The sequence below is a fragment of the Pseudomonas sp. Irchel s3b6 genome, assembly GCF_900187415.1.
Taxonomy (GTDB): domain Bacteria; phylum Pseudomonadota; class Gammaproteobacteria; order Pseudomonadales; family Pseudomonadaceae; genus Aquipseudomonas.
The window spans coordinates 1-102,135 of sequence record NZ_FYDM01000016.1 but is presented as its reverse complement, the minus strand read 5'-3'; the positions used below and the strand labels follow the sequence as shown (position 1 = coordinate 102,135).

At 60.7% G+C, this 102,135-nt stretch carries 100 protein-coding genes, 1 rRNA gene and 3 pseudogenes; 55 read left to right on the top strand and 49 right to left on the bottom strand.

Features of this window, described 5'->3' with window-relative positions; all coding sequences use genetic code 11:
* Positions 1-169: 169 nt before the first annotated feature.
* From CKW07_RS21340 to CKW07_RS21305, 8 genes are all read right to left on the bottom strand, one after another.
* Complete coding sequence (locus CKW07_RS21340; RefSeq protein ID WP_095146915.1) at positions 170-616, bottom strand: Hsp20 family protein; 447 nt, start codon at positions 614-616, stop codon at positions 170-172.
* 120 nt (positions 617-736) lie between these two features.
* On the bottom strand, positions 737-1,696 hold the full coding sequence (locus CKW07_RS21335) for a tRNA-dihydrouridine synthase (protein ID WP_095146914.1): 960 nt from the start codon (positions 1,694-1,696) through the stop codon (positions 737-739).
* Positions 1,697-1,837: 141 nt separating this feature from the next.
* Entirely contained in the window at positions 1,838-3,580 is a 1,743-nt protein-coding gene (locus CKW07_RS21330; RefSeq protein ID WP_095083202.1) for an ABC transporter substrate-binding protein, read from the bottom strand.
* Between the two features lie 45 nt (positions 3,581-3,625).
* Positions 3,626-3,898: a DUF2160 domain-containing protein gene (locus tag CKW07_RS21325; RefSeq protein ID WP_095083200.1), complete on the bottom strand. Its 273-nt coding sequence runs from the start codon at positions 3,896-3,898 to the stop codon at positions 3,626-3,628.
* A gap of 10 nt (positions 3,899-3,908) precedes the next feature.
* The gene (locus CKW07_RS21320) at positions 3,909-4,709 is read right to left on the bottom strand and encodes a carbohydrate ABC transporter permease (RefSeq protein WP_095146913.1); all 801 of its coding nucleotides are present in this window, start codon (positions 4,707-4,709) and stop codon (positions 3,909-3,911) included.
* A gap of 8 nt (positions 4,710-4,717) precedes the next feature.
* Positions 4,718-5,584: a carbohydrate ABC transporter permease gene (locus CKW07_RS21315; protein ID WP_095083197.1), complete on the bottom strand. Its 867-nt coding sequence runs from the start codon at positions 5,582-5,584 to the stop codon at positions 4,718-4,720.
* Entirely contained in the window at positions 5,581-6,678 is a 1,098-nt protein-coding gene (locus CKW07_RS21310) for an ABC transporter ATP-binding protein (protein WP_095146912.1), read from the bottom strand. Before CKW07_RS21310 ends, CKW07_RS21315 begins: the two co-directional genes overlap by 4 nt.
* Complete coding sequence (locus CKW07_RS21305) at positions 6,678-7,772, bottom strand: ABC transporter ATP-binding protein (protein ID WP_095146911.1); 1,095 nt, start codon at positions 7,770-7,772, stop codon at positions 6,678-6,680. Before CKW07_RS21305 ends, CKW07_RS21310 begins: the two co-directional genes overlap by 1 nt.
* A 304-nt stretch (positions 7,773-8,076) precedes the next feature.
* On the opposite strand from CKW07_RS21305, the gene CKW07_RS21300 reads away from it, so the two are divergent.
* From CKW07_RS21300 to CKW07_RS21290, 3 genes are all read left to right on the top strand, one after another.
* Entirely contained in the window at positions 8,077-9,912 is a 1,836-nt protein-coding gene (locus CKW07_RS21300; RefSeq protein WP_095146910.1) for a sigma-54-dependent Fis family transcriptional regulator, read from the top strand.
* Positions 9,913-9,991: 79 nt separating this feature from the next.
* Positions 9,992-10,231, top strand: coding sequence for a type II toxin-antitoxin system Phd/YefM family antitoxin (locus tag CKW07_RS21295; protein ID WP_095146909.1), 240 nt, complete (start codon positions 9,992-9,994; stop codon positions 10,229-10,231).
* A complete protein-coding gene (locus tag CKW07_RS21290) occupies positions 10,228-10,605 on the top strand; it encodes a type II toxin-antitoxin system VapC family toxin (protein WP_095146908.1) in 378 nt (125 codons plus the stop codon). Before CKW07_RS21295 ends, CKW07_RS21290 begins: the two co-directional genes overlap by 4 nt.
* A gap of 71 nt (positions 10,606-10,676) precedes the next feature.
* Here the strand turns inward: CKW07_RS21290 and cysS are convergent, their stop codons facing one another.
* On the bottom strand, positions 10,677-12,059 hold the full coding sequence (gene cysS / locus CKW07_RS21285; protein ID WP_007970481.1) for a cysteine--tRNA ligase: 1,383 nt from the start codon (positions 12,057-12,059) through the stop codon (positions 10,677-10,679).
* 20 nt (positions 12,060-12,079) lie between these two features.
* Positions 12,080-13,777: a glutamine--tRNA ligase/YqeY domain fusion protein gene (locus CKW07_RS21280; RefSeq protein WP_095146907.1), complete on the bottom strand. Its 1,698-nt coding sequence runs from the start codon at positions 13,775-13,777 to the stop codon at positions 12,080-12,082.
* Positions 13,778-14,037: 260 nt separating this feature from the next.
* Here CKW07_RS21280 and CKW07_RS21275 point away from each other — a divergent pair, with 260 nt between their 5' ends.
* Entirely contained in the window at positions 14,038-14,541 is a 504-nt protein-coding gene (locus CKW07_RS21275; RefSeq protein WP_095146906.1) for a peptidylprolyl isomerase, read from the top strand.
* Positions 14,538-15,290 (top strand): UDP-2,3-diacylglucosamine diphosphatase, encoded by a 753-nt coding sequence (locus tag CKW07_RS21270; RefSeq protein WP_095146905.1) that lies wholly within the window; start codon positions 14,538-14,540, stop codon positions 15,288-15,290. The genes CKW07_RS21275 and CKW07_RS21270 overlap by 4 nt, the downstream gene beginning before the upstream one ends.
* A 338-nt stretch (positions 15,291-15,628) precedes the next feature.
* Here the strand turns inward: CKW07_RS21270 and CKW07_RS21265 are convergent, their stop codons facing one another.
* The 3 genes from CKW07_RS21265 to CKW07_RS21255 form a co-directional block, all read right to left on the bottom strand.
* The gene (locus CKW07_RS21265) at positions 15,629-19,300 is read right to left on the bottom strand and encodes a translocation/assembly module TamB domain-containing protein (protein ID WP_095146904.1); all 3,672 of its coding nucleotides are present in this window, start codon (positions 19,298-19,300) and stop codon (positions 15,629-15,631) included.
* Positions 19,297-21,024, bottom strand: a complete 1,728-nt coding sequence (locus tag CKW07_RS21260) for an autotransporter assembly complex family protein (RefSeq protein ID WP_095146903.1) — start codon at positions 21,022-21,024, stop codon at positions 19,297-19,299. Before CKW07_RS21260 ends, CKW07_RS21265 begins: the two co-directional genes overlap by 4 nt.
* Before the next feature lie 65 nt (positions 21,025-21,089).
* Positions 21,090-21,740, bottom strand: coding sequence for an N-acetyltransferase (locus CKW07_RS21255; RefSeq protein WP_095146902.1), 651 nt, complete (start codon positions 21,738-21,740; stop codon positions 21,090-21,092).
* A 175-nt stretch (positions 21,741-21,915) separates the two neighbouring features.
* On the opposite strand from CKW07_RS21255, the gene xthA reads away from it, so the two are divergent.
* On the top strand, positions 21,916-22,728 hold the full coding sequence (xthA, locus tag CKW07_RS21250; RefSeq protein ID WP_095146901.1) for an exodeoxyribonuclease III: 813 nt from the start codon (positions 21,916-21,918) through the stop codon (positions 22,726-22,728).
* A 135-nt stretch (positions 22,729-22,863) separates the two neighbouring features.
* Positions 22,864-24,198: a substrate-binding domain-containing protein gene (locus tag CKW07_RS21245; RefSeq protein ID WP_095146900.1), complete on the top strand. Its 1,335-nt coding sequence runs from the start codon at positions 22,864-22,866 to the stop codon at positions 24,196-24,198.
* A gap of 7 nt (positions 24,199-24,205) precedes the next feature.
* On the opposite strand, the gene cobF is transcribed toward CKW07_RS21245, so the two are convergent.
* Both cobF and CKW07_RS21235 read right to left on the bottom strand, forming a co-directional pair.
* Positions 24,206-24,973 carry a precorrin-6A synthase (deacetylating) gene (gene cobF, locus CKW07_RS21240; protein WP_095146899.1) on the bottom strand — a complete coding sequence of 256 codons (768 nt, stop codon included), beginning with the start codon at positions 24,971-24,973 and terminating at the stop codon, positions 24,206-24,208.
* Positions 24,973-25,557 (bottom strand): histidine phosphatase family protein, encoded by a 585-nt coding sequence (locus tag CKW07_RS21235; RefSeq protein ID WP_095146921.1) that lies wholly within the window; start codon positions 25,555-25,557, stop codon positions 24,973-24,975. The genes cobF and CKW07_RS21235 overlap by 1 nt, the downstream gene beginning before the upstream one ends.
* A gap of 520 nt (positions 25,558-26,077) precedes the next feature.
* Between CKW07_RS21235 and CKW07_RS21230 the strand changes: the two genes are divergently transcribed.
* The 4 genes from CKW07_RS21230 to CKW07_RS21215 are packed head-to-tail and all read left to right on the top strand — an operon-like array spanning position 26,078 to position 28,721.
* Positions 26,078-27,094 (top strand): arginine N-succinyltransferase, encoded by a 1,017-nt coding sequence (locus tag CKW07_RS21230; protein WP_095146898.1) that lies wholly within the window; start codon positions 26,078-26,080, stop codon positions 27,092-27,094.
* A gap of 31 nt (positions 27,095-27,125) precedes the next feature.
* A complete protein-coding gene (astA, locus tag CKW07_RS21225) occupies positions 27,126-28,160 on the top strand; it encodes an arginine N-succinyltransferase (protein WP_095146897.1) in 1,035 nt (344 codons plus the stop codon).
* 34 nt (positions 28,161-28,194) lie between these two features.
* Positions 28,195-28,437, top strand: coding sequence for a DUF1329 domain-containing protein (locus tag CKW07_RS25775; protein WP_256577087.1), 243 nt, complete (start codon positions 28,195-28,197; stop codon positions 28,435-28,437).
* Positions 28,438-28,481: 44 nt separating this feature from the next.
* Positions 28,482-28,721, top strand: a complete 240-nt coding sequence (locus CKW07_RS21215) for a Pathogenicity locus (protein ID WP_095146896.1) — start codon at positions 28,482-28,484, stop codon at positions 28,719-28,721.
* A 176-nt stretch (positions 28,722-28,897) separates the two neighbouring features.
* Here the strand turns inward: CKW07_RS21215 and CKW07_RS21210 are convergent.
* Both CKW07_RS21210 and CKW07_RS21205 read right to left on the bottom strand, forming a co-directional pair.
* Positions 28,898-30,658, bottom strand: a pseudogene (locus CKW07_RS21210) (RHS repeat-associated core domain-containing protein); the annotation flags it as partial.
* A 195-nt stretch (positions 30,659-30,853) separates the two neighbouring features.
* Positions 30,854-31,189, bottom strand: a pseudogene (locus CKW07_RS21205) (bifunctional 3,4-dihydroxy-2-butanone-4-phosphate synthase/GTP cyclohydrolase II); the annotation flags it as partial.
* A gap of 108 nt (positions 31,190-31,297) precedes the next feature.
* Between CKW07_RS21205 and CKW07_RS25325 the strand changes: the two are divergent.
* The 5 genes and pseudogenes from CKW07_RS25325 to CKW07_RS25320 all read left to right on the top strand — a co-directional run bounded on the left by CKW07_RS25325 (position 31,298) and on the right by CKW07_RS25320 (position 34,626).
* Positions 31,298-31,834: a hypothetical protein gene (locus tag CKW07_RS25325; RefSeq protein ID WP_141234468.1), complete on the top strand. Its 537-nt coding sequence runs from the start codon at positions 31,298-31,300 to the stop codon at positions 31,832-31,834.
* Positions 31,835-31,841: 7 nt separating this feature from the next.
* Positions 31,842-32,711 (top strand): tetratricopeptide repeat protein, encoded by an 870-nt coding sequence (locus tag CKW07_RS21200; RefSeq protein ID WP_159950341.1) that lies wholly within the window; start codon positions 31,842-31,844, stop codon positions 32,709-32,711.
* A gap of 145 nt (positions 32,712-32,856) precedes the next feature.
* Positions 32,857-33,018: pseudogene (locus CKW07_RS21195) on the top strand (IS5/IS1182 family transposase); the annotation flags it as partial.
* Positions 33,019-33,081: 63 nt separating this feature from the next.
* The gene (locus CKW07_RS21190; protein WP_095146892.1) at positions 33,082-34,134 is read left to right on the top strand and encodes a hypothetical protein; all 1,053 of its coding nucleotides are present in this window, start codon (positions 33,082-33,084) and stop codon (positions 34,132-34,134) included.
* Between the two features lie 225 nt (positions 34,135-34,359).
* A complete protein-coding gene (locus CKW07_RS25320; RefSeq protein ID WP_141234467.1) occupies positions 34,360-34,626 on the top strand; it encodes a hypothetical protein in 267 nt (88 codons plus the stop codon).
* A 121-nt stretch (positions 34,627-34,747) separates the two neighbouring features.
* Here the strand turns inward: CKW07_RS25320 and CKW07_RS21185 are convergent, their stop codons facing one another.
* Positions 34,748-35,632, bottom strand: coding sequence for a LysR family transcriptional regulator (locus tag CKW07_RS21185; protein WP_095146891.1), 885 nt, complete (start codon positions 35,630-35,632; stop codon positions 34,748-34,750).
* A 168-nt stretch (positions 35,633-35,800) separates the two neighbouring features.
* Here CKW07_RS21185 and CKW07_RS21180 point away from each other — a divergent pair, with 168 nt between their 5' ends.
* From CKW07_RS21180 to CKW07_RS21170, 3 genes are read left to right on the top strand one after another with little or no spacing between them, the layout of a single operon-like run.
* Positions 35,801-36,499, top strand: a complete 699-nt coding sequence (locus tag CKW07_RS21180; RefSeq protein ID WP_095146890.1) for a CoA transferase subunit A — start codon at positions 35,801-35,803, stop codon at positions 36,497-36,499.
* Between the two features lie 38 nt (positions 36,500-36,537).
* Entirely contained in the window at positions 36,538-37,197 is a 660-nt protein-coding gene (locus tag CKW07_RS21175) for a CoA transferase subunit B (RefSeq protein ID WP_095146889.1), read from the top strand.
* 23 nt (positions 37,198-37,220) lie between these two features.
* Positions 37,221-38,402, top strand: coding sequence for an acetyl-CoA C-acetyltransferase (locus CKW07_RS21170; protein WP_095146888.1), 1,182 nt, complete (start codon positions 37,221-37,223; stop codon positions 38,400-38,402).
* A gap of 234 nt (positions 38,403-38,636) precedes the next feature.
* Here the strand turns inward: CKW07_RS21170 and CKW07_RS21165 are convergent, their stop codons facing one another.
* Complete coding sequence (locus tag CKW07_RS21165) at positions 38,637-39,173, bottom strand: DUF4174 domain-containing protein (protein WP_095146887.1); 537 nt, start codon at positions 39,171-39,173, stop codon at positions 38,637-38,639.
* Between the two features lie 187 nt (positions 39,174-39,360).
* On the opposite strand from CKW07_RS21165, the gene CKW07_RS21160 reads away from it, so the two are divergent.
* The 3 genes from CKW07_RS21160 (at position 39,361) to ampC (ending at position 42,556) form a co-directional block, all read left to right on the top strand.
* On the top strand, positions 39,361-39,726 hold the full coding sequence (locus CKW07_RS21160) for a VOC family protein (RefSeq protein ID WP_095146886.1): 366 nt from the start codon (positions 39,361-39,363) through the stop codon (positions 39,724-39,726).
* 395 nt (positions 39,727-40,121) lie between these two features.
* On the top strand, positions 40,122-41,168 hold the full coding sequence (locus CKW07_RS21155) for a class I SAM-dependent methyltransferase (RefSeq protein WP_095146885.1): 1,047 nt from the start codon (positions 40,122-40,124) through the stop codon (positions 41,166-41,168).
* Positions 41,169-41,383: 215 nt separating this feature from the next.
* Entirely contained in the window at positions 41,384-42,556 is a 1,173-nt protein-coding gene (ampC, locus tag CKW07_RS21150; protein WP_095146884.1) for a class C beta-lactamase, read from the top strand.
* Here ampC and CKW07_RS21145 read toward each other — a convergent pair.
* The gene (locus CKW07_RS21145; RefSeq protein WP_095146883.1) at positions 42,553-43,338 is read right to left on the bottom strand and encodes a sulfite exporter TauE/SafE family protein; all 786 of its coding nucleotides are present in this window, start codon (positions 43,336-43,338) and stop codon (positions 42,553-42,555) included. The genes ampC and CKW07_RS21145 overlap by 4 nt on opposite strands.
* Before the next feature lie 180 nt (positions 43,339-43,518).
* Positions 43,519-44,268 carry a tellurite resistance TerB family protein gene (locus CKW07_RS21140; protein WP_095146882.1) on the bottom strand — a complete coding sequence of 250 codons (750 nt, stop codon included), beginning with the start codon at positions 44,266-44,268 and terminating at the stop codon, positions 43,519-43,521.
* A 219-nt stretch (positions 44,269-44,487) separates the two neighbouring features.
* Here CKW07_RS21140 and CKW07_RS21135 point away from each other — a divergent pair, with 219 nt between their 5' ends.
* The 6 genes from CKW07_RS21135 to CKW07_RS21110 all read left to right on the top strand — a co-directional run bounded on the left by CKW07_RS21135 (position 44,488) and on the right by CKW07_RS21110 (position 49,694).
* Positions 44,488-45,264 (top strand): ABC transporter substrate-binding protein, encoded by a 777-nt coding sequence (locus CKW07_RS21135; protein WP_095146881.1) that lies wholly within the window; start codon positions 44,488-44,490, stop codon positions 45,262-45,264.
* A 93-nt stretch (positions 45,265-45,357) separates the two neighbouring features.
* Entirely contained in the window at positions 45,358-46,047 is a 690-nt protein-coding gene (locus CKW07_RS21130; RefSeq protein ID WP_095146880.1) for an ABC transporter permease, read from the top strand.
* 15 nt (positions 46,048-46,062) lie between these two features.
* Positions 46,063-46,758 carry an ABC transporter permease gene (locus CKW07_RS21125; RefSeq protein WP_371850665.1) on the top strand — a complete coding sequence of 232 codons (696 nt, stop codon included), beginning with the start codon at positions 46,063-46,065 and terminating at the stop codon, positions 46,756-46,758.
* Positions 46,759-46,767: 9 nt separating this feature from the next.
* Positions 46,768-47,880, top strand: a complete 1,113-nt coding sequence (locus CKW07_RS21120) for a succinylglutamate desuccinylase/aspartoacylase family protein (protein WP_095146879.1) — start codon at positions 46,768-46,770, stop codon at positions 47,878-47,880.
* Positions 47,881-47,898: 18 nt separating this feature from the next.
* On the top strand, positions 47,899-48,663 hold the full coding sequence (locus CKW07_RS21115) for an ABC transporter ATP-binding protein (protein ID WP_095146878.1): 765 nt from the start codon (positions 47,899-47,901) through the stop codon (positions 48,661-48,663).
* 122 nt (positions 48,664-48,785) lie between these two features.
* Positions 48,786-49,694: a MurR/RpiR family transcriptional regulator gene (locus CKW07_RS21110; RefSeq protein WP_095146877.1), complete on the top strand. Its 909-nt coding sequence runs from the start codon at positions 48,786-48,788 to the stop codon at positions 49,692-49,694.
* Between the two features lie 9 nt (positions 49,695-49,703).
* Here CKW07_RS21110 and CKW07_RS21105 read toward each other — a convergent pair whose 3' ends face one another.
* From CKW07_RS21105 to CKW07_RS21095, 3 genes are all read right to left on the bottom strand, one after another.
* Positions 49,704-50,015: an AzlD domain-containing protein gene (locus tag CKW07_RS21105; RefSeq protein WP_172736630.1), complete on the bottom strand. Its 312-nt coding sequence runs from the start codon at positions 50,013-50,015 to the stop codon at positions 49,704-49,706.
* Complete coding sequence (locus CKW07_RS21100; protein ID WP_095146876.1) at positions 50,015-50,713, bottom strand: AzlC family ABC transporter permease; 699 nt, start codon at positions 50,711-50,713, stop codon at positions 50,015-50,017. The genes CKW07_RS21105 and CKW07_RS21100 overlap by 1 nt, the downstream gene beginning before the upstream one ends.
* A gap of 84 nt (positions 50,714-50,797) precedes the next feature.
* Positions 50,798-52,369 (bottom strand): murein L,D-transpeptidase, encoded by a 1,572-nt coding sequence (locus tag CKW07_RS21095; RefSeq protein WP_095146875.1) that lies wholly within the window; start codon positions 52,367-52,369, stop codon positions 50,798-50,800.
* A 146-nt stretch (positions 52,370-52,515) separates the two neighbouring features.
* Here CKW07_RS21095 and CKW07_RS21090 point away from each other — a divergent pair, with 146 nt between their 5' ends.
* Positions 52,516-53,229 (top strand): murein L,D-transpeptidase catalytic domain family protein, encoded by a 714-nt coding sequence (locus tag CKW07_RS21090; protein WP_095146874.1) that lies wholly within the window; start codon positions 52,516-52,518, stop codon positions 53,227-53,229.
* A 47-nt stretch (positions 53,230-53,276) separates the two neighbouring features.
* Positions 53,277-53,678: a hypothetical protein gene (locus CKW07_RS21085; protein ID WP_095146873.1), complete on the top strand. Its 402-nt coding sequence runs from the start codon at positions 53,277-53,279 to the stop codon at positions 53,676-53,678.
* Between the two features lie 45 nt (positions 53,679-53,723).
* Here CKW07_RS21085 and CKW07_RS21080 read toward each other — a convergent pair whose 3' ends face one another.
* The 3 genes from CKW07_RS21080 to CKW07_RS21070 form a co-directional block, all read right to left on the bottom strand.
* Entirely contained in the window at positions 53,724-54,824 is a 1,101-nt protein-coding gene (locus tag CKW07_RS21080) for a polyamine ABC transporter substrate-binding protein (protein WP_095146872.1), read from the bottom strand.
* 105 nt (positions 54,825-54,929) lie between these two features.
* Positions 54,930-55,745, bottom strand: coding sequence for a carbon-nitrogen hydrolase family protein (locus CKW07_RS21075; protein WP_095146871.1), 816 nt, complete (start codon positions 55,743-55,745; stop codon positions 54,930-54,932).
* A gap of 128 nt (positions 55,746-55,873) precedes the next feature.
* The gene (locus CKW07_RS21070; protein ID WP_095146870.1) at positions 55,874-56,323 is read right to left on the bottom strand and encodes a thioesterase family protein; all 450 of its coding nucleotides are present in this window, start codon (positions 56,321-56,323) and stop codon (positions 55,874-55,876) included.
* Here CKW07_RS21070 and CKW07_RS25500 point away from each other — a divergent pair.
* Together CKW07_RS25500 and ppnN are read left to right on the top strand one after the other, a co-directional pair.
* Positions 56,322-56,468, top strand: a complete 147-nt coding sequence (locus CKW07_RS25500; RefSeq protein ID WP_159950338.1) for a hypothetical protein — start codon at positions 56,322-56,324, stop codon at positions 56,466-56,468. The genes CKW07_RS21070 and CKW07_RS25500 overlap by 2 nt on opposite strands.
* 102 nt (positions 56,469-56,570) lie before the next feature.
* A complete protein-coding gene (gene ppnN / locus CKW07_RS21065) occupies positions 56,571-57,944 on the top strand; it encodes a nucleotide 5'-monophosphate nucleosidase PpnN (protein WP_095146869.1) in 1,374 nt (457 codons plus the stop codon).
* 64 nt (positions 57,945-58,008) lie between these two features.
* Here ppnN and CKW07_RS21060 read toward each other — a convergent pair whose 3' ends face one another.
* Positions 58,009-58,920: a pyridoxal-phosphate dependent enzyme gene (locus CKW07_RS21060; protein WP_095146868.1), complete on the bottom strand. Its 912-nt coding sequence runs from the start codon at positions 58,918-58,920 to the stop codon at positions 58,009-58,011.
* 195 nt (positions 58,921-59,115) lie between these two features.
* Between CKW07_RS21060 and CKW07_RS21055 the strand changes: the two genes are divergently transcribed.
* Positions 59,116-59,562, top strand: a complete 447-nt coding sequence (locus CKW07_RS21055; protein WP_095146867.1) for a cupin domain-containing protein — start codon at positions 59,116-59,118, stop codon at positions 59,560-59,562.
* Between the two features lie 33 nt (positions 59,563-59,595).
* Here the strand turns inward: CKW07_RS21055 and CKW07_RS21050 are convergent, their stop codons facing one another.
* Both CKW07_RS21050 and CKW07_RS21045 read right to left on the bottom strand, forming a co-directional pair.
* A complete protein-coding gene (locus CKW07_RS21050) occupies positions 59,596-60,384 on the bottom strand; it encodes an ABC transporter substrate-binding protein (protein WP_095146866.1) in 789 nt (262 codons plus the stop codon).
* A 78-nt stretch (positions 60,385-60,462) separates the two neighbouring features.
* Positions 60,463-61,584 carry a M20 aminoacylase family protein gene (locus tag CKW07_RS21045; RefSeq protein ID WP_095146919.1) on the bottom strand — a complete coding sequence of 374 codons (1,122 nt, stop codon included), beginning with the start codon at positions 61,582-61,584 and terminating at the stop codon, positions 60,463-60,465.
* A 187-nt stretch (positions 61,585-61,771) separates the two neighbouring features.
* Between CKW07_RS21045 and CKW07_RS21040 the strand changes: the two genes are divergently transcribed.
* Complete coding sequence (locus CKW07_RS21040) at positions 61,772-62,725, top strand: LysR substrate-binding domain-containing protein (protein WP_095146918.1); 954 nt, start codon at positions 61,772-61,774, stop codon at positions 62,723-62,725.
* Between the two features lie 22 nt (positions 62,726-62,747).
* On the opposite strand, the gene thpR is transcribed toward CKW07_RS21040, so the two are convergent.
* From thpR to CKW07_RS21025, 3 genes are read right to left on the bottom strand one after another with little or no spacing between them, the layout of a single operon-like run.
* Complete coding sequence (gene thpR, locus CKW07_RS21035; RefSeq protein ID WP_095146865.1) at positions 62,748-63,293, bottom strand: RNA 2',3'-cyclic phosphodiesterase; 546 nt, start codon at positions 63,291-63,293, stop codon at positions 62,748-62,750.
* Positions 63,294-63,321: 28 nt separating this feature from the next.
* Positions 63,322-63,894, bottom strand: a complete 573-nt coding sequence (locus CKW07_RS21030; RefSeq protein ID WP_095083112.1) for a YceI family protein — start codon at positions 63,892-63,894, stop codon at positions 63,322-63,324.
* A 26-nt stretch (positions 63,895-63,920) separates the two neighbouring features.
* Positions 63,921-64,466, bottom strand: a complete 546-nt coding sequence (locus tag CKW07_RS21025; protein WP_095146864.1) for a cytochrome b — start codon at positions 64,464-64,466, stop codon at positions 63,921-63,923.
* Positions 64,467-64,806: 340 nt separating this feature from the next.
* On the opposite strand from CKW07_RS21025, the gene CKW07_RS21020 reads away from it, so the two are divergent.
* Together CKW07_RS21020 and CKW07_RS21015 are read left to right on the top strand one after the other, a co-directional pair.
* On the top strand, positions 64,807-65,748 hold the full coding sequence (locus CKW07_RS21020) for a class I SAM-dependent methyltransferase (protein WP_095146863.1): 942 nt from the start codon (positions 64,807-64,809) through the stop codon (positions 65,746-65,748).
* 262 nt (positions 65,749-66,010) lie between these two features.
* Positions 66,011-66,757 carry an SDR family oxidoreductase gene (locus CKW07_RS21015; RefSeq protein WP_095146862.1) on the top strand — a complete coding sequence of 249 codons (747 nt, stop codon included), beginning with the start codon at positions 66,011-66,013 and terminating at the stop codon, positions 66,755-66,757.
* A gap of 4 nt (positions 66,758-66,761) precedes the next feature.
* On the opposite strand, the gene CKW07_RS21010 is transcribed toward CKW07_RS21015, so the two are convergent.
* From CKW07_RS21010 to CKW07_RS21000, 3 genes are all read right to left on the bottom strand, one after another.
* Positions 66,762-69,386, bottom strand: coding sequence for an EAL domain-containing protein (locus CKW07_RS21010; protein WP_095146861.1), 2,625 nt, complete (start codon positions 69,384-69,386; stop codon positions 66,762-66,764).
* A gap of 589 nt (positions 69,387-69,975) precedes the next feature.
* Positions 69,976-70,674, bottom strand: coding sequence for a GNAT family N-acetyltransferase (locus CKW07_RS21005; protein ID WP_095146860.1), 699 nt, complete (start codon positions 70,672-70,674; stop codon positions 69,976-69,978).
* A gap of 72 nt (positions 70,675-70,746) precedes the next feature.
* Positions 70,747-71,271, bottom strand: coding sequence for a DUF3087 domain-containing protein (locus CKW07_RS21000; RefSeq protein ID WP_095146859.1), 525 nt, complete (start codon positions 71,269-71,271; stop codon positions 70,747-70,749).
* 355 nt (positions 71,272-71,626) lie between these two features.
* Here CKW07_RS21000 and CKW07_RS20995 point away from each other — a divergent pair, with 355 nt between their 5' ends.
* On the top strand, positions 71,627-71,875 hold the full coding sequence (locus tag CKW07_RS20995; RefSeq protein WP_095146858.1) for a hypothetical protein: 249 nt from the start codon (positions 71,627-71,629) through the stop codon (positions 71,873-71,875).
* A 143-nt stretch (positions 71,876-72,018) separates the two neighbouring features.
* Here the strand turns inward: CKW07_RS20995 and CKW07_RS20990 are convergent, their stop codons facing one another.
* A complete protein-coding gene (locus CKW07_RS20990) occupies positions 72,019-72,819 on the bottom strand; it encodes a hypothetical protein (protein WP_095146857.1) in 801 nt (266 codons plus the stop codon).
* Between the two features lie 609 nt (positions 72,820-73,428).
* Between CKW07_RS20990 and CKW07_RS20985 the strand changes: the two genes are divergently transcribed.
* A complete protein-coding gene (locus CKW07_RS20985; RefSeq protein WP_371850664.1) occupies positions 73,429-74,601 on the top strand; it encodes a DUF2252 domain-containing protein in 1,173 nt (390 codons plus the stop codon).
* A gap of 196 nt (positions 74,602-74,797) precedes the next feature.
* On the opposite strand, the gene CKW07_RS20980 is transcribed toward CKW07_RS20985, so the two are convergent.
* On the bottom strand, positions 74,798-75,064 hold the full coding sequence (locus CKW07_RS20980) for a hypothetical protein (protein WP_095146855.1): 267 nt from the start codon (positions 75,062-75,064) through the stop codon (positions 74,798-74,800).
* 346 nt (positions 75,065-75,410) lie between these two features.
* A complete protein-coding gene (locus CKW07_RS20975) occupies positions 75,411-75,863 on the bottom strand; it encodes an Lrp/AsnC family transcriptional regulator (protein WP_095146854.1) in 453 nt (150 codons plus the stop codon).
* A gap of 263 nt (positions 75,864-76,126) precedes the next feature.
* On the opposite strand from CKW07_RS20975, the gene CKW07_RS20970 reads away from it, so the two are divergent.
* From CKW07_RS20970 to CKW07_RS20960, 3 genes are all read left to right on the top strand, one after another.
* Complete coding sequence (locus tag CKW07_RS20970) at positions 76,127-76,744, top strand: LysE family translocator (protein ID WP_095146853.1); 618 nt, start codon at positions 76,127-76,129, stop codon at positions 76,742-76,744.
* A 143-nt stretch (positions 76,745-76,887) separates the two neighbouring features.
* Complete coding sequence (locus CKW07_RS20965) at positions 76,888-77,370, top strand: MaoC family dehydratase (RefSeq protein WP_095146852.1); 483 nt, start codon at positions 76,888-76,890, stop codon at positions 77,368-77,370.
* Positions 77,371-77,636: 266 nt separating this feature from the next.
* Positions 77,637-77,927, top strand: coding sequence for a hypothetical protein (locus CKW07_RS20960; RefSeq protein WP_095146851.1), 291 nt, complete (start codon positions 77,637-77,639; stop codon positions 77,925-77,927).
* Positions 77,928-78,119: 192 nt separating this feature from the next.
* On the opposite strand, the gene CKW07_RS20955 is transcribed toward CKW07_RS20960, so the two are convergent.
* The gene (locus tag CKW07_RS20955; RefSeq protein WP_095146850.1) at positions 78,120-78,314 is read right to left on the bottom strand and encodes a DUF1059 domain-containing protein; all 195 of its coding nucleotides are present in this window, start codon (positions 78,312-78,314) and stop codon (positions 78,120-78,122) included.
* A gap of 247 nt (positions 78,315-78,561) precedes the next feature.
* Between CKW07_RS20955 and CKW07_RS20950 the strand changes: the two genes are divergently transcribed.
* On the top strand, positions 78,562-79,332 hold the full coding sequence (locus tag CKW07_RS20950; protein WP_095146849.1) for a phytanoyl-CoA dioxygenase family protein: 771 nt from the start codon (positions 78,562-78,564) through the stop codon (positions 79,330-79,332).
* 128 nt (positions 79,333-79,460) lie between these two features.
* Here the strand turns inward: CKW07_RS20950 and CKW07_RS20945 are convergent, their stop codons facing one another.
* From CKW07_RS20945 to CKW07_RS20930, 4 genes are all read right to left on the bottom strand, one after another.
* On the bottom strand, positions 79,461-80,009 hold the full coding sequence (locus CKW07_RS20945) for a cupin domain-containing protein (protein ID WP_095146848.1): 549 nt from the start codon (positions 80,007-80,009) through the stop codon (positions 79,461-79,463).
* Between the two features lie 202 nt (positions 80,010-80,211).
* Entirely contained in the window at positions 80,212-81,495 is a 1,284-nt protein-coding gene (locus tag CKW07_RS20940) for an FAD-binding oxidoreductase (RefSeq protein ID WP_095146917.1), read from the bottom strand.
* 53 nt (positions 81,496-81,548) lie between these two features.
* Positions 81,549-83,039 (bottom strand): aldehyde dehydrogenase, encoded by a 1,491-nt coding sequence (locus tag CKW07_RS20935; protein WP_095146847.1) that lies wholly within the window; start codon positions 83,037-83,039, stop codon positions 81,549-81,551.
* Between the two features lie 112 nt (positions 83,040-83,151).
* Positions 83,152-84,528, bottom strand: a complete 1,377-nt coding sequence (locus tag CKW07_RS20930) for a glutamine synthetase family protein (RefSeq protein ID WP_095146846.1) — start codon at positions 84,526-84,528, stop codon at positions 83,152-83,154.
* 279 nt (positions 84,529-84,807) lie between these two features.
* Between CKW07_RS20930 and CKW07_RS20925 the strand changes: the two genes are divergently transcribed.
* From CKW07_RS20925 to CKW07_RS20905, 5 genes are all read left to right on the top strand, one after another.
* Positions 84,808-85,569 carry a gamma-glutamyl-gamma-aminobutyrate hydrolase family protein gene (locus CKW07_RS20925; RefSeq protein ID WP_095146845.1) on the top strand — a complete coding sequence of 254 codons (762 nt, stop codon included), beginning with the start codon at positions 84,808-84,810 and terminating at the stop codon, positions 85,567-85,569.
* 230 nt (positions 85,570-85,799) lie between these two features.
* Entirely contained in the window at positions 85,800-86,942 is a 1,143-nt protein-coding gene (gene potA, locus CKW07_RS20920; RefSeq protein WP_095146844.1) for a polyamine ABC transporter ATP-binding protein, read from the top strand.
* A gap of 29 nt (positions 86,943-86,971) precedes the next feature.
* A complete protein-coding gene (locus CKW07_RS20915) occupies positions 86,972-87,853 on the top strand; it encodes an ABC transporter permease subunit (protein ID WP_176465357.1) in 882 nt (293 codons plus the stop codon).
* Complete coding sequence (locus CKW07_RS20910) at positions 87,850-88,734, top strand: ABC transporter permease subunit (RefSeq protein WP_095146842.1); 885 nt, start codon at positions 87,850-87,852, stop codon at positions 88,732-88,734. Before CKW07_RS20915 ends, CKW07_RS20910 begins: the two co-directional genes overlap by 4 nt.
* 130 nt (positions 88,735-88,864) lie before the next feature.
* Entirely contained in the window at positions 88,865-89,962 is a 1,098-nt protein-coding gene (locus CKW07_RS20905; protein WP_095146841.1) for a polyamine ABC transporter substrate-binding protein, read from the top strand.
* A 166-nt stretch (positions 89,963-90,128) separates the two neighbouring features.
* Here CKW07_RS20905 and CKW07_RS25495 read toward each other — a convergent pair whose 3' ends face one another.
* Both CKW07_RS25495 and CKW07_RS20895 read right to left on the bottom strand, forming a co-directional pair.
* Positions 90,129-90,932 (bottom strand): hypothetical protein, encoded by an 804-nt coding sequence (locus tag CKW07_RS25495; protein ID WP_176465354.1) that lies wholly within the window; start codon positions 90,930-90,932, stop codon positions 90,129-90,131.
* 12 nt (positions 90,933-90,944) lie between these two features.
* Positions 90,945-91,703 (bottom strand): DUF2092 domain-containing protein, encoded by a 759-nt coding sequence (locus CKW07_RS20895; protein WP_095146840.1) that lies wholly within the window; start codon positions 91,701-91,703, stop codon positions 90,945-90,947.
* Positions 91,704-91,887: 184 nt separating this feature from the next.
* Here CKW07_RS20895 and CKW07_RS20890 point away from each other — a divergent pair, with 184 nt between their 5' ends.
* Complete coding sequence (locus CKW07_RS20890) at positions 91,888-92,709, top strand: aldo/keto reductase (RefSeq protein WP_095146839.1); 822 nt, start codon at positions 91,888-91,890, stop codon at positions 92,707-92,709.
* Between the two features lie 3 nt (positions 92,710-92,712).
* On the opposite strand, the gene CKW07_RS20885 is transcribed toward CKW07_RS20890, so the two are convergent.
* Positions 92,713-95,076, bottom strand: coding sequence for a DNA polymerase II (locus tag CKW07_RS20885; RefSeq protein ID WP_176465356.1), 2,364 nt, complete (start codon positions 95,074-95,076; stop codon positions 92,713-92,715).
* Between the two features lie 602 nt (positions 95,077-95,678).
* Between CKW07_RS20885 and CKW07_RS20880 the strand changes: the two genes are divergently transcribed.
* The 6 genes from CKW07_RS20880 (at position 95,679) to CKW07_RS20855 (ending at position 100,289) form a co-directional block, all read left to right on the top strand.
* Positions 95,679-96,008 (top strand): hypothetical protein, encoded by a 330-nt coding sequence (locus CKW07_RS20880; protein WP_095146838.1) that lies wholly within the window; start codon positions 95,679-95,681, stop codon positions 96,006-96,008.
* 200 nt (positions 96,009-96,208) lie between these two features.
* Positions 96,209-96,649: a CBS domain-containing protein gene (locus CKW07_RS20875; protein WP_095146837.1), complete on the top strand. Its 441-nt coding sequence runs from the start codon at positions 96,209-96,211 to the stop codon at positions 96,647-96,649.
* A gap of 195 nt (positions 96,650-96,844) precedes the next feature.
* Entirely contained in the window at positions 96,845-97,441 is a 597-nt protein-coding gene (locus CKW07_RS20870; RefSeq protein WP_095146836.1) for a paraquat-inducible protein A, read from the top strand.
* Positions 97,438-98,082: a paraquat-inducible protein A gene (locus CKW07_RS20865; protein ID WP_095146835.1), complete on the top strand. Its 645-nt coding sequence runs from the start codon at positions 97,438-97,440 to the stop codon at positions 98,080-98,082. Before CKW07_RS20870 ends, CKW07_RS20865 begins: the two co-directional genes overlap by 4 nt.
* The gene (locus CKW07_RS20860; RefSeq protein WP_095146834.1) at positions 98,063-99,718 is read left to right on the top strand and encodes an intermembrane transport protein PqiB; all 1,656 of its coding nucleotides are present in this window, start codon (positions 98,063-98,065) and stop codon (positions 99,716-99,718) included. The genes CKW07_RS20865 and CKW07_RS20860 overlap by 20 nt, the downstream gene beginning before the upstream one ends.
* Before the next feature lie 16 nt (positions 99,719-99,734).
* Positions 99,735-100,289, top strand: a complete 555-nt coding sequence (locus CKW07_RS20855; RefSeq protein ID WP_095146833.1) for a membrane integrity-associated transporter subunit PqiC — start codon at positions 99,735-99,737, stop codon at positions 100,287-100,289.
* A 9-nt stretch (positions 100,290-100,298) separates the two neighbouring features.
* Here the strand turns inward: CKW07_RS20855 and CKW07_RS20850 are convergent, their stop codons facing one another.
* The gene (locus tag CKW07_RS20850; RefSeq protein WP_176465353.1) at positions 100,299-101,420 is read right to left on the bottom strand and encodes a hypothetical protein; all 1,122 of its coding nucleotides are present in this window, start codon (positions 101,418-101,420) and stop codon (positions 100,299-100,301) included.
* A gap of 162 nt (positions 101,421-101,582) precedes the next feature.
* Between CKW07_RS20850 and CKW07_RS20845 the strand changes: the two genes are divergently transcribed.
* On the top strand, positions 101,583-101,948 hold the full coding sequence (locus tag CKW07_RS20845; RefSeq protein WP_095146832.1) for a DUF2784 domain-containing protein: 366 nt from the start codon (positions 101,583-101,585) through the stop codon (positions 101,946-101,948).
* Positions 101,949-102,032: 84 nt separating this feature from the next.
* On the opposite strand, the gene rrf is transcribed toward CKW07_RS20845, so the two are convergent.
* Positions 102,033-102,135 (bottom strand): 5S ribosomal RNA (rrf, locus tag CKW07_RS20840); the annotation flags it as partial.

The window sequence follows — 102,135 nt, the reverse complement described above, 5'->3', positions numbered from 1 at the left end:
CCCTTGCCTCTGGCTAACACTTCCCCTTGCCGGGTGTGTAGAGGACTTGCACCTCCAAGTCACCAGCGTGGCCACCATAGCCAAACTGGTTGCGCTTACGCGCAACGCGCCATGCCTGGCGCACGCACAAAAAAGGGCGCCGATGGCGCCCTTCTTCACTACGGTGACGTCAGTTCTGCAAAGCCGCGTGTTGCGTCCCGTTGATCGGGATGCGTTTGGCTTTCGCCTCTTCCGGCACCACGCGCAGTAGGTCGATGCTCAGCAGGCCGTTACGCAGGTCCGCGGTCTTGATCTCGATGTGATCGGCCAGCCGGAATGACAGCTTGAACGCACGCTGGGCGATGCCTTGATGCAGATAGGTCACGCCTTCGTTGGCGTCACGTTTGCCGCCACTGATGGTCAACACGCCTTTTTCGACTTGCAGGTCCAGGTCGTCTTCCTGGAAGCCCGCAGCCGCGATGACGATGCGGTATTGGTCGTCGCCGTGTTTTTCGACATTGTAAGGTGGGTAGCTGCTGCCGGGCTCATTGCGCAGCGCAGACTCGAACAGATCGTTGAAACGATCGAAACCAACCGAAGAACGGAACAGTGGAGCCAGGGAAAATGCGGTACTCATGATTAAAATCTCCTGAAAACAATCAGCAAGGTTTTTTGTCTCCGCGACCCGAATTCGGCATCGCGTAATCCTTAGATAGGGACCGCTGATTGCATTTCAAGAGACGAATTGCAGATTTTTTCAGGCCGCTTCAGAGACCTGCAAACCGAGCAAACACGAAACCTGGTCCAGCTCAGTCTCACGACGCATGAGCGTAAACAGCTCCACCGCCTCGGGATAATTGCGGGTCAGCATCGCCAGCCACTGCTTCAAGCGACCCGGCGACTGCCGTGGTGTCATCTGCGCCTTGGCCTGTAGCCAGAACGCCTGGATCAGCGGCAGCAACTCGGCCCACGTCATCTCCACCACCTCTTCACCGGCCCGCGCAGCCGCAATTTGCCGGGCCAGGTCGGGGCGCGACACCAGGCCGCGACCGAGCATGATGTCTTCCACTCCGCTGATTTCCCGGCAGCGACGCCAGTCGTCCACGCTCCAGATATCGCCGTTGGCGAACACCGGCACCTTGACCACGTCCTGCACCCGCGGGATCCACTCCCAGTGCGCCGGCGGCTTGTAGCCATCCGTCTTGGTCCGGGCATGCACCACGATGTGCTCGGCGCCGCCTTCGGCCAGGGCCGTGGCACACACCAGCGAACCGTCCGGACTGTCAAAGCCCAGGCGCATCTTGGCGGTCACCGGAATGTGCGCGGGGACCGCGCGGCGAACGTGCTCGACGATCCGATTGAGCAACTCCGGTTCCTTGAGCAACACCGCGCCGCCACGGGACTTGTTCACGGTCTTGGCCGGGCAACCGAAGTTCAGGTCGATCACCTCGGACCCCAGCTCACACGCCAGCGCCGCGTTTTCCGCCAGGCACATCGGGTCGGAACCCAGCAGCTGCACGCGCAACGGCACGCCGGCAGCGGTCTTGGCACCGTGCAACAGTTCAGGGCCGAACTTGTGGAAATAGGCTGGCGTCAGCAGCTGATCGTTGATCCGAATGAACTCGGTCACGCACCAATCGATACCGCCAACACGGGTCAGCACGTCCCGCAGGATGTTGTCGACCAACCCCTCCATGGGCGCCAAAGCAATTTGCATGGAAAACACTCAACGAAAAACGTGCGGCAGTTTACCGGGTTTCATCGCTCAGGGCATGTCGGACGGGTGGACGGTTGCTTTGCTGGCCCCTGGAAAAAACAACGGCACCCTGGGGTGCCGTCATTCATCGCACGGTAGCCCTTACTTGCGCGCCGCCTCCCACGACTTCAGCAACTCGTTGTAGCTCACGGTCTCGCCTTTGGGTTTCTCGTTGGCCAGTTTCGGTTTCGGTGCGCCCGGCTGGTCGAACCAGTATTGCGCGTCGCGCTCGGGGTTGAGCTTCGGCCCGCACACCGGTTGCACTTTGGAGCGTTCAAGGCGGGCCAGGATGGCGTCCTGGTCCTTGGCCAGGCCATCGAGGGCCTGTTGCGGGGTTTTCTCGCCGCTGGCGGCTTCGGCAATGTGACTCCACCACAGCTGCGCCAGGCGCGGATAGTCCGGCACGTTGGTCCCGGTCGGGGTCCATTGCACGCGGGCCGGGCTGCGGTAGAACTCCACCAGGCCACCGAGTTTCGGCGCCAGGTCGGTCATGGCCTGGGAATTGATGTCCGACTCGCGAATCGGCGTCAGGCCAACGATGGTTTTCTTCAGCGATACGGTTTTCGAGGTCACGAACTGTGCATAGAGCCACGCTGCGAGTTTCTGCTTCTCCGGCGTGGACTTGAGGAAGGTCCAGGAACCGGCGTCCTGATACCCCAGCTTCATGCCCTCCTCCCAATACGGGCCCTTGGGCGAGGGAGCCATGCGCCACTTCGGTGTGCCGTCGGCATTCATCACCGGCAGGCCCGGCTTGGTCATGTCGGCGGTAAACGCGGTGTACCAGAAGATCTGCTGGGCGATGTTGCCCTGGGACGGTACCGGGCCGGACTCGGAGAAGGTCATGCCGGCCGCCTCCGGTGGTGCGTAGGCCTTCATCCAGTCGACATATTTCTGCGTCGCATAGACCGCCGCCGGGCCGTTGGTGTCGCCACCACGGGTCACGCTGGATCCGACCGGATGGCAGTCCTCGACGCGAATCCCCCACTCGTCCACTGGCAAGCCATTGGGTATGCCCTTGTCGCCGGCACCGGCCATGGAGAACCAGGCATCGGTGAAACGCCAGCCCAGGGACGGGTCTTTCTTGCCGTAGTCCATGTGCCCGTAGACGCGCTTGCCGTCGATTTCCTTGACGTCTTCGGTAAAGAACCGGGCAATGTCCTCATAGGCCGACCAGTTCACCGGCACGCCCAGTTCATAGCCGTACTTCGCCTTGAATTTGGCCTTGAGGTCCGGACGCTCGAACCAGTCGGCGCGGAACCAGTAGAGGTTGGCGAACTGCTGGTCGGGCAACTGGTACAGCTTGCCGTCTGGCGCAGTGGTGAAGGAAATGCCGATGAAGTCCTGGATGTCCAGGGTTGGCAAGGTGTAGTCCTTGCCTTCGTTGGCCATCAGGTCGGTGATCGATTGGGTCTTGCCGTAGCGAAAGTGGGTGCCGATCAGGTCCGAGTCGTTGACCCAGCCGTCATAAATGTTCTTGTCCGACTGCATCTGGGTCTGCAGTTTTTCCACCACGTCGCCTTCCTGCAGCAGGTCGTGGGTCAGCTTGATCCCGGTGATTTCGCTGAAGGCCTTGGCCAGGACCTTGGACTCGTACTCGTGGGTGGCGATAGTTTCCGACACCACGTTGATCTTCATCCCGCGAAACGGCTCGGACGCCTTGATGAACCACTTCAGCTCTTCCAGCTGTTGCTCGGCCGTGAGGGTGGATGGCTTGAATTCGCTGCCAATCCATTTTTTCGCGGCGTCTTCATAGGCATCGGCCCAGGCCGCGGCACTCAACCCGCTGAGCGCCAGCATGGCTGCCAATGAAACGCTATGTCGCAACTTATTGTTTTTCTCGAACATAAGACCTCCTGTTTGGGTTTCGGAGCACGGTGCCGAGCGATTCGACTAGCCCCAGCGCATCACAGCCAACAGCCACACCAGGGACAGCGCAAAGGCCACCCAGATGCTCCAGCCGGTAGCGCCGATCACCAGCAAATGCAGGTAGGCGCTGCCGAGAAGACCGATAAACAGCCGATCACCACGGGTGGTGCTGATCGGTAAAAAGCCGCGCCGGGAAATGCTCGGCGAACGCAACTCCCAGGTGGTCATGCCCACCAGCAATACGGCGATGACGCCGAAAAAGGCTGCGGTCGGTGGGGTCCAGTTCATCCACTCCATCATCAGTTCCTCACACCCGACCCAGGGCAAAGCCCTTGGCCACATGGTTACGGACAAACCAGATCACCAGCATGCCCGGCAGGATCGTCAGCACGCCGGCCGCCGCGAGCACGCCCCAGTCGATGCCCGACGCGGACACGGTACGGGTCATCACCGCCGCAATGGGCTTGGCGTTCACCGAGGTCAGGGTGCGCGCCAGCAACAGCTCGACCCAGGAAAACATGAAGCAGAAGAACGCCGTCACACCGATTCCCGAGCCAATCAACGGGATGAAAATTTTCACGAAGAACTTGGGAAAACTGTAGCCGTCGATGTAGGCGGTTTCGTCGATTTCCTTGGGCACACCGGACATGAAGCCCTCGAGAATCCACACCGCCAGCGGCACGTTGAACAGGCAATGGGCCAGGGCCACGGCGATGTGGGTATCGAACAGGCCAATGGAGGAGTACAGCTGAAAAAACGGCAGCAAGAACACCGCCGGTGGCGCCATGCGGTTGGTCAGCAACCAGAAGAACAAGTGCTTGTCGCCGAGGAACCGGTAGCGCGAGAACGCATAGGCGGCCGGCAGCGCCACGCTCAGGGAGATCACCGTGTTCAGGCTCACGTAATACAGCGAGTTCAGGTAACCGGTGTACCAACTGGGGTCGGTGAAGATCACCCGGTAGTTGGCCAGGGTGAAGTCCTGGGGAAACAGGGTCAGGCCACCGAGGATTTCGGTGTTGCTCTTGAAAGACATGTTCAGCAGCCAGTAGATAGGTACCAGCAGAAACAGGATGTAGATCAACAGAGGCACCAGCTTTGTTTTGCTCATGTCAGGCCTCAGCGGTTGGCGTCGGAGTGGGTCATGGCGGTGTAGAACAGCCAGGACACCAACAGGATGATCAGGAAGTACACCAGCGAAAACGCGGCGGCCGGCCCCAGGTCAAATTGGCCGATGGCCATCTGGGTCAGGGTCTGGCTGAGAAAGGTGGTGGCGTTGCCCGGACCACCGCCCGTGAGCACGAACGGCTCGGTGTAGATCATGAAACTGTCCATGAACCGCAGCATCACCGCGATCAGCAGCACGCTCTTGAGCTTGGGCAACTGGATGTGGCGGAACACCGCCCAGCTCGACGCCCGGTCGATCCGTGCGGCCTGGTAGTACACATCCGGTATCGCCCGCAGGCCGGAGAAACACAGCAACGCTACCAGCGAGGTCCAGTGCCATACGTCCATCACCAGCACCGTGACCCAGGCGTCCATGGTGTTGGCCGCGTAGTTGTAGCTGATGCCCATGGCATTGAGGGTCGAGCCAAGCAGGCCGATGTCGGCGCGCCCGAAGATCTGCCAGATGGTGCCGACCACATTCCACGGGATCAACAACGGGATGGCCAGGATGATCAGCACCACCGAGGACCAGCGCCCCTTGGTCGGCATGGTCAGGGCGATGCCGATGCCCAGGGGAATCTCGATCAACAGCACGCAGGCCGAATAGATGAACTGGCGCAGCAACGAGTCATGCAGGCGCGGATCGAGCAGCACCTGCCTGTACCAGTCGGCACCGACGAAGTAGCGGCTCGACTGGTCGAAAATGTCCTGCACCGAGTAATTGACCACGGTCATCATCGGCACCACCGCACTGAACGCCACCAGCAGGAACACCGGTAGCACCAGCCACCAGGCCTTGTTGTTCTGCACCTTGTTCATGGCCGGACCTCCAGCAGGTAGTCATCGGCGTAGACCATCAGCCACTGCGCCGGAAAACTGATGGACGCCACGCCCTGGGGCACCGGCTTGTCTTCAGCCAGGCGCACCTTGAGCGGCACGCCGTCCAGGTTCAACGTCATGATCTTGTAGGTGCCCAGGTCCTCGACATGGACCACCGTCGCCCGCAGCGCCTCCTCATAGGGTTCGTCCCAAACGTGGATGAACTCCGGGCGAATCCCCACTTTCAGGGTTTTCCACTCGGTTTCACCGATACGCCGCTGCAGGTCTTCGGACAACGCCAGGTCAGTCCCGCCGAAACCAACGCCACCGGCCCGTGGCGTGACCTCGATGAGGTTCATCCCCGGGCTGCCGATGAAATAACCGACAAAGGTGTGGCTCGGGCGTTCGAACAGCTCTCGCGGGGTACCGAACTGGACGATTTGCCCGCCGTACATCACCGCGATCTTGTCGGCGAATGTGGAGGCTTCGAGCTGATCGTGGGTGACGTAGACCATGGTGATGTTGAACTGCTCATGAATCTGCTTGAGCTTGCGCCGCAGCTTCCACTTCAGGTGCGGGTCGATCACCGTCAGCGGCTCGTCGAACAGGATCGCCGACACGTCATCGCGCACCAGGCCACGGCCCATGGAGACTTTCTGCTTTTCGTCGGCGGTGAGGTTGCGGGCCTTTCTGCCCAACAAGGCCTGCAGGTCGAGGACCTCGGCGATTTCCTGGACCTTGCTGTGCACCTTGGCCTCGGCCATGCCCTGGTTGCGCAGCGGGAAGGCCAGGTTGTCGAACACCGTCATGGTGTCGTAGACCACCGGAAACTGAAAAACCTGGGCGATGTTGCGTTTCTCGGGGGTCAGCAGGTTGACCACCTTGTTGTCGAACAACACCTGGCCCTGGGAAGGGCTGAGCAGGCCGGAGATGATGTTGAGCAAGGTCGATTTGCCGCAACCGGACGGCCCGAGCAAGGCATAGGCGCCACCCTGCTCCCAGACATGGTTCATCTCGCGAATCGCATAATCCTCAGGTCCCACGGGCGTGCGGGTGTAGCTGTGGGCGAGGTTCTGCAAATGAATTTCGGCCATCAGGCAACCCTCGCAACGCGACGTCCGGGCGCCTGGAGCAGGCGTCCCTGTTCATCGAAGACAAACAGTTTGTGGGTCGGGATGTAGATACGAATCGGTGCGTCCACGTCGTACTCATGGACCCCGGGCAAATGCAGGACCAACAGGAAATACTCGTTGCGTACGTGCAGGAAGGTTTCCGAACCACTGATTTCCGCCACCTCGACGGTCACCGCCAACTCCAGATCGTCATCATTGCCGGGCACCAGCGAGATATGGCTGGGGCGCACGCCAAACCGGAACTCGCCCTCGCCCACCGGACGCAAATCGACGTTCAGCGGGAAGTGCACGAAATTGGCGAAGCTGACTTCATTGCCGGCAATGCGCCCGGGCATGAGGTTGATCGGCGGCTCGGAAAACAGCTCGGCCGCCAGCACGGTTTGCGGTTGGTGATAGACCTCGGCGGTCTTGCCGCTCTGAATCACCCGCCCCTCGTGAACAATAGTAGTGGTGCCGCCCAAGGCCAGGGCTTCGTTGGGTTCGGTGGTGGCGTAGACCGCGATGGTGTGACGGGCCTGAAACAGCTCGCGCATTTCCTGACGCAGTTCTTCGCGCAACTTGTAGTCGAGGTTGACCAATGGCTCGTCGAACAGGATCAATTCGGCGTCCTTGACCAGCGCCCGGGCCATGGCGGTGCGTTGCTGCTGCCCACCGGACAGTTCCAGCGGATAGCGTTGCAGGAACTTCTCGATGCGTAGCATCCGGGCCGTCTCGTACACCTTGCTCTGGATCTGTTCGGCCGATACACCCGCCTGACGCAATGGCGAGGCGATGTTCTCGAACACGGTCATGGTCGGGTAGTTGATGAACTGCTGATAGACCATCGACACGTTGCGCAAGCGCACCGGGCGCTGGGTGACGTCTACACCGTTCATCAGGATGCGCCCGTGATCGGGTTTGTCGAGCCCGGCCATCAGCCGCATCAGGCTGGTCTTGCCGGACAGTGTGCGCCCCAGCAAGACATTGAAGGATCCGGGCTCGAAACTGAGGTTGGCGTCATCGATCCAGACCTGACCCTCGACGGTACGGCTGACGTGCTCCAGCGTGAGTGACATGGCTCGGCCTTTTTATTATTGGAGTCCAGCGACCGCTGCACCAAAGCGACATCCGTGCCAGAAATTCCAAGCGATTGATCTGCCTTGAGAATCTGCCATTCAGGGAAAACAACGCATTCGTGACTGAACAGAAATGAACAACCGCGATTGAACAATTGAACAGTTCCACGATTGACAATGAACAATCGTGAACAACACTGTATGGACGCTTTCGACCACGCCTGACGCCCGCGGGCCGTTGGCGTAGCGGACGCGATGCACCCCCATAACAACAATAAAAGCGTGATTCAGAGGCTGACCGCCCATGGCCGCACCTGCCCCCGCGTTGTCCCATGACGCCATCATCCAGGACTCCTGGACCCGTTGCCGCGCGTTCGGCCTGCAGCATCAGAGCCTTCCCGCCTTCGACCAGTTACCCGCCGACGGCATCGCGCGCTTGCTCGAAAGCCAGCATTCACTGGTGCAGACCACCCACCAGGAAGTGCTGCCCTACTACGAGAACATCCTGAGCAACTCCAATTGCCTGATCATGCTCGCCGACCACCAGGGCCAGGTGCTGACCACCTGGGGCACTCGACGCTTTATCGATCCGCGCCTGAGTCGTGGCTTCAATGCCGGCGCCAGCTGGCAAGAGCAATGCAGCGGCACCAACGCCATCGGCACGGCGCTGGCGTGCGAACAGGCGGTGCATATTGCCCACGATGAGCACTTTCTGAAGGCCAACCGCTTCATGACCGGCTCTGCCGCGCCGATCTTCGATGCCCAGCGCCGGGTGATAGCCGTGCTCGATGTGTCCAGCGACAGCTACCTGCCGCCCGACCACACCCTGGGCATGGTCAGGATGATGAGCCAGACCGTGGAGAACCGGCTGATCCTCAACCTGTTCAAGGGCGAACATTTTCAACTGGTGTTCAACACCGGCCTGAACAACCTGGACAGCCAATGGGCCGGGCTGTTGATCTTCGATGAGAGCGGCCAGGTGCTGTCGGCCAACCGGCGTGCCGACAACCTGCTGGGCGTCAGCCTGTCGCGGGTCAGTATCGACAGCCTGTTCAAAGTGTCATTGCTGGAACTGCTCAATCAACCCGACGGCCTGCCCTTCGCCCTGCAAGCCTCGGGGCGCAATCGCTTTCATTGCCTGCTCAAGCGCCCGCAACAGCGGCCGACTCTAGCGCGGGTATTGGCCGTGCCCCCAGGCCCTGCCCCCGAGGCCATCAGCCTCGGCACCCTGCACTTTGGTGACAGCCGGGTGGAAAAAGCCGTGCGCCAGGCCGAGCGCTTGCTGGAAAAAGACATTCCGCTGTTGATCCACGGGGAAACCGGCGTCGGCAAGGAAGTCTTTGTCAAAGCCCTGCACCAGGCCAGCTCCCGCAGCAAACAGCCACTCATTGCCGTCAACTGTGCAGCGATCCCCGCCGAACTGGTGGAGTCCGAGCTGTTTGGCTACGAGAAAGGTGCCTTCACCGGCGCCAACCAGAAAGGCAGCATCGGGCTGATCCGCAAGGCAGACAAAGGCACGCTGTTCCTCGACGAGATCGGCGACATGCCACTGCCCACCCAGGCTCGCCTGCTAAGGGTGTTGCAGGAACGCTGCGTGCAACCGGTGGGCAGCAGCGAACTGTTCGCGGTGGACATCCGGATCATCTCGGCGACCAACCGCTCATTGCGCGAACAGGTTCAGCTAGGACGTTTTCGCGAGGACCTGTACTACCGCATCGGCGGCTTGACCCTCGAGTTGCCGCCGCTCAGGGAGCGCAGCGACAAAGCGGCACTGTTCAAGCGCCTGTGGGAACAGCACCGCGAGCCCACGCAATGGGCTGGGCTGAGCAGCGAAGTCATGGCCCTGTTCGCCCGCCATCCATGGCCGGGCAACCTGCGTCAGGTCAGCAGCGTGATGCAGGTGGCGCTGGTCATGGCCGAGGACCAACCGATAAGGCCGGAGCATTTGCCGGATGATTTTTTTGTGGATCTGGAGATGGAGCCGGTAGAAATACCAAAGCCGCTGGCGGTGGATTTGAATAATGCAGGAGAATTGCACCGTCAGTTGCAGGCCGCGGGAGGGAATATTTCACACTTGGCGCGGCGATTGGGGGTCAGCCGCAATACGTTGTACAAGCGGTTACGGCAGCTGGACACATGAAGACTCGACCTGCTGTCTGCTCGTCTTTACTGCCATGACATATTTTGGCTATATTTAGCCAAAATATTGGAGGCACATCATGATCACCGTTCCACTTGGGGAAGCCAAAAACAACTTGTCCAAACTGGTCGATGACGCGGCCTCCGGACAAGTCATCACCATCGCCAAACATGGGCGGGCCCTCGCCCGCCTGGTACCGGTCGTAAAACCCTCCGGGCGGCGGATCGGTGCGATGAAAGGCAAACTCGTTCTGCCTGACGACTTTGACGCACCATTGCCAAATGAAATGCTGGACGCCTTCGAGGGTACTCACGAATGAGGGTACTGCTCGACACCCATATTTTGCTGTGGACGTTAAGTGACGATCCCAAATTGTCAGCCAAGGCCAGAAAACTCATCGAGAGCGCTGCCGAGATCTACGTCAGCGCCGCAACTTTTTGGGAAATGGCAATCAAGGTCGGGCTGGGCAAGCTGAATGTCGATCTGGAAGAGATTCGCGAATACTGCACGCAAAGCGGTTTCATCGAATTGCCGATCACCTCGGAACACGCCATCGCGGTGAAGGATCTTGAGCATCACCATCGAGACCCGTTTGATCGGTTGATCGTCGCCACGGCAATTACCGAGCCCATGAGACTGCTGACTGCCGATCCTTTGGTTGCCAAGTACACGTCCCTGGCCATTCTGGTTTAATCGACATCCTCCGATCCGCAGACAAACAAAACCCGCACAAGGCGGGTTTTGTTTTGTAAGCACTACAGCACTCAGTCAGCCAGACGCCAGGTCGTGCCGCCCTTGCCGTCTTCCAGCACCACGCCCATGGCGGTGAGCTGGTCGCGGATGCGGTCGGATTCGGCCCAGTCCTTGCCGGCACGCGCCGCCAGGCGCGCAGCAATCAGCGCCTCGACTTCGGCTGCGTCGACCCGCCCTTCGGCACCGGCCTGCAGGAAGTCATCGGCTTCGAGCTGCAACACGCCCAGCACGCTAGCCAGCTCTTTCAAGCGCGCCGCCAGACCGGCCGCCGCGTTCAGATCGCTCTCACGCAGACGGTTGATCTCTCGCACCATCTCGAACAGCACTGCGCAGGCTTCCGGGGTACCGAAGTCGTCGTTCATCACCTGGGTGAAGCGCTCGACAAAGGCTTCGCCGCCAGCCGGTGCCACGTTCGGCAGGCCTTTCAACGCGTGGTAGAAACGCTCCAGGGCGCCCTTGGCGTCCTTGAGGTTGTCTTCCGAGTAGTTGATGGCGCTGCGGTAGTGGCTCGATACCAGCAGGTAACGCACGACTTCCGGGTGGTACTTGTCCAGCACGTCGCGAATGGTGAAGAAGTTGTTCAAGGACTTGGACATCTTCTCGCCATTGATGCGAATCATCCCGCAATGCATCCACGCGTTAGCGTAGGTCTTGCCGGTGGCCGCTTCGCTCTGGGCGATTTCGTTTTCGTGGTGCGGGAACTCCAGGTCGCTGCCGCCGCCATGAATGTCGAAGGTCTCGCCCAGGCAGCAGGTGGACATCACCGAGCACTCGATGTGCCAGCCCGGACGCCCGGCGCCCCACGGCGACTCCCAGCTCGGCTCGCCCGGCTTCGCGGCTTTCCACAGCACGAAGTCCAGAGGGTCCTGCTTGGACTCGTCGACTTCGATGCGGGCGCCAATGCGCAGGTCTTCGATCTTCTTGCGCGACAGCTTGCCGTAACCCATGAACTTGCCGACGCGGTAGTACACGTCGCCATTGCCCGGGGCGTACGCGTAGCCCTTGTCGATCAGGGTCTGGATCATCGCGTGCATGCCCGGGATATGGTCAGTGGCACGCGGCTCCATGTCCGGCTTCTTGATGTTCAGGCGCGCTTCATCTTCGTGCATCGCCGCGATCATGCGCTCAGTCAAGGCTTCGAACGACTCGCCGTTCTCATTGGCCCGGTTGATGATCTTGTCGTCGATGTCGGTGATGTTGCGCACGTAGGTCAGGTCGTAACCGCTGAACCGCAACCAGCGGGTCACCAGGTCGAACGCGACCATGCTGCGGCCGTGGCCCAGGTGGCAGTAGTCGTACACGGTCATCCCGCACACGTACATGCGCACCTTGTTGCCATCGAGCGGTTTGAAGACTTCTTTGCTCTTGGTGAGCGTGTTGTAGATCGTAAGCACGTTAATTCCTTGACGCTAAATCACTGGCCCCACGAATCACGCAGGGTCACGGTACGGTTGAATACCGGCTGACCTGGTTTCGAGTCCTTGATATCCGCGCAGAAGTAACCTTCGCGCTCGAACTGGAAACGATCCTCCGGCTGTGCATTGCCCAGCGAGGGTTCAGCACGACAACCGGTGAGTACCTGCAGCGAATCAGGGTTGATGTTGTCCAGGAAACTCGCGCTGTCTTCGGCCTTCTCCGGGTTTGGAGAGCGGAACAGACGATCGTACAGACGCACTTCGCACTCGACGCTGGCAGCGGCCGGTACCCAGTGCACCACGCCTTTGACCTTGCGGCCTTCAGGGTTCTTGCCCAGGGTGTCCGGATCGTACGAGCAACGCAGTTCGACGATGTTGCCATCGGCGTCCTTGATCGCTTCGTCGGCACGGATCACGTAGCTGCCGCGCAGGCGCACTTCACCAGCCGGCTCCAGGCGCTTGTAGCCCTTTGGCGGCTCTTCCATGAAGTCTTCACGGTCGATGTAGATCTCACGGGCGAACGGCAGGACGCGCACGCCCATGTCTTCTTTCGGGTGGCATGGCAGTTCGAGGTTCTCGACCTGGCCTTGCGGGTAGTTGGTGATCACGACTTTCAGCGGACGCAGCACGCACATGGCACGCGGGGCGCTGTGGTCGAGGTCGTCACGGATGCTGAATTCGAGCATGCCGAAGTCGACCACGCCGTCGGAACGGTTGGTGCCGATCATTTCGCAGAAGTTGCGGATCGATTTCGGCGTGTAGCCACGACGACGGAAGCCCGACAGCGTCGACATGCGCGGGTCGTCCCAGCCATTGACGTGCTTTTCATCAACCAGCTGCTTGAGCTTGCGCTTGCTGGTGATGGTGTAGTTCAGGTTCAGGCGGCTGAACTCGTACTGGCGCGGCTTGGCCGGCACGGGCAGGCTCTCGAGGAACCACTCGTACAACGGACGGTGGCTTTCGAACTCCAGGGTGCAGATCGAGTGGGTGATGCCTTCGATGGCGTCCGACTGACCATGGGTGAAGTCGTAGTTGGGGTAGATGCACCACTTGTCACCGGTCTGGTGGTGGTGAGCATGACGGATCCGATACATGATCGGGTCGCGCAGGTTCATGTTCGGCGAGGCCATGTCGATCTTGGCCCGCAGCACGCGTGCGCCGTCCTTGAACTCGCCGGCTTTCATGCGGGCGAACAGGTCCAGGTTCTCTTCCACGGAACGCTCGCGAAACGGGCTGTTCTTGCCCGGCTCGGTCAGGCTGCCACGGTATTCCCTGGCTTGCTCGGGTGTCAGGTCGCAAACGTACGCCTTGCCGGCCTTGATCAGCTCCACGGCCCAGTCGTGCAGTTGGTCGAAGTACTGCGAGGCATAGCGCACTTCACCTGACCACTGGAAACCCAGCCACTTGACGTCGCTTTCGATGGCGTCGATGTATTCCTGGTCTTCCTTGGCCGGGTTGGTGTCGTCGAAGCGCAGGTGAGTCACGCCACCGAATTCCTGGGCCAGACCGAAGTTCACACAGATCGACTTGGCGTGACCGATGTGCAGGTAGCCGTTGGGCTCAGGCGGGAAACGGGTGACGATCTGCGTGTGCTTACCCGAGTCCAGGTCCGCCTGGATGATCGGGCGCAGGAAATTGACCGGCACGGCAGGGCCGGTCTTGGCATTCGAAGTCGGGTCGACAGTGGGCTTGCTCATAGGATCCTTGGACGTACAAGTGCGTGGCCTACAGGCAGGCCGGACAAAACAAAGCCGCTATCATAGCCGATGCGGTCAAGTGCCTGACAGAGCAGGCCGGAAAACTGCTGCTTTTAATGCACGGCGAATGAAAAACAGCCTCGAAATTCGTCGCCATCACGCTAAACTGCGCACCTTGGCAATTTTTTGCCAGACCGCTGTGGGGTTGCCTGCGTCAGGCGGCGCCCCGAAAGCCACGAATTTCTTACAGAGTAACGATCATGACTCAAGTCAAACTGACCACCAACCATGGCGACATCGTCCTGGACCTGAACGCCGAGAAGGCCCCGATCACCGTGGCCAACTTCATCGAGTACGTCAAGGCCGGCCACTACACCAACACCGTGTTCCACCGCGTAATCGGCAACTTCATGATCCAGGGCGGCGGTTTCGAGCCAGGCATGAAGGAAAAGAAAGACAAGCGTCCAAGCATCCAGAACGAAGCGGACAACGGCCTGTCCAACGACAAGTACACCGTGGCCATGGCTCGCACCATGGAGCCGCATTCGGCTTCCGCGCAGTTCTTCATCAACGTGGCGGACAACAGCTTCCTCAACCACAGCGGCAAGAACGTTCAGGGTTGGGGCTACGCCGTGTTCGGTAAAGTGACTGCTGGCACCGACGTTGTCGACAAGATCAAGGGTGTTTCCACCACCATGAAGGCCGGCCACCAGGACGTGCCAGCAGACGACGTGATCATCGAGAAAGCCGAGATCATTGAGTGATACTGCTGATTTCAGACTTACATCTGGAAGAGGAGCGCCCGGACATTACCCGGGCGTTTCTGGATTTGCTCGCCGGACGCGCCCGCTCGGCGAGTGCGCTCTACATTCTGGGCGACTTTTTCGAGGCATGGATCGGCGACGACGCCATGACCCCCTTCCAACGCTCCATCTGCCAGGCCCTGCGCAACCTCAGCGACAGTGGCACGGCGATATTCCTGATGCACGGCAACCGGGACTTCCTGCTAGGCAAGGCCTTCTGCAAGGCTGCCGGCTGCACCCTGCTCAAGGATCCGAGTGTCGTACCGTTCAACGGCGAACCGGTGCTACTGATGCACGGCGACAGCCTGTGCACCCGCGACGTGGCCTACATGAAGCTGCGCCGTTACCTGCGCAACCCCATTACCCTGTTCATCCTGCGCCATCTGCCCCTGCGCACCCGGCATGCGCTGGCACGCAAGCTGCGTAGCGAAAGCCGGACGCAAGTCCGCATGAAAGCCAATGACATCGTTGACGTGACCCCCGAGGAAATCCCGCGGATCATGCAGCACTACGGGGTCAAAACCCTGGTCCACGGCCACACCCACCGCCCCGCCATCCACAAGCTGCAGATTGGCGACCTGGCCGCCAAGCGCATCGTGCTGGGGGATTGGGACAAGCAAGGCTGGGCACTGCAGGTGGACGAGCAAGGCTTTCAACTGGCGGCGTTCGATTTCGTGCCACCGCCACCCCTGGCGCTGCCCGGCAACTGACAGCCACACAAGCCCCCCTGGATCGCAATACTGGATAAGGTTGCTCAATACCCCACTTGTAGGAGCGAGCCCGCTCGCGATGGTCGTCAACGATAACGCGCGCACTCTGGATCTACTCGGTGCCCTTGAATGCTTCGCGAGCACGCACCCTCCTACAGAAAGCACGCCCTGGATTTAATCCACGAAGCTGAATCCGTACACAATTTTCATGAAGATCCAGAGCGTTTTTCCCGGTAATCCGTGAAGAACCAAAACTACTCACCGCGATCGCTTAGTTGGGGGCGCTTCGCCCCCCCCAGCGGGAGCAAGCGCCCTCGCCACAAGCACGTGCTGGTGCCTCAAAAATCCCGCTTGTAAAAGATATCCAGGGAACTGGCGATACCGCTGGCGGCTTCCAGAAAGACCTTTTTGCTCAGTTTGTAGCGCAAGGCGATGGTGCTGGCCGGTTCGAACACGCCAACGCCATAACGCAAGCTGAGCTTCTCGGAGATGTTGCCACTGGCCACCACGCTGGTGGTGGTGCCGCTGCCTTGGGTGTCGAGCTGGAAATCCTGAATACCCAGGTTCTTGGCCAGGCTGCCGGTCAGATCCGAGCTGCCCATCAGCCCCAGGCCCAAGGCGGCTTGCGCGAGCATGTTGTTGTCTTCGCCGTTGCTGCTCAGCGGACGTCCGAGCACCAGGTAGGACAATGCCTGCTCCTGGCTCATGGCCGGCTCCGAGAAGATTTGCGTCGTCGGCTGCTCGGCACTGCCGCTCAGGCGAATACCGGCAATCACGTCGTCGGTCTGACGCACCGCTTCGATATCCAGGTACGGCTGGTCGATGGGCCCGGTGAAGAATAGCCGCGCACGCCGTACCGTCAGGCGCTGGCCGTAGGCACGGTAACGGCCGTCGTTGAGCCAGAGCTCGCCGCGGGTATCCATGTTGTCGCCGATGTGCACGTGACCTTGCAGGTTGGCCGTCAGGCCGAAACCGGCAAAGCTCAGTTTGTCCTCGCCCACCACCACGTCGATGTCCATCGCCATGGCCATCGGTGTTTTGCCCTCCTCGGTCTGATGACCGACGATCACCGTGTCATCGGAGACCTTGACCGTCGAGGGCGGCAACTCGCGCACGGTGATCTCACCCTTGGGCACCCGCACCTTGCCGGTAATCGCCAGCTTGTCGTCCTTGATCGAGATAGTCAGGTCCGGCGCCACTTCCAGCGCCGCGTAGGGCTCGACCGTTACTGGCAGTTGCTGCCCCTTGAGGCTCAGGTCCACCACCAATGCCTGCCCCCAGGCGACGTGCCCGTTCAGGCTACCCTGCCCGTTCTTGCCACTTTTCCAGCCACCGTTGAGTTGCACGTTTTCACCGGCGATCTGCGCCTTGACCTGTAACGCCTCGAGACGCGTCGGCAGTTCCGGCCCGGAGATTTCACCGTCGCTCAAGGTCAGGTTGCCATTGACCTGCGGCGCCAATAGCCCGCCGGACAAACTGCCGCTGCCGTTCAGGCGCCCGGCCAGTTTCTCGACCATCGGCACGAAGGGGCGCGCCACCGACAGGTCCAACCCGCTCAGGCGGAAAGAACCGCTCAGGGGTTTGTTCCTGGGCAGTGGATTGATCTGCGCCTGTACCATCAGCTCGCCCAGCTTGCCGCCGACGAAGTCCAACTGCGTGTCGATGCGCTTGGGGTTGAGGGTGCTGGTCAGCTTCAGGGTCTGGTATGGGAAGTCCAGCCACTGCTCCTTTTCCTTGAGGCGCAGGGTGCCGCCGCTGGCATCGACCAGTATCTGGCCTTTCGGGCCGCTGGCCGGCAGGTCCAGTTGCACGTCGGCGTTGAGCTTGCCCTGCCAGGCAAAGTCCTTGGGCAGCCATTGCGCCAAGCTGTCGATAGGGAATTGCTTGAGGTGATAGCGCAGCTTGGGCTCGGGCATCAGGCGTTGGTCCTCGCCGCACAGACTGGCGGGGCCGGACATCCAGCAATGGGCGCCGAAGGTCAGTTTGCCATCAGCCATGCGTTCAATCCGCGCTGGCCCTTGCAGCTTCCAGTCCTGGCCGCCTGCCTGAATGTCACCGCTGGCCAGACGGCCGCGCCAGTTGCCCTTGTCGAGATTGCCGTCCAGGCCCAGCGCCAGCTTCAACAAGGGGCCTTGCAGGTCCAGTAGCAGCTTCTGCTGCTTGATGTCGCCCTGGCCGCTGGCGGTCAGCGTGCCGAGCTGGCTATCGCCCACCTCGATACCGCTGCCCTTGAGGTCGATCTTCGCGCACTGCGCCTTGTCCAGGGTGGCATCCAGGTTCAGGCTTTTCAGGCGATTGTCGTCGAACGCCAGCTGCACACCTTGCAGGCTGAGGGTGCCTTGGGGCGCCTGGAGACTGCCGGCGACATCGACCCGGCCATTGAGCTGGCCACGCAGCTGCGGCCAGAGCTGGCCGAGACGCGGCGCCTTGATGTCGAGCTGACCGGCGAGCGTCTGTTGCAAGCTGGCGCGGCCATCAATGCGGTTTTCGCCCAGGCGGATCTGCAGCGTGCTCAGGTTCCAGCGCTCGCCAGCCCCTTCAGCCTTGGCCTGCAAGAGCGCTGGCTGCCCGCGCAGCTTGCCCTTGAGGTCGAGGTCGGCCGTAAGATTCAGTTGTTCGTTCTTCATCTCACCCTTGCTGCGCAAGGGACCGGCCAGGGTACCCGGCAGCTCCGCGAGCCAGTACGCCGGGTTGATCGCCGACAAGTCCAGCGCGGTGTCCCAGGCAATGCCGTCGGCAAATTGCAGGTTCAGATACCCCTCGGCCTTGCCCTGTCCGGCCGCCAGCTGGAACTGCGGCAGGAAGATTTTCGTCAGGTCGCCGCTGAACGGGCTGCTCAGGCTGAACGCCCCCGCCGGGCCGTCGAGCGCCGCCTTGAAGTTGCCCAGGTAGTTGCCGTCGCGGTACGAGGCTTCTGCGTTGAAGCTACGCAGTGCCACTTGGGGTTCATCGATCACCGGGTACAACCGGTGCCACGGGAAGTCCAGCCAATCGATCTTCGCCTCGGCACTCAAGCCCTCGGACCAATCCAGTTGCCCGGTCAGTTTCAGGCTCTGCTTGTCACTGGCGTTCAATTCCAGCCCGGCGATCTGCGCGCCCCTGGCGTCGACCCGGCCCTGCAGGCGCAAGGCAACCGGCCCCTCTTCAGCGGGCAATGTGGCATTGCCTTGCAATTGATAGCCGTTTTTCAGGTCACCGTTGCCGGTCAGTTCCAACTGATTGAGCTGCAAGGTGTCGGGCAGGTCGGCACTGGCCTTGAAACCATCGGCAGTGATCCGCACCTTGGCGGGCAGGTTGTCCGCCAGCGGTTGCAACTCACCCGTCAACCGACCTTGCAGGTATCCGCTGCTGTCCGCCGTCAGGTTCAGGGTTTTCAACAGGTCGCCTTCAACCCTCAACGCCAGCGCCCATGGCGCGCTACCCGGTGCCGGCAACGTCAGCTTGCCGGTGGCCTGCAGCGGCCAGTTGCCGGTCGGTTGCAACAGGCCGGACAGGTCCAGGCTCAGGTCGTCACGCTGCAGATGCACGGAATCGAGCTGCAACCCCTCGGCCGTCCAGTGCGCGGCCAGTTGCAGGTCCTTGAGCTGTTCGCTGCCGTTGAGCAACAGGCTACCGACCTGCACCTCTCCCAACTGGATAGCCACCGGCAACTTCAGGTCAGGCAGGCTGATCGGTCCGCTGCTGGATTCGCTGCCCGGGGCAAATTGCAGAATCACTTGCTCGGCCTTCAGTTGCTCGATGCACAGGGTCATGCGGGTCAGGCACAAGGGCGACCAGGCAAACACCGGCTGTCTCAGCTCGACCCGGTCACCGGCCTGCTGCCACACCAGATGATCGGCACGCCATTGGCCACCCAGCCGGCCCTGGAAATTGTCCACGGTCAAACCCGGCACCTGGCCCAGGGCCCAGCGGCTACCTGCTTGCGTACCCAGCAACACGCCGATGCCCAGCAGGACCACAGCCACCAGCGACACCGTCGCCAGCAGCGTTATTTTCAAACCACGCTTCACAGCTCAGGCCCCATGGAAAAGTGCAAACGAATACCACCTGGATCATCCAGTGCATGGGCCAGATCCAGGCGGATCGGCCCGACCGGTGAAACCCAGCGCACGCCAAGGCCAACCCCGGTCTTGAGACTGGGCAGCTCGAGGGTATTGAACGAGTTACCCTGGTCGATGAAGGTCGCCACTCGCCATTTTTCGGCGATGGAGTACTGATACTCAAGACTGCCCGTGACCATGTAGCGCCCGCCAATGCGGTCGCCTTCATTGTTTTCCGGGGACAGGCTCTGGTAGTCGTAGCCACGCACGCTCTGATCGCCACCGGCGAAGAAGCGCAAGGACGGTGGAATGGATTTGTAGCCATTGGTGGCCGAACCGCCGACTTGCGCGCGGGCCAGGAACCGATGATTGTCGAACACCGTGGTCAAGCCTTTGACCAGCGCCGTGCCATACAGAAGATTGTTGTCCGAGCCCAGCCCTTCCTTGGCGACCTTGCTGTCGAACTGCAGGCGATAGCCTTTGTGCGGGTCGATCCGGTTGTCACTGCGCAGGTAGGAGTAGCTCACGCCGGGCATCAGCAGGTTGCTCAGGCCCGAGTCATCGCCAAGGCGGTATTCCTCGCGTTGCCATTTCAACGAGATCACCCGTTGCCAGCCACTGGGCAACTTGCTGTGCCATTCCGGGCCCAGGGTCAGCAGCTTGCTCAAGCTGTCGGTGTTGGCCAGCTCTTCATTTTGATAGCCCCCGGCAAACCGCAGTTTGTCGGTGAGGGGTGGGTCCAGCGGTACGTCGTACCAGAGGCCAACGTTCTGCCGGGGTGCCGAGAGTTCGGCTTCCCAGCCGTAGCTGTGGCCTTGGGGGTTGACCCAGTGACGCGTCCAGTTGGCCTTGGCCCGCGGACCGACGTCCGTGGAGTAGCCCAAACCCAGGCCCATGGTGCGTGGCTTGCGGGCGTCCAGATTGACCGCCACCGGAATCACCTCGTTGGCCGCCGAGGTGGGCGTGGCGTCGACCCGCACCGACTCGAAATAGCCGCTCGACTGCAAGGCCTGACTGAGCTCGGCGATCAGTTCGGAATCATAAGGAGCGCCGTTTTTGAACGGAACCATGCGCTGCAACAGGTCCTCGTCGAACGGTGTATCACCGGCAAAACTGACCTGGCCCAACGCATAACGCGGGCCGCTTTCATAGACCAGTTCGATGTCGGCGACCCCGGCTCGCGGGTCCACCAACAGTTTCTGGCGGGTAAAGCGACCACTGAAAAAGCCGAAACGCGAGGCCTGGTTCTGTATCAGGCGCTTGGCATCTTCGTAATGACCGTGGTTGAGCACGGCACCGGGCTTGAGCACATCACTCTTGGGCACACGAAAGGACTTGAGGGAGGCCGCGGGCCCTTCGACGCGGATGGTCACGTTGCGCAGGCGCACCGGTTCGCCGGGGTCGATGTTCAACACCAGTCGCGGCGACTTGCCGTTTTTGACTTCGCTTTCTATATGGGGCTGGTAGTAACCCAGGGCCTGGGCGGCCTTGCGCGCCTGCTCTTCGGCGCCGCGACTGAAGCGCAGCAAGGCGTCCTCGTCACGATCACCGAGCCCTCCGATATAGCCTTCGATATTGGCCTTCAGCTCATCGTTGGACGGTTTGATCCTGACGTCCAATTCACTTTGCGCCAGTGCGCCTGCGCTGCTGAACAGCACGAGCAAGCCACTGGTAAATCTTCCTGGAAACTTCATAGGCGCGGATGCTATCACGAGCGTGGGAGCGTGATAGAGCGAACAATCTGAACAAAAGTTCGGCGTTAACCCGTAGCGCTGTTTAGTACCTGGGGATTGGCGTGAAAAAACACGTGCTCGCGGATTGGCCCGACAGCCACTTCACCGATTTCCTCGTAACCCTGACGCTTGTAGAACTCCAGATAAAGCGGATTCCCCGTGTCGAGTACCACCCCCCGGGAATGCTCATCGACCGCACACCAGTTGTGCACCGCCTGGAGTAGCTGCTCGCCGAAGTGCTGGCCTTGAAACTGCGGGTGAATCCCCAGCAACGGCAACACATGCACCGAGTCCGAAGGGATGCAAGCCGTGACGGCCGCGTGATAGTCCAGGTAACGACGGGTGCAGCGAAAACCGGTACTCAGCACCATCCGCAGGCGCCAGGCCCAGCTTTCGGTAATGCCCAGCCGTCGTTGCGGCGGCGCGATCAGGGCAATGCCGATCAACCGGTCATTGACTACCAGTCCGATGGCCGGCAGTTCCTGGAGAAAATGCTGCTTGACCAGTTCCCGTACCGTGGCCCGCACACGCTGCTCATAGCCGGGACGCTCGGCCTCGAATAGGAACTTGAAGGTCGGCTCGTGCCGGTAAGCCTGGTACAGCAAGGAACGCGCTTCACGCGAATAGCCGCTGTCGAGCCGGTGAATGTCAGCGATGGCGGTCGAAGTTTCAGGCATGGCGGTCTATCTCCCCTGGGCGAGACTCAAAAGGCCCCGCTCTTTGTCGTACGATCCCGGCACAGTAGCGATCTTTCCTACGCTCAAAGACATTAGCAGCGCAGACAGACTACTGCCACGCTGGCCCCCATGCCGCAGGTCAGCTAGCATCGCAGTTTTGCTAGGGCTGTCGACCATGAAGATCGTCTCGTTCAATATCAATGGCCTGCGCGCCCGCCCCCATCAGTTGGCGGCACTGATCGATAAGCACCAGCCAGATGTCATCGGCCTGCAGGAAACCAAGGTCCACGACGACCAATTCCCGCTCGCCGAGGTCCAGGCGCTGGGTTACCACGTGCATTACCATGGGCAAAAAGGCCATTACGGCGTTGCCCTGCTCTCGCGCCAGGCGCCCCTGGAGATTCACAAAGGCTTTGACGGCGATGAAGAAGACGCCCAGCGGCGCTTCATCTGGGGCACCTTCGCCGATGCCCATGGCACGCCCGTGACCATCATGAATGGCTATTTCCCACAAGGCGAAAGCCGTGACCACCCCACCAAATTCCCGGCCAAGGCGCGTTTCTACAGCGACCTGCAAGCCCTGCTGGAAACCCGGTTCAGCAACGACCAGCCACTGGTGGTGATGGGTGACGTGAACATCTCCCCGCAAGACTGTGACATCGGCATCGGCCCGGACAACATGAAGCGCTGGCTGAAAACCGGTAAATGCAGCTTTCTGCCCGAAGAGCGCGAGTGGATGGCCCGCCTGAAAAACTGGGGCCTGGTGGACAGCTTCCGTCACCTGAACCCGGACGTGGCCGATCGCTTCAGCTGGTTCGACTACCGCAGCCGCGGCTTTGAAGACGAACCCAAGCGCGGCCTGCGGATCGACCTGATCCTGGCATCCCAGGCGTTGTTGCCAAGGATCAAGGACGCCGGTGTCGACTATGACCTGCGCGGCATGGAAAAACCTTCGGACCATGCGCCGATCTGGCTTGAGTTGAGCTGATCCCCCCGCCGATCGCCGGGATCGCTCCCTCAGCTTGCGCAGGGGGGACGGTCTGCGGCGTGCTACCGTCATATTTCAGACACTTTAATGACTTATTGTCGTCGCACTTCCCTTGGCCTTTAAGGTGTCGGCCCCATGCTGCGTGCTCTGTTATCGCTGCTGCTCTGCGGCTTGCAGCCACTCTCTGCCTACGCCAGCCAACTGCCGATACCCGAGCAAGGCACGGCCTTGCGTATCCAGGGCTCCAACACCATCGGCGCCGCCCTGGCCCCTGCACTGGTCAAAGGCTTGATGCACGAGCAAGGCCTGCTCAAGGTCCACAGTGAAGCCTCGGGTAACAACGAGCAACGGATTGTCGGCCAGACAACTGAAGGTCGCCAGGTGAGCGTGGACATCGCCGCCCACGGCTCCAGCACCGGCTTTGTTGCCCTGAACAACGCCCGCGCCGACCTGGCGGCTTCCTCGCGCCCAATCAAGGACAGCGAACGGGTGGACCTCCAGGCCCTTGGCAACCTGAAAGCCCCCAACGCCGAGCATGTGATCGCCATCGATGGCCTGGCCATTATCCTGCACCCGGACAATCCACTGACCCAATTGAACACCGACCAGTTGGCACAGGTCTTCAGCGGTGAAGCGACCACCTGGGAACAACTCGGTGGCATCGGTGGGCCAGTGCACCTGTATGCCCGGGATGACCGGTCGGGCACCTATGACACCTTCAAGGAGCTGGTACTGAGTGATCGCGGTAACACACTGGCGGGTTCGGCCAGGCGATTCGAGTCCAGCGAGCAACTGTCCGATGCGGTCAGCCAGGACCCACAGGGCATCGGCTTCATCGCGCTGCCCTATGTGCGCCAGGCCAAGGCGGTGGAGATTGTCGACGGAGCCTCGCAACCCATGCTGCCACTCAACAGCCTGATCGCCACCGAGGACTACCCCCTGTCCCGCCGGCTGTATTTCTACCTGCCGCCCAACGCCGACAATCCATGGGCCCGGGCGCTGGTGAGTTTTGCCCAGAGCCGCAAGGGCCAAGCGATTGTCGCCGCCAACGGGTTTATTGCGCAGACCGTGCAGGCCATGACCGTCCCCCCGGGCGGGCAACTGCCGGATGACTACCAGGCCCTTGCCCGGCAGGCACAGCGGCTGACGGTGAACTTCCGTTTCGAGGAAGGCAGCGCCAGCCTGGACAACAAGGCCCGAGAAGACCTGTCGCGGGTGTTCGACTATTTAAAGCAGCACGACAAACTCAACAGACAGGTGACACTGGTTGGCTTCGGCGATGCCAAGAGCGACCCGGATCGCGCCGCCCTGCTCTCGAAACTACGGGCCATGGCGGTGCGCCGTGAACTGGCGAAACGGGGTGTGGTGCTACGGGAGGTCCGTGGTTTTGGCGCACAGATGCCGGTGGCGGCCAACAGTGACGATGAAGGGCGCGTCAAGAATCGCCGGGTAGAGGTCTGGGTCTACTGACACCGCCTCACTGCGACGATTCAGGCTTGCGAATCAGGTAAGTGTCCATGATCCAGCCGTTGGCCAGCCGCGCGGCTTTCCTCACCCGCTCTACCTCGCCGGCCACCTCCTTGAGCTTGCCGGCGATCAGAATCTCATCCGGCGTGCCCAGGTAGGCCCCCCAGTAAATCTGTAGTTCCTGATCGGCAATCTGCTGATAGGCGTCTTGCGCATCCAGCATCACCACCAGGCTGTCGGCATCGCTGACCTGCCCCTGCGCCAAGCGCCGGCCGGTGGTGATTTCGATGGAGCGGCCAATGCCGTTCAACGGCACCTTGTGCTGCGCCGCCAGTGCCTGGACGCTGCTGATGCCAGGGATGACCTCGAACTCGAAGAAGCAGCGACCCGACTCGAGGATCGTCTGCAAGATCCGCACAGTGCTGTCGTACAAGGACGGATCGCCCCACACCAGAAACGCCGCACATTCGCCATCCGCCATGTGATCGTTGATCAGCCGTTCGAAGGTCCGTTGCTTGTCGCGATTAAGCGCCTCGACACTGGCGTTGTAGTCGGTATCGCCGCGAACGCGCTCAGGACTGTGGGCTTCGACGAAGCGGTAACCCGGATCAGTGATATAGCGCGCGCAGATGTCGCGACGCAGGTCGATCAAGGTGTCCTTGCTCTGGCCCTTGTCCATCAGGAAGAACACATCGACCCGGTTCAGCGCCTTGACCGCCTGCATGGTGATGTAGTCGGGATTGCCCGCGCCGATACCGATAACCAGCAACTGCTTCATCAATGCTCCTCCTCGGCGGGTGCGACCCTATCGGTCAAGCGCAATCGCCAGCGGCCATTGAAGTGCAGCTCGACGCTTGAGAGTGGCAGGACATCGATCTGGTGGAAGGCCCCCGGTGGGCACTGCAGGGCTTGCAACAGGGCAGCGCGAATCACGAACGGGTGGGTGATGGCCAGGAAATGCCCGGGCCTTGTGCTGAGCTCATCCAGCCAGAGCCCCACTCGCTGGCACAGTTGCGTCACCGACTCCCCGCCATGGGGGGCTGCGTGCGGATCGCCGAGCCAGACCTGCAACGCTTCAGGCTCGGCCTTGTGCAAGTCGTTGATGCGCAGCCCGTGCCAGCGTCCGAAATCGTAATCCCTCAGCGCCGGCACGCACTGCACGTCGCTACCAAATAACGCTGCGGTCTGCCGGGCACGGATTTCCGGCCCGGCGAGCAGCTGTGGCGGCTGCCGGAATCGACCGGCCCGGCTGCCCTTGACCGTCTGCCAATCCATTTCCAGTGGCTCATCCATCGGAAAGCGCGCCAGTTTTTGTGCGACGGTTCTGGCATGGCAGATCAAGGTCAAGCGGGTTACCGACACGTAGGAGCACTCTGAAATAGGGGTAAAAAAAGGGCAAGCAATCAGCATGCAAATACATTCGTGGCGGAACAACGGGCGCCGGCGAGCCTCTATACCCGTACAGGGTGAAACTTCTGCGCCGAAGCGGTCCTACAAGGAGCCGAGTTTTTACACACCAATATGTAATACCTTGCGCCTATCGCTTAACCCTTTTAATCCATTATCAGACAAGGACTTCGCGATTTTTCATCACTTTGTCAGCCACTGAAAAAAATTCACCGACCGGCCCGCATAATGCTGCAGCACCTACGGGGGATCAACTACTATGGAAAACTGCAGAGCCGCGATCCGGCAACCCTTTTAGCGGTTGCCAGCCGCACATTGGCGCCCCTCGCCATCAACCGACAGAGGCCGTTGAGCGATACACCCGACGGACGCTGACAGGGGTTGGCCAACCGCCATAGCAACGCGTGGAAACCGACAGTGATAGTCAAACCTGGCAACGGAAACCGCCAGGTCATTCAGATACAGGAGTACATCCATGCTGGCTTTACGCCCAGTTCAGTTATCCGACCTCCCCCAGTTGCAGCAGCTTGCACGTGAAAGCCTGGTGGGCGTCACGTCCCTGCCAGACGATACCGAGCGTCTACGCCAGAAAATCCTCGGTTCCTGCGCTTCGTTTTCCAGCGAGGTGCAGCGCAATGGCCCGGAAAACTACTTCTTCGTGCTTGAGGATCTGGCCAGCCAGCAGCTGTTGGGCTGTTCGGAGATCCTCGCCACCGCGGGTTTCAACGAAGCCTTCTACAGCCTGCGCAATCGCCCCTTTACCAGTGAGTCCCGTGAGCTGAACATCCATCACGGCGTGCCCGCGCTGTCGCTGTGCCAGGACCTGAACGCCCACACTCTGTTGCGCGGCTTTCATATCAACGCCGAGCTTGAACGTACGCCTCTCTCGGAACTGCTGTCGCGGGCACGACTGTTGTTCATCGCCGCCCACCCCCAACGCTTTTCCGACGCGGTGATCACGGAGATCGTCGGCTACAGTGACGATGCCGGCGAGTCACCCTTCTGGAACGCCTTGGGCAAGCACTTCTTCGACCTGCCCTACACCGAAGCCGAACGCCTGTGCGGCCTGCAAAACCGCTCCTTTCTTGCCGAGTTGATGCCGCACTACCCGATCTACGTGCCCATGCTGTCACCCGAGGCCCAGGCGTGCATTGGCAGGATTCATCCCGATGGCCAGGAAGCCTTCGATATCCTTGAGCGTGAAGGTTTCGAAACCAACAGCTACATCGACCTGTTCGACGGCGGCCCCACGCTGTTTGCGCGCCCCCCGAGCATTCGTTCGATCGCTGATTCGCGTCTGGCCGTTGCGCGGGCAGGTACACAGGCCCTTGGCAAGACACCGTACCTGGTCAGCAATGACGCCCTGCCACACTACCGGGCAATGGTCATCGAGCTGGACTGGAGCGCAGGTGAACCGGTCATGCTCGATACCGCCACGCTGGGTGCCCTGCAACTGGCCGACGGCAGTCCGGTCCGGCTGGTTGCCCTATGACCTGGGTCTTCGGCATTCAAGGAGCCCCATCATGATCGTGCGCCCGGCTCAACTGACTGACCTGCGTGCGCTGCTGGCACTGGCACAACGCGCCGGCCCCGGCTTCACCACCCTACCCGCCAACGAAGAGCGCTTGAGCCATCGCCTGCGCTGGGCCCAGCGCACCTTCGCCAACCAGGTTGAAAAGGCCGACGCCGACTATCTGTTCGTACTCGAGGATGACGACCAGCAAGTCATCGGTATCAGCGCCCTGAGCGGTGCCATTGGTCTGCGAGAGCCCTGGTACAACTACCGCCTGGGGATGACGGTCAATACCTCGACAGACCTGGGTATCCAGCGCCAGATCCCGACCTTGTTTCTGAGCAACGAAATGACCGGCCAATCGGAAGTCTGCTCGCTGTTCCTGCACCCGGATCAGCGCCGGGGCCATAACGGTCGCCTGTTGTCCGTGGCACGCTTGCTGTTTGTCGCCGAATACCCGCAGTTGTTCGGTGAAAAACTGATTGCCGAGCTCCGGGGCAGCGCGGATGAACAAGGCTGTTCGCCCTTCTGGGACAGCCTGGGCCGGCACTTTTTCAAGATGGATTTCAGCCACGCCGATCACCTGTCCGGGCTCGGCAACAAAGCCTTCATCGCCGAACTGATGCCGCGCCAGCCGCTGTACACCTGCCTACTCACCGAACAAGCCCAAGCGGTGATTGGCAAGGCCCACAGCAATTCGGAACCGGCCCGCAGAATCCTTTGCGCCGAAGGTTTTTCCCATCAGGGCTACATCGACATCTTCGACGCCGGCCCGGTGATAGAAGCCCGGATACCCGACATCCGCGCCGTGCGTGACAGCCAGACGCTGGCGCTGGCCATCGGCACACCCGACGACCACGCACCGACCTGGCTGATCCATAACCGGCGCCTGGAAAATTGCCGCATCACCACCGCGCGCGCCCAACTGCACGGCAACCACCTGCTGGTCGACCGCCTGATCGCCAAGCGTCTGCAGCTGCAGCCGGGCGACTCGGTGCGGGGCGTGCCGTTGTTCAAGCAACAGCAGCAGGCAGTGGCCGCGTAAAGGTTCAAACACACGCTCAAATCACCCGCGCCGGATGCTGCTGGCGCGGGTCGCCGAGCTGCGCGCGGGCGGCTTCCGGGCATATGACGAAGACCGCTTGTTCAGCGGAGCCCCGGATCGCCACAACTGGATCATCGTCGGCAAAAAAGAAATCTACATCCCGTACCACAACTACCGGATCGATGAACCCAGCGTGAGCGCTGACCAGATCCTGTGTTGCGTGGCGTCAAACCCTGACCGCAACCGTGAATCGCGCTTATTCCAGCTCCATTCATGACAGGCATGGGCTACAGTGTCGCGAATCTGGAAAAAGGAGTTGCCATGGGATTTTCAACGGAAGAAACGCAAACACTGTTAAGCGTCAAAGGAGTCGGCCCGACAGTCGTCCGTCGGTTGGAGCAATTGGGGTTCAGCTCACTGGCGCAACTGGGCCAGGCCAATGCGCTTGAGATCGTGACCCAGGCGTCGGCCATCGTCGGGTCCAGTTGCTGGAAGAACAGCCCCCAGGCACGAGCAGCGATTGAGGCGGCAATAACCCAGGCGAAAATGCTGGCAGATTGACAACAAAAAACCCGCGCATGGCGGGTTCTCTGTCTATGGGGTCAAGTCCTTTTGTCTGATCAATCTGCACCTGCGAATGTGAGAATTTCGTGAAAAGAGCCGCACCTCATTAAAAAACTGACAGACGGGAATGCGGCCATTTACTTGAGCTGGGAACCGGCCTGTATCCACGGCCCTGGCACCGTCGGCTCCCCCCCATCGACCCATGCCTTGCTCGTCGGATCCTCCACCTCCGGGACCGGTTCGCGTCGGGCGCCCGCCGGACAAGGGGTGAGCCCCAATGGGTTGACCCAGCCCGTCGGGTTCGGTGTGTAGAGATAAGCGTTGAGCCCACCTGCCAGCCTGTTCGCAGCCGGGGTCAGGTACCGGCCAAGGCCCGGGCTGTAGTAGCGATGCATGTTGTAGTGCAGGCCACTTTCAGCGTCGAAGTACTGCCCCTGAAACCGCAGTGGCTGCTCCAGCGGCTCCTCACCGAAGTGCCTGAGGCTGGCGAGTTGGCCATGGGCGCGGTAGGTGGCGACCCAGGCGATCTCGCCGCGGCTGTCCGTGAGCTCCTGCGGGGTGCCCAAGTGATCGAGCTGGTAGTAGAACGAGCGCGCTGGCCCCGAACCGTGACGGTCAAGCATCGCCAGCGGACGGAACGTGCCGGGCTCGAACACGTAGCTACGATCATGCTCGCCGGAGCATTCGGCGACCAGTTGCTCGCCTTGCCAGAAGAATTCGCAAGTGTTGCCATCGACTGTTTTGGCCGTGCGCCGACCAAAGGCATCATAACGGTAGGTCGCCAAGCGGCCACTGGGCAGGATCACGCCGACCAATCGGTGCTGACAGTCGTAGCGGTACTGGGTCACGAGCGAGGGATCGCTAGCCTGGCGCTCACAGACCAGGTTGCCAAAGGCGTCATATTCACAGAGACGGTCGCCTTGCCGGCCGTTGCCGAGCGGGTCGTAGGTGAACTGCTGCGTCGCTTCGCCACGCGCGTGACGCACACGGACCAGACGGTTACGTGCATCGTAATAGTAGCTGCGCTGGCCGTGGCGACTGTCGGCGATGGTCGCCAGGTTGCCGTTGACCCCATAGCTGTAGTGGCGCATGTACAGCGGACGGTCGGGTCGGCTGAGCGCATGAACCTGCAACCGACCCTGTTCGTCGTAGTGGTAGTCGCTGAGCAATGGGCCTTGCTGGCGCTCCTGCTCGCGACCGGATTCAAAGTGATGACGGGTCAGCCGCTCGCCATCGAAATCAATGGCAGACAACATACCGTCCTCGGCGTAGCGATAGTCGAGGACGCGGTTGTCCGGCAACTGCACCTGGTTGAGTCGGCCAGCTTCATCGTAGCGGTAACACAAGCGAGCCCAGCCCTGATGCTCGCTGATCAAGCGGGCCTGGAGGTCGTACGTGAAGTTGAGTGGCCAGTGATTGCCATCTTCGACCCTCAGCAGTCGGCCGAGGCTGTCGTAGCCATACTCGACCTGATTGCCATCTGGCAAGGTCTTGATCAGCAGGCGCCCTACCCCGTCACGCCGGTAACCGGTGATCAGTGTAGCGCCGTCATCGCCGAACTCGGTTTTCTCCAGCAGATGCCCCTTGGGGTCGTAGCGATAAGTCGTGCGCCGCCCGTCGAAACCGGTTTCCTGCTCGATCAGTCCGGTGCGGCCGTACACCAGCCGATACTGTTCGCCAATCTCGTTTTCGATCTCGCAGAGCAACCGCCGGGCATCGTCATAACCATAACGAAGCTGAGTGCCATCGGCATTGATCCGACGCCTGAGCAGGTGCAGTTTGTCGTCGTACTCGTAGCATATGACCTGCCCCAGCTCATCCTGCTCGGCCGTCACCTGGCCACGGTCGTTGTAGCTGAAGGTGCGGATTGCGCCGTCCGGCAAGGTCACGTGCAGCCGTCGGTCCTGGACGTCATAGCGGTACTGGGCAGGTGCGAGCATCCGATGTCTCTGGTGCAGAATGAAGGTGAGCGATTCTGCATGAGCGAAACGGGCTGTTGATCGGGCTGCCGAAAATTCAGACTCGGCCTGGTATTTTGCAGACTAATCCTTCAAACATCTGACAAAACGACTACAGACACGCCTGTGGAACGCCGCGGTGGCGCTCCATAGGCGTGGTGCTGTCGATCCCTACGACGGCACTTGGAACGGCACAAACTCCACCACTTCCAGAGCGAACCCCGACACGGCCTTGTAGGGAACTGGCGAACTAAGCAGGCGCATTTTGCGCACATTGAGATCGCGCAGGATCTGTGCACCAACCCCCAGGGTACGTTGCGCGAACTGAGGTGGCTGGATCTTGCCGCCGCTGCGTTGACACCGTTGCTCGATTAACGTTTGCGCGGACTCCTGCTGGGCCAGCACCACCACCCCACACTCGGCCTGGGCAATGTTCGCCAGGGAACACTCCAGATTCCATTGCCGGGGCCCACCTTCGGCTTCACAACCGAGGGCATCGCGCAGGGTCGAGCCAAAGCCCTGCATTTAGTACTGAAAGCGAATATCGATACTTTGGCCCCAAAGCTTGCCGATGCCATCGCCGACTGTATTGAGCTCAGGTCATGTACACCGCACATGTTGCCACGCACAAAGGGCTGGCTTTCTGTCGATACCCTGAGTGTTCCTTTGGGTGGAGGAAGGACCGCGCGCAAGCCATTTTGGATAGTCGTCGGTGCTCACGCGTTGGTGCTGAGCGTGGCCAGTCTTGTACCGTTGATTACAGAGTCTGCGGAGCCCGAGCTAACACTAAGTGCAGCAGAGATTTTGCTTCGTGACGTTCCACCAGAGCTTGCCTTCGAGGGCGCGCTGCTGGGGAAACCTGTTCACTTTGTCGTTCAAGACTGCAAGGTCTACAGAATAAATGGCGCGTTAAAAAATAGGGAGGCACTCCTGGTTGTCGAACCTGAATTTTATCCATTTTTCACCGTCTGTGATCGGCAATTTCTCAAAGCAGAAGGGGCCGCAGTAACCGTCTGGCTTGGACGGATGGCGTTCGGAGCGGGTGGATGTTGTGCGACAGGAGGCACCTTTCGAACGACCGATGGGCGTGTATGGAAAAAAATAAGCAATGACAGTTCTCCTTGGAGAGCGGCCGAACTTAATGGAAATTGAGAAAATCATGAGTGTCTATACCCTGCTACTACGCGTATTGCTTGCTGTAACGTCAGTCATAAGCCTGCAGGTCCACGCCGAGGATAAACAGTCTTATGAAGCTCAGGCGGCAGAGGGCGCCGAGCAAGAGATGACCTGGATTCAAAAAGCCCGAGAAGGCGATGTCCAGGCAGCGTTTAATCTAGGCTACACGTATTACACACAACAGAATTACTCCGGTGCGTTGCGCTGGTATGGTAAGGCTGCAGAATTAGGTAATGCACGCGCAGCGTTTGAAATAGCGATCCTTTATAGAGATGGCGATGTTGGAGAGCCTGACGAAAAAAGAATGATTTCGTATCTGCAGCAGGCAGCCAAACGAGGCTTGGATTTAGCGCAAATGGAGCTTGGATTTAGCTACTTGCGAGGAACCGGGGTCGAACAAGATGTAATGAAAGCCATGTATTGGTATGAGCAAGCTGCCAAACAGGGCAATGCCGAAGCTCAATATACCTTGAGTACATTGTACTGGACCGATACTCGCGGCATCGAACAGGCCGCCATGGAAGCAGACGCAAGCATGAACAAAATGGACGCCGCGTATTCTTCCAACGATCGCAAAGCCGCATACTGGCTCTGTCAGGCAGCCCTGCAGCATCACGGGCAAGCTCAATTTACCCTTAGTAAAATTTATGGATCAGGGGATCATCATGTCGCCGTGGATTCGAAACAGAGCAGGCTCTGGCTTCAAAATGCGGCGAACAGCGGGCTTGAAGAAGCCGAAGCAGAATTACTTGATGTCAATGACCCCTGGTACGCCTCTTTGGGAGTTTGGGCAAGCGAGTTCCTTGGGCGCTCACCTGAAAATGCAACCTGCCCGAATATTGCAATAATTTAGATAGACCGTTCATGGTTCGCGGGCAAAGATCAGGCATTCGTTAGCTGTTACGGCGCGCATTTGAAACCGGCCCGGCTCGCATTTATCCCGTTTTTCGGCTCAATTTACTTGCACATGACAGAGTGCGCTGGATTGCCGCGCTGCCCTCGATCAAGAGTCGCAAAGGGTACATGTCGGGACAGCGGCCGACCTGGCCGATGTGTTGTAGGGTGGAGGAACGTACGTCTCTGGCGATGCGAGCTACACTGGTGCTGCCACACAATCGAAGCATGCGGAACGGGACATCATCTGGTCGATAGCTGCGCGGCTGAGAAGTTAGCAGCATTATGGCATAAGCAACGAGCCTCCTTGACGGATCAAAATCGTATATATGAACCTAATCATCTCATTTCTTACCATTTCCGCACTCAGCGTATTGGCGGGTTGCGGTTACCAGGACTCTCCCCCGCTTTTTTCTAGCGAGAAAATAGAAAAGCTACCCACTGAATTCGCAGATTATAAATACATCGACGAAATCACAGAGTTCGAGAATCACACCATTGAAAAGTTTAAAACTCCACCGCGAGCCACAGTCGAACACAACATTAATAAAGTCACAAACAACGTTATCATTAAAGTCGCAACAGACGTTGACGACAGTACCCGCCTGTACGAATTCTACAAACTGGACACCTCTGGAAATATTATTGACAGACGTCAATTTACAAGAAGCTTCCTGATAAAGGAGAACACCGGCGATGAAGAAATGGTTGATGGTGTTTTTCTGGTAAACAAAGAGAAGGCTTACTACTCCACCTGGCCATTCAACGGTGACAATACAAAGAAACCGTTTACTCCCATCAACCAAGAGTTAACCTGGAGTACCGAACAGGTCGACGCTTACTACAAAGAAGTCGTAAGAAAAAGCGCGCGACTGGATGACGTTGCAGCTTGGGAAAAAATCAGCCCGCAAGAAAACAAGCGACGAATTCGAAAAATATACTATCTTAACTCAACGAGCGAGTGGTACATCCTGTACGGGAATTCATTAAAATCTGATTATTCTGGCAAAAGAATATCAGGCTTCAACACCTTATTCACAGACTTCACTGACACTGAACGTAGTTTTGGACGATATGTACCGCCAAACAACATAACAATCCCATATTTCGAAAGACAAACATACAGTAAATTCTGCGCCTCAGATCAGGTGGGTTGCCACATGTCTTACAGTTGGGATGGCGTGGGTTATTATCAAGTGACGGTGGGTGAAAGCAGCTTGAAGTTCAAAAACAAAGGCAGCTTGTCCCGCACTGACTTCAAGGGTGAAACTTTTCCACCCAAAGAGAGCTTACTCGTAGATTTTGCTTACTACACAAATCCAAATTTAAAATACTCTCTATTTTCAGCGAATGAGCACCTTTATATAATTAAGCGAAAATAACCATTTCAAACGCATCAATTGACCATGAAAATGATAGCAAGGCCACTCTTGAAAGACGACTCAGCGCCCATTGACATTAAGCATGCCGCCCTGTGAAAACCATACAGCGAGCAAATAATGAGATTTACATCGTTAGTAGTAATTTACGCGCTTAGCCTCCTAACGACGGCTTGCAGCAATGTGGTTTACCCCATCCCGACCGGAACGATAGAGAGCACAGGAAGTGTGACCACTCCATTACACGACGACGGTAAAGAAATCATATCGGCAACATGGATGGCAAGTGACTTTTCTATCGAACTTGAAAGTGCATCTTCTGGAGACACTGTGGGACTCCTCATTAAAACAAGTGGCTATACACCAGGAGAAAAGATTACGGTCTTGCTTGATGACAAAAAAACCAATGACGATGGGGGTAGCTATAATATCGTGAGAAAAATAATAGGCACCGTAGATAAGCACGGCGAAGTCAGAACATCCATTAAACCCTAGGATTTGTACGAAATCAGTCGAACCTCATTTGAACCCTGCAAGCGTCGCGATTCAGTAGAGTCCGCGCCCATCAAAGGCAAGAGCCCACGATGGCCAAACATCATAGGTTCGCTTTGCGGGCCTACAGCCGGACCTCACCTTTGAGGATGTCGAACAACGCCTGGGCCGCCGTCGACAGTTCGGCACCGGGGCGGGTCAGCACGCCGATGGCGCGTTCGATGGTCGGTTCACTCAGGGGGATACAACGGGCGCCGAGCTCGCGCATCTGTTCGGCGCACAGGGCAGGTACGGCGCTGACACCCAGCCCGCTGGCGACCATGCGCCCGACCGTGGCCAACTGATGACTTTCGAACGCCACCGGCAACCGGGTCTGGCTCGCCTGCAGGTGTTCTTCCAGCATCACCCGCACCGTGGACGGTCGTTGCAGGGTAATGAAGGGTTGTTCCAGCAGGGTGTTCCAGTCGATTTCAGTCAACTCGGCCAACGGCGAATCACTGGGCACCACCGCGATAAACCGGTCGAGGTACAGCGGGGTGAATTCCAGCGAAGAACTCTGCATCGGCTCGAAGGCCACGCCCAGCTCCACCTGGCGGTCGCGGACCATTTCCAGCACCTGTTCGTTGATCACATCGTTGACCGTGACGTTGACCTTGGGGTAGCGGGCACGGAAAGTCTTGAGGATCGGTGGCAGCAGGTTGCCGGCAAACGAAGGCATGGCCGCCAGGGTCACCCGGCCGCGCTGGAGGGTGAAGCGCTGGCGCATTTCGTCCTCGGTGTTGTCCCAGTCGGCAATCAGCCGTCGGGCCAGCGGCAACAGCGACTCACCTTCCGGGGTCAGCGCCACGTTGCGCGTGGTCCGGCTGAACAACCGTCCGCCCAGGCTTTCTTCCAGCGCCTTGATGGTCAGGCTCAACGCCGACTGCGACAGGTGCAGGCGCTCACAGGCCACGGCGAAGCTCAGGCTCTGGGCCACTGCCAGAAATGCCCGGATCTGCTTGACGGTCATCGGTCGTTCCACTCCCGCTATCAGTTGCAGGCTGCACGCTGTTCGCAGCCAATTAATGAGACTTATCAATCAATCTAACCTAAAAATCAATTTAACAAATATATCCATCGGCGCAACACTGCTCCCCTACGGCTAGCCAGCCGCCCACAAAGAACAAAAGAGGTGCATATGGCAGGTTTCGACAAGCGCGTGAGTTCCTATGAAGAGGCCATGGCCGGCCTTGAAGACGGCATGACCGTGATTGCGGGTGGCTTCGGCCTGTGTGGCATTCCGGAGAACCTGATCGCCGAAATCAAACACAAAGGCACCCGCGACCTGACCGTGGTTTCCAATAACTGCGGCGTCGACGGCTTTGGCCTGGGCGTACTGCTCGAAGACCGCCAGATCAGCAAGGTGGTGGCCTCCTACGTGGGCGAAAACGCCCTGTTCGAGAAGCAGTTGCTCAGCGGCGAAATCGAAGTGGTGCTGACCCCGCAGGGTACCCTGGCGGAAAAAATGCGCGCAGGCGGCGCTGGCATCCCGGCCTTCTTCACCGCGACCGGTGTCGGCACCCCGGTGGCCGAAGGCAAGGAAATCCGTGAGTTCAATGGCCGTCCGTACCTGATGGAAGAATCCATCACCGGCGACTTCGCCATCGTCAAAGGCTGGAAAGCCGACCACTTCGGCAACGTGGTCTACCGCCACACCGCACAGAACTTCAACCCGTTGGCGGCCACCGCCGGCAAGATCACCGTGGTCGAAGTCGAAGAGATCGTCGAGCCTGGCGAACTGGACCCTACCCAGATCCACACCCCCGGTATCTACGTTGACCGGGTCATCTGCGGCACGTTCGAAAAACGCATCGAACAGCGCACCGTGCGCAAGTGATCCTCGCCCCCAGCCCGACGAACAACGGAGAATAAAAAATGGCTCTTACCCGCGAACAAATGGCTCAGCGCGTCGCCCGCGAAATGCAGGACGGCTACTACGTGAACCTGGGCATCGGCATTCCGACCCTGGTCGCCAACTACATTCCCGAAGGCATGGAAGTCATGCTGCAGTCGGAAAACGGCCTGCTCGGCATGGGCGCCTTCCCGACTGACGACGCGGTCGACGCCGACATGATCAACGCCGGCAAGCAAACCGTTACCGCCCGCACTGGCGCGTCGATTTTCTCCTCTGCCGAATCCTTCGCGATGATCCGTGGCGGCCATATCGACCTCACCGTGCTCGGTGCCTTTGAAGTCGACGTACACGGCAACATCGCCTCCTGGATGATCCCTGGCAAACTGGTCAAGGGCATGGGCGGTGCGATGGACCTGGTGGCCGGTGCCGACAACATCATCGTCACCATGACCCACGCCTCCAAGGACGGTGAGTCCAAACTGCTGTCCTACTGCAGCCTGCCGCTGACCGGTGCCAACTGCATCAAGCGCGTGCTGACGGACCTGGCTTACCTGGAAATCCACAACGGTGCATTCATCCTCAAGGAACGTGCGCCAGGTGTGAGCGTCGAGGAAATCGTCAGCAAGACCGCCGGCAAACTAATCGTCCCTGACCATGTTCCGGAAATGCAGTTCGCCTGATTCGCGTACTGAGGAGATATCTGATGCAAGAAGTCGTGATTGTCGCCGCCACCCGTACGGCCATCGGCAGTTTCCAAGGCGCACTGGCCAGCATTCCGGCACCGGAACTCGGCGCGGCGGTGATTCGCCAGTTGTTGGCGCAAACCGGCCTGGCGGCCGATCAGGTCGATGAAGTGATCCTGGGCCATGTGCTGACCGCCGGCTCGGGGCAGAACCCTGCCCGTCAGGCCGCGATCCTCGCCGGCCTGCCCCACGCGGTACCGGCGATGACCCTGAACAAGGTCTGCGGTTCGGGCCTCAAGGCCCTGCACCTGGGCGCCCAGGCAATTCGCTGCGGCGACGCCGAAGTGATCATCGCCGGCGGCATGGAGAACATGAGCCTGGCCCCCTATGTGTTGCCGGCCGCTCGCACCGGCCTGCGCATGGGCCACGCGAAGATGGTCGACAGCATGATCAGCGATGGCCTGTGGGACGCGTTCAACGATTACCATATGGGCATCACCGCCGAGAACCTGGTGGACAAGTACCAACTGACCCGCGAGGAACAGGACGCCTTCGCCGCGGCCTCGCAGCAAAAAGCCACGGCCGCCATTGAAGGCGGACGTTTTGCCGACGAGATCACGCCGATCCTGATCCCCCAGCGCAAAGGCGATCCGTTGTCCTTCGCCGTGGATGAACAACCCCGCGCCGATACCAGCGCTGCGTCACTGGCCAAGCTCAAGCCGGCCTTCAAGAAAGACGGCAGCGTCACCGCCGGCAACGCCTCGTCGCTCAATGACGGTGCCGCTGCAGTGCTGCTGATGAGTGCCGACATGGCCCGCCAACTGGGCCTGCCGGTCATGGCGAAGATCGCCGCTTATGCCAACGCCGGCGTCGACCCGGCCATCATGGGCATTGCCCCGGTGTCCGCCACCCGCCGCTGCCTCGACAAGGCCGGCTGGAGCCTGGAACAACTGGACCTGATCGAAGCCAACGAAGCCTTCGCCGCTCAGGCACTGGCGGTTGGCAAAGAGCTGCAATGGGATGCGGGCAAGGTCAACGTCAACGGTGGCGCCATTGCCCTGGGCCACCCGATTGGTGCCTCGGGTTGCCGCGTGCTGGTGTCGCTGGTGCACGAGATGATCAAGCGCGACGCCAAGAAAGGCCTCGCCACCCTGTGCATCGGTGGTGGTCAGGGCGTGGCACTGGCCCTCGAACGGGCCTGAGTCTTCAAGCGTTCAACAGTCAGCGGACGGACCCACGATATCCGCGCGCTGGCTGGCAACACACCCGGCGTGACTTCGGTTGCGCCGGGTTTTTTATGCCTGACACCAACAGGGTTATCGCAGTAACGCGGACCTTTGCAGGAGCGAGCAAGTGCGACATCACCAAGGTGAAACCCTGGACGAATTGATCTTCCGATCGCGCGCTTCAGCCTGATCGCCATCACCTGGCGCAGTTCAATCATCCAGCGGCTGAGGAGGTTTGGCGGGTTTGGCGGGTTTGGTCCCTTTGCCGCCCTTGGCAGGTGGAGTTTCCACCACCGGAGGGGGTGGCGGCATCGCTTCTTTCTCGGCGGCAGGCAGTTGGTCAACGGTATCGAACACCACCTTGGTCTCGATCGGCCCCAGGTGGTCGAGCTTTTTCTCGCCGTCCTTGCCCACCAGGATGACCTTGGTCTCGCCGCTGACACCCAGTTTCAGTTCGCGGATCAACGCCATGGTGGTTTGCGCGTCAAGGTCCTTGCCGTCGCGTTGGCCCATGAGGTTGACCACGGTGTAGAGCACCATGTTGCGTTCTTGAAAGGCTTTCTTGTTGGCCGGCTCATCCAGTGATTTTTTAAGATTGACCAGCGTCGGGTCGATGCTGCTGGGGGCGATGACAATCAGTGGGCGGGTCTTACCGCGTTCCTGGGCCAGGGGTGCGTCGCTATCGGCAGCGAACAAAGGCCCGGAAACAGCGAGCAGCGTAGCGAGGGTCAGTGACCGAATGAGCATGCGCATCTCCTTTTGACATCCACGCTATATGATTGCGCATCAAGGCGAAAGATCCAGATCAGCTGCCTGAAATTTCTGTCGCCATGTTGCCAAGCTTAGGTCAGCGGGCTTAATCCGCAACTTGATCCCGGGCCGCGAACTAGCCTGAAGAGACAAGCCACAATGCAGGATCACGGAGGTTTCAGCCATGAGCGTGCAACTCAATCACACCATCGTCTGGTGCCGCGACAAGCAGCGTTCGGCACCTTTCCTGGCCAACCTGCTCGGGCTGCCCGCCCCGACACCCTTCGGCCCGATGCTGATCGTGAAGTTCGATAACGGAGTGTCGCTGGACTACTACGACAATGACACGATCAGCCTGCAGCACTATGCCTTTCTGCTCGACGACCCGACCTTCGACCAGGTGTTCGCGCGCCTGACGGCGCAAGGGCTGCCGTACTGGGCGGAGCCCGGCAAACAACGCCCCGATCAGATCAATGAAGTGGGTGGCGGGCGCAGGGTGTACTTCGATGACCCGGACGGCCATCTGCTGGAAATCATGACCCGCCCCTAGCGTCCGTTTGTCCAGATGCCCGCGGCAAACATCCCGCGATCAACGCAGGGTGTGTTGACGCGGACTACACTCAAATTGTCTCCAGTAGGGGGACATAGCCAAATTCGCGTCCATCAGCAGCGTGCCTGCCCATTACCACGCTCATGACGCTGGAACCAATGGCCATTCATAATCGTCCTGTGGGGCCCTGCCCCACAGTGACACCCAGCAGGACGACGGCATCGCGTCCAAACTGCCCGGACATACCCTGTGTCCGGGCATTCGCGTGGCAGACGGCATGGCCTCGCATCACGTCTGCGCGGTTGCCCTGATCATCCATCCGACCACCGCCTGAAAGGTCGCTGTCATTGCACGCCTCCTCGTTCGCCGGTGGCCTTTTTTTGGGAGAGCCGGCGATGGACGAAGGCAAACTGAATGACTTCATGGGCAAGTTGGTGACCGACATGGGCGGCGCGGCGATGCTTGCCAACGTGATTCTGGGAGAAGAACTGGGCTTGTATCGGGCGATGGCCGACAGTCAACCCGTCACCCCCGAGGCACTGGCCGGCAAGACCGGTTGCAATGCCCGGCTGCTGCGTGAATGGCTTAGCGCCCATGCGGCTTCAGGCTACATGGAGCACAGCGACGGCACGTTCCGCCTGCCGGAAGAACAGGCCCTGGCGCTGGCCGTCGAAGACTCACCGGTGTACGTCGCCGGCGGTGCCGTGGTGATTGCGTCACTGTTCCATGACAAGGACAAACTGGTCACGGCCATGCGCGGCGATGGCGCACTTGCCTGGGGTGATCACCACACCTGCATGTTCAGCGGCACCGAGCGTTTCTTCCGGCCCGGCTACCGTGCGCACCTGGTCGGCGAGTGGTTGCCGGCACTTGAAGGCGTGGTCGATAAACTGCAAGCCGGGGCCAAGGTGGCGGATGTCGGCTGCGGTCACGGCGCTTCAACCGTGGTCATGGCCAAAGCCTTCCCGGCCTCGACCTTCGTCGGCTTCGACTACCATGCCCCCTCCATCACCACGGCGACCCAGCGCGCCGAGGAAGGCGGCGTGGCGGACCGTGCACGCTTCGTCCAGGGCACGGCCAAGAATTACCCTGGCAATGATTACGACCTGGTCTGCTACTTCGACTGCCTGCACGACATGGGCGACCCGGTAGGCGCCGCCAAACATGCCTATCAATCGCTCAAGCCCGACGGCACGGTACTGTTGGTCGAGCCTTATGCCACGGACCAGCTCGACCAGAACGCGACCCCGGTCGGACGGTTGTTCTACGCGGCATCGACGTTCATCTGCACGCCCAACTCGCTGTCGCAGGAAGTCGGCCTGGGGCTCGGTGCACAAGCGGGTGAAGCACGGCTGCGAGATGTCTTCATCGAGGCCGGCTTCAAGCAGTTCCGCCGGGCAGCCGAGACACCGTTCAACCTGATCCTGGAGGCGCGCAAGTAACGTCCTACACTCAAAAGCCACTACTCCCTGAGACATATAAGTAACCTCCTACTGGCGTGTCGGGTCCTGGGGCACCCTACACGCCATACATAAACGCTTACATCCATCGATTGGCGACCCGCCATAAACCACCTACAGTTGGCCACCTCTCGACGTCACTGCTTGCTCTGCGGGAGCGGCGCAATTCTTCAACCTTCAGGGATACAGGTTCAATCATGCACAACGCCTCTCCAACCCGGCTGGGCCTGCTCAGCGCTTGCCTGCTGATGTTCGGTACCATCCACTCTGTCAGCGCCAACGAGCAAGACCTGCGGATCAAAGCCGTGGTGGACGCCAACCTCAAGCCAGTGATGCAGGAGCAGGACATTCCCGGCATGGCCGTCGCGGTCACGGTGGAGGGCAAGGTGCATTATTTCAATTACGGAGTGGCGTCCCGAGAAAGCGGCCAAGCCGTCGACAATGACACCCTGTTCGAACTCGGGTCCGTCAGCAAAACCTTCACCGCAACCCTGGGCGCCTACGCCCTGGCCACCGGCCGAATGACCCTGAGTGATCCGGCGAGCAAGTACTGGCCAGCGTTGCGCGGCAGCATTTTCGACAACGTCAGCCTGCTCCAGCTCGGCACCTACAGCGCGGGCGGCCTGCCCTTGCAGTTTCCGGCCGACGCCGACGACGCGCAGCGCATGCTCGGGTATTTCAAACAGTGGACGCCACGCTACCCCGTCGGCAGCCACCGGCAGTATTCGAATCCAAGTATCGGGCTGTTCGGCTATCTCGCGGCCCGTAGCCTGGGCAAACCCTTCGATGACGTGATGGAGCAAGACCTGCTGCCAAGACTTGGCCTCAAGCACAGCTACCTCAAGGTCCCGCAAGACCAACTGAGCCATTACGCACAGGGCTATGACAAGTCCAACGCACCGGTCCGGGTTGGCCCCGGAGCCCTGGATTCCGAAGCCTATGGCATGAAGTCCAGCACCGCGGACCTGATTCGCTACGTCGAAGCCAACATCACCCCGGTACGGCTGGAGCCTGCGCTGCAAGCGGCAATCGCCACCACCCACACCGGCTTCTACAGCGCCGGCGAAATGACCCAGGGCCTGGGATGGGAGCTCTACCCCTACCCGGTCACGCTGGATCGACTGCAAGCGGGCAACTCGTCGGACATGGCCCTGCAAGCGCAAGCAATCACCTGGCTCACGCCAGCGCAATCGCCGCAAACCGATGTGCTGATCAACAAGACCGGATCAACCAGTGGTTTCGGCGCCTATATCGCCTTCGTGCCCAGCCGGAAAATCGGCATCGTGATTCTGGCGAACAGGAACTACCCCAATGCACTCAGGGTAAAAGCCGCCCACAGTATCCTCAGTGCACTGGAGTCGCGCGATTAGAACGCCAGCTTGTAGCCGATAAACACCAGCATGGTGGCCAGGCAAGGACGCAGTACGCCATCGGAGATCCGCCCGGACAAGTGACTGCCGACGTAGATCCCCGGCAACGAGCCCATCAACAGGAACCCCAACAGGTGCCAATCCATGTTGCCCATGCTCGCATGCCCCAGGCCCGCCACCAGGGTCAGCGGCACGGCGTGGGCGATCTCGGTGCCCACCAGGCGCTTGGTGGCCAGGAACGGATAGAGGACGAACAGCGCCACCGTGCCCAGGGCCCCGGCACCGATGGACGTCAACGCCACCATCACACCGAGCAACGCCCCCGTGCCGACCGTCAGCAGGTTCAGGCTCCTGCCGCTCAGGTGGTAGTGGTCGCCCGCGTGTTTATGGGCGAAGGCCAGCAGACGACCCTTGAAGAAGATGGCCAGCGCCGTCAACAGCAGCACAAAACCCAGGGCCTGCCTGATGATCGCGTTGGTCGCTTGCGGATCGGTATTCAAGTACTTGAGGAACAACAGGGTCAGCGCCACGGCAGGCACGCTGCCCGCCGTCAGCCAGCCGGTAATTTTCCAGTCGATGTTGCGGTTCTTCTGATGAACCAGCACACCACCGGACTTGGTAATCGCCGCATAGAGCAGGTCGGTGCCGACAGCCGTGGCCGGGTTGATGCCGAACCACAGCAGGATCGGCGTCATCAGCGATCCGCCGCCAACTCCGGTCATCCCGACAATGAACCCGACAAGCAAGCCTGCAACTACAAATCCAACGTTACCGAAGTCCATTGCCATACCTTACCGAACCAGCGTGACGACCTGAAAAAGCTGGCAGCAGCATAGCGATTTTTCTTATAACCACTTATACCAATATGATCTGACTTTATAACCTGCGACCCGCCCTGCTCCCTGCCACGATCAATGCCACAAGGGTCGGCAACGACCCTGTCTGAAGTACCGGGTTGGACCCTAGACCGTCTTGCCCCTGGCCTGCTGCTCCAGATGCACCTGCAATTGCGGATCGATGCTCAGTGCCGCCGCCAGCTCGTCAAGATACGTACGTTCGGCCTCCTGCTGGTCGTCCACCAGCATGACACTGGCCAGGTACATTTCCGCCGCGATGCCCGGGTCGGTCGCCGAGGTCGCGACATCGGCCGCGTCCAGTGGACGGGCAACTTCCTCATCGAGCCATTGCTGGAGGTCCGGGTCATCGGTGTGACGACCGATCTCGGTGCTGATCGTCTGCTTTTCCTGCGGGTCGATGCGACCGTCCGCCTTGGCCGCCGCAATCAATGCCCGCAGGACCGCATGGCTGTGATCTTCGACTTCAGGCCCACCCAGCAACTGGTCAACCGTCTGCGGTGCCTGTCGAGGTGCCGATGCCTGCTGCCGTTGCCAGCTCTGGTAAGCCTGGAACGCCAGCATGCCCAGGGACGCCAGCGCGGCATAGTTGGTCCCGCCCGAACGGCCCTGGGTTGAACCGCCAGCATTACCGCCCGCGCCCCCCAGCATCCCGCCCAGTCCACCGAGCAAGCCACCCAGCCCGCCCATCCCCGCCCCACCGGAACCAGCGCCGCCGCCGGCGCCGCCCAGCAGGCCGCCGAGCAATCCGCCCAGATCGCCCAGGCCGCCTTGCCCTGCCAGATCACTGCCGCCCTGTTGGCTCATCGAGCCCTGGCCGGCCCGCAACAATTGTTCAAGCAGATCGCTGGTGTTCATGACGGTGTCCTCTTCGAAGGCAGTAATTCAGTCAGGCAACGATAGCCCTCGCGGCCGATTGCGCCATGACCGTCCGACCGAAGCAACAATGCAGGTTGATATTTTTATTTTCATTTTGTTGATTTGTGATTTATTTCGTGTCAATCATAGTCGCCATGGAGGCACTCCCGCCAGACCGGACGGCACTCACTCCCAACCCCAACCCACGGAGTCAACAAGATGAACAAGACAGGACTTCTGGCTGCTCTGGCACTTTTCGCCGCCAGCACCCTCGCCCACGCCGACGAAGACAGCCTGCGTATCGGTATCGAGGCCGCGTACCCACCCTTCTCCTTCAAGACCCCGGAAGGCAACATCAGCGGATTCGACTACGACATCGGCAACGCCCTGTGCGCAGAGATGAAGGTCAAGTGTCTGTGGGTGATCCAGGAATTCGACGGGATGATCCCTTCGCTGAAAGTGCGCAAGATTGATGCGGTGCTGTCGTCGATGTCGATTACCGACGACCGCTTGAAGTCAGTCGACTTCAGCAAAAAGTACTACCACACCCCTGGCAAGTTCGCGATGAAAGCCGGCCAGGTCATCAACGACCCGCTGATCGATCTCAAAGGCAAGAAGGTCGGCGTGCAGCGCGCTTCGACCTACGACCGCTACGCCACCGAACAACTGGCGCCGGCCGGGGTCGATGTCGTGCGCTACGCCTCCCAGAGCGAAGCCTCGCTGGACCTGGCCTCGGGCCGGCTGGATGCGACCCTCGCCGACATCGTCAACACCAACGAGAGCTTTATCAAGACCCCGGCCGGCAAGGACTTCGCCCTGGTGGGCCCGGACATCAACGACCCGAAATACTTCGGCCGGGGCGCCGGCATCGCACTGCGTAAGGGTGACGCGCAGAACACCGTGCGCCTCAACGCGGCCATTGATGCGATCCGTGCCAATGGCACGTACCAGCAGGTGATGGACAAGTACTTCGCCTTCGATATCTACGGCGAGTAAGCCGATCCGTAACGCTGGCGTGGGCCCCGGGCCGACGCCACTTCTCTTGTTGGTCCCGCGCGCCTGGCGGCGTTGCGGGAGAGGACCCTCATCATGCTTCACGGCTACGGATCGAGCATTCTCGATGGCGCCTGGCTGTCGATCAACCTGGCGCTGAGCGCCATGGCACTGGCCATTACCCTGGGCCTGATCGGCGCGGCGTTTCGCCTGTCACCGCTCAAATGGCTGGCGACACTGGGCGAAGGCTACACCACGGTGATTCGCGGCATTCCCGACCTGGTCCTGATCCTGCTGATTTTCTATGGCGGCCAGGACCTGGTGAACCGCATCGCCCTCGGGCTCGGCTACACCCACTACATCGACATCAATCCCTTTGTGGCGGGTGTCTGCACCATGGGTTTCATTTTCGGCGCCTACCTCTCGGAAACCTTTCGCGGCGCCTTCATGGCCATCCCCCAGGGGCAGGCCGAAGCCGGGGCCGCCTACGGCATGAGCGGCCTCCAGGTGTTCTGGCGAATCCTGGTGCCACAGATGATTCGGCTGGCCATTCCCGGCTTCACCAACAATTGGCTGGTGCTGATCAAGTCCACCGCGCTGATCTCGGTGATCGGCCTGCAGGACATGATGTTCAAGGCCAAGAACGCCGCCGATGCGACCCATGAACCCTTCACGTTTTTCCTCGCGGTGGCGGCGCTGTACCTGGTGATCACCAGTGTCTCGCTGCTGGTATTGCGCGGGCTGGAAAAACACTATTCGGTCGGCATCAAAGCCGCCGATCTTTGAATGGGAGCTCCGCTGATGCTCGACTACACCCTGATCTGGGACAACCTGCCGCTGTATTTCAATGGCGCGTGGCTGACCCTCAAAGTGCTGCTGATTTCCCTGGCCTTCGGCTTGGTGCTTGCCATTCCACTGGCACTGATGCGCGTGTCGCGCTCACCCCTGATCAACGCACCCGCCTGGCTCTACACCTACGCCATCCGTGGCACGCCCATGTTGGTGCAGCTGTTCTTGATCTATTACGGCCTGGCGCAGTTCGAAGCGGTTCGCCAGAGCCCGCTGTGGCCGTACCTGTCCAGCGCCACGTTCTGCGCCTGCCTGGCCTTTGCCATCAATACCAGTGCCTACAGCGCGGAATTGCTGGCCGGGAGCCTGAGGTCCACCTCCAGCGGCGAGATCGAAGCGGCCAGGGCCATGGGCATGTCACGCCTGACCCTGTACCGGCGCATCCTGCTGCCCTCGGCCCTGCGCCGGGCGTTGCCGCAATACAGCAACGAAGTGCTGATGATGCTGCAGACCACCAGCCTGGCATCCATCGTCACCCTGGTGGACATCACTGGTGCAGCGCGCACCCTCAGTTCGCGGTACTACCTGCCGTTCGAAGCCTTCATCACCGCCGCGCTGATGTACCTGGTACTGACCTTCATTCTCGTGCGCCTGTTCAAGCTCGCCGAACGCCATTGGCTGGCCTACCTGGCCCCACGCAAGCACTAAGGAAATCCCATGCAGCACATTCAACACGTTCTGCCCTGGAGCGCCACGGGCACCGAACGCACGCTCTCGCTGTTTCGCTTTGGCAGTGGCGCGCGCAAGGCCTATATCCAGGCCTCCTTGCACGCCGATGAACTGCCCGGCATGCGCGTGGCGGTCGAGCTCAAGCGTCGTCTTCGAGAGCTGGAGGCACAAGGCCGGTTGACCGGGGTCATCGAACTGGTCCCGGTGGCCAACCCCATCGGCCTCGGGCAAATGTTCCAGGCCACCCACCAGGGCCGCTTCGAATTCAATAGCGGCAAGAACTTCAACCGCGACTTCCCGGACCTGGCCGACGCCGTGGCCAGGCGCCTGGAAGGCCGGTTGGCCGACGATGCCGAGGCCAACGTGGCGATGATCCGTCGCGCCATGCTCGAGCTCCTCGCCGACCTGCCGCCGGCCGGTTCGGAACTCGACGGCCTGCGCTATCGGCTGATGCAGCATGCGTGCGATGCCGATCTGGTGCTGGACCTGCACTGCGACTTCGAGTCGATCATGCTGCTGTACGCCCTGCCGCAAAACTGGCCGCGCCTGCGTTCGTTGGCGGCACGCCTGGGAGCCGGTGCCGCGCTGTTGGCCGAAGGCGCCGGGGGCAATGCCTTCGACGAAGCCTGTGCGATGCCCTGGTTACAGCTGGCCGAACGGTTCCCCCAGGCCAACATTCCCCTGGCCTGTGTGGCAACCACCGTCGAACTGCGGGGCATGGCCGACACCGGACGCGAACAGTGCACCGCCAGTGCCGAGCAGATTCTCGGCTATCTGGCCGAACAGGGCCTGATCGACGGTGAATGGCCAGACGCACCGTCGACCGACTGCCAGGCAACCCCCTTTGCCGGTGCGCAATATGCCTGTGCCCCCCATCCCGGGGTGGTCAGCTTCCTGCAACCGCTGGGCGCCCGGGTCAAGGTCGGCGACCCGCTGTTCGAAGTCATCGACCCACTGACCGACCGTCACAGCGTGGTCACCGCCACCACCGACGGCATCCTCTACGCCCGCGAACGCCTGCGCTTTGCCCAACCCGGCTTGTGGCTGGCCAAGGTCGCAGGCGCCACCCCCATTCGCCAAGGTCGCCTGCTCAGCGACTGACTCCAGAGAATCGAGACCATGAACACACTTGAAATCCAGGACCTGCACAAACGCTACGGCACCCACGAAGTGCTCAAGGGCGTATCGCTCCAGGCCAGGGCCGGCGACGTGATCAGCATCATCGGCTCCAGCGGCTCAGGCAAAAGCACTTTCCTGCGCTGCATCAACCTGCTGGAGCAACCCAACGCCGGCAGTATCCTGCTCAATGGCGAACCGCTGAAACTGGTCGCCAACAAACTGGGCGGGCTCAAGGCCGCCGACCCCAGGCAACTGCAACGCATGCGCTCCCGGCTGGCGATGGTGTTCCAGCACTTCAACCTCTGGGCGCACATGAGTGCCCTGGAGAACGTCATGGAAGCGCCCGTCCATGTCTTGGGGATGGACAGGAAGCTGGCCCGGGAAAAGGCCGCGCACTACCTGGACAAGGTCGGTGTGGCGCACCGCGCAGGGGCGTACCCCGCGCACATGTCCGGTGGCGAACAGCAGCGCGTGGCGATTGCCCGTGCACTGGCGATGGAGCCTGAAGTGATGCTATTCGATGAGCCCACTTCGGCACTGGACCCGGAACTGGTCGGCGAAGTGCTGAAGGTCATGCAGGACCTGGCGCAGGAAGGCCGGACCATGGTGGTGGTGACCCATGAAATGGGCTTTGCCCGCGAAGTGTCGAACCAGCTGGTGTTCCTGCACAAAGGCGTTGTCGAAGAACGCGGCAACCCGCGTGACGTGCTGGTCAATCCACAGTCCGAACGCCTCCAGCAGTTTCTGGCCGGCAGCCTGAAGTAAGCCGCTCGCCGACCGTGGGCAGGCGCTGCGCGCCGACGGTCGGCTTCGGATACACTGGCGTCCACTCCAGTCGGGGGATCGGAACAGGTCCCTTGCAACCTCCAGCAGATGTCGAGCCGGTCATGCCTGATTCTTCGAAAAACACCACGGTCTACGCCGCCCCGGTGCTGCGCAAACTGGCGCAGATCCTCGCTGACTTGCCGCCGTCGCTGCGCAAGGTGGCGGACTTTATCCTGCGCCACCCGCTCAAGGCCGCCACCCTGACCATCGACGAGATGGCCCACGCAACGTCCACTTCACCGGCAGCCGTCAACCGCCTGGCCAAGGTGCTGGACGTGGGGGGCTACAGTGGCATGAAGGCCGAGCTGGTGACGACCTTGCAGCAGATGGTGTCCCCGGTGGACAAGTTGCGCAACGAACTGGCGCACCGCCCCGGTGGTGCATTCGGCCTGCACGAGCAAATCCAGAGCGCCACCAGCAACCTGGAAACCGCCGGCACCAACAATCACCCCGAAACCTTTGAAGCCGTGGTCACCTGCCTGACCCAGGCCCGCAAGATCTACATCCTGGGTTTCGGCAACAGTGTCTACCTGGCTGGCCTTGCGGCCTCGACCCTGATGCCCTTCTGCGCGGACGCCACCGCCATCAGCATGGAGGGCGGCAACGAAAACGCCGCCTACCGCCTGGCGGCCATCACCGACCAGGATGTACTGCTGGCGATCTCGCTGCCCCGCTACTCCCTCGACACCCTGAAACTGTCGCGCTTTGCCCATGAGCGCGGTGCCACCGTGCTGGCGATCACCGACTCCCCGGCCTCGCCCTTGACCCACATTGCCCGGCACGTGTTGTTTGCACCCGCCGACCACCCGGTGCTGACCAGCTCCAGCATCGCCGTTCTGGCACTGATCGAAGGCCTGGTCGCCGGGGTGATGGCGCGCAACAAGGAAGCGGTGAAGCTGGCCACCGAGCTCACCGAAAGCGTGATGAGTTACCTGCATATGCCCGGCAGCGACAAGACCTCGAAGAGTTGAGGGCCCAGGTTACAACCACCAGCGCAGCAGGAAAAAGAACGCCATGCTCAGCAACATGCTGATCAAGGTACTGCGGGTGTAGAGCACCAAGCCAATGGCCACCAACGAACTGAGCAGGTACGGATTGTCCCATTGCAGGTTCAGTTGGTGGTCCGGCATGAACACGATCGGCCCGCAGATCGCCGTGAGCATCCCCGGTACCGCGAACCCGAGGAACTGCCGCGCATTGCTGCTCAGGCGCACCGGCAAGCGTGGCTCCAGGAACACGTAGCGATTGAGAAACACCAGCAGCCCCATGCCGAAAATAACCGCCCAGACCATCATGTGCGCGCTCCATAAAACTTGTTGCAGACAAACCCGGCACTCATCCCCAGCAACCCGGCCAGCACCAGCGCCGACCCCACTTGCCAGTAGTTGAACAACACCGAACAGAACAACGAAACCGCCACGCACACCACCGTCGGGATACTGCGCACCACCGGGGTGATCAAGGCGATAAAGGTGGCGGCAATGGAGAAGTCCAGCCCCAGGTGTTCCAGCCCCGGAATGCTGCTGCCCAGCACAATGCCGGCCAGGGTGAACAGGTTCCAGGCCACGTAAAACGTCAGTCCCACCCCTAGCGCATACCAGCGGTTGAACTGCTGCTGGTCGAATTGACTGGTCAGGGCGAAGAGTTCGTCGGTGAGCAAAAAGCCCAGCCCGACCCGCCAGCGGCCCGGCAGTGGCGACACCACGGGGCGCATGCTCATGCCGTACAGCAGGTGCTGGGAGGTCAGCAGCAAGGTGGTCAGCAGAATCGAGAAAATCCCGGCCCCGCCCTTGAGCATGCCGATCGCCACCAACTGCGCGGCACCGGCAAAGACGATGCTCGACAAGCCCTGGCCCTGCAATGGCGTGAGATTGGCCTCGATGGCCATGGAACCCGCCAGCAAGCCCCAGGGCGCGGTCGCCAGGGACAAGGGCATGACGGCAACGGCTCCGCGCAGAAAGGCACTGCGCGGCAATAACGTGTCAGACATAGCGCTCTACAACAAAGAAAGGGTTTGCAAATGTGTCAGCCAAACGGCCGCGTGTCTTGAACAATCTTGCGCGGTTGCGCCTGCTTAAAGCGTACTGCTCATCGCGGTCACCAACACGGGGTCGCGACTGTAGATATCCGGGGCATACAGCAATCGGCCATGGTCGTCGGCTTGTACGGTCCAGTAGCTGAGCAGGATCGGCACGGGCACCGACAGCCTGAATTCGTGCGTGCGCCCGGTGGCCAGCAACTCGGTGGTGCGCAGGCGTTCCGCCGGGCTCAACAACAGGTCGCGCAACTGCATGGCATGCTCGACCCGCACACAACCCGAGCTGAAGGCCCGTGGACCTTTCTGGAACAGCGCCTGGCTGGGGGTGTCGTGCAGGTACACGGAAAACGGATTGGGGAAGCGCACGGCCATCTGCCCCAGCGGATTTCTCGGCCCGGCGTCCTGGCGCAGGAGGATGTTACCCGGGTTGTCCCAGTCGATGTCCTCCGCCGCTAGCGGGTTTCCATCACGGTCGAGCACCCGCAGGTCCTGCCGGCTGAGGAATGCCTGGTCCCGTCGGATTTCCGGCAGCTTGTCTTCACGCATGATGGTCGGCGGCACCGTCCAGGTCGGGTTCAGCGTCAGGCGTGTGACGTGGGACTTCAACAATGGGGTCTGGCGCTCGGCACGCCCGACCTGGGTGCGGGTCTGCCAGACCGGGACACCGTCCTGGAACACGGTCAACTGGGCGGCGGCCACGTTCACCAGCAGGCTGTCGGGCTCCATGTCCTGAGCCAGCCAGCGAAAACGCTCGAGGTTGATGCGCAGCTGTTCACGTCGTACCTGCGAGCTGATGTTCAGTTCGGTCAAGGTGCCCGGCCCGATAACGCCATCGGCTTGCAGCGAATGGCTGAGCTGGAAATTTTTTACCGCGCTGGCCAGCTCAGCAGTGTAATCCGTGCCGGCCAGCACCGGCATGTAGGGCAAGTAACCCTCGCTGAACAGCCGCTGGGCCAGTCCGGGAATGCGTACATCCTGCATGCCGGGGCGCAATAAAGGCCCGCTGGCCACTACCGGCCAATGGGGCAGCAGTTGCTGACGCTGCTGGGAGTAGACCTCGCGCAGACTGCGGTATTGCTCGAGGCCCGGGCGGGCGGCGTCAAAGGCCGCCGCCATGTCCTGCAAGCCGGATCCGGCAATGGTCAGCAGTTCGGCATTGCGATCCAGTTGCGATGGCTGGGCATGCCACACCGGTTCGAAACGGCTTTGCTGCAAGCGCCCGTAACGCAGCTCCCGCAACGCTTGCAGGTAACGCAGGCTGATGCCGATATCGGTACACAGCGGGCCGCCCACCGCCTCTTCCTTGGGCAGGCTGTAGCGGTGAGGGTCCAGGCCGTCATCGGCCAACTGCGCCAACTGCGCCTGCAAGGCCGGCAAGCGTGCGTCACCCGACCACACCGGGGCCTGGTTTTGCTGCTGGTAAAAAGCCTGCACCAACGCCAGCGCCGAAGCATCCGGACGCATTTTCAGGCCCGGGCAATCCACCGGTAACTGGGTCAGTGCCAATGGCAGCGGCGCGTCGTGATCAGCGAGCTCATTCTGGGCAGTCGCGACCAATGGCACAGCGAGCAAATAAAGGCTCAAGTAACATGCATGCTTTTTGAACAACTGCTTTACTCCAATCCATGGCCGTCAGGTTTTGACGGTCGACCTCTGCAGCAGGTGCGGCGAGCGTCAGGCGAGCCCGTAAACGGACCTGCCCGGGGAGCGACAGGAAGTCGGAAGCCAACAGAAACAATGAGGACTCTCTACCCATGCTGACTTTTTTGCGCCGGATCTGTCTGGCAGTCACCACCCTTGGCGCCCTCTGCAGTCCGGCGCTCGCCGCCAGCACCACTCATCAGGCGTTGTATAACAGCCTCGCGCACGCCGCGCCGGAACTCAATCCCCAAGCGCTAAAAAGTGCCCTGAGCGCCATGCGATGCGCCGTCAACAATGGCGCCCGGCGGGCCGAGCACCTGGCCGTGATCGATTACTCGCAGCCGTCCACAGAGCGACGTCTGTGGATCTTCGATCTGCGCAAGAAAGCACTGGTGTTGCGCGACCTGGTGGCCCACGGGCAAATGTCCGGCGAAAACTTTGCCACCCGATTCTCCAACCGCGTGGGCAGCTACCAGTCCAGCCTGGGGCTGTTTCGCACCCAGGAAAGTTATCAGGGCGCCCACGGTTACTCCCTGCGCATGGACGGCCTGGAACCCGGTTTCAATGACCTGGCCCGTGATCGGGCGATCGTGATTCATGCCGCGGACTACGTGAGCCCGCTGTGGAGTGAGCGCCAGGGCCGTATCGGCCGCAGTCAGGGTTGCCCGGCGGTACGGCCACAGGTGGCACGCCAGGTGATCGACAAACTCAAGGACGGCCAGTTCATGTTTTCCTGGTATCCGGACCAGCGCTGGTTGAAGTCATCGCCCTATCTCAACTGCCAGCCGCGCCAGGTGGCCAGCATCCTTGCCAACAACAAAGGCTAACCGGTCACCTGAAAGGCTCCGCACAGGCGATTTTCCAAAGGGAGACCATGACAGCCTCTTTGCCGATACGCTCACCCTGCCCACCCGGCGCCTGCGATTGCGGGCGTGACCAGTTGCTGGAATCAGTCGGCACTGATGCGCGCATCCTGCAACTGACCCGGCATGAGGAAAAGCGCCTGCTCGAACGTCTGGAAAACCTGCAGAGCCTGAGCGATCTGCAGCGCCTGCAGCAGCGAATGTACGAGCAACTGGGCATTCGCGTGGAAATCACCCCCAGCTTCCATGAAGTGCGCAGCATGCGCGGTATCGGCATTCGGCTGCTGGAGCTGCCCGGGTTGTGTCGCAAGACTCGCCAGACCATCCCCGCCGCCATACGGCGCGGCCTGGAAAACCACCCGGAAATAGCCTACGAACTGCTCAACGCACACGACCTGTTGCGCGACGCCTGAGCCGGTGCAACAAGCACCCCACTCTTTCGGGTGGTGCCCTTGGATTCAGCTGCCGGTTTTCACCTTGCTCCACACCCGGGTTCTCACCCGCTCCATCTTCAGCGGCAAAGGCTCCAGCGGGAACAGCGTCGCCATGGTGGTTGCCGAGGGATACACACCCGGGTTGTCGCGCACCTTCTGCTCGACCAGTGCGGTGGCGTCCTTGTTGGCGTTCGGGTAGCCCAGGTAGTTGGACGTCGCGGCAATGACCTCGGGGCGCAGCATGTAGTTGATGAAGCTCAGACCCTGTTGCGGATGCGGTGCGTCATTGAGCAGGACCAGGTTCTCGACCCAGACGGGCGCGCCCTCATGAGGAATGCTGTACACCAGGTTGCGCACATTGCCGGCCTTGGCGGAGGCCAGTTGCGCGTCATACACACCGCCCGACCAACCGAGCACCACGCAGACGTTGCCGTTAGCCAGGTCGGAGATGAACCGCGAAGAATCGAAGTAGCGGATATACGGCCGGACCTTGAGCAGCAAGGCTTCGGCCTTGCGGTAATCCTCGGGGTTCTGGCTGTTGTAGGGCAATCCGAGGTAGTGCAAGGCGATCGGAACGATTTCGCCGGGCGAATCCAGCATGGCCACGCCGCACTGGCTGAGCTTGGCAATGTTCTCTTCCTTGAAGATCAGGTCCCAGGAGTTGACCGGCGCCTGCGCGCCCAGCAATGCCGTGACCTTGTCGGCGTCGTAGCCCATGCCGGTGGTGCCCCACAGGTAGGGCGCGGCGAAACGATTACCCGGGTCGTTGCGCTGCACCTTGGCCAGGATCTCGGGGTCCAGGTGCGGCAGGTTCGGCAGCTGGCTGCGATCCAGCTCCTTGAGCACCCCGGCCTTGATCAGGTTGGGCAGCAGTTCGCTGCTGGCGACCACCACGTCATAACCGCTGCGCCCGGCCATGAGCTTGCTCTGCATCACATCGCCATTATCGAACACGTCATAGACCGTGGCGACGCCGGTTTCCTGCTGGAAGTTTTTCGTGGCATCCGGTGCGATGTAGTCGTACCAGTTGTAAATCGAGACGCTGGGTTCGGCGGCGCTGGCGCAGGCCATTCCCAGGCTGAGCAAAGCGGCCGCGGCCAGTTGCACGCTACACAGAGGTTTCATCGCAAGACTCCAGAACGACGGCACGATCATCGGCCCGTTCGCGGGCGATGTCTGCTGAAAGTGAAGGATAAGGCCAGTGCCACAATCGGCGCTGGCAGGCGCTGCTCAGGGGATCAGCAATTCGCGGCGCCCATCGGCGTGGTTGATCTGCTGGCAGGCCAGCGGCAATCGCCGGTCCTTGAGGTAGTCATAGTCCTGGCGCGAGGTGTGCAACGCCGTAAAATCCAGCTCGACGACGTGCCGGCATTCCTCGCGCCCGGCTTCGAACAACAGCCGCCCCGACGGATCGACCACTGAGCTGGCGCCGGCAAAGATCAGATCGCCATCACCTTTCCCACATCGATTGACCAGCACGGCAAACGCCTGGTTTTCCTGGGCTCTTGCCAGGATCGCGGTACGGTGCACCGGACCGAACGGGTCCATGTTGGCGTTGATCACCAGCATCAGGTCCACTCCCAGTTGTGCCAGCGCACGGGCCGGTTCCGGGAATTCGATGTCGTAGCAGATCAACAGCCCCACCCGCACGCCTTTGTACAGGGTGGTGGCAAATCGATCCCCGGGCTGGACCACCCCGCACTCCGAAGGCCACAGATGGGTCTTGCGATAACTCAAGGCAATACCTTGGGGGGTCAACAGCAACGAGGTGTTGAAGAAGTCCTCGCCCTCACGTTCGGCGAACCCCACCACCACCGCCACATCCCGTTCACGCACCGCCTGCAGCACCGCCTGCACGGTCGGCCCGTCCACGGTTTCGGCTACCTCGCCGAGTCGCTCGGCGCAGGCGAACCCCATCAGGTGGGTTTCCGGAAACACCAGCACATCGGTATCCGCTGCGCAGGTGGCGATAGCGTCCAGGGTTCGTTGCAGGTTATAGGCCGTATCGCCATCGCGACCGGCCAGCTGTACCAGTTCAATCTTCATGGGTTGTCCTTCGACCTCGTCACTGCGGATTCGATAGCCCTGAACCAGGGCTGCAACCGAGTATGGAGCGCCGGCCAACGGCGGCGTAATTACGTCGAAGGGGTAACCCTACTGGGGTAGAGCCGGCTTCAGTGCGGCGTTTGCATGGCGGCAAACAACACATTGACCTCGGGGAAGCGGGAAATGAAATCGGCCGGCATGGCGATGACCTTGCGGCTCGGGTAGTCGAAAAACACAAAGCCCGATTTCGCCAGGGCAATCAGTGTCCCGTCGGCCGGGCGGGTGATGCGCAAGATGATGTCGCCGCCATATTTGTTCAGGTCCATCAGCCCCACCTCGAACCGCAACTGATCCCGGGCGCGGGCTTCGGCGCGATAGACCGTCGCCAGGTCAGTCACGATGATGTCGTCGATGCTCACCCCATACTCAAACAACATTCGCGCACGCGCCTCGGAAATCATCGAGATCATCGAGTCGTTGGCCAGGTGATGGGCGGCGTTGACGTCCGTCACCCGGACAGTCAACGAAGTGGCATAAAAAAACGGGTTCTGCGGGAAATCCAGGTGCAGGCGGGCCATGCTGATTCTCGTCACGGGAAAAGAGTTGGCCACTGTTGTTCAGCCGTGGGCAAACAGCCTCAGCGCTATCAGACAATTTGCGATCATGGGGCAGCCGCAAGCGCTGATGGCCCACGCTCCAGGTCAGCGACATTTGCATTCATGACCGCACGCCTAGAAGATGGCGACAGCACGATCGCTTCGGCGCTGACTATCCTGATGTTATCGAGCCTGTCGGCCCGCTCTCATCGTTCTCAGGGAATTTAGAATGACAGCAAGACAAGTAATCAATGCTTCGGTGAGCCCCAAAGGCAGCCTGGAAACACTGTCCCAACGCGAAGTTCAACAATTGAGCGCCGCAGGGTCAGGCAGCATCTACTCTCTCTTTCGCCAATGCGCCCTGGCCATCCTCAATACCGGCGCCCATGTCGACAACGCCAAGACCATTCTGGAAGCCTATCGGGACTTCGAGATTCGCATTCATCAACAAGACCGTGGTGTACGCCTGGAGTTGCTCAACGCACCGGCGGACGCCTTCGTCGACGGCGAAATGATCGCCAGCACCCGTGAAATGCTGTTCAGCGCCCTGCGTGACATCGTGTACACCGAGAACGAACTGGACAGCCAGCGCATCGACCTCGACTCCTCGCAAGGCATCAGCGACTACGTATTCCACCTGCTGCGCAACGCCCGCACCCTGCGCCCCGGCGTGGAGCCCAAGATTGTCGTGTGCTGGGGCGGTCACTCGATCAGCAGCGAGGAATACCAGTACACCAAAAAGGTCGGTCACGAACTCGGCCTGCGCAGCCTGGACGTCTGCACCGGTTGCGGGCCGGGGGTCATGAAGGGCCCGATGAAGGGCGCCACCATTTCCCACGCCAAGCAACGGATCATCAACGGCCGCTACCTGGGCCTGACGGAGCCCGGCATCATTGCCGCCGAGGCGCCGAACCCGATCGTCAACGAACTGGTGATCCTGCCCGACATCGAGAAACGCCTGGAAGCCTTCGTGCGTGTCGGCCACGGCATCATCATTTTCCCGGGCGGCGCCGGCACGGCTGAGGAGTTCCTCTACCTGCTCGGGATCCTGATGCACCCGGACAACCGCGACCTGCCCTTCCCGGTCGTCCTGACCGGCCCGCGCAGCGCAGAACCCTACCTGCAGCAGCTGCACGCGTTCGTTGGTTCCACCCTGGGTGAAGAGGCCCAGAGTCACTACGAGATCATCATCGACGACCCGGCCGAGGTCGCCCGGCAAATGGTCCAGGGGCTCAAGGCGGTCAAGCAGTTCCGCCGCGAGCGTAACGATGCGTTCCATTTCAACTGGCTGCTGAAGATCGACGAAGGCTTCCAGCGCCCGTTCGACCCCACCCACGAAAACATGGCCGGCCTGCAACTGCGCCACGACCTGCCCGCCCATGAACTGGCGGCCAACCTGCGCCGCGCGTTTTCCGGGATCGTCGCCGGCAACGTCAAGGACAAGGGCATTCGCCTGATCGAAGAACATGGCCCCTACGAGATCAACGGCGACGCGGCCGTCATGCAGCCGCTGGACAAACTGCTGCAAGCCTTTGTGGCCCAACACCGCATGAAGCTGCCAGGTGGCGCCGCGTATGTCCCGTGCTACCGGGTCATCCGTTAAGCGCACCCTCGACTGACCGGCCCGGAACCCAGGTTCCGGGTCTGCCCAGGCCCCAGCCCCTGCCTTACGATTGCTCCCACTGCGCCACCTGCCGGGCACTGATACTCACCCCGCCACAGACCACGATCACCACATCGTGGGCATCGGCAATGGCCGGGTGGTCCAGATAGGCCACGGCCAGCGAAACACCACACGCCGGTTCCACCAATTGGCGCAAATCATCGGCATAACGCACGACCCCCATGATGGCGTCGGCATCCGGCAACACCACACTGGTGTGGGGGAACCGGCCGATGTGCTGCACCGGCCACTGCGCCACCTGCAGTGCACCCAATGAGCTGGCAACACTGTTGATCCCGGCGAGCTTGACCGGGTGCCCGGCCTTGAGCGCCGCCGCGAATGAGGCCGTGCCCTCGGTTTCGCAGGCAATGATCCGACAATCCAGCCGGGCGTGGCGGATCAGTCCGGTGAGCACGCCGGCCAGCAAGCCACCGCCCCCAACTGACAGTACTACCGTGTCGACCTGAGGACAGTCTTCAAGAATCTCATCGACCATCGTGCTGTGCCCTTCCCACAGTGTCGGGTGGTCGAACGCCGGCACGTATTCGGTATCCGCGTCCCTGGCCAGTTCCAGCGCCAACTGATTGGCCTCGTCCCAGACCTTGCCGTGTACCCTCACCTGGGCCCCGGTCCTGGTAATGCGCGCCCGGGTCGATTCAGCGGTGGTGTCCGGAACAATGATGATCGCCGCCAGGCCCAATGCCGCAGCCGCGACAGCGGTGGCATAGCCGGCATTGCCACCGGAGGGGCAGACCACTTTCTGCTTGCCCTGCAAGGCCGCCTCGGTACACAGCAGGCCCATGCCGCGCATTTTGAAAGAGCCGCCCGGTTGCAGGTTTTCCAGCTTGAGCCAGATGCGCCGGCTCGCGGTGCTCAGCCCCGGGTGCAGCACCAGGGGTGTTCTGATATGCAGCATTAAGGCCTCCCGACACGACCGGATGGACGGCAACCCGCTAGCGGTGCCGACTGAAAATGCGCTGTACACCTCAGTCTAGCTTCCTGCGCCCTCACCCACGCGAGCCTGCCGATTACCGCACGGCGGGAACTGCCAGGGCCGCGGTCCCCGGGTGCCTATACTCACATGCGTTGATCCTCGCGCCGGAGAGCTGTCATGCGCACCGTTCACATCATCGAAGCCGACCAGACCCCGGCGCCCGTCAAGGTTGTGGGCGAAAACATCACCATCCTTGCCGAAGGCGACCTGAGCAAACCCTTCGAAATGCATATCCAGGAAGGCGTACAGGGCGGCGGCCCACCCCCGCATTTCCACCCCTGGGACGAAGCCTTCTACGTCATCGACGGCCAGGTCGAGATCACCGTGGATGGCTGTTCCACCACCATGACCCGCGGCGGTTATGTGCATATCCCGGCCGGCACGATTCACGCTTACAAAAACCTCAGCGCCCGCGCCAAGATCATCGGGGTGGTCTCCGACCCCAGGGGCGGCAAGCTGTTCACCGCCCTGGATCAACTCAAGGTGCCCGAGGACCTGCCGCAGATCCTGGCGATTGCCGAGCAGTTCGGCGTTACCTTTCTACCGTGGGCTGCACACGAGTAAACATGCAGCGACCGGCCAGTGCGGGAGCAACCGTCATTTAGCGCCGTAGACGTCGAAATCGAAGTACTTGTCGTTGATCCGCGCGTACGTGCCGTTGGCCAGAATCGTCGCCAGCGCCTTGTTCAGGTCTTCGCGCAGTTCGAGGTCGTCCTTGCGCACGCCGATTCCATCACCGACGCCAAAGAACTCGGGGTTATCCAGGGTGCCACCGGCAAAGGTGTAATCCTTGCCCACCGGCTTGTTGAGAAACCCGTAGCTGGCCTGGATCGAGCCCTGCAACGAGGCATCGAGCCGGCCTACCACCAGGTCGGCATAGACCTGGTCCTGGTTCTGATAGGACAGTACCTCCACGCCCTGGGTGCCCCAGACGGCTTTGGCAAAGGCCTCCTGGGTCGAGCCCTGCTCCACGCCGACACGCTTGCCCTTGAGCGACTCGACGGTGGGCTGCAGGTCCGCCCCACGCTTGATGACCAAGCGGGCCGGTGCGTTGGACACCTTGTCGGTAAAGGCAATCCGGGTCTGGCGCTTGGGCGTGACGGTCATCGACGACGCAATGGCGTCGAACTTGTGGGCCAGCAGGCCCGGAATCATCCCGTCCCAGCTGCTTTCAACCCAGACGCATTTTGCCTTCAGCTCTGCACACAGGGCCTGGGCGATATCGACGCCAAAACCGGTCAGCGTGCCATCCTGGTTTTTGTACTCCAGCGGTGGGTACGTCGGGTCAACCGCCAGCCTCAACACTTTGCCGGACCAGTCGGCCGCACCGGCCAGGCCGGATGCCGAGATCAACACCAGTGAAACCGCCGCAATCATCTTGTTCATGGTTATTTTCCTCCAGGGAGCTCGCTGAGCCGGGTTGCCAGCACGTGGGTACAGACGGGTTGCTTGAACCACTGCGCCTCAGCGCAGAAAACCTTCCACCAGCTTCACCCAATAACTCGCGCCTATCGGCAGGCAGGCATCGTTGAAGTCGTAACCGGGGTTATGCAGCAAACAGCCGCTGTCGCCCTGGCCATTGCCGATCACCAAATAACTGCCGGGGCATTGTTGCAGAATGAACGCAAAGTCCTCACTGGCGGTAAAGGGCCGCAGGTCATCGATCAGGTGCCCCGCTCCCAGCCAGTCTTGTGCGACCTGGCGGGCAAACGCGGTCTGCTCGGGATCGTTGATCAACACCGGATGACAATGCTGGTAGTCGATGTCGGCCCGCGCCCCGAAACTGGCAGCCTGCCCCTGCACCAGATCGGTGATCCGCCGCTCAAGCAAGCCGCGCACCTCGGGGGTCAGCGCGCGCACGCTCAGGCTCATCTCGGCGGATTCGGGAATCACGTTCGACGCACTCCCGGCATGGATTGAACCCACGGTGATAATCGCCATCTCCTGCGGACTGACATTGCGCGAGACGATACTTTGCAAGGCGATCACGATCGAGGCGCAGACCACCACCGGATCGACCGCCTTGTGCGGTACCGCACCATGGCCGCCCGTGCCAATGACCTTGATCGTCACCGTATCGGCGCTGGCCATGAACGGGCCACTGTAGAAACCCAGTTGCCCCGCCGGATAGCCCGGCACGTTGTGCATGGCAAACACCGCATCGCAGGGGAAGCGCTCGAGCAGCCCGTCTTCGAGCATTGTTCTTGCGCCACCCAGGCCCTCTTCGGCCGGTTGGAAAATCAGCTGCACGGTGCCATTGAAGTCCCGGGTGCGGGCCAGGTGCCTGGCCGCTGCCAGCAGGGTTGCGGTATGGCCATCGTGGCCGCAGGCATGCATCACACCGTCGACCCGGCTGGCATAGGGCAAGCCGGTGGCTTCCTGAATCGGCAGTGCATCCATGTCGGCTCGCAGCCCGATGGAACGCCCCGCGCCATTACGCAGCGTTGCCACCACGCCGGTCCTGCCCACGCCGGTGCTGACGTCATAACCCCACTGGCGCAGACACTGCGCCACCAGCGCACTGGTGGCGAACTCCTCGAACCCAAGCTCGGGATGGGCGTGTATGCGTTGACGCAGGCTGATCATTTCCTCTTGCTGTGCAGCGATTCCCGGCAAAACATGACCCGCGTCCACGGCGCTACTCCTCGATAGATTCAGTCGGCGGCCAGAGCCTGATCGACATTGCTGGCGTCGATCTTAGGCACTGGAATGCCGGCTGGGGAGCCTCAGTTTGGTTATGATGACAACCAATGGTTGTCATCAGGGTGAGCGCATGAAGCTGCATCAATTACAAGCGCTGGTCGCCAGTGCCGAAACCGGCAGCATCCGCGCCGCCGCCCGCTCGCTGGAGGTGTCCCAGGCAGCCGTCACCAAGGCTTTGCGCGAACTGGAAAGCACACAGCAGCTGCCTCTGTTCGTCAGAACCCCCAGCGGCCTGAGTTTCACGGATTACGGCAAGGTGCTGCTGACCCATGCCCGGCTGGTGCTCAAGCAACTGGAGCATGCGCAAACCGAGCTCGATCACCTGCGCGGCAAGGCCCGGGGCCGGCTCTGCGTCGGGGTCACGCCCTGGGTCGCGCTGACCTTCCTACCGGAAGTGGTATTGGCCTTTCGCGCACGCATGCCGGACATTCAGCTGGAACTGTTCGAAAGCCTGATGGCGGTGGCCCAGCCGTTGCTGCGTGACGGCAGCATGGACTTCGCCATCGGCCAATTGCACCCGACCCAGGCGACCACGGAATTTGCCTGCGAAACGCTGCTGGACTACCAGACCTCGGTGCTGCTGCGCCAGGGCCACCCGCGACAAGGGGCACGGTCGCTGCACGAACTGCTGGATATGGACTGGACCCTGAACTATGCACCCGACGGCCACGACGCCTTGATGCAGGAATTGTTCTGGAAGCACGGCGCGCAGATCGACGAGAAACGCATCGTCCGCGCCCATTCACTGGCGATTTTGCAAATGATGGTGGAGCGGGCAGACATGTGCACCTGGGGGCCGTCGCTGCTGAGCACCGCCCCGCCCTTTCTCGGACGCCTGGTGTCGCTGGAGCTGCAGGAGCAGTTCGAGCCGCGTCAACTGAGCATCGTCACCCGTCGCAATGGCGCACTCAGCCATCCGGCGCTGTGCTTCACCGATTGCCTGTTGCAGGTCATTCGCTGCCACGCCCGCTCCGCGAAACAGGCAGACCGGGCGCTGTTCGAGACGCTGCGCGTGTTGGTCTGAAGCGCGGGCGCCCAGCCGCCGGTCACCCTTCCAGCGGCCATTGGGCCAAAGCCCGATAGCGGCCTTTATGGGATTCGAACAGCACGAAGTGCCTGGCGCTGAGCTGAAAATCCGGGGCCGTTATCGATTCAGGAACCGGCGCCCGGTATTCACGCATCAAGGTCAGGTGCGGGCGAAACTCCCGTGGCGCGTCTTCCAGCCCGAGCGGCAGCATCGCTTGCTGCAAGGCATACACCAGCTCAAGCAATGGCCGCGACGCCTGCACCGGGGCGAGGAGCAGGATGCCGGCCCGGCGCCAGACATCCAGGCGGTCGAGGTCCACCCTCAGCGGCTCGCCTGGCGGTCGAACCGTTGCGGCCGCGCTGCAGATCGCCGGAATCTGCCGGACCGGCACAGCCCCCAGAAACATCAGGGTCAGGTGAAAGTTTTCGGCCGGTACCGGCCGCCCAAGAGATTGCCCCAGGGCACTGCGCCATTGGGCGATCGCCCGGCGCTGCGCTAGCGCACAAGGCAAGGCGAAAAACAAACGCTTGAAGGGTTCGCGTTGTTCATCAGGTCCGTTGTTCATGTCCACGACCTCGAGGCTTCCACGCTGGTTACTGCTCGGGGACAACCACGCGAAAGCGGATGTTGATCTCGTTGGAGACCACCCCGAAATCCGCCCACTCACCCTCGCCGATATCAAAGTCGGCGCGCTTGAGGATGAAGTTGCCATCAAAAATGCCAATGGCGCTCTCCGGCTTCAAGGTGATCTGAGCGCCCACCCCTCGGGTCAAGCCCTTGAGCGTCAGTAACCCTTCGACCTGGTAACGGTTATTGCCCAGCGCCGTCACCCGGTTCGAGACAAACCGCGCCTGCGGGTAGACGGCCGTGTTGAACCAGCCCGTTTTTTTCAGTTCGCTGTTGGCGTCACGGTTGCCGACATCGATGCTGTCCAGATCAATGGTCAGCGCTGCACGGGCCGCCGCCGGGTTCGCCGAGTCGAAGTCGATGGTCGCCTCGAACCTGCTGAAGGTTCCGTACACCCGCGACCCCATCTGGTGGTAGGTGAAGGTGATCTGGCTGGCGGTCGCATTCACCTGCTGGTACCGGGCCGCGTCGGCACCGATCGGCACCGCGAAGGCCAGCATGACCAACCAGGCACTTGCGCGCACAACTCGATCGCTCATGGGAGGCTCCAAAGGGTGAGCGGGGCTCATGGGTGAGGTTTTTGCCGTCGGGGCAGCATGCGCTCAAGCACCTCATCACGGTCGACGAAATGATGCTTGAGCGCGGCACCGGTGTGGATGACCACCAGCGCCAGCAGCAGGTAATTCAGCGCCTGGTGCAACACTATGAGGCGCTCCCCCAGCCCGACGTCCCTGGCCAGCAAGTCGGGTAACGGCAGGATCCCGAACCAGGAGGTCTGGAAGCCCAGGGCTGAACTCATCAACCAGCCGCTCAGTGGAATGGCGAGCATCAACCCGTACATCAATCCATGGTTGATGTGGGACGCCAGCCGCAACACCGGGGCCACCGTGGCGGGCAACGGTGGCGCGGGGTGGCTCAGGCGCCAGCCCAACCTGATCAGCACCAGCAGGAACAGGGTCACCCCAGCCCATTTGTGCCACGCATACAGCTTCAGCTTGGTGGGTGACAGGGCAAGGTCGGGCATGTAGAGGCCCAGCGCAAAGGTACCGATCAGCCCCAGCGCCACTAGCCAATGCAGGTAAATCGCCATGCGGGTATAACGATCATTCATGAGCGCTCCGTGACGACCGACGCGGTGCCCGATGCAACGACACTGCCTGACGAGGTTCGCTACATTGTTGATCCGTACCGGTGCCTGTGCAAATCCAATAAGCAGGCCTTGCCCTAATACCGATCAGTTAAGGAGATGAGGTCGAATGTGTAGGAGCGAGCGTGCTCGCGATGAACTCAAGAGCAACGCGCTTAATCAGAAAACACGCGCTATCGTTAACGTCCATCGCGAGCACGCTCTCTCCTACAAAGTTCGGCGCTCGCTTAACTGACTGGCATTAGGCCTTGCCCCCGGTATTGTGGTTAAAATGCCGCCCCCTCACATTGCTGGCCCCTGCTCGATGAACCCTGACGCCCTCGCCACCCTGCACCACCACTTGTTGACGGCCCTGGCAGCGATACCCGATGAAACCCGTCGCCTGTTTCACGGCCGGGGTCGCTGCTGGCCAGGGCTGGAGCAACTGACCGTCGACTGGATGCAAGGCATCGTGCTGGTCGCGTTGTTCAAGGAGCCCGAGCCGCAACAGCTGGAGGCGCTCAAAGCGCTGCTGATGCAGATCAGCCAGTCGCCCGAATGGCAGCAGTCCGGCGCCCACTCCTTGCTGCTGCAACACCGCTACCTGCCGCAAAGCACCACCGAATGGCTACTGGGGCAGGAAGTCGAGGAATGGACGCTCACCGAGGGTGGCCTGCGCTACCGGATTGACCTGGGCAAAAAGCAGAACAACGGACTGTTCCTGGACATGCGTTACGGGCGCAATTGGGTCAAGGCCAATGCTCAGGGCAAACGGGTCCTGAACCTGTTCGCCTACACCTGTGGCTTTTCCGTGGCGGCCATCGAAGGCGGCGCCGAGCATGTGGTCAACCTGGACATGTCCCGCGCCGCCCTGAGCCGGGGCCGTGACAACCATCGGCTCAACGGGCATGACTTGGGCAAAGTGAGCTTTCTCGGTCACGACCTGTTCAAGTCCTGGGGCAAGGTCATCAACAACGGGCCTTACGACCTGGTGATCATCGACCCGCCATCCTTTCAGAAAGGCAGCTTCCTGCTGACCAAGGACTACCAACGCGTACTGCGCCGCCTGCCGGAACTGCTCAGCCCCCGGGGCACGGTGCTGGCCTGCATGAACGACCCGGCCTTCGGTCCGGACTTCCTGATTGACGGCGTCACTCGCGAGGCCCCCGCCCTGCACTTTGCACAACGCCTGGAAAACCCGCCGGAGTTTCCCGACACCAACGTGCAAAGCGGCTTGAAGGCCCTGGTGTTTACCCTGGCTGAGTAAGTGCGCAAACCGCCTGCGTCGAAGTGCTAAACAACCCGGTCAGGATAACGATGCGCAGATCATCATGCTGACCGAGATGTCTGATTGAAGGGCACCGCCTGTCGGTCCATGGGAATGGCTGCTGGATAGTGCTTACATTGAGTAGATGCTGGTCGCTCGACTGCGGCACCCGCACCTGCAGGCAGAGCCCTTGCACTTGTCCAGCAGCACGGCGTCGGCGCGGGGCATGAATACCCGGCCGGGCACTGGTTGGAGACAGGACATGAAAATCGTCGTTATCGGCGGTACGGGCCTGATCGGCAAAGCGCTCTGCAACAAACTGCAGGAGATGGGCCATGAAGCCCTGGCCGCATCGCCGAGTCGCGGCGTCAACACCCTCACCGGCGAAGGGCTGCAAAGCGCCTTGCACGGCGCCGAGGTGGTGGTCGACGTATCGAACTCACCGTCATTCGAGGACGTCGCCGTCCTTGCCTTTTTTGAAACCTCCGGACGCAACCTGCTCAAGGCCGAGGCCGCCGCCGGCATCAAGCACCATGTGGCGCTGTCGGTGGTGGGCACCGAGCGGATGCTGGACAGTGGTTATTTCCGGGCCAAGATGGCTCAGGAACAACTGATCAAGGACTCGGGTATCCCCTACACCCTGTTGCGGGCCACGCAGTTTTTCGAGTTCATCGAGAGCATTGCGCAATCCGGGTGCGAAAGCAGTTGTATCCGGCTGACCACCGCCGACCTGCAACCGGTCGCCTCGAGTGACGTCGCGACGGCACTGGCGAAAATCGCCGTGCAGGCACCCGCCAACCAGACCCTGGAGGTAGCCGGTCCCGATCGCTGGCCGCTGGTGGAATTTGCCCGGGTATGGCTGCACCACAATCACGATCCGCGCCAGGTCGTCGCCGACGATAAGGCCCATTACTTCGGTGCGCAGATCGATGACTTGTCCCTGACACCCGGAAACCAACCGATCATCGGACCGACCCGCTTCGAAACCTGGCTGAAAAGCCAGGCCTGACGGCTCAGCCCCCCGTTGAGGGAGGCCCGATGCCGGTGCTGGCGGTGGCGACGAAAGCGGGTTGATTCAGCGCCTCGCCCGCCAGCACCCATTGCAGGAACGCCTCGCACGATAGCGGCGCAGAGAACAGATTGCCCTGCCCGACCTCATACCCCTGGGCCTGGAGAATGTCACGCTGGACGGCATGCTCGATACCCTCGGCCACCACCAGCAGGCACAGCCCCTTGCCAATGCCGATGACCGATTCGCTCAAGGCACGACAGGAACCATCGCGCTCCAGATCGTCGACAAAACTCTTGTCCAGTTTCAGCTCACTGATCGGCAGATGGCGCAGGTACCCCAGGCTGGAGTAACCCGTGCCAAAGTCATCGATGGCCAGGCGCACACCCAGTGCATGCAGGTCCCGCAGGGTTTGTTCCGGACCCGGGCTGCTGGACAGCAGTACGCCCTCTGTCACTTCCACGCACAAGTCGGCAGGCTGCAACGCCCATCGCTGCAACTGCTGGGCGATCTGCCCCGCCAGGTTCAGATTTTGGAAATTGAGCGGAGACAGGTTGATCGACAGGGAAGGCACCGTCACCCCTTGTCGACGCCACTGCGCCAGGTGCTCGCAAGCCTCCTGCAGGACCCATTGGCTCAGGTCGTTGATCAACCCGCACTCCTCCGCCAAGGGTATGAACCGATCGGGCGAGATACTGCCCAGGGTCGGATGGTTCCAGCGCGCCAGTGCCTCGACACCCACCAGGCGTCCACTCTTCAATGCCACTTGTGGCTGATACACCAGCACCAGCCCATCGTTGGCCAGGGCGTCACGCAGCGCGGTCTCCAGCATCAAGCGCTCCAGGGCAATCTGGTTCATTTCCTCGAGAAAGAAGCGCAAGCTGCCAGGTTCCGTGCGCTTGGCCTGGTACATCGCGATATCGGCACACTGCAGCAGGCTCTCCATATCCTGCCCGTCACCGGGGAACATGCTGATGCCGATACTGGCCGACAGCACCACGGGGGTGCCGGCAATGCTGGCCGGTAAACCCAGGACCATTTTCAGCCGCTCAAGAAAGCCGGTGACCCGCATGGCATTGATCCTGGGCAGCACCAGCACGAACTCATCGCCGGACAAGCGCCCGGCGATGTCCGACTCCCGAAGCACACTGCGCAAACGCTGCGCCATGACTTGCAGCAACTCGTCGCCGGCGGCGTGCCCCAGGGCATCGTTGACCTGCTTGAAGCGGTCCAGATCGATAAACAGCACCGCAAGCTCAGCCTGCTCCTGCTCCACCTCGACCAGGCAGCGTTGGGCTTGAGCCAGCAGGAAGTCGCGATTGGGCAGGCCGGTCAAGGCATCGTAGAAGGCCATCCGGCGAATGGATTGCCGGGCCTCTTCACGTTCCAGCGCCAGCATGCACAGGTGCGTCCCGGCCGTGACCAGGTGCGCATGCAGCGGATCCGGTGCGCGGCATTCCCTGAAGTACAGCGCAAAGGTGGCCGCCACCCGTCCGGCGCCATTGCGCACGGGAATCGACCAGCACGCGCGCAACCCTGCCTGTTCGGCCAGCGACCGGTATTGCGCCCACAACGGGTCGTGATCGATGTCGGTGACCAGCACCGGCTCGCCGCGATAGGCCGCCGTACCGCACGACCCGGCCACGGGCCCTATAGACAAGCCTTCGATTGCCCTGGAGTAATCCGCCGGCAAGCCAGGACCGGCCAGCGGGTGCAGGACCCCATCCGGGTCCACGCTCAGGATCGAGACGATGACTTCAGGTGCTATGCGCTCAATCTCCTGGCACATCAGGGTCAATACGTCTTCCAGCGGTTCCTCTTTCAACAACGCCCCGATGACCTTTTCCTGTAGCACCTCGTGCAGCTTTGAGCGGGTAATGTCGGTCAGCACGATCACGATGTTGTCGACCTTACCTTGGGCATCGAACACCGGGGTGGACGAAACATGCACCCACAACCGTTGGCCGTTGCGCTTGCGGATCAGCGCACTGGCTTCGCTCGACTGCCCCAGCAGCACTCCTTCCAGCGCCGTTTGAGCAGAGGTGTCAGCCAGACCGTCGGCAACAAAGAACATCATGGGCGAATGCCCGATCACCTCCTCGCGCCCATACCCCAGCAATTGCACGAGCCCGTCATTGACATAGATCAGGCGCGTATCGGCGTCGACGATGCAGGTGGCCGAACTGGTGACATTGACCGACATCGACAGCAAGCGGTGCTCGATATCGTTCAACCGTGCCTGGGTAATGTCCTTGAGGAAGGCGGCATACAGGATCCGGCCCGGCAAGGTGATCTTCGAGATGGACATGGCGCCCCAGCGCTCTTCACCATCCTGGCGCGCGATGCGCACATCGCGGCTGACCCCGACGATCTTGTTGACCCCGGTCTCGCGGTTCGCGCTGACATAACCATCGTGGTGGGCGCGTATGGCCTCGGGCACCAGCGAACTGACATTGCTACCCAGCACGTCCAGGCGAGGACAGCCCCAAAAGCGCTCGGCCGCGGCATTGAAAAACACTACGTTGTTCAGGTCATCAATGACCACCACTGCATCCACTGCCTGTTCCAGGGTCTGCACGAAAAAGTCTTGCGCATCCCGGGCACTTGCCAGCCTGACTCTGGTGTCCATTGCTGTCACTTGTTCAAGCCACCACTGACCCGCATCCCTGACTGCAGGTGGGGCGCCATAAGAACCCTCAGCACTGGAAGGAGTCCTTGATCGGAGTAACGCTAAATGCTGTTTCCTACTAATGAATAGCGGGGTTATTCACTTTGGTACGACAACAACGGCACCGTTCTGCCGGTGCAAAATCACAGAATAGTCGCGAAATGATGGCCCTATCGGAAATAGTCAGGCAGCTCGTCAGCCCGCGCAAATACCTGCGCTGCATGCGACTAGCGGTACTTGAGCCCGCCCCCCCATCTTTCTACGATAACTTTACGCAAGGGCTTGAGTGCTCCAGCCGTTGCGTGAGTGGCGAGTGTTCTGAACCCCAATCAAGCTCGCCACTGGTTCCACGTGCATCTTGAGCCTCTGGGCTCTACTTCCTCCCCATCAAAGAGCTTTGAGGCTCTTTTTTAGTTGCACGAAACCCGAAAAGCATAAAGCCCGGCACAGGCCTGGGCTTTTTTTCACCTGTGTCACGCCCTGAACACGGTTTACACCTGTCTGAGGACGAGACACCTTGTGACGCGGAACATCAGCGTATGTCCCGCCTTCAAGCGTCGTGGGATGCGCCGTGCAAGCGGGCCTGCACGAACGCCCTGGCCTTGGTCGCCAGTTGATCCAGATGCCGGTCGCGCTGTTTCTCGGCATCGAGCATCGCCCGTTTGCCGTTCTTTTGTAGCAGATAGGTATGAATCTGCCGCACCTCGGTGGAGCTGTAGATCGGCGTCACATCCAGCACCCCCATCAAGCCGTCCGTGACGTGGTCCCGGGTGTTCATCAGCACCTGGTGACCGCGGGTGCCCAGCACCTGAAAGCCCAGCGCTTCGAAATACGGCACCTTGCCCACGGCACAGGTCAGTTCGGCATGGGGGTAGCGGCCAAGCATGTCCTGCACCATCGCGCGGGCAATGCCTCGGCGCCGATGACTGGCGTGCACGGCCAAGAAGGCCACGCCGCAGGCCTGGGGATCATCCTTGACCGGCAGGTACAGCAAGAAGCCGAGCACCTTTGACGGATCCTCCTCATCCATCGCCGCGATCAATTCGACCGCAATGCCTTTGGAGCCATCGAGGGCCTGCAGGTAGAGATGAACCTCATACCCCACCGCATATTGATAGACGGCAAACAACGGGTTGCTTGGCGGTAAAGCGACGGCGCTGATATCGGTCAGATTGTCGACGACCATCTGCAGAATCTGATCATTGACGTGCTCGGAGCACGGCGCAGCAAAGTGGTTGATCGTGAACATCGGCGGTCTGGCTCCGAGGGTTAAGACGTTGAAAGTGGGCAGTGTCATGAGGGGGCATCTCGTCGGCACCGGTTACGCCTTGGCCTTCACCACGGCTATCCACTCAGGGTTCAACCGGGTCTGCTCGGTCTCGAGCCCCTGCGCCTCCATGTTGGCCTTGTGCTGGTCCATCTCGTGCACCATCTGGCTGAGGCTGCTGGTGTTGCCGTCCAGTTGATGCATCTGCGCCAGCCCCAGGTGATAAAAACGCAACAGCTTCATCGCGCTCGGGTTGCCGGCCTGCACCGCATCGGTGACCTGGTGCATGACGTTGGTGACGCTCATCAGGCTGCGCTTGAGCTGCCAGCCGTACACCGCCGCCGCCATCCAGGGCTGGGACCAGAATTTGAGCTTCATCAGCGCGGCGCTGATGACCACGGCTGCAATGACGCCGCCCAGGTTGTAGCGGAAATTGTCGCCACCGGGCTCACCGAACACCATCACCGCCAGCGTGGACAGCGCCATCGCCAGCGCAATGAAGGTCGCGGCAATGATCAGGGTGCTGCGACGCGTCTGCTGGCGAAAGGTCTCGGGGTTCCACGGTTTGATCTCGAACATCACGGCAGCGCTCTTTGGCTAGGTTGAAAACAGGATTGCGCGGCATTATCGCCCGTAGCGCCCGATACAGACACGTTTAATGCACGGCAAGGCTCACACTGCGGAATCGGTCGAGGACGCTCGGTCGACGACTGGACCGGGAATTGAACAGCGAGGGCCTGAGACACCCCCGGTTGATACGTCGCGGATACATGACCCGAGCCGGCTGTATCCAGATTGTTACCTTACCGGCCCGGTTGTCACTTCTGCGCCGCGCGACAGGCCAATAGAGTAGTGCCGTCGGTATGTTTGCAGGGAAGTGAACACTTGTCGGCCCTGCTACCCGCCGATCCCCCATCACGGAAGAGGTGACATCATGAGTTTCGTAACCGTTGAGAAAAACCAGAGCAGTGCCCCTTCAGAGGCCGATCTGAAAAAAGCCATGGTCGAGTCGGGCGGCAAACCGGGCGAGGTCACCGGGAACAACGCCGCCCGGACCCTGACCTACACCGGCACGGTCAATCACACCGTGTATGAAAACAAGCTGATCGAGGTCGCCAAAGGCAAACGAAACAGCTGGAACTTCGTCTGGGCCGATGCGCGGGTCAGTAGCCCAGCGCACTGAAGCCACGGTGGGGCGGTTGCACGACCGCCCCGCTGTTTTTCACCACACAGGTCCCGGCGAGGCCCTCCCGGTACACATTCCCGTTGGTGCAACACCGATATGCAGCATACCGCCGGGACAATCTTGCGCTTTCCCCCCACCACTCAGCACGCGTCTCCCCTGGCGAAATAGCCCGTCAGCGACTGACAGATAGACTCCGCCAGGTCTTCCTGGGCGGCGATGCCGCAGGGCTGATTGCGATCGAACTGCGCTGACCAGCGAATCCGGCCTTGAGCCACATCAATCAGGCGCAATGACGCCCGGACCCGGGTCGGCTCCACCCGCACGCTGCCTTCCAGGCAATAGCTGCCACGCCCGGCCCGCACCGTGTCCGGTACTTTCACACTGTTGCGCGGCACCTTCATCAGCACCTGACTGGTACCGCTCTGCGACTGCTCGAACGACTCGAACAGCCGGCAGCTCAACTCTTCGCACAGGCCCCGGGTAAAGTCGTCGCCATCGTGGGTGATGCAGGTAAACGGTTGGACGTGTAGAACAGGATGACGAGGGCTGACCCCCTTGGGACGCAGCCGCTGGTAAGCCAGCCGATAACAACCGGCCGGAATGCTCAGGCGTACGGTTTCCTGTTGGCCGACGGTGGCGTAATGAGTGGCGAGCTTGCGTCGCAACCGGCCCACCTGCACCCGCACCACCGGATCGTCGCCCGTGCAGTAGACCGCCGGATCACGACGAAATACCGCGATACCGATGGCGTGCTCGGTAAGGGGAATGTTCAAGCATTGCGGGTCATGCTCCACCAGAAAACGCAGCAGGCTGCCCATCCGCCTGGACCTGGCGAACGAAGGACTGGCCAGCAGTGACACCAGCACCTGCTCAAGCTCTTCATGACCGAGCGGCTCAAGAATACCGTCCGCACTCGAATCGACCCTGCACTTGATCACCATCGACTGCCTCCTTGCAGGTTGCCGACAGTCGCTCCCACCTCAATGGAAGCGGAGGTTGAAACCGAGGACACGCCCTCAACGTCTGGCCATGGACTGGCACGGATGCAGCCAACTCGAAGCTTAGCAGCCGTAGCGCAAGGGGGAAGATATTGTGGCGATTGCCACCCCCCTCATTGGCATAGGCACTCCCCGGCACCCGGGACCAGAACTGCTAAGCTTGTGACGAGGGTCTGCGGCGCTTGCCAGGATGCTGGTGCACGCACACGCAATGGTTTTCCTGGCAATGACACGGTGGGCTGACGAAACCGACGCATGACCCGGTCCTGTGCCCAAGCGAGTCAGACTTCGTTGAGCAAAGGAGTGGATATGGCTCCCGGCACCAAGCGCTCTGGCAAAAACTCCCCCCGCAAAGTAAAGGACACCGGGGACGAGCCGGTCTTTCGCTCACGCAAGGAGCGCCTGAGCGCAGGCGAGCAATTACGCGAGGGCGTGCCACATTCGGCGCACGCCGTATGGAACCCGCCGCGCAAACATCGAAACCCTCTCGAGTTGCTCGAGCAGTCCAACCGCTATCGACTGCCCGATCTGGTGCCTGTGCGCTACGGGCGCATGTTGCGCAGTCCATTCACCTTTTTACGGGGCTCTGCGGGGCTGATGGCCCATGACCTGGCCACGACCCCTCTCACCGGCATTCGGGTGCAAGCCTGCGGGGATTGCCACCTGTTGAACTTCGGATTGTTCGCGACACCCGAGCGCAATCTGATTTTTGACATCAACGATTTCGACGAAACCCTGCCCGCCCCCTGGGAATGGGATATAAAACGCTTGGCGATCAGCTTTGCCGTGGCCGCACGCGACAACCGACTCAGCGATAAAGAGGCACGCAGCGCCGCCGTCGAATGCGTTCGTGCTTACCGTGAGCACCTGCGCAAACTGTCGAAGCTGAACCCGCTGGAGGTCTGGTACGACTGCCTGGACGCGCAAGCGATCATTGATCTGGCACCCAACGCGGAAGTTAAAAAATTTCGCGAGCAAATGATCGCAAAGGCCAAAATCCGGATAGGCGATTACCTCTATCCCAAGATCAGTGGCGAAGTAGGCGGACGGCGACGACTGATCGATCAGCCGCCCATTCTGTTTCATGTCTATGAAAAGGGCTTTCTGCAGCGAGTGCAGATGGCGCTGCAAGATTATCGATTGTCCCTGCCCCATGAACGGCGCGTGCTCTTCGATCGTTACCGCCTCGAAGACATTGCCGTCAAGGCGGTCGGGATCGGCAGCGTCGGTACCTATTGTTTCGTCGGTCTGTTCTTTTCCGCGGAAAACCACCCTTTGCTCCTGCAATTCAAGGAAGCCAGCCCCTCGGTGCTGGCGCCCTATGCCGGCAAGAGCGACTACGAGAACCAGGGCCAGCGCGTTGTCACCGGACAACGACTGATGCAGTCCTCCAGCGACATCTTTCTGGGCTGGACACGAGGCCGCAATGGCCGGCATTTTTTTGTCCGCCAGTTACGGGACATGAAAATGTCAGCGCCGATTGAAGGGGGCACGGCCTCCCGAATGAAGCTGTACGCCGACCTGTGTGGTCGTACCCTGGCCCGCGCCCACGCCAAATCGGGAGACTCCGCACTCATCAGTGGGTATTTGGGCAAGACGGACACCTTCGACCAGGCCATCGGCAAATTTGCCATAAGTTATGCGGATCAAAACGCGAAAGACCATGCCGCACTGCTGGCTGCGGAAAAGTCCGGACGGATCCAGGCGCTGAGAGAAGAAGAGTGAGCCCAGATCAGCCTGGCAGGCAACGGGGTTTCTGGATGGGCGCAATGGGCCGCACCCCTTGATCTCCCAGAGAGTTGAAGTGCGCGGTACAGGTGCCGACATTCGTCTCCAGCCGCACCGCGCAGCGACAACCGCTTCCCGAAAAGATCGACCACGTTCAGGCCCCGACAGCATCGTGGGGCGCTATCCACGTCAACTACTGATACTTGACATCCCGCGCGGTATCGCGCGTGTCCTGCTTGGTGTCGCGCTTGTCCTGGCGACATTCGGCACGGTTCTTTTCATCACCCTCTTTGCACGCTTCCTTGGTTTCCCTTGCTGCGTCGCGTCCTTCCTGCTTCGTATCCCGCGACTCCTGCCGTTGATCAGCCTGGTCGGTCGCGTAGGCCGTCAGTGGCATCCACTGCGCGCCTGCGGCGATGGCCAGTGTCGCCAGGGCAATCAAGTAGTGCTTGCCCATCATGATTTTCCTCCTGTTCAAGAGTACTCAATCACTGTGCTCCCCGAGCATCGGCCGTACACGGCTGGGCGGGGATATTCTTTGCCTCACAAACCGAAACTGCCTCGTTGTCAGTGCCTGGAATTTAACGATAGGTCGACATCGGCAGACCCGCAAGGGAGTTGATGTCGCACGCCGTAGCGGGCTGTTCTTCAATGTCCGGGGACGATCCTGCTGCCTTCTACCAAAGGGGTTTAGGGCGTCTTTGCCAGGAGCAGGAGGGGCTTGATTGCTGTCCACTCGGCCCCTCGATACTCCCGATTGCGGTTTGGTCACAGGCCCGGATTTCTACAGAGGCAACCCTGGCCATTCATAGGGGAAGCGAACGGTCTTGAATGACACGCTTCATCACAAGGGTGGAGGTCAATCGCTGGACGTTGGGTAACGTGGAAAGGCGCTCATCATAGAGCTGTTGAAAGGCTGGCAGGTCGCGGGTGATGACGTGAAGCAGATAATCGGGCTCGCCAAAAAGCCTTTGAGCCTCGACGATCTGGGGTATCTGCTCAAGCGCCCCTTCGAATGCTGCAACCGCCTGGTGATCACCCTCGCGCAGCGTCGCAAACACCATTGCCGAAAAGTTCAGGCCTAGCGCGCTGGGCGAGAGCTGCGCGCGATAGCCCTGAATCACGCCCGCCTCCTCCAGCGCACGCACTCTTCGGTGGCAGGGAGACAGGCTCAGACCGACCCGTTCTGCCAACTCGGTAACCGACAATCGTCCATCAACCTGAAGTTCGGCAAGAATCTTCTGATCAATCCTGTCCATATAAAATTATCTACCTTTATTAAGTATTTACATTGGAATAATAGAGAAAATATTTTAAGCATATTCAATTATTCTTTCCGTGAACTTTATAACCACTGGTCGTCCGCCTTTGCCTGGATGAGGTCGGACGCTGCCTTGATTTCTACGAGAAAGAACAATGCGAACCCCCGCTGAGAACACCCGAGATGACTCGATAAAAGCCACTTCCGGCTGTCGATCAGGCCAGAACAAGAACTCGTACAGCAGCAGAAGGTAAGACAGGCATGAGTCTTGGTATTTTCGCCGCGTTCTGGGCGGTGTCGTTCTTGTTCGTGATTACACCCGGGGCGGATTGGGCCTACGCGATACCGGCCGGCCTGGTGGGTCGTGTCGTGATGCCCGCCGTGGCCGGATTGTTGATTGGACATCTATTGGCAACGCTGATCGTGGCGGCCGGTGTCGGCGGCCTGGTTGCAAGCAACCCCATTGCCCTTTCGATACTGACCGTTGCCGGTGCTGCGTACCTGCTTTGGCTGGGAATCAACATGCTCTTGCATCCCTCGACACCTCGCGCCGGGGAGAACCAGGCATCCGGCTCCTGGGCACGCTGGACCTTTAAAGGTGCCTGCGTGAGCGGTCTGAACCCCAAGGTTTTCCTGCTGTTTCTCGCCTTGTTGCCGCAGTTCACCGACCCGACGGCTTCCTGGCCGGTGCCGATGCAGATCATCGCGCTAGGACTGCTTCACGCCTTGAGTTGCGGCGTGATCTACCTGTTGGTGGGTTTCGGCTCTCGAGCCGTATTGCAGGCGCGCCCCGTGGCCGCTCAAGCAGTCAGTCGGCTCTCGGGAGCAATCATGATCATGATCGCCGTACTGTTGTTAATCGATCAGATCCTGCGCTGACCGTCATCTCCAGAATCTGCCGAGCTGCGTCGACATGCGCGGCGTGCTACTTGGCGCTGCCCGCATCTTCACCTCCAAGGTAAAAACAGGCTACTTTCCATGGGCCGGGCATTCTTTGCAGATCGATAAGACAAGGGACTTCAATGAAAAGCTTTAGACAGCGTGCAGCCGAAGGGCTTCAAACGGGCGATAGCTTCACCCTCTCCCGCCGCTTCTCGCAGGATGACATCCAGCGCTTTGCGCAGATTTCCCGCGACTACAATCCGGTGCATTTCGATGCGCATTTCGCCGAAGCCCGTCACTTCAGAGCACCGGTATCCCACGGTCTGTTGACCGCCAGCCTGGTGACCGAAATCGGCGGCCAGATCGGCTGGCTGGCGTCGGCAATGACATTCAACTTCAAGCGCCCCGTCTATGCTGGCGATACCGTGACATGCCATTGGGTCATTGTGAGCACGGATGAAAAAGGCCGTGCAACGGCGGTGATCACCCTCACCAACGAGGACGGCATCATCGTGCTGGAGGGAGAAACCCGCGGGGTTTTACCAGGCGCGAAGGAGCAGGAACTCCTGGTGCAGATGCTTGCCAAGGGCGATCCCACAAACGGGGTAACGCACGCCAACTAATGAGCGTTATGGATTGGAAGCTGCCCCTCATGACTGGCGGCTAATCGCCCTTGGTTTTCTAGACGCTGTGACGGGCTGCAATGGGTTGTGGATTGCAGCCCTTGGCAACAGGCCACTTTCGACCAAAAGTAGCCGGTGGTCGTTGCATTTCGCTTGTCTCCGGCGTTTGGCTAAGCTTTATAAATCGGGGCGAATTGAACCTGAGTGATAGCGGCCATCAGCAGATCTGGATTGGCATCAAGACGGTACTCCCAAAGGAGACGACTATGTATGCGGTTATAAGAACCTACTTGGGTACTGGAGCAAAGCAGCTTTTCGAGCTTTTAGAAAAGCGCCAAGCCGACGTCGAAGCTACCCTGCGGACAGTGCCTGGCCTCGTAAGCTACACACTGCTCAATACGGGTGATGGCGGTACGTCGGTGACTGTTTGCACGGACAAGGCCGGCAGCGATGCGAGCTTGAAAGTCGCGCGTGAGTGGATTCAGAAAAATGCCTCGAGTATCCACGCGGATCCGCCGATCGTAACGGAAGGTCCAGTCATTGTGCAGATCAAATAGCGCGCCCTTGCGATTGATCTCACGACACTATCGCTGTCGCAAGTTTTGAAGGAAGCCAGACGAGGACGGCCGGTAACAAAGTATTCCGTTCGGTGATGACGTTCAGTGCTCGTTAAACCTGCGGGGCTCATCAAGATGAGTCCCGCAGACTGTTCTGAATCCCCCGACAAGCCTTCTGCATTAAGCCGCTGCTTAAAGCGGCGGTGTGCCATCGTGAAACATGGTCTTCAGTTGTGCGCGTAACTCTGGCGAATCGATGTGTTTGTGAACCAAAACCGCATGCTGCGCGGCGGCATCCAGCAATTCTTGTTCAGAGTCGGCACACAGTGCGACAGAACACTTGGTGTCACTTGGAAATTCGCGGCAATCGATGTATTTGCGCGCCATGATGTTCTCCTCCATACGAAGGCAGGCCAGCGCCTGCGTGAACGACCGCTCGACACGCCACGGGGTACATCGAACACAATTGCGCGTCGCATCAAGTGTGATTATCCCTGAAGTATAGGTCGGTCAAAGGATCGCTGAAGGCGTTCCGCCATGAGGCGCCAGACCTGCCGAAAGAGACAAGCCTGGCGAAGCCCTACGCGCAGTGCCAGTATGCGTTGGAGTTATCTGCATTTTCCGGGTGCGCACCATGGCCACCACCGAACGCTTGCCATCACTGACCGCCAGCCGTCTGCGGGCCTTGCACCGAGAGGGTTTCGTACTGCTGCGCGGCGTGCTGGATAGCGCCCAGATCATCACGCTGCGCACTGCAATTGATTGCCTTGATCCGCAGCACTGGGACTACAGCGGCCTGCTCGATCATTACAAGTGCGTGTTCAACCGCGACCCGTTGTGGCTACCGTTTCTCGATCTGGGCGGGATCATCGAATTGGCCGAGGCTGCCCTGGGAGAAGACTGTCACATCATCGGCCAGACTGCCTGGCGCTGCCATCCGGGCTTTGTCGGCGCCGAATTGCATGTGGATTACCTGGCGATGAAGCTGCCGCAAAGCCTGCTGGCCGACCCCGCCTTCGAGTTGCCGATGCAGATCTGCACCGCGCACCTCTACCTGGACGATATCGATACCGAGCTCTGCCCCACCCGGGTGATCCCGGGTAGTCACCGAGCCGGCCGGCCGCCTGCTCGTGGCGAAAGCCAGTGGCAGGGCCATACGGCGCAACCGGTGCTGTGTTCGGCCGGGGATGTTCTGATGTTACGCAGCGAGCTGTGGCACGCCGGTAGCAACAACCGAACCCTCGACCGCACGCGCTACCTGTTGCAGGTGCATTACGGCCGACGCATGGTGGCGCAGAAGTTCTCCCCCTATCTGCACTGGCGCTTCAACCCGACGGTGCTGGCTGCCGCCACGCCACGTCAGCGGCGCTTGTTAGGAGAGCATCAGGAAGCGGAATACGACTGACCCGATCGCACACTGTACGCAGAACCGCCTGCGCGCTTGACCCGTCAAGGGGTTTGGGCTCTTTCGGTCGTCGCTCCAGCGATTATGATGAGAGGGCACACCACTGCAGCCCCCCACCGCTTTGAATATCAGAAGTTAGCCGGCGTATTCGCGCTGATAATCTCCGCCTCGTCCGCCCCGATATTGCGGAACCGATGCGGCAAGGTCGTCGGAAAGTAATAGCCATCCCCGGCATTCAACACACTCACCTGGCCGTCCACCGTGAGTTCGACGGTACCGCGCGTTACCAACCCGCACTCCTCGCCTTCGGTGTGCACGATCGGTTCTTCGCCCGAGCTGGCGCCCGGTGCATATTGTTCGCGCAGCAAGCGCATCTGCCGGCTGGGTACGGAGGCGCCGATCAGCAGCAGGCGCAGGCCGTGGCGGCCGAGGTCGGGTTGCTCGTTGGCGCGGAAGATGTACTGGTGCTCGCGGGGCGGCTGGTCGAAGGTAAAGAAGTCGGCCAGGGACATGGGAATGCCCTCCAGCAGCTTCTTGAGTGAGCTGACAGATGGACTGACGCGATTCTGTTCGATCAGGGAGATGGTGGCATTGGTGACGCCGCTACGCCGGGCCAGCTCGCGCTGGGACAGTTTGTAGCTTTCGCGTACTAATTTGAGTCGAGAGCCCGTGTCCATGACAGCCTTATGTGAGAACAACTTAAGGGTAATGTGGGGTGGATGGCGGGCGACTTCTGTCGCGAAATGCGCCGTTCCTCTGTCCCGAAGACGTGAAGGCGGCTATTAAATCACGTTTGCCCCCCACCGCTCAGCAGGTTCGGTAAAGGGTCCGTAAAAAATCCGACGGCCTCAATCAGCAAGGCCGTCGGTGAGGTTGAAACTAGATGCCGAAACGGTCACGCATGGCGTAATACACCGCGCCCATGGCGGTCAGCGGTGCCTGGAAGGTGCGGCCGCCGAACATCGGCATGTGCGGCAGGGACGCAAACGCATCGAAGCGTTCGGCATCGCCGCGGATCATTTCCGAGATCAACTTGCCAGCCAGGTGCGAGCAGGTCACGCCGTGGCCGCTGTAGCCCTGCATGTAGTAGGCATTTTTCTCGATACGGCCGAACTGCGGCATGCGCGACATGGTCAGCAGGAAGTTGCCGGTCCAGCGGTAGTCGATCTTCACGTCCTTGAGTTGCGGGAAGGTCTTGAGGATTTTTGGCCGGATCAGTTGCTCGATGTCGTCGGGCTCGCGGGCACCGTAGACCACGCCGCCGCCGTACAGCAGGCGGTTGTCGGCGGTCAGGCGGTAGTAATCGAGCAGGTAGTTGCAGTCTTCGACGCAGTAGTTGTTGCTGATCAGGCTCCTGGCCACTTTCTCGGACAACGGCTCGGTGACCACGATCTGCGAACCGCAGGGCATGCTTTTACGGGTCACACGGTTGTCGAGGTCCTGTGGCAGGTAGGCGTTACCGGCGATCAGCAGGTACTTGGCGCGCACCACGCCCTTGGCGGTCCGGACCACAATCGGCTCACCGTAGGTAATTTCCACGGCCGCCGACTGTTCGAAGATTTTTCCGCCCAGGCCGATGATGGCGGCGGCCTCGCCCAAGGCCAGGTTCAGCGGGTGTACGTGACCGCCCTGCAAGTCCAGCAGGCCGCCGACGTAGTTTTTCGAACCGACTTCCCTGGCGATTTCGGCGGCATCGAGCATGCGCAGGTTGTGGTTGCCGTAACGCTCCCAGCTGCTTTTCTGCTCAGCCAGGCCTTTGAGCTGCTTCTTGTTCAGCGCGGCAAAAATGCCGCCGGGTTTGTAGTCGCACTTGATGTCGTACTGTTTGATGCGCGAACGAATGATGTCGGCACCTTCGAAGATCATGCTGCCGAGCACTTCGGCGGTTTTGTCGCCATAGCGCTGCTCGATGACATCGACGTCGCGGCTGTAGGAGTTGACCAGTTGCCCGCCATTGCGACCGCTGGCGCCGTAACCGACCTTGGCGGCTTCCAGCACGGTGACGCTGTAGCCCGCTTCGCTGAGAAACAGGGCCGACGACAGACCGGTGTAGCCCGCGCCGATAACACAGACATCGCACTCGACCAGCTCTTCGAGCACCGGAAAATCGAGGGTCTCGTTGCGGGTCGCGGCGTAGTAGCTGTTTACGTGTTTTTGCATGATTGAATTCCCGAGCGGTCGCACGCCGATGCCTGCAACCGCTGCTGTGTAAAAGGTTAGAGCTTGATCCAGGTCGCCTTGAGCTCGGTGTACTTGTCGAAGGCATGCAACGACTTGTCGCGACCGTTACCCGATTGCTTGAACCCGCCAAACGGCGCCGTCATGTCGCCACCGTCGTACTGGTTAACCCAGACGCTGCCGGCCCGCAGGCCACGGGCGAAGGTATGGGCCTTGCTCAGGTTGCAGGTCCAGACCCCGGCTGCCAGTCCGAAGAGGCTGTCGTTGGCAATGTGCAGGGCTTCTTCAACGGTGTCGAAGGTGATCAGCGACAGCACCGGGCCGAAAATCTCTTCCCGGGCGATGGTCATGGCGTTGGTCACGCCATCGAAAATCGCCGGCTCCACGTACAGGCCACCGGTGTCTTCGAGGGTGCGACGTCCCCCTGCGATCAACTGCCCGCCCTGCTGCTTGCCGACTTCGATGTAACGCAGCACCGACTCCAGCTGACGCTGATCGACCACCGCGCCCACGTTGGTGTCCGGGTCCAGCGAATGCCCGGGCTTCCAGGCTTGCAAGGCTTCCACCAGCAGCGGGATGAACTGCTCGCGAATCGAGCGTTCCACCAACAGGCGCGACCCCGCAGTGCAGACTTCACCCTGGTTGAAGGCAATGGCACTGGCCGCAGCCTGTGCTGCCGCGCGCAAATCCGGCGCGTCGGCGAACACCACATTTGGACTCTTCCCACCCGCCTCAAGCCAAACGCGTTTCATGTTGCTTTGCCCGGCGTAGATCAGCAGTTGCTTGGCAATTGCCGTCGAGCCGGTGAAGGCCAGTACGTCGACGTCCATGTGCAGGGCCAGGGCCTTGCCGACGGTGTGGCCGAAGCCCGGCAGGACGTTGAACACCCCTTTGGGGATGCCCGCGTCCAGCGCCAGCTGAGCGATGCGAATCGCGGTCAGCGGTGACTTTTCCGAAGGCTTGAGGATGAACGAGTTACCCGCCGCCAGCGCCGGGGCGAACTTCCAGCTGGCCATGATCAGCGGGAAGTTCCACGGCACGATGGCTGCTACTACGCCGGACGGTTCCCGGGTAACCAGGCCCAACTGGTCGTGCGGCGTGGCCGCGACTTCATCGTAGAGTTTGTCGATCGCCTCGGCGCTCCAGCGGATCGCATTGGCGGTCGCAGGAATGTCGATGGCCATGGAATCGCTGATGGGCTTGCCCATGTCCAGGGTTTCCAGGAGCGCCAACTCTTGCTGGTTCTCCAGAATCAGATCGGCGAAACGAATCAGGATGCGCTTGCGCTCGGCCGGGGCGAGTTTGGCCCAGACACCGGACTCGAAGGCCTGGCGAGCGACCTGCACGGCGGCATTGGCATCGGCTTCGTCGGTGCTGGCGACGTTCGCCAGAAAGCGCCCGTCCACGGGGCTGATGCATTCAAACGTATCGCCGCTGATTGCCGGGCGGTATTGGCCGTCAATGAATGCCCGACCTTCTATGGATAAGGACTGAAAGCGTTGCTCCCAGTCGCTGCGAGTGTTTGTCATGGTTGTGACTCGACGCAGAGAAATAGGTGATCGTGTTTACACATGAAACGAGCGCTGAGTAACGTGTGGCGAGGGAGCTTGCTCCCTCGCCACACGCGGGGTGTCAGCCTCATCAAACCGTGTGCAGGTACCAGTTGTACTCAAGGTCCGAGATGGAGTTCTCGAACTCGGCCAGTTCACTTTCCTTGCACGCCACAAACACGTCGATGTAGGTCGGGTCGATGTAGCGGGCCATAACCTCGCTGTCGTCCAGCTCGCGCAGCGCATCGCGCAGGTTGTTCGGCAGGCTCTGTTCGTTCTGCTCGTAACTGTTGCCTTCGACCGGAGCGCCCGGCTCGATCTCGTTGGTCAGCCCGTGGTGAATACCGGCCAGGACCGAGGCCATCAGCAGGTACGGGTTGGCGTCAGCACCGGCAACCCGGTGTTCGATGCGCACCGAATCCGGCGCACCGGTCGGCACGCGGACCGCCACGGTACGGTTGTCGATGCCCCAGCTCGGCGAGTTCGGCACATAGAACTGCGCACCGAAACGACGGTACGAGTTGACGTTCGGGCAGAGGAACGCCATCTGCGCCGGCAGGGTCTCGAGCACACCGCCGATCGCGTGACGCAGTGCGGCGTTCTGCTCGGGATCCTCGCTGGCGAAGATGTTGTTGCCGTCTTTATCAAGGATCGAGATGTGCACGTGCAGACCGTTACCCGCCTGGCCCGGGTACGGCTTGGCCATGAAGGTGGTGTCCATTTCATGGTCGTAGGCGATGTTCTTCACCACGCGCTTGAGCAGGACCGCGTAGTCACAGGCCTTGATCGGGTCGGCCACGTGGTGCAGGTTCACTTCGAACTGTGCCGGGGCGCTTTCCTTGACGATGGCGTCGGCCGGGATGCCCTGCTCTTTCGCGCCTTCGAGGATGTCTTGCAGGCAGTCGACGTACTCGTCGAGGTCGTCGATCAGGTACACCTGGGTCGAATGCGGACGCTTGCCGGAAACCGGCGAGCGTGGCGACTGCGGACGACCGTTCACGTTGTCCTGGTCGATCAGGTAGAACTCCAGCTCGAACGCGGCGCAGATGGTCAGGCCCATGGCGTCGAACTTGCTCACGACCTGGCGCAGGACTTCACGTGGGTCGGCGAAGAAGGGCTCGCCTTCCAGTTCGTGCATGGTCATTAACAGTTGCGCGGTAGGACGCTTCTGCCAGGGCTCGATGCTCAGGGTATTGGGGATGGGATAGCAGATTCGGTCAGAGTCGCCGATGTCCAGACCCAGGCCGGTGCTTTCCACCGTAGAACCGTTGATGTCCAGGGCAAACAGCGAAGCCGGGAGGTTGATGCCTTTTTCGTAGACCTTGTGGAGACTGGTGCGCTCGATGCGCTTGCCGCGCACCACGCCGTTCATATCCGCAATCAGAAGGTCGACGTACAAAACCTCAGGATGTTTCTTAAGGAATGCGTTCGCTTCGTTGAGCTGAACGGCACGCAGGGGTACCGACATGATGCACCTATTATGTTAATTATTATGTTCACCGCCCTTTCACGAGCCCAGTCAATCCGAAAGGCAAAGTGAAGTCAATAGCGAGCAAAGCGCCTTTTTTGTTGATTTTATTGGTCACCACGACCATCAATCGAGCAAAAAACCGCCCAAGAGCTGCAGCCAGTCTAAGCTTTCACTCACCAGCCGTTTAGAATCTTTTACATTGGAGTTGTTAAAAAAAATCAACGAGGCTAAGCTCTGGAAAAGCTCGTTCAAGTGTGAAACTTCGAGGTGATAAAAATGGCATTCAAGCCATTGATCGGCGTTACTGCGTGCGTCAAACAGATTGGCCTGCACCCCTACCACATCAGCGGCGACAAGTACGTACGTGCTGTCAGCGTCGCGGCCCTGGGGTTGCCCGTCGTCATTCCTTCCTTGGGCGAACTGACCGAAATCGACGATCTGCTCGCGCAGCTCGACGGTCTGCTGTTGACCGGCTCGCCGTCGAATGTGGAACCCTTCCACTATCAGGGATCCGCCAGCGCACCCGGCACGGATCACGATCCGGCGCGGGACGCCACCACCCTTCCCTTGCTGCGTATGGCCATTGCGGCGGGCGTTCCGGTGCTCGGCATCTGCCGTGGCTTCCAGGAGATGAACGTGGCATTCGGTGGCAGCCTGCACCAGAAAGTCCATGAGCTGCCCGGCATGCTCGATCACCGCGAAGCCGATCACCCGGACCTGGCCGTGCAGTACGCACCGGCTCACGCGGTCAAGGTGCAGCCGGGTGGCGTATTCGAAGCCCTGGACCTGCCTGCGGTGTTCCAGGTCAACTCGATTCACAGTCAAGGCATCGACCGCCTGGCCCCCGGCCTGCGCGCCGAAGCCATCGCTCCCGATGGCCTGATCGAGGCAGTCTCCCTCGAGCACAGCAAGGCCTTCGCCGTCGGCGTGCAATGGCACCCGGAATGGCAGGTGCTGAGCAACCCTCCCTACTTGAGTATTTTCCAGGCGTTTGGCGACGCATGCCGGCAACGGGCAGCGCTGCGCAACCAGCGCTGACGACAGCACACCGCATTCAACGATTGAACGGTCCCCCGCGAGTCAGGCGGGCGCGTCTTTGCGCGCCATCCCCTCGCGAAAACCACCAAACGCAATAACAACAAGTACGACCAGGCAGCCAGGACGGCGGCGCCGAATAAGCCCGACCGGCATCTCCCGGCACGGGCTTGCAATCACCTATTAAGTCAGGCCGTGTTGGCCCGGCGACTGAAACCTGTTGGGAGTTTCACATGGCAAACGCCTCCAGCATTTACAGGAAGACGCTTGAAGGTCATCAGCAACCGAAAAAGGTGTTGGTGAAAGTCGATCGCGTCACCAAGAAATTCGACGAAACCACTGCGGTGGACGATGTGTCCCTGGAGATCCATCAGGGTGAGATATTCGCCCTGCTTGGTGGCTCCGGGTCCGGCAAGTCGACCCTGCTGCGCATGCTGGCCGGTTTCGAACGCCCCACCGAAGGGCGGATCCTGCTCGACGGCGTGGACATCACCGACATGCCGCCCTACGAGCGGCCGATCAACATGATGTTCCAGTCCTATGCCCTGTTCCCGCACATGACAGTGGCGCAGAACATTGCCTTCGGCCTCAAGCAGGACCGTTTGCCCGCCAGCGAAATCGACGCCCGGGTCGAAGAAATGCTGCGCCTGGTACACATGACCCAGTACGCCAAGCGCAAGCCGCACCAGCTCTCCGGTGGCCAGCGCCAGCGTGTGGCCCTGGCCCGCTCCCTGGCCAAGCGTCCCAAGCTGTTACTGCTCGACGAACCGATGGGCGCCCTGGATAAAAAGCTGCGCTCGCAGATGCAACTGGAACTGGTGGAGATCATCGAGCGCGTGGGCGTGACCTGCGTGATGGTGACCCACGACCAGGAAGAGGCCATGACCATGGCCGAGCGCATCGCGATCATGCACCTGGGCTGGATCGCCCAGATCGGCAGCCCGGTGGACATCTATGAAGCACCGGTCAGTCGCATGGTCTGCGAGTTCATCGGCAACGTGAACGCCTTCGACGGCACCGTGGTCGAGGACCTGGAGGGCCACGCGATCATTCACAGCCCTGATCTGGAACAGAAGATCTACGTCGGCCATGGCGTCAGCACCTCGGTGCAGGACAAGTCGATCACCTACGCCATCCGCCCGGAAAAAATGCTGGTCAGCACCCTCAAGCCCGAGACCCGCTACAACTGGTCCCAGGGCAAAGTGCATGACATCGCCTACCTGGGCGGGCACTCGGTGTTCTACGTCGAGCTGCCCGGCGGCAAGATCGTCCAGTCGTTCATGGCCAACGCCGAACGCCGTGGCGCACGTCCGACCTGGGACGATCAGGTCTACGTCTGGTGGGAAGACGACAGCGGCGTGGTACTGCGCGCATGAATACCCTCACTCAGCAGTTCCAGCGGTTTTTGCCGAGCGGTCGCAAGGTCGTCATCGGTATTCCATTCCTGTGGCTGTTTCTGTTCTTCATGCTGCCGTTCTTTCTGGTGATGAAGATCAGCTTTTCCGAAGCCGCCCTGGCCATTCCACCCTACTCCGAGATTTACAGCTTCGCCGAACAGAAGTTCCAACTGCTGCTGAACCTGAGCAACTACTCGCTGCTGGCCGCCGACGAGCTGTACCTCTCGGCTTACCTGGGCTCGTTGAAAGTGGCGCTGCTCAGTACCGCCATGTGCCTGGTGATCGGTTTCCCGATGGCCTACGCCATTACCAAGGCCAGCAAAGAAACGCAGAACGTCCTGCTGTTGCTGATCATGATGCCGACCTGGACTGCGATCCTGATCCGCGTGTATGCGTGGATGGGCATCCTCAGCAACAACGGCCTGCTCAATGGGTTTTTGATGTGGACCGGCCTGACGTCGCACCCGATCGAGATCCTCAACACCAACACGGCCGTCTATATCGGGGTGGTTTACGCTTACCTGCCGTTCATGGTGCTGCCGCTGTATGCCAACCTGGTCAAGCACGACGCCAGCCTGCTGGAAGCCGCCTCGGACCTGGGTTCGAGCAACTTCAACAACTTCTGGAAAATCACCGTGCCGCTGGCCCGCAACGGCATCATCGCAGGCTGCATGCTGGTGTTCATCCCGGTGGTGGGTGAGTTCGTGATTCCGGAACTGCTGGGCGGCCCGGAGACCCTGATGATCGGCCGCGTGCTGTGGCAGGAGTTCTTCAACAACCGTGACTGGCCGGTAGCCTCGGCGCTGGCGGTGATCATGCTGGTAATCCTGATTGTGCCGATCCTGCTGTTCAACCGCAGCCAAGCCAAAGAGATGGAGGGACGGGCATGAACCGTTTCGGTTTTTCAAGATTGATGCTGGTGTTCGGCCTGACGTTCATCTACCTGCCGATGCTGATCCTGGTGATCTACTCGTTCAACGCCTCGAAGCTGGTGACGGTCTGGGGCGGCTGGTCGGTGAAGTGGTATGCCGGCCTGCTGGACAACAGCCAGTTGATGGGCTCGGTGGTGCGCTCCCTGGAAATCGCCTGCTACACCGCGATTGCAGCGGTGGCGCTGGGCACCCTGGCCGCCTTTGTGCTGACCCGGGTGACCCGCTTCAAGGGCCGCACGCTGTTCGGCGGCCTGGTGACCGCGCCCCTGGTGATGCCGGAAGTAATCACCGGCCTGTCGCTGTTGCTGCTGTTCGTGGCCATGGCGCAAATGATCGGCTGGCCGCAGGAGCGTGGCATCGTCACCATCTGGATTGCCCACACCACGTTTTGTGCCGCTTATGTCGCGGTGGTAGTCTCGGCGCGCTTGCGTGAGCTGGACCTGTCCATCGAGGAAGCGGCCATGGACCTGGGGGCACGCCCGTTGAAGGTGTTTTTCCTGATCACCATCCCGATGATCGCGCCGTCGCTGGCGGCGGGCGGCATGATGTCGTTCGCCCTGTCGCTGGATGACCTGGTGCTCGCCAGCTTCGTGTCCGGCCCGGGTTCCACCACCTTGCCGATGGAGGTGTTCTCGGCGGTGCGCCTGGGCGTGAAGCCCGAGATCAATGCCGTGGCCAGCCTGATTTTGCTGGCGGTATCGATCGTGACCTTCATGGTCTGGTACTTCAGCCGCAAGGCCGAAGCCAATCGCAAGCGGGCGATCCAGGATGCCATGGACCAGACCGCCAACGAATCCTGGCAGCAACCCGCCCGGCCACTGGCAGGAGCGACGGCCTAGTGCCTTGTGGCGAGGGGGCTTGCCCCCTCGCCCCAGGCTTTGTGTTCACTGCACTTTTACATTGAGCCTGAGACCGTCTCGCCTCAAACGCTTTACGTCATTTGTATAAAAAGAAAATGGAGTTGTACCGATGAAAATGTTTGGCAGGACTCTGCTGACACTGTCCTTATTGGGCGCAATCACCACGGGCGCCCAGGCCAATGACAAGGTTCTGCGCGTCTACAACTGGTCCGACTACATCGCCCCGGACACCGTCAAGAAGTTCGAAGACGAGACCGGGATCAACGTGACCTACGATGTATTCGACAGCAATGAAACCCTGGAAGCCCGCCTGCTGGCCGGTAAATCGGGTTACGACATCGTGGTGCCGTCCAACAGTTTCCTGGCCAAGCAGATCAAGGCCGGCGTCTACCAGACGCTGGACAAGTCCAAGCTGCCCAACTGGAAAAACCTCAACCCGGTGCTGCTCAAGAACGCCTCGGCCAGCGATCCGGACAACGGCCACGCGTTCCCCTACATGTGGGGTTCGATTGGCATTGGCTTTAACCCGGACAAGGTCAAGGAAGTACTGGGTAGCAATGCCCCTACCAACTCCTGGGACCTGCTGTTCAAACCGGAAAACGCGGCCAAGCTGAAAGCCTGCGGCATCAGCTTCCTCGATTCGCCCACCGAAATGCTGCCGGCCGCCCTGCACTACCTGGGCTACCCGGTGAACACCCGGGACAGGCAGCAGATCGCCGAGGCCGAAGCGCTGTTCATGAAGATTCGCCCGTCAGTGGCCTACTTCCACTCGTCCAAGTACATCTCGGACCTGGCCAACGGCAACATCTGCGTCGCGGTCGGTTACTCCGGCGACGTGCTGCAAGCCAAGGCCCGGGCCAGGGAAGCCGGCAACAAGGTGAAGGTCGACTACAGCATCCCCAAAGAAGGCGCCGGCAGTTTCTATGACATGGTCGCCATCCCGCACGATGCGACCAATGTCGACAACGCCTACCTGTTCATGAACTTCCTGATGCGCCCGGACATCATGGCCGAGATCACCAACAACGTCGGCTACAGCAACGCCAACGCTGCGGCGACGCCACTGGTGGATGAAGCGATCCGCGACGACCCGGGTTCGTACCCGCCCCAGGCCGTGATGGCCACGTTGTACGCCATCCCGGACATGCCCATCGCGACCCAACGAGTGGTGACCCGCGGCTGGACCCGGGTCAAGCTCGGCAAGTAACCCACTGCGCCCGTCGGGGGCGCAGTCTGCAACACCGTTCACAGGGCGCCTTACCACCGCCGCGGCATCACGAACGGCCTCACCAGGCTCCCTCGGTCATGGTGATTCAGGCGTCCAGGGGTGAGTGCCCGCATTCCCCCCCAGGACGCCTTTTTTCCGGCATCGCTCATGGCGCGTTGACCACCACGTAGCTCACATTACTGCCCTGGTACTGTGGCTGGAACCAGGTCGATCCGCATTGCATGTACGCCGTGTTGTTGCGCGTCACCTGCACACAGTCGCTGGGCATTTCCGACGGGCGCATGACCGAACCCACCACCGCCGCGGTGACCACGACCGTAGCCGTGATGGCTGCGGCCATGGCGAGCGGATGGTCGTAATCATCGTCATCGTCATAATCGTGATCATAATCGTCGTCATCGTAATCGCCGTGCCCCTCGCTATCGATATTCACATCGCGAGTCTTGTTGACGTTGCGTTCACTGTTGTCGACCCGCACCCGGTTACCGACGTTGTTGCCGGCATTCACACGGTTGCCTGAGTTGACCTGATTCCCCACATTGGCCTGATCGATACGTTGTTTGGCCTCGTCGCGCTGGGCGGTGCTGAGCCGCTGATCGGTGTTGGCTCTCTGGCCGGTACTGGCCCGCTGGTTGGTGTTGGTGCGCTGGGCGGTCTTGGCCCTCGGGGTGCTGACCCTCTGGCCGCTGCTGAGCTGCGGGTTGGGGTTGATCCGCTGTTTGGCGCGAACACCCTGGTTGGTATTGATCCGTTGACTGGTATTGAGCCGTTGGCTGGTGTGGGCTCGCTGGGCTCGCGGGGCGTGCGCCGGCGGCGCCCGGTTGACCGACGACCGGGCACCGCCCTGGGCGCGCAGTTGACGGGCGTCGACCAGTTCAGCGACACCGACGGTCAGCATTGCGGTCGCCAGCAGAGACATCAGAACCGCGTATGGAGGAATTCTGAACATGATCCTGCCCCCCTATTGGCTGGCTTTCTTCAAGGGGATGGCGACATCACCCTTGCGCGGCGTAAAGGTGAACGCCGAGGGGGTGATCTTCGGGGTAAGGTTCCAGCTGTAGACCGCGCTGTACTCCGGAAAGCTCGCCACGTCGGTGGTGGTGATCACCAGCTTGCAGGGCAAGGGTTTGTCGGCACGGGTGATCCACAGCTGCCAGTCGACACCCGCCTGGCGGAACGCCAGATGATCGCACAACGTGCCCTTGATGTAGGAGGGCCCGACATAGATCGCACTCTTGAGTGCGTCGATTTGCGCCTGGTCGCGGCCCAGGAGGAACAGGTCTTCCGTCGGCACCTGGATACCGTAGTGCTGCTCGATCTTGTGCAGGGTTTCGCTGACAGTGGCCGGTGCATCCACGGTGGTGTAGTACTTCAGATAGGGCGAGTACTGTGTCAGGTGCTTGCCGTCGTAGAAGAACTCCCGGGTTTGCGTGTCGCCATCGGCCTTGGCGTACAGGCGGTCATGCCCCGCCACCTTCAGCGTGGTTCGCGAGCCAGTCTGGATTTTCTGCCCGGAGTCCAGCACGGTATCGCGCGTGACCTCGGCGTTGACCTCGAATTTGGGCAGGCTGCGCAGGTAGTCCCCTACATCAATGAGTTTGTCGATTACGTGGGGGTTCAGGGGAGGCGCGGAATCGTCCGCCGGGGGCGCGTCCTCAGCCTGCGCGCCAAGGGTCATGGTTGCGATCAACAGGCAGAAGGCTCGTGCTTGACGCTTCATCATCACACTCCCGAGTGGCGCGCTGCATGCGCGGCCGCCGTTCCGGTGAACGGCAGGACAGTTCAATGAAAGGACGCTTTCGCAGGTTCGTCAATTTTGTGCCTGAACTGGGCTATCGTTAGCGTCCATCGCGAGCACTCGGACCCGGATCGGCCGCTCGCGCCCATACAACCTGGAGATGGTCATGCGAACACTTGAACTGGCCGGCGTATCGGTCCCCGTCATCGGCCAGGGCACCTGGCGCATGGGCGAAGACCGGCACCAGCGCAGGCGCGAAATCGATGCCTTGCGTACCGGCATCGACCTGGGCATGACCCTGATCGACACCGCCGAAATGTATGCCGAAGGCGGTGCCGAGGAGGTGGTGGGCCAAGCCATTGCCGGTGTACGTGACCAGGTATTCCTGGTGAGCAAGGTCTACCCGCATAACGCCAGCCGCAGGGGTATTCCCCAAGCCTGTGAGCGCAGCCTGAGGCGCTTGGGCACCGACTACATCGACTTGTATCTGCTGCACTGGCGGGGTCAGTATCCCCTTGAGGAAACCGTCGAGGCCTTCGAGCGCTTGCGTGAAGATGGCAAGATCGGCCGCTGGGGCGTGTCCAATTTCGATGTCGCGGACATGGGCGAGCTGCCCTCCACCGACTGCGCGACCAATCAGGTGCTCTACAACCTTGAAGAGCGCGGTATCGAGTTTGATCTGCTGCCCTGGTGCCAGCAGCAGCGCATGCCGTTGATGGCGTATTGCCCGATTGCCCAGGCCGGCAACCTGTTGGCCGAGCCGACACTCAAGGCGATCGCCACACGTCATCGCGTCACCCCGGCGCAAGTCTCGCTGGCCTGGTTGCTGTCTCAGGAGGGCGTGATCGCCATCCCCAAAGCGGTCCGCCCCGAACACGTGCGGTTGAATGCCGCCGCTGGCGCGTTGCAACTCGACCCAGCGGACTTCCAGGCACTGGACCTGGCCTTCGCGGCGCCCACCCGCAAGCAGCGGCTGGCGATGGTCTGAGGCTTAGAACAAGCCCAGTTGGCCACCGATCAGGGTACTGAAGTCGTCGTCGACAAACGGCAGGATCGCGTCAGCCACCGGTTGCAGCTGACGGCTGATGTAGTGGTCGTAGTCAATCGGTGCGCTGCGGGTCTCCAGGGGTTCGGGCCCCGCGACCGTGATCACGTAACTGATCCAGCCGCCGCGCTGGTACTGGCGCGGCCGGTGTTGCCGGTCGTTGTACTCGTCGGCGATGCGCGCGGCACGGACATGGGGCGGCACGTTGCGCTGATAGTCGTCCAGCGGCCGGCGCAGGCGCTTGCAATAGATCAGTAACTCATCGTGCTCACCCGCCAGCGTCGCCCGCACAAACTCGCGCACATAGTCCTGATACGGCCGCCGATGGAAAATCCGCAGGTAGAGCTCTTGCTGAAACTGTCGGGCCAGCGGCGACCAGTCGGTGCGCACGCTTTCAAGGCCCTTGTAGACCATCTCGTCGGTGCCATCGGCACGGGTCACCAGGCCTGCATAGCGCTTCTTGCTGCCCTCCTCCGCGCCACGGATGGTCGGCATCAGAAAGCGTCGGAAATGGGTTTCGTATTGTAGTTCCAGCACGCTGTGCAAGCCGAACTCGCTCAACAGATGCTCACGCCACCACTGGTTGACGTAGGCCACCAGCGAGCGGCCAATCTGCGCCGCTTCTTCCTGGCCATGGGCGCGCCGTAGCCAGACGAAGGTGGAGTCGGTGTCGCCATAGATCACCGTATGGCCCTGGGCTTCGATCAATTGCCGGGTGCGCTGCATGATTTCATGCCCGCGCAGGGTGATCGAAGACGCCAGGCGCGTATCGAAGAACCGGCAACCACTGGAGCCCAGCACGCCATAGAAGGCATTCATGATGATTTTCAAGGCCTGGGACAAGGGCGCGTTGTGTTCGCGCTTGGCCGCCTCCCGACCCTCGGCGACCCGGGCGACAATCGCCGGCAGGCAGTTCCGGGTACGCGAGAAGCGCGCCCCCCGAAAGCCCGGCACCGACTCACTGTCGTCGGGGTGACGCAAGCCTTCGACCAACCCCACCGGGTCAATCAGAAAGGTGCGGATGATCGACGGGTACAGGCTCTTGTAATCGAGCACCAGCACCGACTCGTACAAACCGGGTTGCGAATCCATGACAAAGCCGCCGGGACTGGCCTGGGGCGGCCGCTCGCCCTGGTTCGGCGCGACAAAACCCTGGCGATGCATCAACGGCATATAGAGGTGGGTGAACGCGGCCACCGAGCCGCCGCTACGGTCGGCCGGCAACCCGGTGACGCTGGCGCGCTCCAGCAGGAAGGTCAGCAGCTCGGTCTTGTCGAAGATCCGCGTCACCAACTCGCAGTCCTTGAGGTTGTAGCGCGCCAGGGCCGGCTTGTCCTCGGCGAACATGCGGTTGATTTCATCCATGCGCTGGTACGGGTTGTCGATCGACTTGCCCTCTCCCAGCAGCGTCTGCGCGACGTTTTCCAGGCTGAACGAAGGAAAGCTCCAGGTCGCCGAACGCAAGGACTCGATGCCATCGATGATCAGACGTCCCGCTGCCGCGGCAAAGAAGTGGTTATTGCCCGAACCGTGTTCGCGCCACTGCATTTCCTCGCCACCGCGTCCCAGGCGCAACGGCACCGCCAGGCGCCGGGCATGCTCGTGCAAGACGCGCAGGTCGAACTGCACGAGGTTCCAGCCGATGATGGCGTCGGGATCGTGCCGGGCAAACCAGGCGTTGAGCTGTTTCAGCAGCAGGGTTCGGGAGTCGCAATACTCCAGGGCAAAGTCCACCTGGGTGGCGTCACCGTTTGGCGCTCCGAGCATGTACACCTGGCGCTGACCGCAACCCTCCAGGGCGATCGAATACAACTCGCCCTGTTCGGTGGTTTCGATATCCAGCGAGACCAACTTCAAGCGCGGCCGATAATCCGGGGCCGGCTTGAGCTGGGCATCGAGCAACAGGCCGCTGGCGTCAGGCGTTCCAGTGAATGACACGGGGGCGGTGATGAAGCGCTCCATCAGGTAACGCTCGGGTGGACGAATGTCCGCCTCGAAGACCTCCACGCCGGCCCTGCGCAGTACCGATTCCAGGTGCATGAGCTGGCGATGTTGCTGGCAATACAGGCCGAACACTGGCCGGTGCTGGAAATCCTGCAACCCGAGCGGCCGCAACTCGACACCCTGCTCGCCGCGCGCCAGCTCCAGGGTCCGCTCGCGGTACTGCTCGGGAATGAACGCCACCGACGGCTGCGCGGGCAAGCGCACCAGCCGTGGACCGGCATCGGTCGCCAACCAGAACTCGACTTGCGTGCCGGCCGGGGTATCGCGCCAATGCCGAGTCAAGACGAAGCCCTGCTGTAAGTCCACCACTGCAACCTCGAAGATGATCTGAACCTTCGATTCTACCCGCCATCGATGTTCAGGGCTGCCTTTACCTGAGTCACGCAAGCGATTGTAGGACAAGGTTAAACCGCTCCGGTTCGGTGCCGGGATTATTTTTGTAGTGAATGAAATTTTTCACTACAAAACCGTTGACGAGTTGTTTTTCCCCTTGCATGATGCGGACGTCTCCCCGATCGGGAGCGTAGGCAAAAGTGTTGTGAAAAGGCTCGACTGACCGCCGAGCTGCTCCCGGATGTGTACTGCCCACAAGGCAGATTGATGAAACTGACCCGGCATGAACGTCCCTGCAGGACCGGAAGCGCTGGCGAATACTCTTCAAGATGGCTTGTGACCGAGCAGGTTTGTATCGGGCAACAACATCCAGGTAATCGCTGCTTCTCCCCGTTGTGACGCCAGTACGTAGCAGTTTCTCGGCAAGACTACATGCATCCTGCTCAAGGCCCTGCCGATATTCGGCAGACAACCACTGTCGCCCTGGTTTCGGTACCAGATATCAACTTACCGAAGTAGAGAAGTGAATTAGCGAATCAACTAGACAGATCAAACATTGGTCAAGGGGCTTTAACATGAATCTGAACAAACAACCGACTATTGATGAACTGGCTCGTATGTTCGCCGCGCACAAAGACAGCCATGACAGCCATATCCTGTGGATTGCCGAATCTGGCCAGGTGCATATCGACTGCCTGTCGCCCCATGCCCATGAAGCCGAGTTCGAACAGAACAAGCGTGACTTGCGTGCCCGACTGAAGATGTACCGTCGCGGCCAGGGTTATGTTGGCAAGAAAGCCGCCGCGGACAAAGATTTCGTCGGCCGCGTACTGGCCACCCTGACTCAGGAATGGCAGAACCTGCAGTCCCGGCCAGACGTCAGCGTGATCGACCGCTACTGCTAAGTTGCCTTGCACTGCCGCTGATAGCCTGAACCGGTTATCAGCGGCTTTTTTGTCTGTGCTTTCCAGCCGCAGGCGCCCCGAACGCAGCCGATGACGCATTTAGATTGTGTAAATGCCGCTTTGCCCCCTTGCTCCATTAGCCTGCGTCTACGATTCTGTATAGGCCGTCCTCTAACACAGACAACAGCGGAGAGACCTCCATGAAGACCGTCGCGCAACTGCTCAAGTTAAAAGCCAGTCACAATCAGGAGGTCCACACCATCAAGTCTCATCAAATGGTGCTGGAAGCGTTGATGGTGATGGCCGCGAAGAACGTAGGCGCGCTGCCGGTAATGGACGACGGCAAGATAGTCGGCGTGATCAGCGAACGTGACTATGCGCGCAAGCTGGTGCTCAAGGGCCGCTCCTCGGTGGGCACCCCAGTCAGTGAGATCATGAACTCACCGGTGATCACCGTGGATTCCCATCAGACCGTCGAAACCTGCATGAGCATCATGACCGACAAACACCTGCGTCACTTGCCCGTGGTTGAAAACGGCCAATTGCTGGGGTTGCTGTCCATTGGCGATCTGGTCAAGGAAGCCATTGCCGAGCAGGCCGAACTGATCCGCCAGCTGGAACAGTACATTCGCGGCGAGTAGCTTTCGCCCCTGCGCCCAATCGCGTCGCTGCGTGCCGCCGGTTTCGGTCGTGCGCAGTATTTCGTTTCAGTGTACCGAAACGGTAAACACACGCCTCTATTGTTGTGCACTGAACTTTATATTTGCTCTATCTCAAGGCGCTTCTATATTCAGTTAACCCCCTGACACGTCCGGCTTTTTTCTTGAGTGTGAACCATGGCCAGCAACGACCACCTGATCATTTGCGAGCATTGCGATGCCGTGTATGAAAAAGCCGTGCTCGCCAAACACCAGACCGCCCTGTGCCAACGCTGCGGCGGGGTGCTCCAGCGCTACAACGGGATGACCCTGCAACAACGCCTGGCATTGACCCTGACCGCGTCCGTGCTGTGGATGTTCGCCAATTTCTACCCGGTGATGAGCATCAGCCTCAAAGGTCTGAAAAACAGTGCCACCCTCTGGGATTCGGTGGTGGCCCTGAGTGACGGCCCGATTACCTTCATCGCCCTGGTCGCGGCCATTTCCATCATCATCGCGCCCGTGTTCCAACTGCTGTTGCTGATCTGGGTGCTGAGTTTCGCGCTGACATCCAGGCGCGCACCGGCGTTCAAGCTGTGCATGCGCTGGCTGGAGAGCTTGCGGCCCTGGAGCATGCTGGAAGTCTGCCTGCTGGGGGCCATGGTGGCTGTATTCAAACTGGCCGGGTTGCTGGACGTGATCCCCGGCATCGGCCTGTTTGCCCTGGCAGTGTTGAGCCTGTTGCTGATCCGCATCGCCGGACATGACGTTCGTGAACTGTGGGACTGCCTATGAATAGCCCGCCCGAAGCCCGCGATCTCAACCTTTGCCTGTGCCACAGCTGCGGCCTGGCCTGCGACATGACCGACCAGCCCCCTGTGTGCGAGCGCTGCGGAGCGCCCCTGCATAGGCGCAAGAGCAACTCCCTGCCCCGCACCTGGGCGTTCCTGGTCGCGGCACTGGTGTTTTACATCCCGGCCAACCTGCTGCCAGTGATGAACACCAGCATGTTCGGCAGTGGTTCCGACAGCACCATCATCGGTGGCGTGCTGGAATTCTGGGAGCATGGCGCCTGGGACATCGCCCTGATTATTTTCATTGCCAGTATCGCGGTACCCGGCATCAAGTTTGTCGCCCTCACGCTGCTGCTGGTGACCGCCCAGCGGGGCAGCCTCTGGGCCCGCAAGGAACGTTCTCAGCTGTATCGTTTCGTCGAGCTGATCGGCTACTGGTCGATGCTCGACGTCATTGTGGTTGCGCTGGTCGCCGCCCTGGTGAAGTTCCAGGCATTGGGTGATATCGAGCCGCGACCTGGCATTCTGTTTTTTGGCATGGTGGTGGTGTTCACCATGCTCTCGGCGATGAGTTTCGACCCGCGCCTGATCTGGGACAACCCACAATCCGAGGAGGTCATGGATGGAATCGAAAGCCACTGAGGGGCAGCCGCAGCCCGGCAAAGCCAACGTCAAGACCCGCCGCTGGAGCGTTTCCCTGGTGTGGATCGTGCCCATCGTTGCGGTGCTGGTCGGGCTCTCCCTGGTGGTGCACAACCTGATGCAACAAGGGCCGGTGATCACCCTCAATTTCAAGACCGGCCAAGGCCTGACGGCAAACAAGACCGAGGTCAAATACCGCAACGTGGTGATCGGCCATGTCTCCGATGTGGCGTTGAGCGATGACCAGAAGAGCGTCAACGCCACGGTAAAACTGTCGAAACAGGCCGAATCCTTCACCCGCGAGGACTCCAAGTTCTGGGTCGTACGACCGCGCATTGGCGCGGGCGGGGTGTCCGGGATCGACACCTTGCTTTCAGGTGACTTCATTGGTGCCGACGCGGGGCAATCCGATGCCCGCGCCCGGGTCTTCACCGGGCTCGAAGCCCCTCCGACCATTACCTATGGCGAACCCGGCAAGCGCTTCATGCTGCATGCCCAGGACCTCGGGTCGCTGGACATCGGTTCGGCCGTCTACTACCGCAAGATCCCGGTGGGCCAGGTGGTTGCCTATGCACTGGACGCCGACGGCAATGGCGTGAACATCGAAATCTTCGTCAATTCACCGAACGACGTGCATGTCACCGAAAACACCCGATTCTGGAATGCCAGCGGCATCGACATCAATGTCGGGGCCGACGGCTTTGCAGTCAAGACCGAGTCGCTGTCAGCCATGTTGCTCGGCGGCATTGCCTTCCGCGCCCCGAACTACAGCCCCGGTGACAAGAGCGCCGCAGAAAATCGGAACTATGAGCTGTTCGAGGACCAGGCGACCGCCCTCGCCCCGCCCAATGGCAAGCCGCAGTTCCTCGTCCTGCGTTTCGATCAGGCCTTGCGCGGTTTGAAGGTGGATGCGCCCGTCGAGTTCCAGGGGCTGGAAATTGGCAAAGTGGTGGCGATAAACCTGGATTTCGACGAAAAAGCCCGCACGTTCCCGATTAATGTCGGCATCGTGATCTATCCCAAACGTTTGGGGCAAGCCCATCTGAAGATGCTCAAGGCGCTGGAGCATAACCCTGACGACGAAGCCGCATCGGTACGACTCATGGGCACCTTTGTCGACAATGGCCTGCGCGCCCAGGCCCGTAGCGGCAACTTGTTGACCGGGCAGTTGTACATCGCCCTGGAATTCTTCCCCAAGGCGCCAAAAGTTGCCTTCGACCTCAATGCTCGTCCCGTGATGATTCCAACCGTGCCGGCCAGCCTGGAACTGCTGCAGGAGCAATTGCAGGCGATGGTCGACAAGATCAACAAGCTGCCGATCGAGCGCATCGCCAACAACCTGGATGGCAACCTCACGGAAATGCGTAAAGGCATCAAACAGTTCAGCACCCAGACTTTGCCGGGAGTGGAGAACACCTTGCAGGAGGTGAGCAAGACGCTGCAATCGGCCAACTCGACCCTCGCCGAAGACTCTCCGCAGCGCGAACAGTTGACCCAGACCCTGGAAGAACTCGGACGCATGTCACGCTCTCTACGCGAATTGTCGGACTACCTGGGCCGGCATCCGGAATCCTTGCTGCGCGGACGTCAAAAAGACGCCACGCCGCCAAACCTGCAACCGTCTTCGAACCGCTGACCACAGGAGTGCGTCCATGTCTTTGTCGTTGAGAGTTGGGTTGGTCGGTGCGCTGCTGATGTTGGCAGCCTGCAGCAGCGACCCGGTGCATTACCACACTTTGATTCCGGCCCAGCCGGCATCGGCAACCCGCAGTGCGGCCAGCATCCAGTTCGAGCAGGTCAGCGTGCCGGCGCAGGTCGACCGCACACAGATCGTCATCCGCCAGGGCAACAGTGGCCTGGCCGTCCTGGAAACCGAATGGTGGGGAGCAAGTCTGGCGGAAGAGCTGCAAAGCGCCCTCGCCGATCAACTGTCTGGCACAAGCAATGTCAGCAGAATGTCCTTGCGTGTCGATGTGCAACGCTTCGACTCGATTCCCGGGCACTATGCCCTGGTCGACGCGCAGTGGCGTTTGCGAAACCTCGACTCAGACGATACCAGTACGTTCCTCAACTGCCGGACCACGGTTCAGACCCCATCAGGCGCAACTATCGACGATCTGGTGTTGGCACATCAGAAGAACGTGAAAGGCCTGGCCGCCGCGATCAGCCAGGCCGCGGCCGGCGGACGCTGCCCCGGGGCACGGTAAGCGTCGCGATTATTGAGCGAAACCTGAGGCCGGCTGGGCCTGATCAGTCGGCACTGGCTGGTAAACGTCGCTGCGTTGTTCACGCTGAAGGGCCGGTTCGTTAGGCCGGGTGCGCACAGGCTGCGGCATGACCGACAGGTTGGCGACAAGACCTTGCTGGATTTGCCCGGAAATGTAGTTGACCCCGGCCATCACACCGTTCGCCTCGTTCTCCATCAAGCCCAGCCATGCCTTGTCGAATGCCGCGCTCAGGCTTTGGCGCATTTGCGCTTGTGCGATCGGCCGATCACTTTCATTCGACATGGCACCGATGCCCAGGGAGACCACGGAAATTACCGCCCCGGCAACCCGGCCGACGGCTGCCGCCACCGCGCTGGCGACGCTGCGAGTAGCAATCTGGGCTTCGAGCCGTTCGCTTGCACGCTTGGCCACCGAAGAAATCCCGGCATCCGACAGCCCTGCCCCGGCACCGCTGTTGGAACTGCGGACCTGTTCGACAAGCGCCGTGTAAGCGGGCAATCGAGTGACCGGTTCAGTATGAATGATCTGATAGAGCGAAGCATTGCGTGCGGGAGGAGGCGCCAGGGTGATGGCCGGGACTTGGCTGAGCCTACGGTCGAATTGATCCTGGGGGACTGCATACTGCTCCTGTATCTCGGCCATATGAGCGCTGAGCATCTGCAGGTACAACCTCACGGCATCGCCCATGATCACGTTCGGATCGGTCACCCTGGAGACGGGATCCAGCACACGCTCGTGGTACTGTTCCTGCAGGTAGACCGTCAGTCGATTGACCGGCGAATCCGTCTCGCCCTTGGCGCTCATCCTGTACCAGCCCACCTTCACGCCCAGCCACTGTTGGGTCCAGTAGCCGGTAAACCAGGGAATGAAGTCGGTTTCGGTACGGCGGAACACTTGCTCACGCCAGCGCCCCATGGCTTTGCGGGTGTAATCCCTGACCGCCTCCCTGGAGGACAATGAAGCGCTGTCTATATCCCGGTCAATCTGTAACCAGGTCGCTTCCGTGATCACGATGGGCGCCGTCGGCTCAGAGCGACGCACCGTGGAGCATCCCGCCAGCAACAGCAGCAGGATCAGTAACAAGGCCAGGCACAGGAAACGCAGACTCAAGATCGCAGTCCCCGGTAATAACAGGACAGCCGTCGTCACGCCTCGATCGGTTTGGGGCCGCTGAGACTTGTGATGGCGGTATTTTGAGTATAGGTGGTGCAAGACCGGCTCAGGCGGGATGCCGAGCGAGGTGCTCCCCCCCGTTCAAAGGAGGCAGGCCCCATGTTTTACCGAATAGCGGCCGATGGGCTGATGCTGATGCATTTACTATTCATTGCGTTCGTGCTGTTGGGCGCACTGCTGGCCTTCAAATGGCGCCAAGTGATCTGGTGCCATTTGCCCGCGGCCGTCTGGGGCACCCTGGTCGAAATCTTCCACTGGAACTGCCCGTTGACCCATTGGGAGAACCTCATGCGCCACAACGCCGGGCAGGCCGGCTACAGCGATAGCTTCATCGAGCATTACGTCTGGCCGCTGATATACCCCGCCGGGCTGACGCTGGAAATCCAACTGGGGTTGGGGGCCTTTGTGCTGTTGGTCAACCTGATTGTCTATGGACTCCTGATCAGGCAGTGGAAGCAGACGTAAGCAGCCGGCTAGAGAATCGCCACTCTTTCGCGCACAAAAACAAAACCCCTACCTGCAGATGCAGATAGGGGTTTCGGAATTTAATCTTGACGATGACCTACTCTCACATGGGGAAACCCCACACTACCATCGGCGATGCATCGTTTCACTGCTGAGTTCGGGATGGGATCAGGTGGTTCCAATGCTC

Coding starts and splice junctions, on each gene's coding strand:
- CKW07_RS21340 (WP_095146915.1), bottom strand. CDS start 616: ATGAGTACCGCATTTTCCCTGGCTCCACTGTTCCGTTCTTCGGTTGGT.
- CKW07_RS21335 (WP_095146914.1), bottom strand. CDS start 1,696: ATGCAAATTGCTTTGGCGCCCATGGAGGGGTTGGTCGACAACATCCTG.
- CKW07_RS21330 (WP_095083202.1), bottom strand. CDS start 3,580: ATGTTCGAGAAAAACAATAAGTTGCGACATAGCGTTTCATTGGCAGCC.
- CKW07_RS21325 (WP_095083200.1), bottom strand. CDS start 3,898: ATGGAGTGGATGAACTGGACCCCACCGACCGCAGCCTTTTTCGGCGTC.
- CKW07_RS21320 (WP_095146913.1), bottom strand. CDS start 4,709: ATGAGCAAAACAAAGCTGGTGCCTCTGTTGATCTACATCCTGTTTCTG.
- CKW07_RS21315 (WP_095083197.1), bottom strand. CDS start 5,584: ATGAACAAGGTGCAGAACAACAAGGCCTGGTGGCTGGTGCTACCGGTG.
- CKW07_RS21310 (WP_095146912.1), bottom strand. CDS start 6,678: ATGGCCGAAATTCATTTGCAGAACCTCGCCCACAGCTACACCCGCACG.
- CKW07_RS21305 (WP_095146911.1), bottom strand. CDS start 7,772: ATGTCACTCACGCTGGAGCACGTCAGCCGTACCGTCGAGGGTCAGGTC.
- CKW07_RS21300 (WP_095146910.1), top strand. CDS start 8,077: ATGGCCGCACCTGCCCCCGCGTTGTCCCATGACGCCATCATCCAGGAC.
- CKW07_RS21295 (WP_095146909.1), top strand. CDS start 9,992: ATGATCACCGTTCCACTTGGGGAAGCCAAAAACAACTTGTCCAAACTG.
- CKW07_RS21290 (WP_095146908.1), top strand. CDS start 10,228: ATGAGGGTACTGCTCGACACCCATATTTTGCTGTGGACGTTAAGTGAC.
- CKW07_RS21280 (WP_095146907.1), bottom strand. CDS start 13,777: ATGAGCAAGCCCACTGTCGACCCGACTTCGAATGCCAAGACCGGCCCT.
- CKW07_RS21275 (WP_095146906.1), top strand. CDS start 14,038: ATGACTCAAGTCAAACTGACCACCAACCATGGCGACATCGTCCTGGAC.
- CKW07_RS21260 (WP_095146903.1), bottom strand. CDS start 21,024: ATGAAGTTTCCAGGAAGATTTACCAGTGGCTTGCTCGTGCTGTTCAGC.
- CKW07_RS21255 (WP_095146902.1), bottom strand. CDS start 21,740: ATGCCTGAAACTTCGACCGCCATCGCTGACATTCACCGGCTCGACAGC.
- xthA (WP_095146901.1), top strand. CDS start 21,916: ATGAAGATCGTCTCGTTCAATATCAATGGCCTGCGCGCCCGCCCCCAT.
- CKW07_RS21245 (WP_095146900.1), top strand. CDS start 22,864: ATGCTGCGTGCTCTGTTATCGCTGCTGCTCTGCGGCTTGCAGCCACTC.
- cobF (WP_095146899.1), bottom strand. CDS start 24,973: ATGAAGCAGTTGCTGGTTATCGGTATCGGCGCGGGCAATCCCGACTAC.
- CKW07_RS21230 (WP_095146898.1), top strand. CDS start 26,078: ATGCTGGCTTTACGCCCAGTTCAGTTATCCGACCTCCCCCAGTTGCAG.
- astA (WP_095146897.1), top strand. CDS start 27,126: ATGATCGTGCGCCCGGCTCAACTGACTGACCTGCGTGCGCTGCTGGCA.
- CKW07_RS25775 (WP_256577087.1), top strand. CDS start 28,195: ATGCTGCTGGCGCGGGTCGCCGAGCTGCGCGCGGGCGGCTTCCGGGCA.
- CKW07_RS21215 (WP_095146896.1), top strand. CDS start 28,482: ATGGGATTTTCAACGGAAGAAACGCAAACACTGTTAAGCGTCAAAGGA.
- CKW07_RS25325 (WP_141234468.1), top strand. CDS start 31,298: ATGTTGCCACGCACAAAGGGCTGGCTTTCTGTCGATACCCTGAGTGTT.
- CKW07_RS21200 (WP_159950341.1), top strand. CDS start 31,842: ATGAGTGTCTATACCCTGCTACTACGCGTATTGCTTGCTGTAACGTCA.
- CKW07_RS21190 (WP_095146892.1), top strand. CDS start 33,082: ATGAACCTAATCATCTCATTTCTTACCATTTCCGCACTCAGCGTATTG.
- CKW07_RS21185 (WP_095146891.1), bottom strand. CDS start 35,632: ATGACCGTCAAGCAGATCCGGGCATTTCTGGCAGTGGCCCAGAGCCTG.
- CKW07_RS21180 (WP_095146890.1), top strand. CDS start 35,801: ATGGCAGGTTTCGACAAGCGCGTGAGTTCCTATGAAGAGGCCATGGCC.
- CKW07_RS21175 (WP_095146889.1), top strand. CDS start 36,538: ATGGCTCTTACCCGCGAACAAATGGCTCAGCGCGTCGCCCGCGAAATG.
- CKW07_RS21170 (WP_095146888.1), top strand. CDS start 37,221: ATGCAAGAAGTCGTGATTGTCGCCGCCACCCGTACGGCCATCGGCAGT.
- CKW07_RS21165 (WP_095146887.1), bottom strand. CDS start 39,173: ATGCTCATTCGGTCACTGACCCTCGCTACGCTGCTCGCTGTTTCCGGG.
- CKW07_RS21160 (WP_095146886.1), top strand. CDS start 39,361: ATGAGCGTGCAACTCAATCACACCATCGTCTGGTGCCGCGACAAGCAG.
- CKW07_RS21155 (WP_095146885.1), top strand. CDS start 40,122: ATGGACGAAGGCAAACTGAATGACTTCATGGGCAAGTTGGTGACCGAC.
- ampC (WP_095146884.1), top strand. CDS start 41,384: ATGCACAACGCCTCTCCAACCCGGCTGGGCCTGCTCAGCGCTTGCCTG.
- CKW07_RS21145 (WP_095146883.1), bottom strand. CDS start 43,338: ATGGACTTCGGTAACGTTGGATTTGTAGTTGCAGGCTTGCTTGTCGGG.
- CKW07_RS21140 (WP_095146882.1), bottom strand. CDS start 44,268: ATGAACACCAGCGATCTGCTTGAACAATTGTTGCGGGCCGGCCAGGGC.
- CKW07_RS21135 (WP_095146881.1), top strand. CDS start 44,488: ATGAACAAGACAGGACTTCTGGCTGCTCTGGCACTTTTCGCCGCCAGC.
- CKW07_RS21130 (WP_095146880.1), top strand. CDS start 45,358: ATGCTTCACGGCTACGGATCGAGCATTCTCGATGGCGCCTGGCTGTCG.
- CKW07_RS21125 (WP_371850665.1), top strand. CDS start 46,063: ATGCTCGACTACACCCTGATCTGGGACAACCTGCCGCTGTATTTCAAT.
- CKW07_RS21120 (WP_095146879.1), top strand. CDS start 46,768: ATGCAGCACATTCAACACGTTCTGCCCTGGAGCGCCACGGGCACCGAA.
- CKW07_RS21115 (WP_095146878.1), top strand. CDS start 47,899: ATGAACACACTTGAAATCCAGGACCTGCACAAACGCTACGGCACCCAC.
- CKW07_RS21110 (WP_095146877.1), top strand. CDS start 48,786: ATGCCTGATTCTTCGAAAAACACCACGGTCTACGCCGCCCCGGTGCTG.
- CKW07_RS21105 (WP_172736630.1), bottom strand. CDS start 50,015: ATGGTCTGGGCGGTTATTTTCGGCATGGGGCTGCTGGTGTTTCTCAAT.
- CKW07_RS21100 (WP_095146876.1), bottom strand. CDS start 50,713: ATGTCTGACACGTTATTGCCGCGCAGTGCCTTTCTGCGCGGAGCCGTT.
- CKW07_RS21090 (WP_095146874.1), top strand. CDS start 52,516: ATGCTGACTTTTTTGCGCCGGATCTGTCTGGCAGTCACCACCCTTGGC.
- CKW07_RS21085 (WP_095146873.1), top strand. CDS start 53,277: ATGACAGCCTCTTTGCCGATACGCTCACCCTGCCCACCCGGCGCCTGC.
- CKW07_RS21080 (WP_095146872.1), bottom strand. CDS start 54,824: ATGAAACCTCTGTGTAGCGTGCAACTGGCCGCGGCCGCTTTGCTCAGC.
- CKW07_RS21075 (WP_095146871.1), bottom strand. CDS start 55,745: ATGAAGATTGAACTGGTACAGCTGGCCGGTCGCGATGGCGATACGGCC.
- CKW07_RS25500 (WP_159950338.1), top strand. CDS start 56,322: ATGCTGATTCTCGTCACGGGAAAAGAGTTGGCCACTGTTGTTCAGCCG.
- CKW07_RS21070 (WP_095146870.1), bottom strand. CDS start 56,323: ATGGCCCGCCTGCACCTGGATTTCCCGCAGAACCCGTTTTTTTATGCC.
- ppnN (WP_095146869.1), top strand. CDS start 56,571: ATGACAGCAAGACAAGTAATCAATGCTTCGGTGAGCCCCAAAGGCAGC.
- CKW07_RS21060 (WP_095146868.1), bottom strand. CDS start 58,920: ATGCTGCATATCAGAACACCCCTGGTGCTGCACCCGGGGCTGAGCACC.
- CKW07_RS21055 (WP_095146867.1), top strand. CDS start 59,116: ATGCGCACCGTTCACATCATCGAAGCCGACCAGACCCCGGCGCCCGTC.
- CKW07_RS21050 (WP_095146866.1), bottom strand. CDS start 60,384: ATGAACAAGATGATTGCGGCGGTTTCACTGGTGTTGATCTCGGCATCC.
- CKW07_RS21045 (WP_095146919.1), bottom strand. CDS start 61,584: ATGATCAGCCTGCGTCAACGCATACACGCCCATCCCGAGCTTGGGTTC.
- CKW07_RS21040 (WP_095146918.1), top strand. CDS start 61,772: ATGAAGCTGCATCAATTACAAGCGCTGGTCGCCAGTGCCGAAACCGGC.
- thpR (WP_095146865.1), bottom strand. CDS start 63,293: ATGAACAACGGACCTGATGAACAACGCGAACCCTTCAAGCGTTTGTTT.
- CKW07_RS21030 (WP_095083112.1), bottom strand. CDS start 63,894: ATGAGCGATCGAGTTGTGCGCGCAAGTGCCTGGTTGGTCATGCTGGCC.
- CKW07_RS21025 (WP_095146864.1), bottom strand. CDS start 64,466: ATGAATGATCGTTATACCCGCATGGCGATTTACCTGCATTGGCTAGTG.
- CKW07_RS21020 (WP_095146863.1), top strand. CDS start 64,807: ATGAACCCTGACGCCCTCGCCACCCTGCACCACCACTTGTTGACGGCC.
- CKW07_RS21015 (WP_095146862.1), top strand. CDS start 66,011: ATGAAAATCGTCGTTATCGGCGGTACGGGCCTGATCGGCAAAGCGCTC.
- CKW07_RS21010 (WP_095146861.1), bottom strand. CDS start 69,386: ATGGACACCAGAGTCAGGCTGGCAAGTGCCCGGGATGCGCAAGACTTT.
- CKW07_RS21005 (WP_095146860.1), bottom strand. CDS start 70,674: ATGTTCACGATCAACCACTTTGCTGCGCCGTGCTCCGAGCACGTCAAT.
- CKW07_RS21000 (WP_095146859.1), bottom strand. CDS start 71,271: ATGTTCGAGATCAAACCGTGGAACCCCGAGACCTTTCGCCAGCAGACG.
- CKW07_RS20995 (WP_095146858.1), top strand. CDS start 71,627: ATGAGTTTCGTAACCGTTGAGAAAAACCAGAGCAGTGCCCCTTCAGAG.
- CKW07_RS20990 (WP_095146857.1), bottom strand. CDS start 72,819: ATGGTGATCAAGTGCAGGGTCGATTCGAGTGCGGACGGTATTCTTGAG.
- CKW07_RS20985 (WP_371850664.1), top strand. CDS start 73,429: ATGTTGCGCAGTCCATTCACCTTTTTACGGGGCTCTGCGGGGCTGATG.
- CKW07_RS20980 (WP_095146855.1), bottom strand. CDS start 75,064: ATGATGGGCAAGCACTACTTGATTGCCCTGGCGACACTGGCCATCGCC.
- CKW07_RS20975 (WP_095146854.1), bottom strand. CDS start 75,863: ATGGACAGGATTGATCAGAAGATTCTTGCCGAACTTCAGGTTGATGGA.
- CKW07_RS20970 (WP_095146853.1), top strand. CDS start 76,127: ATGAGTCTTGGTATTTTCGCCGCGTTCTGGGCGGTGTCGTTCTTGTTC.
- CKW07_RS20965 (WP_095146852.1), top strand. CDS start 76,888: ATGAAAAGCTTTAGACAGCGTGCAGCCGAAGGGCTTCAAACGGGCGAT.
- CKW07_RS20960 (WP_095146851.1), top strand. CDS start 77,637: ATGTATGCGGTTATAAGAACCTACTTGGGTACTGGAGCAAAGCAGCTT.
- CKW07_RS20955 (WP_095146850.1), bottom strand. CDS start 78,314: ATGGCGCGCAAATACATCGATTGCCGCGAATTTCCAAGTGACACCAAG.
- CKW07_RS20950 (WP_095146849.1), top strand. CDS start 78,562: ATGGCCACCACCGAACGCTTGCCATCACTGACCGCCAGCCGTCTGCGG.
- CKW07_RS20945 (WP_095146848.1), bottom strand. CDS start 80,009: ATGGACACGGGCTCTCGACTCAAATTAGTACGCGAAAGCTACAAACTG.
- CKW07_RS20935 (WP_095146847.1), bottom strand. CDS start 83,039: ATGACAAACACTCGCAGCGACTGGGAGCAACGCTTTCAGTCCTTATCC.
- CKW07_RS20930 (WP_095146846.1), bottom strand. CDS start 84,528: ATGTCGGTACCCCTGCGTGCCGTTCAGCTCAACGAAGCGAACGCATTC.
- CKW07_RS20925 (WP_095146845.1), top strand. CDS start 84,808: ATGGCATTCAAGCCATTGATCGGCGTTACTGCGTGCGTCAAACAGATT.
- potA (WP_095146844.1), top strand. CDS start 85,800: ATGGCAAACGCCTCCAGCATTTACAGGAAGACGCTTGAAGGTCATCAG.
- CKW07_RS20910 (WP_095146842.1), top strand. CDS start 87,850: ATGAACCGTTTCGGTTTTTCAAGATTGATGCTGGTGTTCGGCCTGACG.
- CKW07_RS20905 (WP_095146841.1), top strand. CDS start 88,865: ATGAAAATGTTTGGCAGGACTCTGCTGACACTGTCCTTATTGGGCGCA.
- CKW07_RS25495 (WP_176465354.1), bottom strand. CDS start 90,932: ATGTTCAGAATTCCTCCATACGCGGTTCTGATGTCTCTGCTGGCGACC.
- CKW07_RS20895 (WP_095146840.1), bottom strand. CDS start 91,703: ATGAAGCGTCAAGCACGAGCCTTCTGCCTGTTGATCGCAACCATGACC.
- CKW07_RS20890 (WP_095146839.1), top strand. CDS start 91,888: ATGCGAACACTTGAACTGGCCGGCGTATCGGTCCCCGTCATCGGCCAG.
- CKW07_RS20880 (WP_095146838.1), top strand. CDS start 95,679: ATGAATCTGAACAAACAACCGACTATTGATGAACTGGCTCGTATGTTC.
- CKW07_RS20875 (WP_095146837.1), top strand. CDS start 96,209: ATGAAGACCGTCGCGCAACTGCTCAAGTTAAAAGCCAGTCACAATCAG.
- CKW07_RS20870 (WP_095146836.1), top strand. CDS start 96,845: ATGGCCAGCAACGACCACCTGATCATTTGCGAGCATTGCGATGCCGTG.
- CKW07_RS20865 (WP_095146835.1), top strand. CDS start 97,438: ATGAATAGCCCGCCCGAAGCCCGCGATCTCAACCTTTGCCTGTGCCAC.
- CKW07_RS20860 (WP_095146834.1), top strand. CDS start 98,063: ATGGAATCGAAAGCCACTGAGGGGCAGCCGCAGCCCGGCAAAGCCAAC.
- CKW07_RS20855 (WP_095146833.1), top strand. CDS start 99,735: ATGTCTTTGTCGTTGAGAGTTGGGTTGGTCGGTGCGCTGCTGATGTTG.
- CKW07_RS20845 (WP_095146832.1), top strand. CDS start 101,583: ATGTTTTACCGAATAGCGGCCGATGGGCTGATGCTGATGCATTTACTA.